The sequence below is a fragment of the Bradyrhizobium sp. CW1 genome (assembly GCF_023100665.1).
Taxonomy (GTDB): Bacteria; Pseudomonadota; Alphaproteobacteria; order Rhizobiales; family Xanthobacteraceae; genus Bradyrhizobium; species Bradyrhizobium canariense_D.
Genome location: NZ_CP064684.1, coordinates 885,001 through 996,764 on the forward strand (window position 1 = coordinate 885,001; position 111,764 = coordinate 996,764).

Genomic DNA, 111,764 nt, shown 5'->3' on the forward strand with positions numbered 1-111,764 from the left:
CGCGAGCTTTCGCTTAGCCCCGCAAACATCGCCGCAACAAAAAGCCCCGGAGACATCTCCGGGGCTTTCGCCGACGTCACGCCTCGCTCAGGCGTCTTACGTCCGTGTCCGCATCCGCATCATGAAACTGTCGAAGCTCAGCTCGGCAATCTGCATCCAGGCCAGCGATTCTCTACTAAACCTCTACTCTCACCGCTGTCATGCCCCGGCTTGACCGGGGCATCCAATACGCCGCGGCGGATGCGATGAGAGCGAACTCTATAACGCGGGTCTCTGGATACTGGATCGCCCGGTCAAGCCGGGCGATGACACCTTTGGTGACGCGATCTTTCGCTTAACCCCGCCATCCGCGCCCCAACAAAAAGCCCCGGAGCCATCTCCGGCGCTTTCGTCGTTTCTGACCCCACGCGTCGCTCAGCGCCTCACGTCCGTGTCCGCATCCGCATCATGAAGCTGTCGAAGCTCAGCTCGGCCACCTGCATCCAGGCCAGCGATTCGCTGCGGAAAGCCGTCAGGCTCGCATACATCTTGCCGAAATGCGGATTGGTTTTGGCGAGATCGGCGTAGATCTCGTTGGCCGCGCCATAACAGCTCTCCAGCACTTCCTGCGGGAACGGCTTCAGGATCGCGCCGGCCACCAGCAGACGCTTCAGCGCCGGCGGATTGACGTAGTCGTATTTGCCGGTCACCCAGGTGAAGGTATCGCGCGACGCGGCATCGACCGCGGCCTGGTAGTGCTTCGGCAGCGTGTTCCATTTGTCCAGATTGATGATGTTGTGACCCTGGCCGGTGCCTTCCCACCAACCCGGATAGTAATAGTACTTCGCGACCTTCACGAAGCCGAGCTTCTCGTCGTCATAGGGCCCGACCCATTCGGCGGCATCGAGCGTGCCCTTCTCCAGCGCCGGATAGATGTCGCCCGCCGCGATCTGCTGCGGTACGCCGCCGACCTTGGCGATGATCGTGCCGGCAAAGCCGCCGACCCGGAATTTCAGCCCTTTGAGATCGTCGATCGACTTGATCTCCTTCCGGAACCAGCCACCCATCTGCGCGCCGGTGGATCCGGTCGGAATGCCGATGGCGTTGTATTCCTTCAGCAGGTTGTTGATCAGGTCCTGGCCGCCGCCCCACTGCAGCCATGAAATATGCTGGCGCGTGTTCAAGCCGAACGGCAGCGACGTGCCGAACGTGAAGGCGGGGTTCTTGCCCCAGTAATAATACAGCGCGGTGTTGCCCATCTCCACCGTTCCGTTGGCGACGGCGTCGAGCACCTGCAGGCCCGGCACGATCTCGCCGGCGGCGAATGGCTGGATCTGGAAACGATTGTCGGTGATCTCGGCAACGCGCTTGGCGAAATACTCGCAGCCGCCGTAGAGCGTATCCAGCGCCTTCGGCCAGCTCGCGGCGTATCGCCATTTGATCTCGGGCATCGACTGCGCGATCGCCGGCGCAGCGACGGCACTGGCGGCGAGGCCCAATCCGCCTGCCGTCAGGAATTTACGACGTTCCATGCGCTTCCCTCCGTTAAGTCGATGCTTCGACCAGGGACCGATCTTGGTGTCGTCTTGTCTTCGTCGACGCTCGACGTTGTCTGTTGAGACGTTGTGGCGTTTCCGAACGGCCCTTGCGGGCACTCGAAGATGGAATTCCGATCGTTGCGGTTCCGCGGCGAGGATGACCGGGCGCTTCGCCGGAATCAAGTCTCATGGGCGCCTCGCAGGTGCGAACGCCGGCCTGACGCAAGTCGGGCCTGCAAGCGATCTGCTATTCGGTCATTCAAAAACTAGGGAGGCTCGCGCATGACGGGCAAGAAAATCGTGGTCGCCGGAGCGAGCGGTCTCGTCGGCAATGCCGCGTTGCGACACTTCGGCGTCTCGGGCGGGTGCGATGTCATTGCCCTGTCCCGGCGGAAGCCGCGCGACCTCTACGGTGCCCGTCATGTACCGATCGACCTGACCAGCGCAGCGGATTGCGGGCGTGCCGCCTCGGAACTGAGCGGCGCAACGCATCTGATCTACGCCGCGCTCTACGAGGCGCCGCAGCTCGTCGACGGCTGGCGCGACCCGCAGCAAATCAAGACCAACGATTTGATGCTGCGCAATTTGATGGGTGCGCTCGAGCCTGTGGCGCCCGGCCTCAGGCACGTCGCCCTGCTGCAGGGCACCAAGGCCTATGGTGTCCACGTTCGCCCCTTGACCGTGCCGGCCCGCGAAGGCCGCTCCGAAATGTACGAGCAGCCCAACTTCTACTGGGCGCAGGAAAACTTCTTGCGCGACCTCCAAACCGGCAAGGCTTGGCATTGGAGCATCCTGCGGCCGGTGCTGATCGTCGGTCTCGCCATGGGCGGCGCCATGGACCTGATCCCGCCGCTCGGCGTCTATGCCGCGATGCTGCGCGAGCAGGGCAGGCCGCTCGACTACCCCGGCGGCGCTCCGCGGGTGGGGCAGGCCGTCGACGTCGATCTTCTCGCCCGCGCCATCGCCTGGTCGGGCGAGGCCGAGGCCGCGCGCAACGAGGCCTTCAATGTGACCAATGGCGACGTCTTTACCTGGGAGAACATCTGGCCTGCGGTCGCCGATGCACTGGAGATGAAGCCGGGCAGGCCGGTCCCGCTGTCGCTCGCGAGGGAATTCCCGAGCTGGGTCGCTCCCTGGGATGCGCTGCGGCGCAAGCACGACCTAGCATCGCCTGCGCTGGCCGAATTCGTCGGCCTCTCGTTCCAATACGCCGATTACAGCCTGCGCTATGGCCACACCGAATCCGGTCCGCCCTCGATCGTCTCGACCGTGAAGATCAACCGCGCCGCTTCACCGAGATGATGGATACGGAAGACATGTTCCGGAAGTGGTTCAGGCAGGCAAAGCAAGAGCGACTGCTTCCCTGACCGAGAGCCAAAGCGGATACGTCCGGGATCGTTGCCCAGGTCAGACTGTGACCCGGAGCGGTCCGCTGGCCGAGCCGGTTCGAACGGCTTCAGATCTGGCTTATCTGAGCGTGTGTCGCAACCACCGTGAGGGACGGACATCACCTAGGACGGCGATCCTCTGTAGCGGCGAAAAGTCGACTTTCCACAGATCAAGTTCAAACAACTCGTCGCGCTGGCCGAGGTTCAGCGCGACCGACACCAGCACTCCATCGGCATCGTCGAATTCGCATTCGCCAATACATCGGCCGAAACGCCGATCTGCCGCGCCGACAAAGAGAAGGCTACCCATCCCACCGTCGTTCATTTCCTCGACGAGCCCAAAATGGTCCTGCAAGGGCGAATGCTGACCTAGAATAAAGGCAACCAGATCACGCTCTGCGGGGGTGAGTGGGCGTGGCATCTTCTTTCTCGTAGCGGCTGGCGTGCATTGGCTCTATCACGCTGCGAATCCTTATTGATCCAAGCTAGGTTGGCTCGTTCAACAATGTCAGCAGAGAACGAGCTTTGACTAAATCTGCAGTGGCAAGTCCCTCGGAGAAACGAACGTAAAGGGGCGCTAGCAGCTCCCGTGCCTCACCGATACGCGACTGCTTCTGCATCAGGGATGCCAGAGTTGTCGCCGTCCTGAGCTCCCAGGATATTGCGCCTTGGCGGCGTGACCACTCGAGAGAGTGATTGAGGTGCGCTTCGGCCGACACGAGCGCCTCCGCGCCACCTTGATTGAGCGCCAGGATACCCTTGATGCGCAGCAGTTCAGCGACGAACCAGCGGTCCTCGTTCCTTTCCGATTGAGCCAGCGCCCTTTCGATCGTTGTATTGGCTCCGCGGTGATCGCCGATATCAGACTCACCGAGTGCGAGATTGCCCAGAAGGAATAAATAGCGGCTTTGAAAGCCGGTCGGGGGGAAGCCATTCAAGCCTTCGCGAAGCAGGGCAAGGCCCGCAGCGGTGTGGCCACCCTTCATCTCCAGAATACCAGCATAACAGCGGCCCCATACTCCCATTGCTCTGAACGTCGCTTCTCGATGAAGCATAGTTGAGATGAGCGCTTCCGCAGCATCAAAATTGCCGATCTCAAGCGCTAGAGGGCAAGCGCCGAAGGCAATCGCATAGAGAAGAGAAAAATCGTGTCCAAGTGCCGTCGCATGATCGAAGGCGTGTTTGCCGACCGCGGCTGCCTGGTCCGGAAAACCCAACAACCAAAGCGTTTGGCTGTAGTACGTTCGGGCAGCCACATGTTGATCAAACTGATATCGCAGGGCGTGCATTTGCCCTGGCGGCGCGACGTAGCCTGCCAGCATTTTTTCCAGATGTCGCCGGGCGCCGGCTTGGTCCCCTAGAATGTGCCGCGTCACTCCCAAAATCCGCTCTCCGACGAAACGATCAGCGACATCGATAGCGCCATCAGGCAGGTTGACGAATTTTTCGGCGATCTGCAGTGCACCGGGGAAATCGCCTCTTAGGTATCGCCCTATCCAGAGACCCCATAAGCTCCTCAGCTGATATTCGTTGTCGTCCAGTTCTTCAGCCAATCGGGATACACGCAACCACGCATCGTCGATGATCGCAGCGTCCCCGGTCGATTCCATATGCGCAACCGCCAAAGTGAAGAAGAGGCGGAGCTCCCGGCGCGCGTCACGACCCAGCTTTTCGTCGATTTGGAAAACCGCTTGCTCTGTCTGCTCCCGACATTCGTCTATGAGCATATGATGAATCCAGACCGGTGCGGCAGCGGCCGTGAGGTCGAGCGCTAGCAGCGAATCACCAGACTTGCCATGCGCCCAGTCGAGGGCAACGCGGATCTCATCGATCGGCCGACCATTAGTGGCAACCGATGCTTCGGTCAGATTGTTGCTTCCTGCCCCTTTCAGGGACCGAACGAGCTTGGAGGCAGACGCATTTTCGCTCTTCCGGAAACCGGACAGCTCGACCCCAATCCGCTCGAATAAAGTTAAATGATAGACAGCATGACGGCGAGCAACGAGGTTTGCATCATCGCTTCTGGCCAACTTTTCCTGCACATACCCGCGGGTGGTATCCAGCAATCGGTATAGCGGGATGGCGAGACGAGCGTTCGCTGTCAGAAGTGACTTGGCGGCAAGACTGGCAACGGACTCGATCACCTGCGAATCGTCCAAATCATCTCCGGCCGCGATCGCGAAGGCAGCCTCGATCGTAAACGGCCCAACGAAAACAGATAGTCGGCGCAGGATAATCTGCTCAAGCTCCGGCAAAAGATCGTAGCTCCAGTCGAGCGTTGCAGCCAGAGTCTGGTGTCGCGGCAACGCCGTTCGCCGGCCTCGCCAGAGCTCGAACTTGTGGTCGAGGAGCCGCAAAACGTCATGGACTCCGTAAGCGCCCACACGACCAGCTGCGAGTTCGATTGCGAGGGGGATTCCGTCGAGCTTTCGGCAGATCTCGGCCACGACCGGTGCATCGACGTCGTTGAGTATGAACTGAGGCTGACTTGCTGTAACGCGTTCGACAAAAAGCTGTACTGCAGCGTATGCCATCGCCTCTCGTGCATTGGGACCCTCAGGCGGAAACTCGAGGGGAGCTATCCAATGAACGTGCTCGCCTCTGACCCGCAAGGTTTCACGGCTTGTTGCCAAGATGTAAACTTGCGGCGTTTCCTCGAAGATGGTTTCTGCCAGCGCAGAAGCCGCCTCAATCACACGCTCGCAGCTATCGAGCACCAGCAAAACTCGGATGTCTCGCAGTGCGGCCAGAAGGCCGGGGATAGGATCGCGATCGTCAACGGCAAGTCCGAGCGCCGAGCCGATCGTACCCGCCACGAGATGCGGATCAGAAAGTGAGCCCAGGTCAATAAGGTGAACCAGATCGGCAAACTCTGTAGTGAGTTGGTGGCCGACAGATATTGCCAGAGTTGTTTTTCCGATCCCGCCCGGACCGACAATGGACACGAATCGTTCGGCCATAAGATGCGAGGAGATCGCTTGCACGGCGTCGTCCCTGCCAATCATCCTGCCAAGGCGATTCGGAAATGTTGAGCGTCGACCCGATTTTGCGATTTCAGCAACAGGCTTGAGCGTTCGTGAGACAGGCGCCACGAAGCTATACCCTTGTCCTGGCACGGTCGTGACATACGTCGCTCCGGCCTCTCCATCGCCGAGCACCTTGCGCAAGCCCGCCATATGAAATCTAAGGCTACCCTCGTCGACGGTGACGCCGGCCCAAACCCGAGCTAGCAGAGTCTTCTTGCTGACAACTTCGCCAGCATGCTCGACAAGAACTGTAAGGATGTCCAAGCTACGGGCGCCCAACTGAAGTGGTACACCCGATTTTTCTAGACGTCTCCGCTCCGGGATTAATTCAAAGGGCCCAAAAGAAAAACTTTCTTTCGCGAGCCGATCTTCATTGACGACCGAGCCCACCATCATCATGCGTCCAACTGGTTGTGCCGCGCGAGCTACCTTGTCATGGTTGCCACTGAAATCAATGGACTGGTGAAGGCGGCGGAACTCAGCAGAGCATGTTCGCCCCTCTGTCGCGCACATGTGGCGGCCAGCGGACATCGCTCAGTCCGCACCAATAAATCTCGATTTTATGAGTACAGGGCCTACTCTGCGCTAATGAACGCCGCTTCCATGGCCTTCCGCGTCCTGATCGTCTCGTTGCCCGCGTCGAACTCGACATCGCTCCAGCGCACGATCTCGCCATGGGCGACGTCGTGCTTCAGCCTCACGCGATGCGCCAGCCCGATAGGCAGCGCGCCGGCCTTGAGGCTCGCGGCCGCCGGCAACAGCTTGCCCCACACCGTGTAGCCGCCTTCGCCGTCCAACATCTCGCCGGCGCGCAGATTGCGTTTTGCCACGGCGGCGACGTCGCCGCGGAAACCATGGGGCTGCCCGGTCGGCTCGCCCCGCAGCGCGGCCGACAGCACCGAGATGTTCAGCTCGAGGCCGATCAAATGGTAGGGCTTGTACATCGCCGCGTACCGTCCGCTGCCGTCGGTCTTGAGGCCGTATTGCCTGAAGCAGTCGGCGGCGTAGTCGTTCGGCGCCTCCAGCACGACGTAGACGCCCCAGCGCAGATCGCGAAACACCGGCCTTCCATCGCGCTCGAGCGAGGAGACCACCTCCACGACGCCCGATCGCTCCAGCACGCCGCCCTTGCTGCCCGGCCGCATGATATGCGGCAGGTCGTCGACGCCGCAGGGTGGAAACAGCAGGCCCTCCGCAGGCACGTCCAGTCCGCAGGCGTTCGCAATCGCGGCCATCTCGATCGCCGATTTGGTACCGTCGAGGAACGAGTTGAACATCTGCGGATTCATCCCGGCCGATTGCGCCTCGCCCGCGGTCAACCCGTAATGCTGCCAGACGCTGTCGGGCGTCACGTCGTGATAGGCCGGCAGATATTTTGTGCCTTTGCCGGCGGCAACCACATGAAAACCGGTGGCGCGCGCCCAATCCACCATTTCCGCGGTCAGCGCCGGCTGGTCGCCATAGGCGAGCGAGTAGACCACGCCGGCCTTGCGGGCTTCCTGGGCGAGCAGCGGACCGGCAAGCACGTCGGCCTCGACATTGACCATCACGATATGCTTGCCGGCCGCGATCGCCGCGCGGGCGTGTTTGATGCCGACGGCGGGATTGCCGGTCGCCTCCACCACCACGTCCATCGCGCCGCCGGCGATGGCGCGCGCGCCATCATCGGTGAAGACGGTGGCGGCGATCCGCTCGGCGCTCCAGCCCACCGTGCGGCAGGCCTCGCGCGCGCGGTCGCGATCGATGTCGACGATGATGGGTACCTCCAGCCCCGTCGTGTGCGGCACCTGCGCCAGGAACATCGAGCCGAATTTGCCGGCGCCGATCAGCGCCACACGGACGGGCTTGCCGGCGGCAGCGCGGGCCTGGAGGAGGCGGAAGAGGTTCATGTTGTTACCCGATCAAGTATGGTGGTCCGGACGCGGTGCAGCGCCATAAGCGCGTTCACGCGCGTCTTCGACGCACTATGGCGCTACTCCGCAGAGCCGGCACCCAGAAAGAAAACTATCCGTGTGGTATGGGCCCGGCTCTGCAGCGCACCGCTTCGCGCTGCGCTGCGTCCGGGGCACGAGAGTGTCCTACTCCGCCGCCTGCCGCGGCGCACGGGCGAGCCGCACCAGTGCGTCGTCCTCCACCGTCTTGATCGGCGCAAAATCGCGATGCGCGATGTACTCCGGCCGCGTCGGGGTACGGATGTAATTCGAAACCGCGTTCAGCGTCAGGTACACGATCTTGCGCGGATAGGGCGTGATGTTGCCGGCCGAGCCGTGCACGAGATTGCCGTGGAACATCAGCATGCCGCCGGGCTTTCCCGTCGGCGCAACGATGCCGCCCTGCTTGACCAGCCGCGTCACGGTCTCCTCGTCCAGCGTCCACAGCGGATAGGAGGTCGTCGCGAGGTCATGCGAGGCCTTGAGGTCGCCGGCGTTCTGGCTCTGCGGTACCAGCATCAGCGGGCCGTTGATCGGCATCACCTCGTCCAGGAAGATCGCGATGTTCATCGCGCGCGGCTCGGGCATGCCGTCGTCGCGCTTCCAGGTGCCGTAATCCTGGTGCCATTGCCAGACATCGCCGGTGAAGGCGGATTTCGCGTTGATCTTGAACTGGTGCATGTAGACCTGCTCGCCGAACAGCTGCTCGACCGGGCCGATCATGCGCGGATGAGCACCCAGAATGCCGAACGCCTCGTTGTAGAGATGCGCGGCAAAGGCGGTGCGTGGCGCGCCGCTCTTCTCGCGCCAGACTTCCGGCCGGTTCGTGTCATAGATGCCGACCGCCTCGCGCGCGAGGAGATCGACCTCCTCCGGACTGAACAGTTCGGGCAGGAACAGCCAGCCCTCGTGGTGGAAGAACTCCAATTGCTCCTGGGACAGTTTCACGGCGCGTCCTCCTGTTTTGATTTGTTGTCGCTCGTCTTGGCCGGCCATCCACGTCTTGGCAGTGGCGGTCGCTACGCCGCCGCCTCTTCCGTCGCCCTCAATCTCTCCTCAGTCATCCGTCCCGCCGTCTGCGCGTGCGCAAGCGCCGCACGTTCGGCCGCCTTCGCATCTCCTGCGAGAATATGTCCGGCAATGTCGGCATGCTCGGCCCAGGCGCTGCCGCGATAATCGAGCTCCGACAGCACCGTCGCCATCGAGCGGCGCATATGGGGCCATTGCGGCGTAATCGTCTCCTCGATCACGGGATTGCCGGCGAGCCGATAGATCGCGCGATGAAACGCGACGTCGAGCGCGATCAGCTCGGCGAGCGTGGTCTTGCCATCGATCCCGCGTCCGGCGGCGAGCGCCGCCTCCAGCCGCGCGCGTCCCGCCGCATCGCCTGCGCGCTCCGCTGCCAGCCGCGCCGCCAAGGCATCGATTGCGCCGCGCACCTCGTAGAGCTGGCGGATGCGTGCGGGATCGAGCTGGGTGACTTCAAAGCCGCGCCGGCCGCTCTCGGCGACAAGTCCCTGCCGGTGCAACAGGTGCAGCGCATGCGACACCGGCTGGCGCGATACGCCGAGCCTGTCGGCGAGCTCGTTCTGCCGGATGCGCTGGCCGGGCTGCAGCGTGCGGTCGGAGATTGCCTCCAGGATCCGCGCATAGACCTGGTCGATCAAGTTCGGAAGCGGGTCGAGAGGGATCACGCCGGCAGCTCCGAGACCATGAGAGGGAATACGGAATTCCGTATTCAAGGATACGGCGAGGGGATAAGGGCGTCAAGCGCGGCCAAGGGGGCGTCCAGCCTCATTTCGCGCCACCTAAGTCATTGATATTGCTGGGCTCAGCTACTGTGCATGGGGTTGTTTTTGAGGAAAAAAGAGTGTGAGGCCACTTACTCCGCCAAAAACGCGTCCACCGCCTCGCCGAACTCCAGGGGCGCCTGCTCGAACATCCAGTGGCCGGCATTGGGGATCACGGCTGTCTTCGCCCCGGTGATGTGCTCGGCCAGCACACGCCACATCACCGACAGGCTCCCTGTCGTCGCCCCGCCGCCGATCAGGAGTGTCGGGGTCGTGATCGCCTGCGCGTCCGCGAGCGTGTAGGGCCTGCGCTGCTCGTTGATCTGGCCGAGGAAGGTGATCGCGTTGTCGCGCAATTGCTGCTTCGCCGCCGCCGGCACGCGCCGCCACGAGCCGTCGCCTTCGATGCCTTCGTAGAAGTTCTGCAGCGCGCCCTCGATGTCGCCGGCGCGGATCATCTCGACCGAGCGCGCCGTGCGCGCCGCCAGCGGCGGGTGCGCGGGCGTGCCTGCGGGCACCGGCAGGCTCGCATCGAGATCGCCGCCGGGTTCTGCAAGCACCAGCTTTCGCAACAGATCGGGCCGCGCCTGCGCCACGCGAAAGGCGATGTGACCGCCGCGCGAATGGCCCATCAGATCGACCGGCGCGGGTTCGACCTGCTCGATGAAAGCGATCACGTCAGCGACGTGCTGGGCCATCTTGTAATCGTCGCCGACGGCATCCCAATGTTCGGGAAAGAAATGCCGCAGGCTGACCGAGATCACGCGATGCGATTTCGACAGCGGACCGAGCACGGAGTACCAGGTGCGGAAATCGCCGAGCGTGCCGTGCACGCAGACCAGCGGCGGCCCCTCGCCCACTTCGAGATAGGCCATGTCGTAACCATTGACGCGAAGTGTCTGCATGATCAGCCCGCCAGAAAATCCAGCACCAGTTCGGAGAATTTCTGCGGCGCCTGCTCGAACATCGGGTGCGTTGCGTTTGGGATGACCGCCGTCCTGGAATACGGCACATGCGCCGCGAGCGCATGCAGCACTTTCGGCAGCAGGCCCTTGGTCCGCGCGCCCAGGATGAACAGCGTCGGCATCCTGATGGACTCCGCGTCGGCCCTCGAGAACGGCGGGCGGTTGTCGCGGACCTGGCCGATCAGCGTGAAGGCGTTGTCACGCAGATTCTGCTTCACCAGGGCCGGCAGCCGCGGCCAGGTGCCGGGCCCTTCCAGCGTGTCGACGAAGACTGCAAGGCCGCCGTCGATGTCGCCGGCCGCGATCTTCTCGGCCGAGGCCGTGAACCGCGCCAGCAACGGCGAGGGGCCGCCGGCATAGTCTGGATCGAGGCTCGCGTCGAGCTCCCCGCCGGGCTCGGCCAGCACCAGCCGCCGGAGCAGGTCCGGCCGCCGCTGCGCCACGCGGAAGCAGATGTGCCCGCCGCGGGAATGGCCCATCAAATCAACCGGGCCGAGGTCGAGCTCCTCGATGAAGGCGATGACGTCGTCGACATGCTGGGCGATCGAATAGGTGTCGCCAACGCCATCCCAGCGATCGGGGAAGAAGTGCCGCAGGCTGACGGCCATCAGCCGGTGCCGCTGGGACAGCGGACCGAGCACGCAGCCCCAGACACGAAAGTCGTTGAGCGAACCATGCACGCAGACCAGCGGCGGCCGCCCTCGGTCTTCGCCCACGTCGAGATAGGGCATGTCGTATCCGTTGACGTGGAGGCTTTGCATTCTGGGCTCGCAAACAGGGAAGGCGGAACTCCTGTGCAAGATTCCCGGAAACCGGGTGGATCGCAACTATTTCCAAGTCTAGATTTGAGCTCAGTTCACATTGGGGCATGCGAGGGGAACGCAAGCCAAGGACGAAGTTATGACCGACCAGCATTTTGCCCTCTTCGACAGCAAGATCGGCCTTTGCGCCATTGCCTGGGGTCCGCGCGGCATCAACGGCACGCAACTGCCGATGGGCGGTGAGCAGAAGATCCGCACCCGCATCAGCCAGCGCCATGCCGATGCCAGCGAAGCCGCGCCGACCGCCGAAGTACAGCAGGCGATCGACCGCATCACAAAACTGCTCGCGGGCGAGCCGGATGACCTCACCGACATCCCGCTCGATCTCGATGGCGTGCCCGACTTCAACCGCGGGGTCTACGCGATCGCCCGCACCATTCCGCCGGGCAAGACCGTCACCTATGGCGACATCGCCAAGCAACTCGGCGGTGTCGAGCTGTCGCGCGACGTGGGCCAGGCGCTCGGCCGCAACCCGTGCCCGATCGTCGTGCCCTGCCATCGCGTGCTGGCGGCCGGCAACAAGCCCGGCGGCTTCTCCGCGAATGGCGGCGTGGTGACGAAGCTGAAGATGCTGGAGATCGAAGGCGCGCTGGTGAACCACACGCCGAGCTTGTTTGATTGAGGCGATGACGCCGCTGGCTAGATCTTCGCCGCCGCCATCGGCCAATATTTGTCGCGCAAATGCCGCTTCACCAGCTTCCCAGTGGGCGTGCGCGGCAGCTCGGCTTCGAAATCGATCGAGCGCGGGCATTTGATCGTCGAGAGGCGGCTCCTGCAATAGGCGATCAGGTCGGCCTCGAGCTCCTTGCCGGCGCGCTTGGGATCGTGCGGCTGCACCACCGCCTTGACCTCTTCGCCCATCTCCTCGTTCGGCACACCGAACACGGCGACGTCGGCGACCTCGGGGTGGGTGATGAGCACGTCCTCGGTCTCCTGCGGGTAAATGTTCACGCCGCCCGAGATGATCATGTAGGACTTGCGGTCGGTGAGAAAGAGAAAGCCATCCCTGTCGAGATAGCCGACGTCGCCGAGCGTCGACCAGCCTTTTGCGTTATAGGCCTTCTTCGTCTTCTCGGGATCGTTGTGATAGGCGAAAACCGGCGCATCGGCGAAATAGACCGTGCCGATCTCGCCCGTCGGCAGCTCCTCATCGTTCTCGTCCAGAATCTTGATCTTGCCGACCACGGCGCGGCCGACGCTGCCGCGGTGCTCCAGCCATTCTTTCGAGTTGCAGACGGTGACGCCGTTGCCTTCGGAGCCCGCGTAATATTCGATCAGGATTGGCCCCCACCATTCGATCATCTTGGCCTTGACCTCGACCGGGCAGGGGGCGGCGGCGTGGATCGCGCCCTTCAGTGTCGAGACTTCGTAGCGGTTACGGACCTCGTTCGGCAGCTTCAGCATGCGCACGAACATGGTCGGCACCAGCTGCGCCTGGGTCACCTTGTACTTTTCGACCAGTTTCAGGAAATCTTCGGCGTCAAAGTGCTCCATGATGATGGAGGTGCCGCCGAGCAGGACAGCCATCATGTTGAAGCGCAAGGGAGCGGCGTGATAGAGCGGTGCCGGTGAGAGATAAATAGTCTCGGCGTTCATGCCGCACATGCTGGCGCAGAGCACGCGCAGAAACGCGTTCGGCTCGTCGATCGGCTTGCCCTCGAAAGCCTTCTTGATACCCTTGGGCCGGCCCGTGGTGCCCGACGAATACAGCATGTCATAGCCGGCAACCTCGTCGGCAATCGGGGTTGTCGGCTGTGCGGCGGCTTCCTTGTCGTAGGAGCGGAAGCCGGCTTGCGGCTCGTCCATCATGTAGAAGACCGGCTCGCCGGGCGCACCCTTGATCAGCGTCTTGATCTGGTCGGCACATTTCGGTGTCGTGATCACGACCTTGGCGCCGCAATCGGCGATGATGTAGTCGATCTCGTCCTGCTTTAAATAGCGGCTGATCGCGGTGTAATAGAGCCCGCTGCGTTGCGCAGCCCAGCAGATCTCCATAAAGGCGAGGCGGTTCTCCATCAGCAGCGCGATGTGGTCGCCGGCCTTCAGCCCGAGCGAGCGGAACAGGTGCGCGCCCTGGTTCGAGAGCTCGTCGAGCTCGCGATAGGTAATCGCCTTGCCGGTCCCGGCCATTTGATAGGCGATCTTGTCGGGTGTGGCGCGGGCGTGGATGGAGGGGTGTGTCATGTCTCTGTTTACGCGGCTGGGAGTAACGTTCCCCGGATATCCGGGGTCCATTGTGAGGCATGGGTCCCGGCTCTGCGCCGCAGCGTTTCACGCTGCAGCGCGTCCGGGACACGAGAGGGCTTACAGCCGCTCCACGATCGTCACATTCGCCATGCCGCCGCCTTCGCACATGGTCTGCAGGCCATAGCGTTTGCCGCGCTGATGCAAGGCATGCACCAGCGTCGTCATCAGCTTGGTGCCGGAGCCGCCGAGCGGATGGCCGAGCGCGATGGCGCCGCCATTGACATTGAGACGTTCCGAATCGGCGCCGGTGGTCTTCAGCCACGCGGTCGGCACCGAGGCAAAGGCCTCGTTGACCTCGAACAGGTCGATGTCGTCGATCGCCATGCCGGCCTTCTCCAGCGCGCGCTTGGTGGCGTGCAGCGGTGCGTCGAGCATGATCACGGGATCGCCACCCATCATGGTCATGTGGTGGACGCGCGCCAGCGGCTTCACGCCGAGCTGCTTCAGGCCACGCTCGTTCACCACCATCACGCCGGAAGCGCCGTCGCAGATCTGGCTGGCGCTGGCCGCGGAGAGCTTGCCATTCTCGGCGATCAGCTTGACGCCCTTGATGCCGTCGAGTGTGGCGTCGAAGCGGATGCCCTCGTCGATGTGGTGGGTGTCCTTGGAGCCGTCGGCGCGGGTGATCTCAAGCGGCACGATCTCCGTCTTGAAACGGCCGGCCTGCGTCGCCGCGATCGCGCGCTGATGACTGTTGTAGGAGTACTCGTCGAGCTCATCCTTGGAGAGGCCGTACTTCTCGGCCATCATCTCGGCGCCGGTGAACTGGCTGAACACGATGTTGGGATAACGCTGCTCGATACCCGGGCTCTTGTAATTGCCAAAGCCGTTCTTGGCGGGAAGCTGCGACGACAGGCCCATCGGCACGCGCGTCATCGATTCCACGCCGGCGGCGATCACCACGTCCATCGCGCCCGACATAACGGCCTGCGCAGCAAAATGCAGCGCCTGCTGCGACGAGCCGCATTGGCGGTCGATCGAGGTGCCCGGCACGCTCTCCGGCAGTTTCGAGGCCATGATGGCGTTGCGCGCCACGTTGTTGGACTGCTCGCCGACCTGCATGACGCAGCCCATGATCACATCCTCGACCAGCGCGGGATCGACCTTGGTGCGGTCGACCAACTCGTCCAGCACCTTCGCGGCGAGATCGGCCGGATGCCATCCGGCGAGGCGGCCCCCCTTGCGCCCACCGGCGGTACGCGCAGCGGCGACGATATAAGCCTCGGCCATGTCGGTTTCTCCCTGGATTATTTTGAACGGTTGGTTGTCGGGGCGGGATTTAAGGGGCGACCGGTTGTTTAGTCAATCGATCAATTAACTCTTGTGGGGAGGCGCTGCTTGGGCTTATCTGCGGCCGCTCTTCCGCCAAAATCAGGGATCTCCGTGACTACCAGCGTACCGAACAGGCTCCCCAGCGGAAAGAATTCCACGGCAGAGAAATTGCTCGTGGCCGCGAGCGAGCTGATGATCGAACGCTCCTCGATCGAGATTTCCCTGAGCGACATCGCCCAGAAGTCCGGCGCCAACGCCGCGCTGGTCAAATATCACTTCGGCAACAAGGACGGCCTGCTGCTGGCGCTGCTCGAGCGCGACGCAGGAACGGAACTGTCCAACCTGGAATATCTGCTGGCGCAGCCGATCACGCCGACCGCGAAGCTGAAGCTGCACATCGGCGGCATCATCCGCGCCTATCACCGGTTTCCCTACATGAACCGGTTGATTCACTATCTGCTGCACGAGAGCGTCGCGGGCTCCGCGGACGAAGTCTCGAAATTCTTCGTCGCACCGCTGCTGGATTTCCATCGCCGCCTGCTCGCCGAAGGTGTCAGTCAGGGCGAATTCCGCGCCACCGATCCCGTGCTGTTCTACACCAGCCTGATCGGCGCCTGCGATCATTTGTTCTTCGGCCGGCACGCGATGTCACGCGCGACCGGCGTCGGCCCGGTCACCGACGACGTCTGCCGGCAATATATCAAGCACATGGAAACGCTGATCTGCGGCGGCATTCTCACGAATATCGAGGAAGCCGCCGCGGCCGGATGATCCGGCCAGAACGCAGAAGTCTAGAGAAGAAACGCCCAAGGAAAAGGTTCGAGGAAAGGTACAAGCGATGCAGTTGAAAGACGTAGCCGTTCTCATCACCGGCGGCGGGTCGGGCCTTGGTGCCGCGACCGCCCGCGCCATGGCCGCCAAGGGCGCCAAGATCGGCGTGATCGACCAGAGCAAGGAAAACGCCGAGAAGGTCGCCGCCGAAGTGAAGGGCATCGCGCTTCATGCCGACGTCACCAGCGAGGAGCAGATCAAGGCGGCGATCGCCAATGCGGAAGCCGCGCACGGCGTCGCGCGCGTGCTGATGAACTGCGCCGGCATCGGCGGCTCGCAGCGCATCGTCGGCCGCGATGGAGTCTACCCGCTGGAAAAGTTCGCGCGCATCATCAACGTCAATTTGATCGGCACGTTCAACTGCCTGCGTCTGTTCGCCGAGCGCTTGGTCACGATCGAGCCGGTCGGTGAAGAGCGCGGCGTCATCGTCAACACTGCTTCGGTCGCGGCTTACGAAGGCCAGATCGGCCAGATCGCCTATGCAGCGTCGAAGGGCGGCGTCGTCGGTCTCACGCTGCCGGCCGCGCGCGACCTCGCGAGCCAGAAGATCCGCGTCAACACCATCGCCCCCGGGCTATTCCTGACGCCGCTGCTGATGGGCTTGAACGAAGAGGCCCGCAAGAGCCTCGGTGCCCAGGTGCCGCATCCCGCGCGTCTCGGCGACGCCAATGAATACGGGTCGCTGGCCGTGCACATCGTCGAGAACCCAATGCTCAATGGCGAAACCATTCGCCTCGACGGCGCGATCCGCATGGCGCCGCGGTAGAGCTCTTTTTCCTTCTCCCCTTGTGGGAGAAGGTGGCGCGCTCCTGAGCGCGCCGGATGAGGGGTTCTCTCCACGATCTCACCTGTGGAGGCAGACCCCTCACCCGAGCGAATGCGCGGCGCGTGACGTACATGCCCTCTCCCACAAGGGAGAGGGCGCAGTAATCGGCACCATCGTTGCGGATGAAGGAAGTCGCGCGCATGTCCCAACCGCTGCTGATCGAGCACAATGACGGCGTCGACACCGTGACGCTCAATCGTCCTGAACACCTCAACGCGCTCGATCCTGCGTTGATCGACGCGCTCAACGTCTACTTCCAAGGCCTTCAGCGCAACCGCGACACGCGCGTCGTGGTGTTGAAGGGCGCCGGCAAGAATTTCTGTGCGGGCCTCGACCTCAAGGCGGCGATGGCGCGCCGTGCCGGCCAGCAGGAGCCGCCTGATGTCACCGAGTCGCTGGATTCGCAGCGGCGCATCGCCGACATCGTGATGCTGATGCGGCGCTGTCCGCAGCCGATCCTCGCGCTGGTACAGGGCGCGGCGGCCGGCGGCGGCTTTGGGCTGGCGCTCGCCTCCGACATCCGCATTGCGACGAGATCGGCGCGGATGAACTGCGCCTTCATCAAGCTCGGCCTTGGCGGCTGCGACATTGGCACCAGTTATTTTCTTCCACGCCTTGTCGGTGTCACCGTGGCATCGGAGCTGATCCTCACGGGACGCTTCATCGGCGCCGAGCGGGCGCTCGCGGTCGGGCTGGTCTCCGAGGTCGTCGACGAGGACAAGCTCGATGAGGCCGCCGAACCCTATGTCGACGCGATGATCACGGCCTCGCCCGTGGGCCTACGCCTGTCCAAAGAATGTCTCAACATGAGCGTCGATGCCGGATCGCTGGAAGCCGTAATCGCGATGGAGGATCGCAACCAGGTCCTGTGCAGCCGCTCCGAGGAATTTTCGGAAGGCATCAGGGCCTTCCTTGAGAAGCGAAAGCCTGTCTATATCAGGCGCTGACAATGAAGATCCGTAAAGGACGAGAAATTCCGGGAGACGCACTATGAGTGGAAGCGCGGCGGCGGTGATGACGAAACCCGCCTTTCGCAAGGTCAAGTGGCTTGGGCGCGACATCGACGTCGAGCGCCGCGACGACGGCACGGTGGTGCTGAAGTCGCGCATCCCGCTGCAGACCTACGAGAAGCATATTCCGGCTTCGCTGGCAAAATGGGCGAAGGAAGCGCCAGAGCGGATCTGGCTTGCCCAGCGCGGTGGCCCGAACCGCGAATGGCGCAAATTGTCCTATGGCGAAGCCAAGCGCATCGTGGATGCGCTGACGCAAGGCCTGCTTAACCTTGCGCTCGACGGCCGCCCGGTCACAATCCTCTCCGGCAATTCGATCGAGCACGCGCTGATGACGCAGGCCGCGATGCAGGCGCGCGTGCCGGCCGCGCCGGTCTCGCCGGCCTACTCCTTGATGAGCCATGATCACGTCAAGCTGAAATACCTGTTCGACCTGATCAAGCCCGGCGTGGTGATGGTGCAGGACGGCCCGACCTTCGAGAAGGCGCTGAAAGCGCTCGATCTCACCGGCGTCACCATCGTTCACGTCTTGCGGCCCTGCGATGGCATCGAGAGCGTCAGTTTTGCCGAGCTCGCGGCGACAGCTGTGACTGCCGATGTCGAAGCGTCGATCGCGAAGATCACGCCTGAGACCGTCGGCAAACTGCTGTTCACGTCAGGCTCGACCGGCATGCCCAAGGCCGTCATCAACACGCAAGCGATGATGTGCGCCAATGCGGCCATGATGATGCAGGTGCGGCCACGCGATCCCGGCGGTCCGATCTCGACCATGCTGGACTGGATGCCCTGGAACCACACCATGGGCGGCAATGCGGCGTTCCACCCGATCCTGGTCGATGGCGGCACGCTCTATATCGATGACGGCCGTCCGATGCCGGGGCAGTTCGAGGAGACTCTCCGGAATCTGCGCGAGATCTCGCCGACCTATTACGCCAACGTCCCCGCCGGCTATGCCGCGCTCGCCGCCGCCATGGAGAAGGACGAGGCGCTGTGCCGCTCCTTCTTCAAGAATCTCTCGATCATGGCCTATGGCGGCGCGCGGCTGCCTGATGACCTCTACGACCGCATGCAGGCTCTCGCCGTGAAGACCACCGGCGAGCGCATCGTGTTCTACACCGGCTGGGGCTCGACCGAGACCGCGCCGACATCGACCGGTACCTATTGGGACACCGAGCGCGTCGGCCTGATCGGCCTGCCGTTCCCCGGCGTCGAGTTGAAGATGGTGCCGTTCGGCTCGAAATACGAGCTGCGTCTGCGCGGCGTCAACGTCACGCCGGGCTATTTCGGCCAGCCTGACCTGACGAAGAAGATGTTCGACGAGGAAGGTTTTTATTGCATCGGCGACGCCGGAATCTTCGTCGACGACACCGATCCGGTGAAGGGCATCATCTTTGCCGGCCGGGTGGTCGAAGATTTCAAGCTGACCACCGGCACCTTCGTCCATGTCGGCTCGCTGCGCACCGATGCGATCGCCGCCGCGACGCCCGTCGTGCATGATGCCCTGGTCGCGGGGCAGGATCGCGCCTTCATCGGCTTGCTGGCCTGGCCGAACCTGCATGCCTGCCGTCAACTCGTCGGCAAGCCTGATCTCAGCTTCGAGGATGCAGTGACGCATCCCGAGGTGATCGCTTGCTTCAGGCGCGGGCTGGAAGCTCACAACCGGGAGTGCGAAGGCGCCAGCAGCCGCATCATCGCGCGCGCCATGCTGATGGCGGAACCGCCTTCGATCGACGGCAACGAGCTCACCGACAAGGGCTACATCAACCAGCGCGCCGGCCTGGAACGTCGTGCCGCGCTGGTGGGGCGGCTCTATGCTGACAAGCCTGACCAGGACGTCATCATTCTCAAGTAATCGACATCAGCAACACGGATACGCGCCATGAATTTCGATTTCTCCGACGACCAGAAGCAGCTCCGCGATCAGGCGCGCAAATTCCTCACCGAGAAGTGCCCACCCAAGGCAGTGCGCGCAGTCCTCGACGGCAAGGTGCCGTACGACAAGGAGCTGTGGAAAGGCCTCGCCGAGATGGGTTTTCTCGGCGTCGCCATTCCCGAGGATTTTGGTGGCGCCGGCGCCGGTCATCTCGAACTTTGCGTGATCGCCGAAGAGATGGGCCGGGCGAACGCACCGGTGCCGTTCTCCTCGACTGTTTACCTGGCTGCCGAAGCGCTGCTGATCGCGGGCAGTGACGCGCAGAAGAAAAAATGGTTGCCGGCCATTGCCTCGGGCGAGGCGATCGGCACGCTGGCGCTGTTCGAGGGCAAGGGCAATCCGTCACCGAAGAACGTCAAGCTCACGGCTGCGAATGGCGTGCTCAACGGGGTCAAGAAGCCGGTCGCCGATGGTACGATCGCCGACTTCGCGGTGGTGGCGGCACGCACGGGATCGAGCGGACGCGACGGCGACATCTCCTTGTTCATTGTCGATCTCAGGGCCGGCGGAGTCGAGGTGAAAAGCCTGACCAATCTCGATCCGACCCGCGGGCAGGCGGAGATCACTTTCAGGGATTGCAAGGCCGAGCCCCTGGGCGCGGCCGGCGAAGGCTGGAGCATCTTGACTCAAGTGCTCGATCGCGCTGCGGTGCTCTGCGCATTCGAGCAGGTGGGCGGCTCCGACCGCGCGCTGGAGATGGGCCGCGACTACGCGCTCGACCGCATCGCCTTCGGGCGACAGATCGGCTCGTTCCAGGCCGTCAAGCACATGCTGGCGGACATGTACGTGTCGGCAACGCTGGCGCGTTCCAACAGCTATTACGGCGCCTGGGCGCTCTCGACCAACGCCGCGGAGCTGCCGGAAGCCGCCGCCGCGGCCCGCATCAGCGCGACGCAGGCGTTCCAGCACTGCGCCAAGAACAACATCCAGGTTCACGGCGGCATGGGTTTCACCTGGGAGTTCGACTGCCACATGTACTACCGCCGCGCCAACGCGATGGCGCTCGGGCTCGGCAGCCTGTCCTATTGGGAAGACCAGTTGATCGACCGCATGCGCAAGAAGAACGCGGCGTAGGCGAAAGGCAACGTCATGAACTTCGACGACACTCTGCAAGAAGCCGAATTTCGCGCCACGGCTCGCGCCTGGATCGCGGCAAATGCGCCCAAGCAGTACGAGGAGGAGCTTCGCAAGTCCTCGCTCGGCCGCACGCAATTGAAGAACGCCAACATTCTGGAAGTGGCAAAGGCCTGGCAGAAGAAGAAGGCAGATGCCGGCTGGGCCTGCCTGCATTGGCCGAAGGAGTATGGTGGCCGCGGTTCGTCGCCGATCGAACGTGTGATCTGGCAGCAGGAAGAAGGGCCGTTCGGCCAGCTATCCCGCATGTTCATCATCGGCCACGGCATGTGCGGGCCGACCATGATGGCGTTCGCGCGCGAGGAGCATAAGCGCGCCTATTTGCCGCCACTCGCCTCCGGCGAAAAGGTCTGGTGCCAGCTGTTCTCCGAGCCCGCCGGCGGCTCCGACGTTGCGGGCCTACGCACGCGCGCCGAGAAGGATGGCGATGACTGGGTGATCAACGGCCAGAAGATCTGGACGTCGGGCGCGCACTATTCCGATTACGGCATTCTGCTCACCCGCACCGATCCGACCGTGCCCAAGCACAAGGGCCTTACCATGTTCTTCCTGGACATGAAGAGCCCTGGCGTCGAGGTGCGGCCGATCAAGCAGGCGAGCGGCGCTTCCGACTTCAACGAAGTCTATTTCACCAACGTCCGCATTCCCGATCACCAGCGCCTCGGCGAGGTCGGTGACGGCTGGAACGTCTCGCTGACCACGCTGATGAACGAGCGCAGCGCGATCGGCGCGGCCGTCTCGACCGGCTTCCCCGAGCTGTTCGAATATTGCTCCAGCCTGATGCTGGACGATGGCCCGGCAATCGAGGACCGCGCGGTGCGCGCGAAGCTGGCGAGCTGGGCGGCGAAAGCGAGCGGACTGAAATACACCAGCATGCGCGCGATCTCGGCGCTGTCGAAGGGCGAGCGTCCGGGACCGGAGAACTCCATTGGCAAGCTGGTCGCGGGCTCCATGATCCAGGATGTCGCGACCTATGCGCTGGATCTGCAAGGCGCTGCCGGTGTGATCAGCGGTGCCGAAGATTCCGAACTCGCCGGCCGCTTCCAGGCGATGCTGCTGCGCGCGCCGGGAACCCGTGTCGAAGGCGGCACTGACGAGATCATGCGCAACATCATCGCCGAGCGGGTGCTGGGCCTGCCCGGCGACATCCGTGTCGACAAGGACGTGCCGTTCAACAGGATCCTGACGAAGGGAAGAGGCTGATGATCCTCATCCTGAGGAGCCGCGGAGCGCGGCGTCTCGAAGGATGCAGGCCCAACGGGGGCCTCGTGGGTCGAGACGGCGCTGCGCGCCACTCACCATGAGGGACTAAGACAGAGCAAGAACGAAGAGGTCCGCCATGAATTTCGACGACACCCCGCAGGAAGCCGCCTTCCGCGAGACCGCGCGCAAATGGGTCGAGGCCAACGCGCCGAAGGAGTTTTTGGCTGAGCTGTCAAAATCCTCGCTCGGCCGCATCCGGCTGGCCAACCACGACATCGTCGATGTCGGCAAGGCCTGGCAGAAGAAGAAGGCCGAAGGCAATTGGGCCTGCCTGCATTGGCCCAAGGAATATGGCGGCCGCGGTGCGACGCCGATCGAGCGCGTGATCTGGCAGCAGGAGGAAGGCGTCTATGGCAAGCTGACGCAGCCGTTCCAGATCGGCGAGGGCATGTGCGGGCCAACCGTGATGGCTTTTGGCAGCGAGGAGGCCAAGCGGCGCCATTTGCCGAAGCTGGCCGCGGGCGAGGAGATCTGGTGCCAGCTGTTCTCCGAGCCATCAGCGGGCTCTGACGTCGCGGGCTTGCGCACGCGCGCGGAGAAGAAGGGCGACAATTGGGTCGTCAACGGCCAGAAGATCTGGACCTCGGGTGCGCACTATTCCGACTACGGACTTTTGATCGCGCGCACCGATCCCAATGTGCCCAAGCACAAAGGTCTCACCATGTTCTTCCTGGACATGAAGAGCCCCGGCGTCGAGGTGCGCCCGATCAAGCAGGCCAACGGCATGCAGGAGTTCAACGAGGTCTATTTCACCGACGTCGTCATTCCCGACAGCCAGCGTCTTGGCGCCATCGGCGAGGGCTGGAGCGTGTCGCTGACCACGCTGATGAACGAGCGCATGTCGATCGGCTCGCGGCTTGCGACCGGCGTCCCGGAGATGTTCGAGTTCTGCTCCAACCTGATGCTGGAGGATGGCCTCGCCATCGACGATCCCGCCGTGCGCTCAAAACTCGCGAGCTGGGCGGTGAAGTCGAGCGGGCTGAAATACACCAGCTACCGCGCGATCTCGGCGCTGTCCAAGGGCGAGCGGCCGGGACCGGAAAATTCGATCGGCAAGCTCGTCTCCGGCATGATGCTACAGGACATCGCAACCTATGCCATGGACCTCCAGGGCGCGGCCGGCGTTCTCACCGGCACGGACGAGGAGACCGTGCAGGGCCAGTTCCAGCAGATGCTGCTGTCCTCGCCTTCGATGCGCATCGCGGGCGGCACCGACGAGATCTTGCGCAACATCATCGCCGAGCGCGTGCTGGGATTGCCGGGCGACATCCGCGTGGACAAGGACGTGCCGTACAACAAGATTCCGACCAAGGGGCGTTGACATCTCGTGTCCCGGACGCGCGAAGCGCGAGCCGGGACCCAAGAGCCATAATAGACAGGCCACAATGGGCCCCGCCTCAGCGCCGCATCACTTCGTGCTGCGTCGCGTCCGGGGCACGAAAGCGAGCTTAAGCAATGGACGCTGCAGTCAATCATAACAACCGCATCGGCGTGCTCGAAGAGCTGCTCAACGAGCGCTACTCGGTGCGCGCCTTCCTGGCCAAGGAAGTCGATCGCGCGACGATCGAGCACGTGCTGACCACCGCCCAGCGCACGGCGTCCTGGTGCAACAGCCAGCCCTGGCAGGTCGTCATCGCCAGCGGCGAGGCCAAGGAGCGTTTCCGCAAGCTGATCTACAAGGAGGCTTCGGGCGGGCTCGGGGACGACTATGATTTCACGCCGCCGCGCGAATATCTCGGCGCTTATCTCGAACGCCGCCGCGAGAGCGGTTTTCAGCTCTACAACACGCTCGGCATCGCGCGCGGAGACAAGATGGCCTATGCCAAGCAGGCGCTGGAGAACTACAATTTCTTCGGCGCGCCGCATGTGGCCATCATCCATACCGACGAGCCGCTCGGCATCTACGGTGCGATCGATTGCGGCGCCTATGTCTCGAACTTCATGCTGGTCGCGCAGGCGCTCGGGCTCGGCACAATTCCGCAGGCGGCGCTCGCGCGCCACTCCGGCCTGATCCGCCGCCATTTCAATTTGCCTGATGATCGCCGCATCGTTTGCGGTATCTCGTTCGGCTATGCCGACAATGCCCACAAGGTCAACAGCTACCGGACGTCGCGTGCGAGCCTGGCCGAGACCGTGACCTTCGTGGACGAGTGATCGAGGCGATGCACGCTTCGTATTGGACGTGATCCCGTTCGCGCGAAAAGACGGCCGCGGATGCGGCCGCCTTCATCGCGGTCTCAGTTCGATTGACGCCGGCCGTCAGCCGCCGCTGCCGCCGATCACGGCGCGAATGGTCTCGTCGGGCCCGAAATCCTCGGCGCCGTCGACATAGAGCAGCGCCGCGAGCTTGGAGCGCGCACGGTTGACGCGGCTCTTGATCGTGCCGACTGCGCAGCCGCAGATCGAAGCCGCGTCCTCATAGGAGAAGCCGGAGGCGCCGACGAGGATCAGCGCTTCACGCTGGTCCTGCGGAAGCTTGTCGAGCGCCGTGCGGAATTCCTCGAACTCAAGATGGGCGTTCTGCGAGGGCTGCGTCTTCAGCGTCTTAGCATAATTGCCTTCGGCATCCTCGACTTCCCGCCGCCGCTTGCGATAGTCGGAGCGGAACAGGTTGCGCAGGATCGTGAACAGCCATGCCGGCAGATTGGAGCCGGGCTGGAACGAGTCGATGTTGGCGAGCGCCCGCAACAGCGTCTCCTGGACCAAATCGTCGGCGCGGTCCGCATTGCCGCTGAGCGAGATGGCAAACGCGCGCAGACTGGGCACGGCCGCCAGGATGTCGTTACGCAGGGAATCCGTGAGAGGCATCAATCCCTCCCATTGTTGTCGTTAGAGCCGCCACCATTTTCCACTTGGGGGGTCGCTCCCGGCGCATCAAGTTTCTTGATCAGTTCCGCGAACCGGTCCGGAACCCCCTGCCGCACCACGTCGTCGTACATGGCGCGCAGCTGGTGCCCGATCCGGGACTGGATCTCCGGAGTGAGCCCTCCCTTGCCGGGGGTCGTGCTTTTGCTGGCTTGAGACTTGAGATCTTTCATGACCTGTTCCACGTTTCCCCGAGTTAAGTAGCTGTAAAATCGAGAAGTTCTCTCAACCGGGAGCCGTTCCCTGGATAGGCTCAATGCGAGCTGCGAGAAAAAGTTCCGCCCCCATGCGGAACTTTTCTTGGTCTGAGGCGTAATCAGCCCAGCAGGGGAACCCGGGCCCCCCGCCTAACGCCTGCACGTCAAGGTCGGCCCGAAGATGATATGGAGTGGGGATGTCCCGTTCACAGCTCGTTGCTGAACACTTGCCGTTGTTGCGCCGGTACGCACGCGCCCTGACGGGCAGCCAGTCCTCCGGTGACGCCTATGTCGCAGCCATGTTGGAAGCCATGCTGGGAGATCCGTCGGTGCTCGACGAGAGCCACGGGCCGCGCGCCGGCCTGTTCCGGCTGTTCACCCAAATCTGGAATTCCGTTTCCGTCAACGACGATTCCGAGGTGACGAACCTGCCGATGCCGCCGGAGCGGCGGCTGTCCAACATCACGCCCTTGCCGCGGCAAGCCTTCCTGCTGCTCTCGCTCGAGGGATTTTCGGAAGAAGAGGTCGGCTACATTCTCGGCACCGACGTCGGTGAGACGCGCCGGCTTGCGGATGCCGCAGGGCGTGAGATGGCAGCCGAGATCGCCACTGACGTGCTGATCATCGAGGATGAGACCTTCATCGCCATGGATCTCGAGAGCCTGGTGAAGAACCTCGGCCACAATGTCGTCGGCGTCGCCCGCACCCACGCCGATGCGGTCGCGCTGGCAAAGAACAAGCGACCGGGCCTGATCCTCGCCGACATCCAGCTCGCCGACGGCTCGTCGGGCCTCGACGCCGTCAACGAGCTGCTCCGCACCTTCGAAGTGCCGGTGGTGTTCATCACCGCATACCCCGAGCGCTTCCTCACCGGCGAGCGACCGGAGCCGGCCTTCCTGATCTCGAAACCGTTCCAGCCGGCGATGGTGTCGGCGGTGGCGAGCCAGGCGCTGTTCTTCCAGCGCAACTCCCGCAACCGCGCGCCGAAGGTACCGGCGGCGTAACGAAGGCGCCAGCGCCCGGCATTTTGACGAAATCCGATCCGGCGTGCCGCAAGGTGCGCCGGATTTTTGTTGATCCGGTTGTCACGCTTGACGGCCATCGAATTCGCCGCTCATACCTCGCGCAGCGGCCGTTGCAGCCGCGGTGCCATCGGAGACGTGTTCATGGACCAGCAACTCCTCGATCGCCTCGCCATCCGCGACCTCGTCGAGAACTGGGCGGTGTGGCGCGATGCCGGCGATTGGGAGCGTTTTGCCACCGTCTGGCACGAGGAAGGCTGGATGTCCGCCACCTGGTTTCAGGGGCCGGCGCGGGATTTCATGCGGGTCAGCCAGGAGGGGTTCGCCAAGGGCGTGCGCATCCTGCATTTCCTCGGTGGCTGCAGCATCGATCTCGAGGGGGCGCGCGCCATCGCGCAGACCAAGATGACCATCTCGCAGCGCGCACCGGTGCACGACGTGCCCTGCGACGTCGTCTGCACCGGGCGCTTCTACGATTTCCTGGAGAAGCGGCAGGGAAAATGGGGCATCGTCCGCCGCCAGCCGATCTACGAGAAGGACCGGATCGACCCGGTTGATCCCTCCGCGACGCTTCAGCTCGACCAGAAAGCCCTTGCCGCGCTGCCCGAAGGCTACCGCCACCTCGCCTACATGCAGGAGCTGATCGGCTACAAGGTCAAGCGCGACATGCCAGGCCTCACCGGGCCCGAGGTTGAGAAGCTCTATGCGGAGGGGCGGGAGTGGCTTGCGGGGAAGGCGAACTGAACGCCAGACAAAAGTAAGGCGCGACTGGCATCACCACAGTCGCGCCCTACGTCGCCGGCTTATGGGGCAGGGGGGAATAGCCGGCTGTTGATACGACTCCCGTCCCTGAAAGTCGTTCCAGGGGGTTGCAAAATTTTTCGTGGGGCCATCCTTTTCGCACCCTGCCTTTTCGCACACGGTTAAGTGATCTTAACGCCTGAGAACTCTGGGTCCTCTCCTCGCGTTGTTCCCGCGATCGCCATGGGGCGAGGGACCGACAGCCATGTCACAGATTCAAAAGGTATTTTTAGGCGCCGTCGCGATCGCCGCGACGCTTGGCGCCGTCCAGGTCGGCGCCGTGCAGCTGGCCTCCGGCCATGATCCGGCCGACCGCTGGCAGGCGGTCGCTGACAAGCCGGGCCATAACGTCAATCGCTCCAGCAAAGCGGACCGGCTGGCCGACATCAAGCAGGCTGAGGTTCCGACCCGCACCGTGTCGATGCGGCTGAACGATCTGGCCGACACGTCGGTGCTGCTGCGGGTCCCCGCGGTGATCGAGACCGGCAACGCCAAGCCGCCGGTGTTGCTCCCGGACCAGAAGCAGAGCCGCAAAAAGCCGACGATCGCCTGCGAGCCGATGGTCAGCTCCCTGACCGAGGTCGCAAAGCTGCTCCAACCCGGCCGCTGTGTGACTTGATCGGCTTTGGCCACGGACAAGTCGCCCTCCGCCCGGAGGGCGATTGCTGACGTCTACTTGATCCCCTGCCCCCTCGCGTTATATCCCGGGTTTCTTCCTCTTTGGATTGACCGGGTAAACGCATGACGACGTCAGACACGGCTGTGCATACGCAGCCCTTCCAGGCCGAGGTTTCCGAGCTTCTGCACCTGATGGTGCATTCCGTCTATTCCGAGACCGATATCTTCCTGCGCGAGCTCGTCTCCAATGCCTCTGACGCCTGCGACAAGCTGCGCTATGAGGCCATCGCGAATCCGGCGCTGCTGGGCGAAGGCGACGCGCTCAAGATCCGGATCATTCCGAACAAGACGGCCGGAACGCTTGCGATCGCCGACAATGGCATTGGCATGGAGCGGCAGGAGCTGATCGACCACCTCGGCACCATCGCCCGCTCGGGCACCAAGGCCTTCGTATCGAAGCTCAAGGAGGCCAAGGATGGTCTCGGCCTGATCGGCCAGTTCGGCGTCGGCTTCTATTCCGCCTTCATGGTAGCCGACAAGATCGTCGTGGTGAGCCGCCGCGCCGGCGAGAGCGACGTCTGGACCTGGACGTCCTCGGGCGGCTCGGGCTTCGAGATCGCGCGTGCCAGCGAGGAGGATGCGGGCCGCGTGCAGCGCGGCACCGAGATCGTCCTGCATCTCAAGGACGATGCGAAGAAATATCTCGAAGCTTACGAGATCGAACGTATCGTCGGCGCTTATTCCGACAACATCCTCTTCCCCATCGAGCTCGTGCCTGAAGGGGGCGAACCGCGTCAGATCAATTCTGCGAGCGCGCTGTGGCAGCGCTCGAAATCCGAGCTCACGCCGGAAGACTACAAGAAGGCCTATCAGCAGATCGCCTCCGCCTTCGACGATCCCGCGATGACGCTGCATTATCGCGCGGAGGGACGTTACTCCTACGCCGTGCTGCTGTTCGCGCCCTCGACGAAGCCGTTCGACCTGTTCGAACCGAACCGCAAGGGGCGCGTCAAGCTCTATGTCCGCCGCGTGTTCATCACTGACGATGCCGATCTGCTGCCGGGCTATCTCCGCTTCATCCGCGGCGTCGTCGACAGCGAGGATCTCCCGCTCAACATTTCCCGCGAGATGCTTCAGAACAATCCGCAGCTCGCGCAGATCCGCAAGGCCGTGGCGACCCGCGTGCTGTCCGAGCTCGAAAGCCTGGCGGAGAAGGATCCGGAGAACTTCGCGAAGATCTGGGAGGCCTTCGGCGCGGTGCTGAAGGAAGGCATCTACGAGGATTTCGAACGCCGAGAAAAGCTGCTCGCGCTGTCGCGTTTCACCACGACCTCGGGCGAGAAGCGCTCGCTCAAGGACGTCGTCGCCGGTTTCAAGCCGAACCAGACCGAGATCTATTATCTCGTCGGCGACAGCATCGACCGGCTGAAGTCGAACCCCCGGCTCGAGGCGGCGACTGCGCGCGGCATCGAAGTTCTGCTGCTGTCCGATCCCGTCGACGCCTTCTGGACCTCGATGCCCTCGGAGTTTGACGGCAAGCCGCTGAAGTCGCTGAGCCAAGGCGATCTCAATCTCGACCTGATCCCGCGCGTCGACGAAGCCGACGAGGCGAAAAAGGACGAGCCGCCCGCCGACGAGGCCGCCACCATCGCGGTGATCAAGGCCGCGCTCGGCGAGCGCGTCAGCGACGTCAAGGCCTCGACGCGTCTTACCAGCTCCGCGTCCTGCCTCGTCGCCGACAGCCAGGGCCCGAGCCGCGAGCTCGAGCGCATCCTGTCTCAGCAGAACCGTGGCATGCGCACCAAGCCGATCCTTGAGATCAACCTGCGCCATCCGCTGGTGACGGCGATCACGAAGGCTCAGGCCGGCTCCAAGATGGTTGACGATCTCAGCCTGCTCCTGCTCGAACAGGCGCAGATCCTAGACGGCGAGCTGCCGGAGGACCCTGCGGCGTTTGCGGCAAGGTTGAACCGGCTGGTGTTGCAAGGGCTCGGCGCGTAGCGGGCGCAGTGCACCGCACTCACCTTGCCGTCATCTGCGCGCAGGAACGGTCGCCTCTGCCATGGTGTTATGCCATACGAGGTGGCCGGCATCCGGGCCGCCGACATGGCCGACATGACAGATTCGAGGATTTCTCCATGCGTTTGCCGATCCTGACCCTGACCGCAATTGCCACGCTGTTCGTGGCGGCAGATGCCAGCGCCCAGACCTACGATCCGCGTTACCCGGTGTGCATGCACGTCTATACGCCCGGTAGTTTTGGCGGGGGCGGTGGCGATTATTTCGATTGCTCCTTCACCTCGCTGCCGCAGTGCCGCGCCACGGCCTCGGGCCGCTCGGCAAGCTGCGACGTCAATCCCTACTATGCGTTCGACCAACCCCCGCCGCCGCCGCGCCGGCGCCACAAGAACGTGCACTAGCGATCCGCAACGGCCTTCAGGGGGAATTTTCATGCATCGCTTGTTCGGCCTGATCATGACCGTCGGTGCCCTGCTCACGGCCGCGCCGTCGCATGCACAGACCTTCGATCCGCGCCATCCCGTCTGCATGCACGTCTATTCCGGTGCAAACGGCGGTGGCGGGGAGTGGTACGATTGCTCCTTCACCTCAGTGCCGCAGTGCCGAGCTACGGCTTCCGGCCGCTCCGCCAGCTGCGATCTCAATCCGTATTATCCGTTCAACGCACCGCCGCAGCGCTTGCGCCATCAGCGAGGCGGCTAGGGCTCACCGCCCGTTCGGCCGTCAATCAGACGGAGTATGCAGGGCTAGCTGCCGTGGGGCGCCTCGTTGGCCGCGGTGACGATCGCGTCGGTCAACTGCCAGGTCATCTTGTCCGTGGTCCAGTCGCTTGCGTGCAGCCTGCTGTCGTCGCCCGGGTCGACCATGCGGTCGAACGAAATTCTTGCAACGTCGTGCCAGCCCTTCATCAGCGCGAAGCGGCGAAAGACGTTGACCCGCTTTGCATGCGCGATCTCGCTGATCGCTGCGACCATCGCGTTCGCCTTGTCGGCCTTGGCCGGCGTCAGCACCGCCGGCACATATTGCAGATCCATTAGGATGACGTCGATCCCTCCGTCCACAAGCAGCTGATCGACGCCGTCAGCGATGGCCCTCCTGGTTTCGTCGAAGGTCGGTGGATTCTGATCGGCCGATTGCCACACCGCATTGGTGCCGACCTGCCAGATCACGAGATCCGGCTTCTGGTCGAAGACGTCGTGCTTGAACCGCAAAAGCTCCTTGGGAGCCTCTTCGCCGCCGACGCCCCGGTTGATGACATCGATCCCGGGCTTCGGAAATATGCTCCGAAGGTCCGCCAGCAATCGTTGCGGATAGGGCGCGATGCCTCCTTCGCCCGCCGTGGTCGACGAGCCGATCGCGACCACCTTGACCTGTCCGCGCCTCAGGCCATTGGCAAAATTGGTCAGCGGCTGCTCGAACGGCGCGGCCTGGACGGGAAATTCAGACGAGCCGAGAGCCACAGGTCGTCTCCCTTTCGCAACCGGGACAATGCAGGGTCAAAAAGACTAACCCGTTTGCCCGGAGCCGCCTAGCCTCACGCCCCGACAACTGGCTTTGCTATTGCAAGAACTGCCAGGCGGCGCACCTCGATCGCCTCCGGTTTGGTAAAGGATCACTAGAGTTAATCGTGCACTAACCCGGTTTTACCTTGTCTCTTAACATCTGGGCAGGGCGTGCGAGCTAAGCTGCCGGAAACCCGCAGACACGTAAAGAATGAACGGCATGACAACCGGCGTCATCGAGCAACCGAAAGCCGCGCGCGCACCTTCGGCTTCGAAAATCTGGCTGAAGGCGATCGAGCTCACCGCACGGATCGAGACGTTGCCGGGCCGGCTGTTCGCCGATGTCGTCGACGATTGGGCGCAGCGCCAGCCAGATCGCGTTGCGCTGACCACCGATGACGCGAGCCTCGACTATGAGGGACTTTCGAAACGCATCAATCGTTATGCGCGCTGGGCGCGCTCGGCCGGTGTGGCCAAGGGCGGCACTGTCGCGCTGATCATGCCGAACGGCATCGATTATGTCGCGGCCTGGCTCGGCATCAGCCGCGTCGGCGGCGTGGTCGCGCTGATCAACACCAAGCTCGTCGGGCACTCGCTCGCGCATTGCGTCGGAGTCGCAAAGCCCGCTCACATCATTGTTGCGCATGAGCTTGCAGCGGAGCTGTCCGGCGCGTTGCCGCACTTGAAGACGGAAGCAAAGGTCTGGACCCACGGCGATGCCCGCAGCGAGCGTCCGATCGATGTCGCGCTCGACGCCCTCGATGACCGGCCGCTTTCGCCGGACGAGCGTGGTGACGTCACCATCGACGACCGGGCCCTGCTGATCTACACGTCCGGGACGACCGGCCTGCCGAAAGCCGCAAGCATCAGCCACCGCCGCATCCTCAATTGGGGCTTTTGGTTCGCCGGCCTCACCGGCGCGACGCCGCAGGACCGGCTCTACGATTGCCTGCCGCTGTTCCACTCGGTTGGCGGCATCGTGGCACCATGCAGCATGCTCGCTGCCGGGGGCTCGGTTGTGATCGCAGATAAATTCTCAGCCTCGAATTTCTGGCCCGACATCGTGCGCCACGACTGTACGCTGTTCCAGTATATCGGCGAGCTCTGCCGCTATCTGCTCAAGGCGCCGCCGTCGGAATACGAGAACCGGCATCGCCTGCGGCTCGTCTGCGGCAACGGCCTACGCGGTGACATCTGGGACGATTTTCAGGCGCGTTTCGCCATTCCGCGCATCCTCGAATTCTACGCGGCGACGGAAGGCAATTTCTCGCTGTTCAACGTCGAGGGCCAGCCCGGCGCGATCGGCCGCGTTCCGCCGTTGCTTGCGCATCGTTTCCCTGCCGGTCTCGTCAAGCTCGAGCCCGATAACGGCGCCCCGCTGCGCAATGCGGAGGGGTTTTGTATCCCCTGCGCGCGCGGCGAGGCCGGCGAAGCCATAGGCCGCATCGGCACGGCGGATGAGGGCGGCGGCCGCTTCGAGGGCTACACCGAGGCGAGCGAGACCGAGAAGAAGATCCTGCGCGATGTCTTTGCCAAGGGCGATTCCTGGTTCCGCACCGGCGACCTGATGCGGCTCGACGAGAAGGGCTTCTTCCACTTCGTCGACCGCATCGGCGACACCTTTCGCTGGAAGGGCGAGAACGTCGCGACTTCGGAGGTCAACGACGCCATGCGGGGTTTCACTGGCGTGATCGACGCCACCACCTACGGCGTCGGCATTCCCGGCACCGACGGCCGCGCCGGCATGAGTGCGATCGTGGTGAACGAAGGCTTCGCCGTCGAGGCACTGCCCGCCCATCTCGCACAGCGCCTGCCCGCCTATGCTCATCCCGTCTTCATACGCATCTCGCGCGAGCTCGATGCGACCGAGACGTTCAAGCAGAAGAAGGGCGAGCTCGCGCGCGAGGGATTTGATCCCGGCGCGGTCTCCGATCCGCTGTTCATGCTGGACCCGAAGACCGGCGCCTATGTCGCGCTGGACGCGGAGACGTATGCGCAAATCAACCAGGGTACGATCCGGCTCTAGCCGCGCGAAAATCCGCCAGATAGGTCCAATTTTATCCGAATTGTCCAAGAAGCCATTTACTTCTGTCGGGTAAACAAACGGGCAAGGGAGGCGGTCATCAAGAACCGCCGCAACACGAACGACAACAGAAGCGAGCCAGCCATGTCGGTACGGTCTAAGGTCATTGAAGCGATCCAGCAGATCGCCAAAGAGCAGCACGTCGCGCTTCCCGCACTCTCGGACGAGCTGTCCCTGCACGAGACGGGCTTCGACTCGCTCGCCTTCGCCATCCTGGTGGCGCGCCTCGAGGACGAGACCGGCGTCGACCCTTTCACCATTTCCGAGGACGCAGCGTTCCCCGCCACCGTGGGCGATTTCGTGCGGGCCTACGAAAATGTCCCCGCGTGAGATCTTTGCGCTCCGCGACCATCTCGGCGCGGAGCTGACCGGCCGCACGCTGTCGGACGCGCACGATGTCGTGTCGTTGACGGATATCCTGTCGCAGACGGTCCTGGGTGGCCGCCTGGGCGAGCTGTCCGGCCGCGCGGTGCTGCTGAAATTGTCCGACCAGCTCCGATCGGGTCTTGCCATGATCGAGCTCGACGGTATTGCCCGCCGCATGCTGCTGTGCCCGCCGGATCTCAACCCGGCGCATCTCGACGCGCTGATGGCGAATGCCGGGATCGATGCCGTTGTCACCGACGAGCCCGATCGCTGGGCCGAGACTGGCGTGCCGCTGGTCGTCACCGCACAACTGCCGCTTCAAGCCACAGCGCCGGCCAGGACCGAACGCGCCACGGAATGGCTGATGCTCACCTCGGGCACGTCGGGCGTGCCGAAAATCGTCGGCCATACGCTGGAAGCACTCACCGGCGCCATCGTCGCCGAAGGCCCGGCGCGCGGACCCGCGCCGGTATGGGCGACGTTCTACGACATCCGCCGCTATGGCGGCCTGCAGATATTCCTCCGCGCCGTCCTCTCGGGCGGCTCGATGGTGCTGTCCGATCCGCATGAGGCGCTCGCCGATCACGTCACGCGGCTGAACGCGCGGGGCGTCTCCCACATCTCCGGCACGCCCTCGCACTGGCGCAAGCTGTTGATGAGCGGCTCGGCCGCGCAGTTCGCGCCGCGCTATGTCCGCCTCTCCGGCGAGATCGCCGACCAGGCGGTGCTGGACGGCCTGAAAGCGGCGTTCCCGAATTCCTCCGTCGGCCATGCCTATGCGTCAACCGAGGCCGGCGTCGGCTTTGCCGTCAATGACGGGCTGGAAGGCTTTCCGGCGGACTACCTCGGCAACCGCAACGGCGTCGAAATGAAGGTCGTCGACGGCTCGCTACGTATCCGTTCGACGCGCACGGCGCACGCCTATATCGGCCGCGACGCGGCTGCGCTCACCGATGCAGACGGGTATGTCGATAGCGGCGATATCGTCGAATTGCGCGGCGACCGCTACTATTTCGTTGGCCGCCGCGGCGGCATCATCAATATCGGTGGGCTGAAGGTTCACCCCGAAGAGATCGAGGCGGTGATCAACCGTCATCTCGATGTGCGGATGTCGCGGGCGAAGTCACGCAAGAGCCCGATCACCGGCGGCATCGTCGTCGCCGACGTGATCCTCGCCGACGGCACCGATCCGGCGCGCGCGAAAGAGATCCGCGACCAGATTCTGGATCAGTGCCGCGCTCAGCTCGCCTCCCACAAGGTGCCGGCGGTGATCCGCTTCGTCGAGGCGCTCGACGTCACCCCGGCCGGCAAACTGGCGCGCACCGATGCATAATGTTCTCGTCACCGGCGGTAGCCGCGGTATCGGCCTTGCGATCGGCCAGCGGCTTGTTAATGGCGGCTACAACGTGATCGCGGCGGCGCGGCGCGAGAGCGACGAGCTCAAGGCGGCGATTGCCGGGTCGGAGGGGCGCCTGCATTTTCGCGCTTGCGACCTCGCCGTGATCGACGCGATCCCCGCCTACGCAAAACTCGTGCGCGATGAATTCGGCCCGATCTACGGCCTCGTCAACAATGCCGGCCTCGGCACCGAAGGCTTGCTCGCGACCATGCACAATTCCGAGATCGAGGCGCTGGTGCAGCTCAACGTGCTGTCGCCGATCATTCTCACCAAATATGTCGCGCGCCAGATGATGGCCGACGGCGCCGGCCGCATCATCAACATCTCCTCGATTATCGCGACGACCGGCTATAATGGCCTCTCGGTTTACGGTGCGACCAAGGCCGCCGCCACCGGCTTCACCCGTTCGCTCGCGCGCGAGGTCGGCAAGCTCGGCATCACCGTGAACGCGATCGCGCCCGGTTTCATCGACACCGAGCTGACGCACAACCTGTCTGACGACAGCCGCAAGCGCATCGCCGGCCGCAGCGCGCTGCGCCGCCTGCCGGAGACCGACGACGTCGCGCGGATGGTGGAGTATTTGCTGGGAGAGGGCGGTCGCAATGTGACGGGTACCGTGTTTACGGTCGACGCGGGCAACACGGCGTAGGTGGAACTCATCGCCACAATTGCATTGATCCGGCGCAATGACATCGTCCGGATTTGGTCGTAAGATCCCGCGCAATCGATTGGGTTACGTCAATCGATCTGCCCTAATCGATAGGGAGCAGTCCATGACCGCTTCGAGCCCGGACAAGGCGTCGGTAAAGCCATCTTGCGCAGAGCAAAGCGACGTTCACTGCGAGCCCGTTCACTGCGAGCCGATGTCTCACCAAAATTCCGGTGACCACGGTTACGAAATGTATCCGCAGAAATTCGTGCGTCTTGTCGGCTGCCATGACGTTCCCGCCTCCGCGCTACGCAAGCGCGTGGGCGAGAAGCTGCACTAGACATTCAGGTCCGATGCTTCGGCAGGTCAATCCGTTCGTGTGAGAACTCCGGCGGGCCCTCGGTCAGGCGGCGGATCCGGCGCTCGCGTTCGTCTTCAGACAGCGCAGGATCGAGCAGTCCCTCGAGTTCACGCACCGCAAGCTCTTCGATCCTGGTGGCATCCGAAGCGAGCGGGTGCCCTGGCGGGAGTGCCGGGGGCGCGACCTTCAGGCCGAGCTCGACCAGCTTACCGATGGCTTCCGAGCGCTACAGGTGATGGGTTTCGGCCCAGCTATCCACGGCCGCGGTCAGGCTTTCCGGCGTCTTCACCGCGCTGATCGGATCACGCCCAGTGCGCCGGCTTGCCGGAGCGATGGAGTCCTTCCTGTCGAAGTCGGACACGTCGATGTTCCCGCGCAACCATGTCAGATCATCGAGACTAGACGCCATTTACGGTCAACCGTTTAATGACCTTCTGTGGCATTGCAGTGCGCCCTCATCTTGTTGTCCGGGTCCATTTCGGCCAATGGTTGCAAGGGCGCGCGCCTGGCGAACCGAATCGATTCTTCTACGTATGTCCCTTTGGACGTGCGTCCCAACCATCCGGCATCATCCGATGACATCAGCGTTCTATAGCGGCATTCCGGTCTTTCGCGGCTTCACCAGTCTGATGGACCCCGCTTTGTATTCGCCGCTGCCCGACGACTGGAGCGTCGGCGTTGCCGACATCGTGGATTCGACCAAGGCCATCGCGGCGCAGCGCTACAAGGCGGTGAACATGGCCGGTGCCGCCGTGATCGCAGCCGTGACGAATGCATTGGAGGGACGCGAATTTCCCTTCGTGTTCGGCGGCGACGGCGCGAGTTTTGCGGTCGCGCCTAATGATCTCGAACTGGCCCGCGAGGCTTTGGCTGCGACCGCGACCTGGGTGCGGGAAGATCTCGACTTGCGGATGCGCGTCGCGCTGGTGCCGGTGAGCGCCATTCGCGCGCATGGCCTAGACGTGCGCGTCGCGCGCTTCGGACCGTCGGCCAATTTGTCCTATGCGATGTTTTCTGGCGGCGGGCTCGCCTGGGCGGACGCAGCGATGAAGCGCGGCGAGTTTGCGATCACCGAAGCGCCCGCGGGGACGCAGCCCGATCTCTCCGGCCTGTCCTGCCGCTTCGAGGTGATTCCGGCTGCGCGCGGCCTGATCCTGTCCGTGCTGGTCATGCCGGCCCAAGGCGCCGATCCCTCGGCATTCCGCAACGTGATCGAGGACATCATCCATCTCGTCGAGCGCAGCCCGGATGCCGGTCGTCCCGTGCCGCCACAAGGGCCGCCGCTGACATGGCCGCCGCAAGGGCTGGAATATGAGGCGCGCACCAAGCGCGGAGGTCCGTTGCTCGCACGCCGCGCCAGCGTGCTGGCCTACACCCTTTTCGTCTATCTGATCATGCGCTTCGATCTCAAGGTCGGCGGCTTCGTGCCGAAGCTCTATACACGGCAGGTCGTGGAGAACTCCGACTTCCGAAAATATGACGACGGCCTGCGCATGATCCTCGACTGTACGCCGGAGCTCGAACGCGCCCTCAGCGATCGCCTCGCGATTGCCGCGCGCGACGGCATCGTGCGTTACGGCCTCTATCAGCAGGACGCTGCGATGATGACCTGCTTCACCCCGTCGGCGTTGCGCAGCGATCACGTCCATTTTATCGACGGCGCGCGGGGCGGCTACGCCTCGGCGGCGACGGCGCTGAAGGCGATGACGGCGTGAAGCGCTAGCGCCCCGCCCGCGTCCAGGTTTCGCCGCCGCAGAGCGCGCCGACGCAGCCTTCGACCCGCAGCGAATCCGGATGGAATCACATTCCCGCGTTTATTTGCCTGCGTGCAATGACCTGCGCTTATTTGACCCAGCGCACGAAGGCGACCGAGGCCGCGGTCGACAGCCCGAATACCGCCATGGCGCCGCCGACCAGCGCGAACAGGGTCCAGGCCGGAGCCTGCACCATCATGAGGCCGCCGCCGCCGATCGCGACGATCAGAAGCCGTGCGGTGGAGGCGAGCACGGCACCGCCGACCCGCGCCGCGCCTTGCGAGGAGAAATACAGCGACACGCCCACGCCGAAGAACACGAAGGTTGGGCCTGCCCAGTGGAAGTAGCTGTGCGCGGCGGCGGCAACGCCGGGATCCCTGGTGAAGAGCGAAACCCACAGGGATGGATCGAGCGCGATGATGAGGCCGATCAGGCCGACGGTAAGTCCCGAGGCCCCGGCCGCGGTCCAGGCCACGCGCCGCGCGCGCTTCACCTGTCCGGCGCCCATCGCCATGCCGACCATCGGCACCGATGCGATGCCGAAGGCGAAGGTGATCGGGATCAGCAAGAATTCCAGTCGCGAGCCGATGCCGTAACCGGCGAGCATCTCGGTGCCGAAGGTCGCCAGGATCTTGGTGAAGATCAAAATGGTGAGCACGGTCTGGAGCGGCGACAGGCAGGCGACCGCGCCGACCTTGAGGATGTCGAAGAACAACGCGCGATCGAAATGGAAGGCGCCGAAATCCAGCGGCAGCCGGCTGCGGCCGGACCAGAGGTACCAGAGGAAGAAGATCGCAGCGCAGGTGAATGCGATCAACTGACCGGCGGCCACTCCGGGCATGCCGAATTGCGGCACGCCGAACAGGCCGAGCCCCAGCGTGCCGCCGAGCGCGATCTGGAGCACGCTCGTCCCGATCAGCGCCATCGAGGGCAGACGCATGTCGCCGGTGCCGCGGATCACCGACGCCAACGTGTTGACGAGCCAGATCGCGACCGCGCCGGAGAACAGCATTTGCGAATAGCCGCTGGCTTCCTCGAGCACACGCTCGCGCCCGCCCAGCAGCGCGAAGAACGAGCGGCCGAAGACGAGCATCGTCACCGTGAAGAAAAGCCCGCCGCAGAGGCCGATGATGGCGGCATGCAGCGCCAGCGTCGCCGCACGGTTCCGGTCGCCTGCGCCGAGCGCGCGGCTGATCGCAGACGAGACGCCGCCGCCCATCGCGCCTGCGCTCATCATCTGCGTCAGCATGGCGAATGGGAACACCAGCGCAATCGCGGCGAGCGGAATGGTGCCGAGCCGGCCGATATAGGAGGTCTCGGCGACCGCGACCAGCGTGCTGCCCACCATCGCGATCATGTTGGGGATCGCGAGCCGCAGCAGCGTCGGCAGGATCGGGGCCGTCAGCAAGCCGGCGATGGGGGAGGCGACCGGGGCAGGCAGCGGCACGGCGTCTATCGAGGCGTCGATCGTCATGTGTCACCGCGCGGAATATTGGATGATGATCGACATATTATATGGCGGGCAGCCCCGGCACCAGCCGCGCCTCACGCAGGGCTCACCAGGGCAGGCCGCAGAGGTCGATAGTGCCGAGTGTCGGCGCGCTGACGATGTTGCAGACATAGGGCGCCATGTGAGTGAAGCGGATCCGCCCCTCCGGCTGCTCGCAATAGACCTCGCCCTTGAAGGGGAGCCAGCTGCGGGCTTCGTAGAACGCGACATTGTGCGGCTCGCAGAACAGCAGCGCGAAGCGGACCGCCTCGTTGGCGCGCATGGTATGCACCGCGGCATCGATCGCCATGGTCGCATAGCCGCGGCCGCGTCGATCCTCCCGCGTGCAGACGCCGCCGATGCCGCCGATGTGAACCTTCTGCCCATTCCAAGTGACGGTGCGGAAGTAGATGCCGACGTGGCAGACGAGACCATCCTCGGGCGTCTCGATGAGGACGCGCAGGTCGGCATTGGCCCATTTGACGTGAGCCCAGGGCTGCTTCGCGACGATATCAGGTCCGAAGACCGCCTGGTGCAGTGGCTCCGCCATCCGCCAGGAGGCGTCGCCGTTCAAAATGTCGATCTCGATGCTCATCGCTCTCACCTTCGCATCTCCGCGCCGTCGGTGCGTTTCGTTCTGCCATAAGCACCTCAAAGGCAATGATATTTTATGGCCTGGTTGAAACGCCCTACATCCTTGCGACGATTTTATGCAATCCGGCCAAGCCGCCGCACCATGCCTTTTGGAAAATTCACGGTATTTAACAGCCGCGGAACCTTCTATAAGGGGTGACCGTTAAGTCTCGTTCCCCCATCAGTCGCGGACAACACCCATGACCTTTACGCTGCCCCCACTCCCCTACGCCTATGACGCCCTCGGACAATTCATGTCGAAGGAAACGCTCGAATTCCACCACGACAAGCATCATCAGGCCTATGTCACCAACGGCAACAACGCGCTCAAGGGCACCGAATGGGAAGGCAAGTCCCTTGAGGAGATCGTCAAGGGCTCGTTCGGCAAGAACCCCGCGGTGTTCAACAATGCCGGCCAGCACTACAACCACATCCATTTCTGGAGCTGGATGAAGCCCAATGGCGGCGGCACCAAGCTGCCGGGCAAGATCGAGAAGAAGATCAACGAGGACCTCGGCGGCTTCGAGAAGTTCAAGACGGACTTCCAGGCGGCCGGCGTCGGCCAGTTCGGCTCCGGCTGGTGCTGGCTCCAGGTCAAGAACGGCAAGCTCGAGATTTCCAAGACCCCGAACGGCGAGAATCCGCTGGTGCACGGCGCCACCCCGATCCTCGGCTGCGACGTCTGGGAGCACTCCTACTACATCGACTACCGCAACCGCCGTCCCGACTATCTGAAGGCGTTTGTCGAGAACCTCGTGAACTGGGAATACGTCGAGTCGCTGTTCGACAAGGCCTGAGTTCGACGAGGCCTGGGCTTCACGCATTCCGGGGCCGGCTTTGCCGCTCCGGAATGACGGAATTGAAAGGCGGTCGAGGCGCGGCCGCCTTTTTGTTGTGCGGAATTCGCACTTCGCCTCGCATGGCCCTGCGCGAGGTGCGCATCGCTCCCGTCATCGTACTGTTTGCATCGCATCTGCGGCGCCCTTAAGCAGGACGGGCATCGCCCTCGAGCCGAACGCGCCCGTTGTCAGATCCTTCCTCGAAAGACCCGGCATCCGCCGAGGACGCGGAATCCGAGCCGCGGCCGGGTCGCGTGCGCAAGCCGATCGGCTGGTCGACCATCATCATCGCAGCCCTTGTGGCGGTGAGCGCAGGTCTGGTCTGGCGGCGTGATGGCACCGACGGTGTTCTCGAGATACTGACCCACGATCTCTCGCTGTTCGGCGGCATCCTGCCCCGCGTGCTGGCCGGCTGCCTGCTCGGTGCGTTCATCTCCGAGATCCTGCCGCACGAAAAAGTCTCGCGCGCGCTCGGGCCGAAATCGGGCCTGAAAGGCCTTCTGATCGGCACCGCCTTCGGCGCGATCCTGCCCGGCGGTCCCTTCACCGCCTATCCCGTGGCGAGTGCGCTGCTGGCGGTCGGCGCCGATTTCGGTGCCACCATCGCCATGGTCGTGAGTTGGACCTTGATCGGCTATGGCCGGGCGGTCGCCTGGGAAATCCCGATTATGGGCACCGACTTCACGCTGTGGCGCATCGTCATCTCGCTGCCGTTGCCGGTGCTCGCAGGCGCGCTCGGCCGCTTCGTCTATGTCCGGCTTTATCCGAAGCCGGCCATGAAGGACGACGAGACATGAGCGCCGCGCTCCTGATCGACATCCTGTTGTGGGGTTCGGTGTTCGGCGTCGGCCTGATCGCCTTTCGCCGCGGCCCACCAGTGTTCAAGGCCTCGCTGCGCGAAGGCTCGATGGACTTCATCAACATCGTGCCGCGGATCGCGCTGGGGGTGATCGGCTCCGGCTACATCGCCGCTATCATCCCACAGGAGGTGATCAGCGGCTGGCTCGGCCCGGACAGCGGCTGGCTCGGGGTCGCGACTGCCGTGGTCGCCGGGGCCGCGACGCCCGGTGGCCCGGTGATCGGGTTCTCGATCGGGACGGTGGCCCTGAAATCGGGTGGTGGGGTGCCGCAGGTGGTCGCCTATGTCGTCGCTTGGGCGCTATTTGCCTTCCAACGGGTGATTTTGTGGGAAATTCCGTTCATGCCGGCCCGTTTCGTCTGGTTCCGCTGCGCGGTTTCGGTGCCGTTCCCGTTCGTCGCCGCCGCCATCGCCATGCTGATCGGCAAACCCTGAGCCCGGCATGGACAGCTGTAATGTTATAATATAACATCCAGGAATGGTTCCCGCCGCGTCCCAAGCCCATCATAGCGATCATGCTCATAGCCATTCCCATGACGACGGGCATTCGCATGGACACGATCACACCCACGCACATGTCCACGGTGCGGCCTCTCCGCATCCGGCTCAGGCGGCGCACTGGTCGATCCTGCGCATGACGATGGCCGCCCGTCTCGCGGCCGCGCTCGCGGTCTGCGCCGTGCTTTGGGGCGTGGTCTTCCTGGCGATGAGGTGACCATGGCGGCGCTGCATTTCCACAACGTTACGCTCGGCTATGACCGCCATCCGGCCGTGCACCACCTCAATGGGGAGGTCGCGCCGGGCGCGCTGCTGGCCGTGATCGGCCCGAACGGCGCCGGCAAGTCGACGCTGCTGCGGGGCATCGTCGGCATCCTCAGGCCGCTCGACGGCAGCATCCATCTCGGCGGGCTCGACAGCCGCGATATCGCCTATCTGCCGCAGAGTGCGGAGATCGACCGCAGCTTCCCGATCTCGGTGCTGGACTTCGTCGCCACCGGGCTGTGGCGTGGGACCGGCCTGTTCGGCGGCATCGGCAAGGCGGCGCGCGAAAAGATCCTCCGCGCGATCGCTTCCGTTGGCCTTAACGGTTTCGAAAACCGCCCAATCGGCACGCTCTCGGGCGGCCAGATGCAGCGCGTGCTGTTCGCGCGCGTACTGCTCCAGGACGCGCGGCTGATCGTGCTGGACGAGCCCTTCAACGCCATCGACAGCAAGACCACGGCTGATCTGCTGACGCTGGTGAAGCACTGGCATGGCGAGGGCCGCACAGTGCTCGCCGCACTGCACGACATGGAGATGGTGCGCACCCATTTCAGCGAGACGCTGGTGCTGGCGCGCGGTCCCGTGGTGTGGGGGCCGACGGCGGAGGTGCTGACGCCGGAAAACCTGCTGGTCGCAATGCGGATGTGCGAAGCCTTCGACGACAGCGCCGCCACCTGCTCGGCCGATGATGCCCGCTCACGGGCGGCTTGATATCCGATGCTCTATGACGCGTTGATCGGCCCGTTCACCGAATTCGAGTTCATGCGACGTGCGCTCGCGGCCGTTATCGCGCTGTCGCTCGCGGGTGCGCCGATCGGCGCGTTCCTGATGTTGCGGCGGATGAGCCTGGTCGGCGACGCCATGGCACATGCAATCCTCCCCGGCGCCGCTGTCGGTTTCCTGCTCTCCGGCCTCAATCTGTTCGCGATGACGGCCGGAGGCCTGATCGCAGGTTTTGCCGTCGCAATCCTCGCAGGCCTCGTCGCGCGCTCGACCGGGTTGAAGGAGGATGCCTCGCTCGCGACCTTCTATCTGGCCTCGCTGGCGCTCGGCGTCACCATCGTCTCGATCAAGGGCACCAATATCGACCTGCTGCACGTGCTGTTCGGCAATATTCTCGCGATGGACGACCAGACGCTGCTGGTCGTCGCATTCAACGCCACGGTCACGCTGCTGGTGCTCGCCGTGATCTACCGTCCGCTGGTGATCGAAAGCGTCGATCCGCTGTTTTTGCGCACCGTCAGCCGGGCCGGCGGGCCTGCGCATCTCGCTTTCCTCGCGCTGGTCGTGATCAACCTCGTCAACGGCTTTCAGGCGCTCGGCACGCTGCTCGCGGTCGGCCTGATGATCCTGCCGGCCGGCATCGCGCGGTTCTGGTCGCGCGATCTCACCGTCATGATCTGCATCGCGGTCGTCGCTGCCGCCGTGTCCGGCTATGCAGGTCTCGTGCTGTCGTTCCAGACCCGTGTGCCGTCGGGTCCTGCGATCATTCTGGTGGCAAGCGCGCTCTACACCGTCTCCGTCCTGTTCGGCCGGGTCGGCGGCGTCGTTAGGCAGCTGTTTCCCGGCCGGCATTTGGAAGCGTGATAGCGATGCGGCGCATCCTGCTTTGTGTGCTTATGCTGATCGCCTCGCCGCTGCACGCCGCTGAGCAACTGAAAGTCGTCGCGAGCTTCTCGATCCTGGCCGACTTCGTCCGTAATGTCGGCGGCGACCGGATCAATCTGACGACGTTGGTCGGGGCCGACAGCGACGTCCATGTCTACGCGCCCGCGCCAAGCGATGCGAAGCGGATCGCGGACGCAAAGCTGGTCATCGTCAACGGGCTTGGTCTCGAGGGCTGGCTGCCACGGCTCGTGCAGTCCTCGGGCAGCAAGGCGCAGGTGGTTATCGTGAGCGCCGGCATCGCGCCGCTCAAGCTCGGCTCGGCCACAGATCCGCATGGCTGGCAGTCGGTCCCCAACGCCAAAATCTACGTCACCGACATCGCCAATGCGCTGGCCGCGGTCGACCCTGACGATGCGGAGTTCTTCCGCGCCCGGGCCAAGGCCTATTTGGAAAAGCTCGAAACGCTCGACCGCGAGGTCCGCGCAGCCGTGGCCAAGATCCCGCAGGAGCGTCGCAAGGTGATTTCGACCCATGACGCTTTCGGCTATTTCGCCGCCGAATACGGCGTCCAGTTCATCGCGCCGCTCGGCGTCTCCACGGAAACCGAGCCCAGCGCGCGGGACATCGCCACCATCATCGGCCAGATCAAGGCCCAAAAAATCCCAGCCGTGTTCCTGGAAAATATCAGCGACGACCGGCTGATCCGGCGGATCGCGGCGGAGACCGGCTCAAAAGTCGGCGGGACCCTGATTTCGGACGGTTTGACCGGCGAAAAGGGGCCTGCACCCACTTACATTGATATGGTCAGGCACAATATAAAGGCCCTGACCAGTGCGCTTGACCACTAGGGCAGGGGCCACCCCGCCTCGCGTCGCGCGAAAAGCCCGAAGTCCGGAGTTGTTATGTCTGAAGCGACCGCCCCAAAAATTCCCGTGACCGTCCTGACCGGCTATCTCGGTGCGGGCAAGACCACGCTGTTGAACCGCATCCTGTCGGAAAACCACGGCAAGAAATACGCCGTCATCGTCAACGAATTCGGCGAGATCGGCATCGACAACGACCTCATCATCGGTGCCGATGAGGAAGTGTTCGAAATGAACAACGGCTGCATCTGCTGCACCGTGCGCGGCGATCTCGTGCGCATCATGGAAGGCCTGATGAAGCGCAAGGGCAAGTTCGACGCCATCATCGTCGAGACCACCGGTCTTGCCGATCCGGCCCCCGTCGCCCAGACCTTCTTCGTCGACGAGGACGTGCAGAAGAGCGCGCGCCTCGATGCGGTGGTCACGGTTGCGGACGCCAAATGGCTATCCGACCGCCTCAAGGATGCACCTGAGGCCAAGAACCAGATCGCCTTTGCCGACGTCATCGTGCTGAACAAGATCGATCTCGTTTCCAAGGGAGAACTTGCCGAGGTCGAGGCCCGCATCCGCGCCATCAATCCCTATGCGAAACTGCATCGCACCGAGCGCTGCTCGGTGGCTTTGGCGGACGTGCTCGACCGCGGCGCTTTCGACCTCGACCGCATCCTCGACATCGAGCCGGACTTCCTGAATGCCGAGGATCATGACCACGACCATGATCATCACCATCACGACCATCATCACAATCATGATCACAGCCACGGCCTGAAGCACTATCACGACGAGGACATGCAGTCGCTGTCACTCAAGACCGACAAGCCGCTCGATCCGAACGTGTTCATGCCCTGGCTTCAGAACCTGGTGCAGGTGGAGGGCGGCAAGATCCTGCGCTCCAAGGGCATCCTTGCTTTCCACGACGATGATGACCGCTACGTCTTTCAGGGTGTCCACATGATGCTGGAGGGCAACCACCAGCGCAAATGGAAGGACGGCGAGCCGCGCGAGAGCCGCCTCGTCTTCATCGGTCGCGAATTGCCGCAAGACCTCATTCGCCAGGGTTTTGAGAGCTGCATCGTCTCGTGATGAAAGAGTTTACGCCACCCGCCGATTCCGCCTCGATCGTCTCCGTCACCGAGCGCGTCAAACCGCTCGCGCTCGGCATGGTCGTGACCTCCGTGCATTTCCTTGGCAACCGCGCCGCCTTCGTCGGCGGCGAGGAGAATGTCGCGCTCGTGGATAGCCAGGGTGAGATCAGCAAGATCGCCGTGCACAGCGGCGGCATTCTCTCGGCCGCCTCCGACGGCAAGCGCCTCGTGATGGGCGGCGACGATGGAAAAGTCGTGTCGCTCGAGGCCAAAGGCGAAGTGACGCTGCTTGCGACCGACCCGAAACGGCGCTGGATCGATGCGGTGGCGCTGCATCCGGACGGTGCCTACGCCTGGTCGGCTGGCAAGACTGCTTTCTTCAAGAGCGGCAAGAGCGAGGAGAAGTCGCTCGAGGTGCCCTCGACCGTCGGCGGCCTCGCGTTTGCGCCGAAGGGCCAGCGTCTCGCGATCGCCCATTACAACGGCGCGACGCTGTGGTTTCCCAACATGGCGGGGTCGGCCGAATTCCTGCCTTGGGCCGGCTCGCATCTCGGCGTCACCTTCAGCCCGGACAACAAATTCCTGGTCACCACGATGCACGAATCGGCGCTGCACGGCTGGCGGCTTGCCGACAACAGGCACATGCGCATGACCGGCTATCCCAGCCGCGTCCGCTCGATGTCGTGGAGCGCGGGCGGCAAGGCGCTGGCGACCTCGGGCGCCGACACGGTGATCCTGTGGCCGTTCGCTAGCAAGGATGGCCCGATGGGCAAGGAGCCAGCGATGCTCGCGCCGCTGCAGGCGCGCGTGTCGGTCGTCGCCTGCCACCCCAGGAACGACATCTTCGCCGCCGGCTACAGCGACGGCACCGTGCTGATGGTCCGTCTGGAGGACGGCGCCGAGATCCTCGTCCGCCGCAACGGCACGCCCGCAGTCGCCGCGCTCGCCTGGAACGCGAAGGGGACGCTGTTGGCGTTCGCCGACGAAAATGGTGATGGCGGCCTGCTCGAGCTTTAATCTGTCATCGTTCCGACCGTGGATGGGGCCATGTGGCGCGCAGCCGTCGAGTTCCGGCCGCCACGGGCGGGAACCGCAGAGCGGCAATTTCGTTGATCCCGCAGACAAAGGCGGTGATCGACATGCCCGGCCAATATGACAAGCGCAGACTGAAGCTCGACTTGATGGTCGCCTGCTCGCTGTTCGCGGCAGGCGTCGTGGTGTCAGGCATGTCGCTGGCGCAAATCCGCGCCGAGACCCGGATGCAGACAGCCCAAGCGACGCAACCCCTTCAGGGCACGCCGTCCGACGATCAGAATAAGCCCGCGGAAGCCAAGCCCGGCGGCGACCGGCCGACCACGCCCGCCCCAGAGCCCGCGCGGCCCGAACCGCAGACGCAGGGCGCTGCCGGCGCGGCGAAACCAGCATTGCCGCCAGCCCCAGCCGAGAAGATCGCGCCGCCGATCGAGAGGAAGTAGGTTCTGCATCTACGCGGGTGCTGTCATCGTCCGCGAAGGCGGACGATCCAGTATTCCAGAGGCTGTGCGTGGATACGGAGATGCTGCGGCGTACTGGATGCCCCGCCTGCCGCTTACGCTAAAGCTTCGGCGCGCCTGGACCTCAACCTCGGCTAAGCCTTGGCGTAGCCGGGTCGCGGGGCATGACAGCAGTGGCCGTGGCGCGACGCCGCCTCACCGCACCAGAACATTCCGGAACTGCCAGGGATCGCTCGTGTCGATGTCCTCCGGGAACAGTCCCGGACGATCCGTCAGCGGCGTCCAGTCGGTATAAAAACCCTTCACCGGGCCGAGATACGGCAGCTGAATTTCCAGCAGACGATCGAAATCCATCTCGTCGGCTTCGACGATGCCCTCGTTCGGGTTTTCTAGCGCCCACACCATGCCGCCGAGCACGGCGGAGGTCACTTGCAGACCGGTGGCGTTCTGATAGGGCGCGAGCTTGCGGGTCTCTTCGATCGAGAGCTGCGAGCCGTACCAGTAGGCATTGTTGTCATGGCCGAACAGCAGCACGCCGAGTTCGTCGATGCCGTCGACGATTTCGTTCTCGTCGAGGATGTGGTGCTTTTCCTGCATCTTCGCGGCGCGGCCGAACATTTCATGCAGCGACAGCACGGCATCGTCAGCCGGATGATAGGCGTAGTGGCAGGTCGGCCGATAGACCGCCGTGCCCGATGCGTCGCGCACGGTGAAATAGTCGGCAATCGAGATCGACTCGTTGTGGGTGACGAGGAAGCCATATTGCGCGCCGCGGGTCGGGCACCAGGTGCGCACGCGCGTGTTGGCGCCGGGCTGCATCAGATAGATGGCAGCGCCGCAGCCGGCTTCGTGAGTCCGCGCATTCTCGGGCATCCATTTTTCGTGGGTGCCCCAGCCGAGCTCGGAGGGCTGCACGCCTTCCGACAGGAAACCTTCCACCGACCAGGTGTTGACGAAGACATCGGGCTCTTTCGGCTTCTTGGAGCGCTGGGTGTCGCGTTCGGCGATATGGATGCCCTTGATACCGGCCTGTCGCATCAAGTCCGCCCATTCGGCTTTGGTCTTCGGCTTGGGGGCATTGAGCTTCAGATCGGCGGCGACGTTGAGCAACGCCTGCTTGACGAAAAACGAGACCATGCCGGGATTGGCGCCACAGCAGGAGACGGCCGTCGTCGACCCCGCGGGGCGCGCCTTCTTGGCGGCCAGCGTCGCTTCGCGAAGGGCGTAGTTGGAGCGCGCCTCCGGGCCCTTCGACGAATCGAAATAGAAGCCGAGCCAGGGCTCGTTGACGGTGTCGATATAGAGAGCGCCGAGCTCGTTGCAGAGCTCCATGATGTCGGTGGAGCCGGTGTCGACCGAGAGATTGACGCAAAAGCCCTGGCCGCCGCCTTCGGTGAGCAGCGGGGTCAGCAACTCGCGGTAATTGTCCTTGGTCACACCCTTCTGGATGAAGCGCACATTGTGCTTCTCGCAATGCGCCTTGCGACCCTCGTCCTTGGGATCGATCACGGTGATGCGCGATTTGTCGTAATCGAGATGCCGCTCGATCAGCGGCAGCGTGCCTTTGCCGATGGAGCCGAAGCCGACCATGACGATGGGGCCAGTGATCTTCGCGTAGATCTGCGAGGCGGGGCTCATAGGATGGTTTCTCCGGAACGTGCTGGCGAGCAAATGGTGAGGGATGGCTCAGGTGCTGCGGCGCTTGGCAGTGGCTTCGATCTCGACTTTCATCTCGGGCTTGTAGAGCGCCGAGACGACGAGAAGCGTGGCGGCCGGGCGGATCTCGCCGAGGACTTCGCCGCAGACCGCGAAATGCGCGTCTGCGTTCTTGGCGTCGGTGAGGTAATAGGTGACGCGGACAATGTCGGCCATCTCGAAGCCGCCCTCCTTCAGGGCAGCTTCGATGGTCTTGAAGCAGTTGCGTGACTGGCTCGTGACATCGGCCGGCATCGTCATGGTGGTGTAGTCGTAGCCGGTGGTACCCGCGACGAAGGCGAACTCGCCGTCGATCACGGCGCGGCTGTAGCCGGCGGTCTTCTCGAACGGGGAGCCGGTGGAAATGAGGCGGCGGGACATGGTCGTAGGCCTCGACTGAAGAGGAATTTCGTGGGGTTTACGCAATTTGCCGGCCTGCGCAACCCCAAAGGAATGGAGCTTAACGCAGGCACAGCCGGGCGTTGCCGCTTAACGCGGCTAGGTCGTCGCCATCATGGCGATCCCTTAAGCCGCGCGCGCCTGGAGGGCGCGAACTACCCTCCGTTTGGGCAGGGCCGCACCAGTCGGGACGATCATCCCGGCGGCGCCGTCCAGCGCGCCTGTCGTGAATTCGATCGCCAGCAGGCGGTCGCGCTCGAACGGACCGGGCAGCGACAGCTCGCCGGTGTTGGCGGCCGAGAAGCCGAAGCGGGCGTAATAGGGGGCATCGCCGAGCAGGATCACGGCGGCATGCCCGCGCGCCCGGGCGGCAGCCAGCGCTTGTTGCATCAGCGCGGCGCCGATCCCGAGCTCGCGGCAGGCAGGGTCCACCGCCAGCGGTCCGAGGACCAGAGCGGGCCTGCCTCCGGCGCTGACGTGCCACAGCCGCACGGTTCCCACGAGCTTCCCCTCGCGCATCGCGGCCAGCGCAAGGCCGGCAGCGGGGGCGCGTCCGTCACGCAGGCGCTGACAGGTACGGCCATGGCGGTTCTCGCCAAAGGACGCATCGAGCAGCGCTTCACGCATCGCAACGTCGACAGCACGCTCCGCACGGATCGCGAACGGAGCGGCTTTCGAAGTGGGGTCAATTTGTGTCTTCCGAAGAGCAGTCATGGCGCGTCAGTCCCCGCTTGAAACTGACGTGCGCAAAGCACGCCGGTTCAAGGCGTCGTCAGAAATCGAAATGTCAGGGAGGGAGCCGGCAAGCCGGTTCCCGGGTTCGTCAGGCCTCAGACGCGAGGCGGATCAGATGTGGTAGGTTTTCAGCGGCGGGATGCCGTTGAAAGCCACCGCCGAGTAGGTCGACGTATAGGCCCCGGTGCCTTCGATCAGCAGCTTGTCGCCGATCTCGAGCGTCACCGGAAGCGGATACGGGTTCTTCTCGTACAGCACGTCGGCGCTGTCACAGGTCGGGCCCGCGAGCACGCACGGCGTCATGTCCGCGCCGTCATGCGGGGTGCGGATGGCGTAACGGATCGACTCGTCCATGGTCTCGGCGAGACCGCCGAACTTGCCGATGTCCAGATAGACCCAGCGCACCTCGTCCTCGTCGCTCTTCTTCGAGATGAGCACGACTTCGGACTCGATGATGCCGGCGTTGCCCACCATGCCGCGGCCCGGCTCGATGATGGTCTCCGGAATCTGGTTGCCGAAGTGCTTGCGCAGCGCGCGGAAGATCGAGCGCCCGTAGGTCACCACCGGCGGTACGTCCTTCAGGTACTTGGTCGGGAAACCGCCGCCCATGTTGACCATGGTCAGGTTGATGCCGCGCTCGGCGCAGTCGCGGAACACCTGCGAGGCCATTGCCAGCGCACGGTCCCACGCCTTCACCTTGCGCTGCTGCGAGCCGACATGGAAGGAGATGCCGCACGGCTCCAGGCCCAGACGCTTGGCAACGTCGAGCACGTCGACGGCCATCTCCGGGTCGCAGCCGAACTTGCGCGACAGCGGCCATTCGGCGCCGGCGCAGTCATAGAGGATGCGGCAGAACACCTTTGCGCCGGGCGCGGCACGGGCGACCTTCTCGACTTCGGCGGCGCAATCGACCGCGAACAGCCGAATGCCGAGCGCGAAGGCGCGCGCGATGTCGCGCTCCTTCTTGATCGTGTTGCCGAAGGAGATGCGGTCGGGCGTCGCACCGGCGGCCAGCGCCATCTCGATCTCGGCGACCGTCGCGGTGTCGAAGCAGGAGCCCATGGAGGCGAGCAAAGCCAGCACTTCCGGCGCCGGGTTCGCCTTGACGGCATAGAACACGCGGCTGTCGGGCAGCGCCTTGGCAAAGGTCTGGTAATTGTCGCGCACGACTTCGAGGTCGACGACGAGGCACGGCTCGGTGTCGAGGCCCTCGCTGCGGCGGTTGCGCAGGAATTCCTGGATACGGTCGGTCATAGCACTCTCCCAAACGGCCCAGCGACGGGGATCCGTTCAAAAAATGACGTCGGATAAGAGCGCTCCGGCCAGATCGCGCGATGGAGGCGCGACGAGCCAAAGACTCACATCAGACTGTGCTGCCGTGGATTGGTTGGGAATGTTCCCGCCCGCACACCTGGCAATGAAGGACAAGCCTTTTCAGTAGCCCGCGCCGGCGTTGGACTGCCGGTAGAGACCAAAAAAGCCCGATCCGTCGTTGCTTTAAGTCGCGTCCCCCGTTGAGAGCGGGGTGCGCCGGTTCGCCTCCGGCTGCCAGTCACGGTTGCAAAGAGCAAAGTCACCTTCGACAAGGCATCTCTTTGAGAGAGATGCTGGACGCTCCGGGTTTGCTTTCGTCTTCCGGCGATGAGCCTTCCGACTTCCACACTTCCGAAGAGCCCCTCGGCTTCTTCACCCCTTGGCGGCTGTCCGGCCTCTTGTCCGGATACCTACCGACTGACACACGACCACAGGCACGTGCGAAATTGGGCAATCCGCACATAAGTGTTTTGACTCTGCTTCGCAAGAGATTTTTTAGGCTGCGAACAGAATTGCCTAACATCTGCTTGCGCAGTGTTGCGCGCGCGACGCGAAAGATGAACGCGCGTTAAGTTTTCTGCGCGGCGCGCGTCACTCGCGAGCGTCCGCGCTTCAGCCGCGCTTCGTGAACGGCTCGACGCGTTGAGCGGCGCGGATGAAGGCCGTCATCACGAGCACGCCGAGCGCAAACAGCGTGGCCTGAAGGATGTGCGTGCCTTGCTCGCCCAGCCCGAACAGGATCGCGAGCGCCCAGCCGCCGGCAAACGCCGCGCCGAACACCTCGGCGCCGATCAGGATGGCGGCGCTGACGACGGTGATGACGCTCGGCCAGACGATCCGACGGGAAGACGAGGAGGTCGCGTTCATGAGCTCAGGGGTCCTAGGCTTGGAGGGCCGCAATCTCACCGAAAAGGCAGCCGGGAGCAAGGGCAAACGGCCCAAAAAAGCCCTATCGCGTGCTATAGCTGGCCGCAACAATCGAGCCACAAATCGGGACTTGTAATGTCAGAACCCCGCCAAACTACGGACTCCGAGACCAACCCGCTGCTGAAGGCGTGGGTGACGCCGTTTGCGACCCCGCCCTTCGACGAAATCAAGCCGGAGCACTTCCTCCCGGCCTTCGAGCAGGCCTTCGCCGACCACTCCGCCGAGATCGCAGCGATCACCAACGACCCGACCGCGCCCGACTTCGCCAACACCATCACGGCGCTGGAGCGCTCGGGCAAGCTGCTCAGCAAGGTCGCGTCGGTCTTCTACGACCTCGTCTCGGCGCATTCCAACCCGGCCATTCTGGAGATCGACAAGGAGGTTTCCTTGCGGATGGCGCGGCACTGGAATCCGATCATGATGAACGCCGTGCTGTTTGGCCGCATTGCCCAGCTACACGAGAACCGCGCCAATCTCGGTCTGACACCGGAACAGCTCCGCCTGCTCGAGCGCACCTACACCCGCTTCCACCGCTCCGGCGCCGGCCTCTCCGAAGAGGCCAAGACGCGGATGGCGGAGATCAACGAGAGACTCGCCCAGCTCGGCACCAGCTTCAGTCATCATCTGCTCGGCGACGAGCAGGAATGGTTCATGGAGCTCGGCGAAGCCGACCGCCAGGGCCTGCCGGAGAGTTTTGTCGCCAGCGCCAAGGCTGCGGCGGAAGAACGCGGCATGGCCGGCAAGGCCATCGTCACCCTGTCGCGCTCCTCGGTCGAACAGTTCCTGAAGAGCTCGGCCCGGCGTGACCTGCGCGAGAAGGTCTACAAGGCCTTCACCGCGCGGGGCGACAACGGCAATGCCAACGACAACAACGCGACCATCGTCGAGGTCCTGAAGCTGCGCGAGGAGAGCGCCAATCTCCTGGGTTATCCGACCTTCGCGGCCTACCGGCTCGAGGATTCCATGGCCAAGACGCCGGAAGCGGTGCGCGGCCTTCTGGAGCGGGTCTGGAAGCCGGCCCGGGCGCGGGCGCTCGCCGACCGCGACGACATGCAGGCGCTGATCACGGAGGAGGGCGGCAATTTCAAGCTCGCCCCCTGGGACTGGCGCTTCTATGCCGAAAAGCTGCGCCTTCAGCGCGCCAATTTCGACGACGCCGCGATCAAGCCGTATCTCGCGCTCGATCACATGATCGCCGCCGCCTTCGACTGTGCCACGCGCCTGTTCGGCGTCACTTTCGAGGAGCGCAAGAACGTGCCGGTCTGGCATCCGGACGTCCGGGTCTGGGAGATGAAGGGGCGGGACGGCAAGCACAAGGCGCTGTTCTATGGCGATTACTTCGCCCGGCCGTCGAAGCGCTCCGGCGCCTGGATGACCTCGCTGCGCGACCAGCAGAAGCTCGACGGCGAGGTCGCGCCGCTGATCCTCAACATCTGCAACTTCTCCAAGGGCGCGGACGGGGAACCCTCGCTGCTGTCGCCCGACGATGCCCGCACCCTGTTCCACGAGTTCGGCCATGGCCTGCACGGCATGCTCTCCAACGTGACCTATCCGTCGCTGTCGGGCACCTCCGTGTTCACCGACTTCGTCGAATTGCCCTCCCAGCTGTACGAGCATTGGCAGGAGCGGCCCGAGGTGCTGCAAAAGTTTGCCCGCCACTACCAGACCGGCGAGCCGCTGCCGGACGATCTGCTGCAACGGTTCCTGGCCGCGCGAAAATTCAACCAGGGTTTCGCCACGGTCGAGTTCGTCTCCTCGGCGCTGATCGATCTCGAATTCCACACCCAGCCGGCCTCCGCCGCGCAGGACGTCCGCGCCTTCGAGAGACGCGAGCTGGAGAAGATCGGCATGCCCGAGGAGATCTCGCTGCGTCACCGTCCGACGCAATTCGGTCACATCTTCACCGGCGATCATTATGCCGCCGGCTATTACAGCTACATGTGGTCGGAGGTGATGGACGCCGACGCCTTCGGCGCATTCGAGGAAGCCGGCGACATCTTCGATCCCGCCGTCGCAAAACGCCTGCACGACGACATCTACTCGAGCGGCGGATCGGTCGATCCGGAAGCCGCCTATGAGGCCTTCCGCGGCCGCCCGCCGGAGCCCGATGCGCTGCTGCGTCGCCGAGGTCTGCTTGACGCCCCGAAGGCGGCCTGATGGGCGTGCGCGCCCTGCTCGGGCTGCTGCTCGCCGCTGGCCTCACCTTTGTGGCCGGGGCGGCGCAGGCGCACCCGCATGTCTGGATCACCGCGACCAGCGAGTTGCTCTATGCCGCGGACGGCACCATCACCGGCGTGCGCCACGCCTGGACGTTTGACGACATGTTCTCGGCCTATGCCGTGCAGGGGCTCGAGAGCAAGACCAAGGGCGTCTATACCCGCGAGGAGCTCGGACCGCTGGCGCAGACCAATGTCGAGTCGCTGAAGGAATATGCCTACTTCACCTTCGCGCGAGCCGACGGCAAGAAGGAGCGATTCCAGGAGCCGGTCGACTACTTCCTCGACTACAAGGATACGGTCCTGACCCTGCACTTCACGCTGCCGCTGAAGAATCCGGTCAGGTCCAAGCAATTGATGCTCGAAGTGTTCGACCGCTCCTTCTTCATTGACTTCCAGATGGCCAAGGACAACCCGATCAAGCTGGTCGGCGCGCCCGCCGGCTGCCAGATGAAACTTGAGCGGCCGAGCGACGGCACCGCGAGTGCGCAGAAGCTCAACGAGCAGACCTTCATGAACGGCGAGAACTCCAATTTCGGCATGATGTTCGCCAACAAGATCACGGTGGATTGCCCTTGAAGTCGAAACTCTCCCCGCTCGCACGTGGGCTGCTCACCTGTGCCGCCGTTCTGCTGGTTGCGGGCGTGGCCGACGCGGCCCTCCACGAACTCGTCGCGCAGAACCCGTTTGGCGCACCAAGACCCGCGCGGGCGGCTGAGCCTGAGGCCAGTGGCCTCATCGGCTGGCTCTTGGCAAAACAATCGGAATTTTATCGCCAGATGTCGGCGACCATTCGCGCCGCCAAGTCCGACGGCTCGGCGGTGTGGACGCTGCTCGTCATCTCCTTTGCCTACGGCATCTTCCACGCCGCAGGGCCCGGCCACGGCAAGGCGGTGATCGCCTCCTATCTCGTCGCCAATCGCGAGACTGTCAGGCGCGGCATCGTGCTGTCGTTTGCATCCGCGTTGATGCAGTCGCTGGTGGCGATCCTGATCGTCGGTATCTCGGCCTGGGTGCTGAATGCGACCGCCAGGACCATGTGCAAGGCGGAAGGCGCGATCGAGATCGCAAGCTACGCCCTGATCGCGCTTTTCGGCCTGCGCCTGGTCTGGGTCAAGGGCCGCACCTTCATCCGTGCGCTGCAGGCGGTTCAGCCGGTGTCGGCGATCGCGGGCGTGCCGCATGACCATCATGATCACGGTCACCACCATCATGATGCGCATGATCATCATCGTCACGATCATGCGCACGCCCATCATCACCACGCGCATCACCACGTCCATGACGAGCATTGCGGCCATTCCCACGGCCCCATGCCGAGCGAGCTCGCCGGCCTCGGAGGCTGGGGACGCGGCTTTACCTCGATCCTGACCGTCGGCATCCGTCCCTGTTCGGGCGCGATCCTGGTGCTGGTGTTCGCGTTGGCCCAAGGCCTGTTCTGGGCCGGCATCGCCGCAACTCTGCTGATGGGGCTCGGCACCGCGATCACCGTCGCGGTCATTGCCGTGGTCGCCGTCTCCGCCAAGGACATCGCCGCCCGCCTGAGCGCCGGACGCGACGGCAACGGCGCGCTGTTCATGCGCGGCATCGAATTCGCCGCCGCCGGCCTCGTGCTGCTGTTCGGTGCAGGCCTGTTGTTGGGTTACATCGCGGCCGAACGGACGACGTGTTTCTGAGTTTTTCCCTCTCCCCTTGTGGGCGAGGGTGGCTCGCCGCGTAGCGGCGAGACGGGTGAGGGGTTGTCTCCGCGAGCGATCCTCTTGCAGCTGCGTTCGCCGATAGAACCCCTCATCCGGCGCTTCGCGCCACCTTCTCCCACAAAGGGAGAGTCACACCGGCAAGAACTGCTTCAACGCCGGCATGAAGAAGATCCCGAGATTGATCGCAAAGCCGATGCTCCAGAGGATGGAGCGCAGCGTCGGGCGGTTCCCGAGATAGGTCAGCACATAGGCGATCCGTACGATCAGGAACAGCACCGCGAGCTCGTCGATCATCCGCTGCGGCGAGTCCCGGAATTCGGCCAGCAGCACCGCGAAGGCGAAGAACGGAAAGGTCTCGATACCATTCTGGTGGGCGCCGAGCGCGCGCTGCGCGATGGCCTCTTCGTAGAAGGCGGGATCGCGCGGGCGTGAATTGTCGAACCCGCGAAACCTGATCCATTTGACCGAGACGATCGTCACCAAATAGAGCAGCAACGCTCCGGAGACGCACCATTCCGCGAGTGTCATCTTTCCTCCCCCGCCTCGGTGCGACCCTAGCGAAACCGGCCTGATCTTGACAAGCTCGGGGCAACGCGCGACCCAACGAGCATGACAACCCTAGCCCCTCTCAAGACCACGAAGCCGCTGCCTCAGTCCGGCCAGCCGCGCGTCGGCGTACTCCTGGTCAATCTCGGCACGCCCGATACCGCCGACGCGCGCGGCGTGCGGGTCTATCTGAAGGAGTTCCTCTCGGACGCCCGCGTCATCGAGGATCAGGGCTTGATCTGGAAGCTGGTGCTGAACGGCATCATCCTGCGCACCCGCCCCCGCGCCAAGGCGCGCGATTATCTCAAGATCTGGAACACCGAGAAGAACGAGTCGCCGCTCAAGACCATCACGCGCTCGCAGAGCGACAAGCTCGGAGCCATGCTGTCGGACCGCGACCAGGTCACGGTGGAATGGGCTATGCGCTACGGCAATCCCTCGATCAAGTCGGGCGTCGATGCGCTGATTGCGAAGGGCTGCGATCGCATTCTTGCCGTCCCCCTCTATCCGCAATATTCCGCCGCGACGTCGGCCACCGTCTGCGATGAGGTGTTTCGCGTGCTTGCGCGGCTGCGCGCGCAGCCGACGCTGCGGGTGACGCCGTCTTACTACGAGGACGAAGCCTATATCGAGGCGCTCGCCACCTCGATCGAGACGCATCTGGTGAGCCTGTCGTTCAAGCCAGAGCTGATCGTCGCCTCCTTCCACGGCATGCCGAAGGCCTATGTCGACAAGGGCGACCCCTATCAGGACCAATGTGTGGCGACCACCGAGGCGCTGCGGCGCCGGCTCGGCATGGACGAGACAAAGCTGCTGCTGACCTTCCAGTCGCGCTTCGGATTCGACGAGTGGCTGCAGCCCTACACTGACAAGACCATGGAGCGTCTGGCGAAAGAGGGCGTGCGCCGTATCGCGGTGATCACGCCGGGTTTTTCCGCCGACTGCCTGGAGACGCTGGAGGAGATCGCGCAGGAGAATGCCGAGATCTTCAAGCACAATGGCGGGGAGCAGTTTTCCGCGATCCCCTGCCTCAACGACAGCGACCCCGGCATGGATGTGATCCGAACGCTGGTGCTGCGCGAGCTCCAGGGCTGGATATAGTGAGCCTGGATCCGAGGAGCGCCCCATGAACCGCCGCGAGGTTCTGGCGCTTCTTGGGGTGACCACGATGCTGCCGGCCTCGGTGCTGGCGCAAGCGAATGCGACGCGCCGGCTCGGCGTGCTCTCGGTCACTGCGGCGGACGATGCGATCGGGCAGACGCGTAGCGCGGTCCTGGTCGAGGCGCTTGCCGGCCATGGCTGGAAGGAGGACGGCAGCCTTGAGATCGATTGGCGCAACGGCGGCGGCGACCGCGCGCGGATCGCGCAACTCGCCGACGAACTCGTGGCGCTCAAGCCCGACATCCTGCTTGCGGTCGGCACGCCCTCAGTGGAGGAGCTGCGCCAGCGCACGACGACGATCCCGATCGTTTTCGCCGTCGTCACCGATCCTGTCAGCCAGGGCTTTGTCCAGAATCTCGCCCATCCCGGCGGCAATATCACCGGCTTCACCGATTACGACGGCCCGCTGGCCGGCAAATGGCTGGAGATGCTTACGCAGGTCGTGCCAAAGCCGTCACGCGTTTCCGTCGTCTACAATCCCGCCACCGCGCCGTTCGCGCCGCTGATGCTGCGGACGATCGAAGACGCCGGCCGCGCGCTCGATGTGACGGTGGTGCCCGCGCCGGTCCATGACACGGCCTCGATCGCCGCCTTGGCCTTGCGGAAAGACGGCGGCCTGCTGGTGCTGCCGGATTTCTTCACCATGTCCAACCGTGCGCTTCTCCTGGCAGCCATCAATGAAGCGCGCGTGCCGGCGGTGTTCTGGAGCCGGACCTTCGTCGACGAGGGTGGCTTGATGTCCTACAGCACCGACAGCGCCGAGCAGCTCCGCCGCGCCGCCACCTATATCGATCGCATCCTGAAGGGTGCGCGAGCGGCCGACTTGCCGGTCCAGAATCCGACCACGTTCGAGCTGGCGATCAACTTGAAGACGGCCAAGGCGATCGGCGTCACGCTTCCGCCAAGCCTGCTCGCAACCGCGAACGAGGTCATCGAGTAGGATTTGGCTGCGACCGCCGGATTCGTTAACGTCGTCGCTAGGTGTGCGCCAGCACGCTTTCAAGAGCGCCTCGCAAATACATAATCGCGACCATTCCCTCTCCCGGTGTCTTGTGTAGAATCCTACCGATGCCGAAATCAGGCACGACCGCTGAGCCTTGAATCCTTCTGAACTCTTTACTGAATACTTTACTGAACCCTTGGGGTCGTGATCCCGACCAATGACAGCGCGGAAAAGGCCTTTTCCCGCCAATCTTTTCCGCCTTGGAGGAAATATGAGCGGTTTCGACATTTTCGCGATTGTTCTGGTCTTGCTCGTCATCGTCACGCTGGTGGCCGGCGTGAAGACGGTGCCGCAGGGCTATGACTGGACCATCGAGCGGTTCGGCAAATACACCCAGACGCTGAGCCCCGGGCTCAATCTGATCGTGCCCTATTTCGATCGCGTCGGACGCAAGATCAACATGATGGAGCAGGTGATCGACATTCCCGAGCAGGAGGTGATCACCAAGGACAACGCCACCGTGACGGTCGACGGCGTCGCCTTCTTTCAGGTGTTCGATGCCGCCAAGGCGAGCTACGAGGTCTCTAACCTGACCCAAGCCGTCACCGTGCTGACCATGACCAACATCCGTTCGGTGATGGGCTCGATGGATCTCGACCAGGTGTTGTCGCACCGCGACGAAATCAACGAGCGCCTGCTGCGTGTAGTCGATGCCGCCGTCTCGCCCTGGGGCCTCAAGGTCAATCGTATCGAGATCAAGGACATTGTGCCGCCGGCGGACCTCGTCGAAGCCATGGGCCGACAGATGAAGGCCGAGCGCGTCAAACGCGCCGACATCCTTCAGGCCGAAGGTGCACGCCAGTCCGAGATCCTGCGCGCAGAGGGTGCCAAGCAGGGCCAGATCCTCCAGGCGGAAGGTCGCCGCGAGGCCGCCTTCCGCGACGCCGAAGCACGCGAGCGGTCGGCGGAAGCTGAGGCCAAGGCGACGCAGATGGTCAGTGAAGCCATTGCCAAGGGCGACGTCGCGGCGCTGAACTACTTTATCGCCGACAAATATATCAAGGCGTTCGGGCAGTTTGCGGACTCGCCGAACCAGAAGATCATCATGCTGCCGATCGAGGCCACCAGCATGCTCGGCTCGCTCGCCGGCATCGGCGAGATCGCCAAGGCGACGTTCGGCGAGAGTGCTGCATCCGCCGCTGCCGCCGCTCGTCGCGGTTCGGTGCCGACGACTGGGAGCACGCCCCCGGCGGTGCCGCCGCGGCAGGGGTAAAGCGCATGCCCCGGAAAAGTGGACACCGGTTTTCCGACAAGGGCATGCGCCATTTCAAAGAGGTCGTGTCATGACCGACATGTTCGTATCGCTCGGCACCTGGAACTGGCTGATCTTCGGCTTCATCCTGATGGCGCTGGAGGTGCTGGCGCCGGGAGTCTTCCTGTTCTGGCTCGGGCTCGCCGCGCTGCTGGTCGGGCTGATCTCGTTCGGAGTGGCGATATCCTGGCAGATCCAGCTCGTGATGTTCGCGATCTTCGCCGCCGCCGCCGTGCCGGTTTGGCGTCGGCTCGCCCGGCCGAAGCCGGATGCAATTGCCGCCAGCCCCTTCCTCAACAAGCGCGCGGATGCGCTGCTCGGCCGCGAGTTCACGCTGGAGAAGCCGATCGTCGACGGCAACGGCACCCTGCGCATCGGCGACACCGTCTGGCGCGTCGCAGGTCCCGATACGCCGGCGGGCACGCGTGTGAAGGTGGTGCAAGTGGACGGCGCGAATCTGACGGTGGCGGCGGCTTAGTCCACCGTCATTGCGAGCGCAGCGAAGCAATCCAGACTGCTGCCGGTGGAAAGATTCTGGATTGCTTCGCTTCGCTCGCAATGACGAGCTAGTCGGGACGGCATCGCCAGACTTACGCGCCGCTCTTGCTGCGCCACCGCTCCGCAAACCTATGCAGCGGCATGAACGTCTCGCACAAGTCCCGCCCGAGCGCCGTCAGCGCGTAACCGCCGGCTTCGCCGAGCTCCACGAACCCGGCCTCGCGCAAATCGTCCAGCCGCGCCTGCAGCACCGTCGGCGAGGCCTCGTCGCAGGCGGTGCGCAATGCGCGCGAGGTGAGGGGGGCGTCGCGCAGCTCCCACAGGATTCGCAGGCTCCAGCGTCGTCCGAGGAGGTCGAGCAGCACCATGATCGGCCGCCCGCTGCGCGGGCCACGGACGCCGCGCGATCTCGAAGTGGTCTGTTTCGCCATCGTCGCCCCCTTGCGCGGTGCTACAAATAGTGTAGCTTCATGCTACGTTAAATGTAGCAAGAGAGGCGGCCAATGTCCCCGGTCACAGCGCGCATTGCCCCGCTCACCCCGCCTTATCCCCCGGAGATCCAGGCCCAGTTCGACCGCATCATGCGCGGCGCGCCGCCACTGCTGCTGTTCCGGGTCATGGCGGGCCACACCCGCGCCTGGGACAAGTTTCGCGCCGGCGGCTTGCTCGATCCCGGACCGCTGTCGCTGCGCCAGCGCGAGATCGTGATCGACCGCACCTGCGCGCTGAACAAATGCGAATATGAATGGGGCGTGCATGTCGCGGTCTTTGCCGGGCCGGCGAAACTCACCGAGGAGGAAGTGCGCGCCACCGTGCAGGGTGATGCGGCGTCGTCGTGCTGGTCCCCGGCCGAGCAGACGCTGATCGCCGCCGTCGACGCGCTGCATCACAGCGCGACGTTTGACGACGCTGAGTTCGCTGCGCTGTCGGCGCATTACGACGAGGCGCAGATCCTGGAGATCATGCTGCTGTGCGGCTTCTACCGCACGGTCTCGTATCTGGCGAACGGACTGCGGTTGCCGCTGGAGGAGACGGCGGCAAGATTTCCTGCGCCGCTCTAGCCGCCGTCGTTGCGAGCGTAGCGAAGCAATCCAGAGTCTTTCCGCGGTGGCACTCTGGATGTTTCGCTGCGCTCGCAATGACGGTGAGTGGCTCCCTACGCCACGCCTGCCCGCAGCAGATCGTGCAGGTGCACGATGCCCACCACCTTGTCCGCCTCGGTCACGACCAGCGTCGTGATCTTGCGGGTGTTGAGCACCTCGATCATCTCGGTGGCCAGCATCGAGGGCGGTACGGTTTTCGGCTGCCTGGTCATGACGTCGTCGACCGACGCCGTCAGCAGGTCGGGCCGCATGTGGCGGCGCAGATCGCCGTCGGTGATGATGCCGAGAGCCTCGTTCGCCTCGTTGACGATGCAGACGCACCCCAAACCCTTGGCGGACATCTCCATCACCGCGTCCGACATCTTGGTGCCGAGCGGCTTGACCGGGATTTCCGCACCGGTGCGCATGTAGTCGCGGACGAATTTCAGCATCGCCCCTAACTTGCCGCCGGGGTGGAAATGCGCGAACTCCAGCGCGGTGAAGCCGCGGCCTTCGAGCAGCGCGATCGCAAGCGCATCGCCTATCGCGGCCTGCATCAGGGTCGAGGTGGTCGGCGCCAGATTGTGCGGGCAGGCCTCGCGCGCCTTCGGCAGCTCGATCACGACGTCGGCCGCTTGTCCCAGCGAGGATGCCGCGTTCGACGTCACCGCGATCATCGGGATTGCGAATCTTGCGGAATAGTTCACGAGAGTCTTCATCTCCGGCTGCTCGCCGGACCAGGACAGCGCCATGATGACGTCGTCGGTGGTAATCATGCCGAGGTCGCCATGGGCGGCTTCGGCGGTGTGCACGAAGAAGGCGGGCGTGCCGGTCGAGGCCAACGTTGCCGCGATCTTGCGGCCCATATGGCCCGACTTGCCGAGCCCGGTGACGATGACGCGGCCCTTCGCGTTGCGGATCAGATCGACCGCCTGGGCGAAGCTCGCGCCAAGCGGGCCGCGCAGGGCGGCGGCGAGCGCGTTGATACCGCCGCTCTCCGTTTCCAGCGTGCGGAGTGCGGATTCGACGCTGTCGGGAATGGGGCCGGATGATTGGGTCATCAGCGGTTTCGAACTCGGCATGTTCTGGTCCAGGAGGAGGGGCCTTCGCCCGTTGGCGCCTGCTTAACACGCCGCGGCCTTCGAGGCGACGAGCCCGACCCGACCCTCAACCGGTCGTTAACCATAATTGTTTTAACTCCATTAACGATAGTTCCCGCCGATCGGTGGGGACAATCGCGAAAGTGTTTGATTTCGTTGGAGTTCTTCCATCGTGGGGTCGTCTCCAGGCACGAGCCGGAGCAAACGCGCGCATTTCCTGCGCGCGGCTTTGCCGTGCTTTGCGCTGACGGTCCTCGGAAGCGCCCCCGTGGCCGCCCAGAGCCTCACCCCCGACCTGTTCAGTCCCAACCGCGGTGGCTTCGCTTCGCCCGACACGCTGCCGACGCGCCGCACCGCGGGCGTTCCGCAGGCACCGTCGGATGCGCTGCCGGCGCTGCCCGATCCCAACTCCGACTTTCGCAAGCGCCAGCAGACGCCGGCGCGCCCATGGCAGAACCCGACGAACCAAAACGCGACCAGCCAAGTCCCGACCTATGGCCTGCCGGCCGCCAACGGTGCGAGCAGCTCCGGCTACGACTCGCTGAACCGCAAGCGGCAGCAGCCGAAGTTCTATCCGGGTCAGCCCAAGCCGAAGCGCCCTGCTGGTCCCGGCTCGCGGGCGCCGACCACTACGCCGCCGCCATCCACGCTCGGTTCGCCGAAGATCGCGCCGCCCCCGTCCGCCTCCGCCAACAAGGCGCCCGTGCCGGCGGCGATGGCGGGCACCGTGCCCGGCCAGCCGCTACGCCGCCGCCTCAAGGCCGATGACGATGCGTTCGGCGCGGTCGGCGACTATGCCGGCAGTTTCCTGATCAAGGGCGGGCTCGAGCTCTCCACCGGTTACGACACCAATCCGGCGCGTCTGAACAAGCCGGTCGGCTCGCCGGCCTATGTGGTTGCACCCGATCTCCTCGTGGCGTCCGATTGGGAGCGCCACGCGCTGGTCGCGGATCTGCGCGGCTCGTTCTCGGGCTACACCAACAACATGCCGGCGACGATCGACGGCTTTGCCTCGCCTTCGCCGGTCGAGGTCGACCGCCCCGACTTCAACGGCCATGTCGACGGCCGCCTCGACGTCAATCGCGATCTCAAGCTGACCACGCAGCTGCGCCTGCGGCTCGCCACCGACAATCCCGGCAGCCCGAACGTGCAGGCCGGCCTGCAAAAATATCCTGTTTATGCCGCCTATGGCACGACCGTCGGCTTCGACCAGAGCTTCAACCGCTTCCAGATCGCGGCCGGCGCCACTGTCGATCGCACCGCCTACACCAACTCAAAACTGACCGACGGCTCGACCTTCAGCAACGACGATCGCGACTTCAACCAGTATGGCGGCGTCGGACGCTTCTCCTACGATCTCAAGCCGGGGCTGAAGCCATTCGTCGAGATCCAGGGCGACACCCGCGTCCATGACCTGGCCGCCGACCGCAACGGCTATTTCCGCGATTCGAACGGCGGCTACGCCAAGGTCGGCACGTCCTTCGAGTTCTCGCGGATCCTCATCGGCGAGGTCTCGGTCGGCTATTCCGCGCGCAACTATGTCGACCCGCGCCTGAGCCAGCTCGCGGGCTTCCTGACCTCGGGCTCGCTGATCTGGAGTGCAAGCGGCCTCACCACGGTGAAATTCGCCACCGACACCCAGATCGCCGAGACCACCGTCCCCGGCTCCTCCGGCGTGCTGGTGCACACCTACGGGGTCGAAGTCGATCACGATTTCCGCCGCTGGCTTACGGCAGTGGGCAAATTCACCTACGGCACCTACGACTATCAGGGCCAGAATCGTAACGACAAGACCTACTCGTTCGAAAGCAATCTGATCTACAAGCTCAACCGCAACATCTGGATCAAGGGCACGCTCCGCCACGACATCCTGGATTCGAACCAGCCGGGGTCAAGCTCGCAGGCGACGGTGGTGATGGTCGGGGTGAGGTTGCAGAATTAGAGGGGAGGCCCCGTGGCGGCTCGGATTACTTTGGACATCAACTCGGCTGGAGTATTCGAGCTATGGCTCAATCCCGAAGGCCGAGACCTTCTCGTCAAGGAACTGCTCGCCCTGAGCGAGACCAACGACCACTTTCACCTGATGCCCAGTGAAGTAGCCTCGGACGTCGAAGTTTCGGCGCGTCCCTATCGGCCGAACGACAAGCTTCTCGAATACGGTAAGGTGCTGTTCCGGCTTGACGAGTGGGACGCACAGCACTTTCCGCACGTCTTGGGCTAAGGCCCCGTCGCTCTCGCCATCTACTCCGCCGTCATGCCCCGCGAAGGCGGGGCATCCAGTACGCCGCGGCTTCTCGGTAAATCACAACTGTTTCGGAATACTGGATCGCCCGCTTTCGCGGGCGATGACACCGTTTGTAAATCTGACAGCGAGCCAAGCAACTACCGCGGCAGATCCGTCTTCCCCATCAGGAACGTATCGATCGACCGGGCACACAGCCGGCCCTCGCGGATGGCCCAGACCACCAGCGACTGGCCGCGGCGCATGTCGCCGGCGGTGAACACGTTGGGGCGTGAGGTCTGATAGTCCAGCGTGTTGGCCTTGACGTTGCCGCGGGGGTCGAGCTCGACCGAGAGCATCTTGAGCAGGCCCTCGTGCACGGGATGGACGAAGCCCATCGCGAGCAGGACGAGGTCGGCGTCGAGTTCGAACTCGGTGCCGGCGATCGGCTTGAACTTGTCGTCGACGCGCACGCAGTGCAGCTTCTTGACCTTGCCGTTCTCGCCGGTGAACTTCTGCGTCAGCACGGCGAATTCGCGGATCGCGCCTTCGGCCTGGCTGGAGGACGTCCGCATCTTCAGCGGCCAGTTCGGCCAGGTGAGGCCCTTGTTCTCGTGCTCCGGCGGGGCGGGCATGATCTCGAGCTGGGTCACGGAGAGCGCGCCCTGGCGCAGCGAGGTGCCGATGCAATCGGATCCGGTGTCGCCGCCGCCGATGACGACGACATGCTTGCCACCGGCCAAAATCTCCTGGACGCCGTTCAACGGTTCCTCCGACACGCGGCGGTTCTGTTGCGGCAGAAAGTCCATGGCATAGTGGATGCCGGCAAGGTCGCGGCCGGGAATCGGGAGGTCGCGCGGGGCTTCGGCGCCGCCGGTCAGCGCCACGGCATCGTACTCGTTGAGCATCTCGCGTGGGTCGACATTGCCGTCGGCGCCGACATGGCTGTTGTAATGGAAGGTGACGCCTTCGCCTTCCATCTGCGCGACGCGGCGGTCGATGATGCCCTTCTCCATCTTGAAGTCGGGGATGCCGTAGCGCAGCAGGCCGCCGGCCTTGGCGAACTTCTCGAACAGATGCACGTCGTGGCCGGCGCGCGCGAGCTGCTGCGCGCAGGCCATGCCGGCCGGACCGGAGCCGATCACCGCGACCTTCTTGCCGGTCTTATGGGCGGCGATTTCGGGCTTCAGCCAGCCATTGTCCCAGGCGCGATCGACGATCGCGCATTCGATGGTCTTGATGGTGACGGGGTTGTCGTCGATGTTGAGCGTGCAGGACGCCTCACACGGCGCCGGGCAGATGCGCCCCGTGAACTCCGGGAAATTGTTGGTCGAGTGCAGATTGCGCGAGGCTTCTTCCCAGTTGCCCTGATAGACGAGGTCGTTCCAGTCCGGGATCTGGTTGTTGACCGGGCAGCCGGGCGTGCCGGGCGAGACCGAGCCGGTGCCGTGGCAATAGGGAATGCCGCAATTCATGCAGCGCGCGGCCTGGTCGCGCGTTTCCTTCTCGGAGAGGGGAACGACGAACTCGTGGAAATGCTTCACGCGCTCGGCGACCGGGGTGTACTTGCGGTCATGCCGTTCGATTTCGAGAAAACCCGTGATCTTGCCCATTAAACCCGAAGTCCCTGCCGCTTAAATTCGTTGTGTTTCTCTCTCGTCGTCATTGCGAGGAGCGTGAGCTTCGAAGCAATCCAGTCTGCATCCGAGGAGAAAGTCTGGATTGCTTCGCTACGCTCGCAATGACGGGCGCTGATATTTCTTACGCCCCGATCGCGATTTTCGGCTCGGCGTCCGCGTTGGCGGCCATCTCGCGCAGCGCGCGCCGGTATTCGACCGGCATCACCTTGCGGAATTTTGGCAGCCAGTCCTTCCAGTTGGCCAGGATGTCGGCGGCGCGCCTGGAGCCTGTCGCCTTCGCATGGCGCGTGATCAGGACGTGCAGCCGCTCGACGTCGGAGGCGAGCAGGTCCTTGAACACGTCGACCCGGCCGTGCGCTTCGAGGTCACCGGAGTGGTGATAGGTGCCGGCGTTGATCAGCTCTTCCGACAGCACCGGCTCGAGCTCGACCATCGCCATGTTGCACAGCCTGTCGAAGTCGCCGGTCTCGTCCAGCACATAGGCGATGCCGCCGGACATGCCGGCCGCGAAGTTGCGTCCGGTCTTGCCGAGCACGACCACGATGCCGCCGGTCATGTATTCGCAGCAATGGTCGCCGGCGCCCTCGACCACCGCCACGGCGCCGGAATTGCGCACGGCAAAACGCTCGCCGGCGATGCCTCGGAAGTAGCACTCGCCTTGAATGGCGCCGTACATCACGGTGTTGCCGACGATGATGCTCTCTTCCGGCACGATGCCGCTGTTGGCCGGCGGCTTGACGATGATCTTGCCGCCCGAGAGGCCCTTGCCGACATAGTCGTTGGCTTCGCCTTCGAGCTCGAAGGTGACGCCTTGCGCCAGCCAGGCGCCGAAGGCCTGGCCGGCGGTGCCCTTGAGGCTGACATGGATGGTCTCATGCGGCAGGCCGGCATGGCCGTAGATCTTGGCGACCGCACCCGACAGCATCGCGCCCGCGGAGCGGTTGGTGCTGTTGATCTTGGCCTCGATCTTCACCGGCGCACCGCGGTCGAGCGCAGGCGTCGCCTGCTCGATCAGCGTGCGGTCGAGCACCGCTTCCAGATGATGGTTCTGGCGCTCGGAGTGATAGATCTTCTGGCCCTTCTCTTCCTTCTGCTTGACGAAGAGCTTGGAGAAATCGAGCCCCTTGGCCTTCCAGTGCGCGACCAGCTTGGTCTGGTCGAGCAGCTGCACCTGGCCGATCATCTCGTTGAAGCTGCGGAAGCCGAGCGAGGCCATGATCTCGCGGACCTCCTCGGCGACGAAGAAGAAGTAGTTGATCACATGCTCGGGCTGGCCGGTGAAGCGCTTGCGCAGGACGGGGTCCTGGGTCGCGACGCCGACCGGGCAGGTGTTGAGATGGCACTTGCGCATCATGATGCAGCCGGCCGCGATCAGGGGCGCGGTGGCGAAGCCGAACTCGTCGGCGCCGAGCAGCGCGCCGATCACGACGTCGCGGCCGGTGCGGAAACCGCCGTCGACCTGGACCACGATGCGGCTGCGCAGCCGCTCGCGCACCAGCGTCTGGTGGGTTTCGGCGAGGCCGATCTCCCACGGCGAGCCGGCGTGCTTGATCGAGGTCAGCGGCGAAGCGCCGGTGCCGCCCTCGAAGCCCGCGATGGTGACATGGTCGGCGCGCGCCTTGGCGACGCCCGCGGCTACGGTTCCGACGCCGATCTCCGAGACGAGCTTGACCGAGACCGCGCCGTCCGGGTTGACGTTCTTGAGGTCGTAGATGAGCTGCGCCAGATCCTCGATCGAGTAGATGTCGTGGTGCGGTGGCGGCGAGATCAGGCCGACGCCCGGCGTCGAATGCCGGACCTTTGCGATGGTGGCATCGACCTTGTGGCCGGGCAACTGGCCGCCTTCGCCGGGTTTTGCACCCTGCGCCATCTTGATCTGCATCATGTCGGAGTTGACGAGATACTCCGTGGTGACGCCGAAGCGGCCCGAGGCGACCTGCTTGATTGCCGAGCGCATGCTGTCACCGTTCGGCATCGGCTTGAAGCGGTCGGCTTCCTCGCCGCCTTCGCCGGTGTTCGACTTGCCGCCGATCCGGTTCATGGCGATCGCGAGCGTGGTGTGCGCCTCGCGCGAGATCGAGCCGAAGCTCATCGCGCCGGTGGCGAAACGCTTGACGATGTCCTTGGCCGGCTCGACCTGGTCGAGCGGTACCGGCTTGCGCTTCTCTTCGTCCGCATTCTTGATCCGGAACAGGCCGCGCAGCGTCAGGAGACGCTCCGACTGCTCGTTGAGGATCTTCGCGAAGGCGCGGTAGCGTTCCAGCGAATTGCCGCGCGCGGCGTGCTGGAGCAGCCCCACCGACTCGGCGGTCCATGCATGGTCCTCGCCGCGGCTGCGATAGGCATATTCGCCGCCGACATCGAGCGAGGTCTTGTACACGAGCGCGTCGCCGAACGCGTCGGCATGACGGCGCACCGCCTCTTCGGCGATCTCGCCAAGACCGACGCCCTCGACGCGGGTGTGCGTGCCCGCGAAGAATTTTCCGACGAATTCCGCCTTCAGGCCAATGGCGTCAAAGATCTGCGCGCCGCAATAGGACTGGTAGGTCGAGATGCCCATCTTGGACATCACCTTGAGCAGGCCCTTGCCGATCGACTTGATGTAGCGCTTGACGATCTCGTAGTCGTCGAGCGAGCCGGGCAGGCGGTCCTTCATCGCGATGATGGTCTCGAACGCCAGATACGGATTGATCGCTTCCGCGCCGTAGCCGGCGAGACAGGCGAAGTGATGCACTTCGCGCGGCTCGCCGGATTCGACGACGAGGCCGACCGAAGTGCGCAATCCGGTGCGGATCAGATGATGATGCACGGCGGCGCAGGCCAGCAGCGACGGGATCGGAACCCGGTCGGTGCCGACCATGCGGTCGGACAGGATGATGATGTTGACGCCCTCGCGCACCGCGCTCTCGGCGCGCGCGCAGAGCTCGTCCAGCACCTGGTCCATGCCGGCCGCGCCGAGGCCGGCGTGGAAGGTGGTGTCCAGCGTGCGCGACTTGAAGTGCGACTCGGCGACCTCGGAGATTGAGCGGATCTTTTCGAGGTCCGCGTCGGTCAGGATCGGCTGGCGCGCTTCGAGGCGCTTGGTAGTGGCTAGGCCTTGCAGGTCGAACAGGTTCGGCCGCGGTCCGATGATGGAGACGAGGCTCATCACCAGCTCCTCGCGGATCGGATCGATCGGCGGATTGGTGACCTGCGCAAAGTTCTGCTTGAAGTAGGTGAACAGCGGCTTGGCCTTGGCCGACAGCGCCGAGATCGGCGTGTCGTTGCCCATCGAGCCTGCGGCTTCCTCGCCGGTGGAGGCCATCGGCGTCATCAGGATGGTGATGTCTTCCTGGCTGTAGCCGAACGCCTGCTGGCGATCGAGCAGCGACAGGTTGGAGCGCACGCCGGTGGTCGGCACCTTCGGCAGCTCTTCCAGCACGATCTGGGTCCGCTCCAGCCACTCCGTGTAGGGATGGCTCCTTGCGAGCTCGGCCTTGATCTCGTCGTCGGGGATGAGGCGGCCCTGCTCGAGGTCGACCAGCAGCATCTTGCCGGGCTGCAAGCGCCACTTGGTGATGATCTGGTCCTCGGGAATCGTCAGCACGCCCATCTCGGACGCCATCACGATGCGGTCGTCCTTGGTGACGAGATAGCGCGCCGGCCGAAGGCCGTTGCGGTCCAGCGTGGCACCGATCTGGCGGCCGTCGGTGAAGGCGATCGCGGCGGGGCCGTCCCACGGCTCCATCAGGGCTGCATGATATTCGTAGAAGGCGCGGCGCTTCTCATCCATCAAGGGATTGCCGGCCCACGCCTCCGGAATCATCATCATGACGGCGTGCGGCAGCGAGTAGCCGCCCTGCACCAGGAATTCGAGTGCGTTGTCGAAGCAGGCGGTGTCCGACTGGCCTTCGTAGGAGATCGGCCAGAGCCGGTTGATGTCCTTGCCGTACAGCTCGGAGCTCACCGAGGCCTGGCGCGCCGCCATCCAGTTGACGTTGCCGCGCAGCGTGTTGATCTCGCCATTATGCGCGATCATGCGGTAGGGATGCGCCAGCGACCACGCCGGGAAGGTGTTGGTCGAGAAACGCTGGTGCACGAGCGCCAGCGCGCTCTCGAAATCCTTCTCGTGCAAATCGGGATAGTACTTGCCGAGCTGGTCGGCGAGGAACATGCCCTTGTAGATCACGGTGCGGCAGGACATCGAGCACGGATAGTAGCCGGCGAGGCCGCGGTCGCGGCGCTGATAGATCGCTTGCGAGATCGACTTGCGCAGGATGTAAAGCCGGCGCTCGAAATCGTCCTCGGTCTTGGCGGTGCCGTTGCGGCCAATGAACACCTGCATGCAGGCGGGCTCGGTCGGCTTTACGGTGACGCCGAGCGAGGAATTGTCGGTTGGCACGTCGCGCCAGCCGAGCAGCGTCAGGCCCTCTTCCTTGATCTGGTCGGCGATGATGCTCTTGATGACGTTGCGCCAGGCAGTGTCGCGCGGCATGAACAACGCGCCGATGGCGTATTCGCCCGGATTGGGCAGCACGAAGCCGAGCTCCTTCGCCTTGCGGCTGAAGAAAGCATGCGGGATCTGCACCAGAATGCCGGCGCCGTCACCGGCGCGCGGGTCGGCGCCGACGGCGCCGCGGTGCTCGAGGTTACAGAGGATGCTGAGCGCGTCCGCGACGATCTCGTGCGACTTCTGGCCCTTGATGTTGGCGATGAAGCCGACGCCGCAGGAATCTTTTTCCAGGCTCGGATCGTACAGGCCTACGGCCGGCGGCCGTGAATTGTGTTCCTGAATCGGATCGGTCGTTTTCGAGGCGACCGTCGCCGACAGTTGTTCTGCCACGATGTTTCCGCGCTCGACTTGCGACCCGTTCATGTTCTCGTCCTCTCCATGCGGCAAGCTGCCTCACCGCCATCTTCGGCGCACCTTGGGCGTCCCGCGGCACCCGCTTCTGGGTCACCGCTCGTCCGCTCGCGAGCCGCATTTTCTTAAATTCAGGCCAAGGCGTTCTTCGTCCCCGAGAACGGCTTTGCCTGTTGCCTTCTTGGCGCTCGAAAGCACCGACTTTCGTTGCAATCCCTATGCCGGAACCGCAAGCAAAATTGAGACAGTCTTCCTGTCCTAACCATCACCTTGCCAAATTTTTGTCTATCACACAAGCGCGCGCAAGTCCCGATTCCCCACATGTCAATCAATCGCTTTCCAAAAGTTGCGCGGCCCCGGTTTTGAAGCAAACGCGCCCTGATCCGGCCCTGCCGACGCCGGAATCCCCAATGAAGCTTCGGATCAACCCTTTGGAAGACCCGCCACGCCGCAAGAAGCAAAAGAGCGCGATCCATCCGGGGGCCTGACAGGAGCGTCTCGACCATGAAGTTTTTCACAGGATGTGTGGCCGCCGCCACGCTGGCGCTGGCCGCGACCGCGGCTCAAGCGCAGGTTCCAGCGCGAGGGGCGATGATCGCGGTCTCGGATTTCGACGCCCCCTATGCGCCGTCGGAGGCCGCGCCGCCGCCGCGCTACGGCTATGGCTACGAAGAACGCGGGCCGGCCCCGGTGCTGCTGCCATCGACCGAGGTCTACGCGGTGCTGCGCGAGAACGGCTTCTCTCCACTGGGCATCCCGCGCCTGCGCGGCGGCGTCTACACCATCGCGGTGATTGACCGCCGGGGGGAGGACGGCCGGCTCGTGATCGATGCCCGCGACGGAAGGATTTTGCGCTTCATGCCGGCTGCCGACGCCTACGGCATGGCACCCGGCTACGAGCAGCCTGCGGTTGCACCTTACCGCCCGCAAAGCGCGCTGCCGCCGCCGACCATGGTCCGCAGTGGTCCGCCCCGCCCTCCGGCCCCGATCCCGCATGTCGCCAGCCGTTCCGTGCCGCTGCCCAAGGCGGCTCCGCCGCGCGAGGCCCCGGGCGTCCCCGCCAAGCCGGCCGAGCCTGCGACGCCGCAGGCCCAGGTGCCGCAGGCACAACCTGTGACGCAGACCGCGGCCGCCGTGCCGTCCAAGCCCGCTGAGGTCGCACCGCAAGCCGCCGCGCCAACCGTAGGTCAGGTCAAGCCTGCCGCGACTATCCTGCCTACGCAGGAGATGCCGGCGGCACAGGGGCTGGACTAAGCGCGGGCGTTTGAGGCGATGGCCCGCATCACCCCAACGGTGTCGTCCTGGCGAAGGCCAGGACCCATACCGCGAGGTGCATCATATGAGTGACGCGGGAGTACCGAACTCCGAATCTTCGCCAAACTCCTCCCTGTGGTGATGGGTCCTGGCCTTCGCCAAGACGAGGTTGGGGAGAGAGTTAGCGCAAACAGAAGGCGTCTCAGCACTCAGGCGCCTTCTGAACCATGACGAGCGCGGCTCAGCTCCGGCCATACCCCGCCGCTTCCAGGATCAAATTCGCCACCTCCTTCGGATGCGACACCAGCGACAGATGGCCGGCGTCGAGCTCGATCGTGGTTGCGTTCATGCGCTTGGCGAGGAAGCGTTCGAGATCGGGATTGATGGTGTAGTCGTTCTTCGACACCGCGTACCAGCTCGGCTTGGAATGCCATGCCGCCTCCGTGGTGCGACCGGCGAAGATCGAGGCGGCCGTCGGCCATTGCACGGCGTAGAGCTCCTTGGCCTGCTCCGGCTTAACGCCATTGGCGAAGTACTTCAGGAAGGCGTCTTCTGACAGCTTGGTGTAGCCGTCGCGCTCGACGACGCCGGCGCGTGCCGGTCCCGCCGGAAACTGCTTCGACAGCGCGACAAAATCCTCGTTGGCATCGGGCGCACGGGCGGCGACATAGACGAGGCCGGTGACCTTCGGGTCGGTGCCGACCTGGCTGATCACGGTGCCGCCCCAGGAATGCGCGACCAGCACGGTCGGACCATCCTGTTCGGCCAGCACGCGCTTGGTCGCCTCGACGGAATCCGCAAGCGACGACAACGGATTTTGCACGGCAGTTACGTTGAGCCCTGCGGCCTGGAGGATCGGGATCACTTCCGACCAGCTTGAGCCGTCGGCCCAGGCGCCGTGCACCAGCACAACGTTCTTGGCCTTTACGGTCTGCGGCGTCTGCGCGTGAGCGAGGCTGAGAGGGGCCGCCAGCAGGCTCGCGGCGACGAAAAGGCTGCGCCAGAAAGTCATGATTGTTCTCCGTCTTGTTTTTGGGTTCGATATCCAAAAGACGATGCGCGGGGCGGCGGTGTTACGCCATTTCACCGCTCTGTGATGCGGCGCAACAGTCCAGCACGGCCGTTCAGCAATCGGTGACGTCCCGGCGACGACCGAGACCATCCTCTCTGGTAAGGTATGGCAGATCCGTCGTTCGGTATTTCTTCCGTGCACGATTGATCGATCTCGCGGCAGGATTCCCCGGCTCTCGCCGGGACGAGGAGAGCCCAACAAAAAAACGCCCCGGGGCACCGGGGCGTTTTCGCAACCTGGAAGCGGCCGACGTGATTTACGCGGCTACCGAGTTCTCGATCACCTGTGCGCCTTGCGCACCGGTGTTGATCGCGATGTGGCGGGGCTTCTTCGCTTCGGGAATCTCACGGACGAGGTCGACGTGAAGCAGCCCGTTCTCGAGCGAGGCGTTCTTCACCTGCACGAAGTCGGCAAGCTGGAAGGCGCGCTCGAAGGCACGCGCGGCGATGCCACGGTACAGCACTTCGGCCTTCGAGTTCTCGTTGGCGACTTTCTCGCCCTTAATCGTCAACGTGTTTTCCTTCGCGACGATGGAGAGCTCATCCTTGGCAAAGCCCGAAACCGCAACGGTGATGCGGTAGTCGTTCTCACCGGTACGCTCGATATTGTAGGGGGGATAACCGGGGCTGCCGTCCGAACCGGCCTGGTCGAGCAGGTTGAAGAGACGGTCGAAGCCGACGGTGGAACGGTAGAAGGGGGTCAGGTCGTAGGTACGCATGGTCAAGTCCTCCATTGAGCGACTGTTGAGTAACCCGCCCGCCAATCGGGCCGGGCTTTCGTCTGTGTGCAGCCTGATGTTCCGGTTCCGAAACACTGGTAGCGGCCTGCACCAAGGTGATATGGGTTCAGGGGAACGGCGTTCAAGAGGGCGGATACTCAGCCTTTTCGGCGCTCCCGCCCCTGATTTGCAGCTCTTCGTGCCCAAGCCCTCCCCATCATGACGCTGGTCTCGATACCGTCCAATCCCGTTCCCGAAGACGTCGTCAGCGGCACCATCAAGACCCCTGATGGCGTCGAGCTGCGCTTTGCGCGCTGGGCACCGCCGGCGAACCGCAAGGGCACGGTCTGCGTCTTCACCGGACGCAGCGAGCAGATCGAGAAGTATTTCGAGACCGTGCGCGACCTGCGCGACCGCGGTTTTGCGGTGGCGATGATCGACTGGCGCGGGCAGGGCCACTCCTCGCGCCGCCTGCGCGATCCGCGCAAGGGCTATGTCCGCGACTTCGCTGATTTCGAGATCGACGTCGAGACCTTCGTGCAGCAGGTGGTGCTGCCGGATTGCCCGCCGCCCTTCTTCGCGCTCGCCCACTCCATGGGCGGCACCGTGATGCTGCGGGTGGCGCATGCGGGCAAGCGCTGGTTCGACCGCATGGTGCTGTCTGCGCCGATGATCGACCTCCCCGGCCGCGCCACCTCGTTTCCGGCGCGGGCTCTGCTGAAGACGATGCGCGTGCTGGGGATGGGCGGCCGTTATGTCCCCGGCGGCAGCGACCAGATCACCGGGCTCAATCCCTTCATCAACAATCCGCTGACCAGCGACCCCGTGCGCTATGCGCGCAATGCCGCAATCCTGGAGGAGGATCCGACCCTCGGGCTCGCGTCACCGACGGTCGCCTGGGCCGATACCGCCTTCCGCGCGATGAACACCTTCAAGGGCAAAAACTACCCGTCCGAGATCCGTCAGCCGATCCTGATGCTGGCGGCCTCCAGCGACACCGTGGTCTCGATCGCGGCGATCGAGGAGTTCGCCTATCATTTGCGCGCAGGCTCCCATCTCGTGATCGCCGGTGCCAAGCACGAGATTCTCCAGGAGCAGGACCGCTACCGTTCCCAATTCTGGGCAGCCTTCGACGCCTTCGTGCCAGGCACGCCGCTGTTCAAGTGAGGGGAGGCGATGCTGCCCTGCGACCACACGCCGGCATGCCGGGACAAGCCCGGCCATGACGAGGAAGTAGCATCACCCACTACAGCGTCTTCAGATACTCGATCAGATCGTAGCGCTCGTTGTCGTCCTTGAACACGCGGCCGATGACACCGGGACGTTTTTCCTCGCCCGGCTTGCGCTCGAAGGAATGGCCGAGCACGCTGTTGCCCTGGATCGGATCCTTGTCCGACCCGGCCGAGAACTCGGTTTCACCCGTCTTGCACTTCTCGTTGGCGGTGACCGCAAAGCCGACGGTCACGGGATCATAGTCGCGGCGGCCCATGCAGAATTTTTGCGGGCGCTCGCTTGCAGGCTTCAGCAACCAGTAGAGAGAGGGCACCGAACCGTTGTGCAGATAGGGTGCCGTGGCCCAGACGCCGTTCAGCGGCCGTGCCCGATAGCGTGCTCCCCCCACCGGATTGAGGCAGTTCTTGCGCGCGAGATTCCACAATTTCGACCGCTCGGCGTCCGGAGTCTTCTCGTCGTCCATCCATTTGCGGGCGACGAGATCCACCACCGTCATCAACCCGAGCGCATAAACCATCTCGGTCGGCGAGCTTGCGGTCGAGACGTCGCATTGCCACCATTTCTGGAGGTCGGCCGTATTCACCTTCAGGAAGCCGGGCAGATCGACGATCCTGTTGCTGAGCACGAGCGACTGTTCGGGATCCGTCTTGATCTCGTCGAGGGGGATCGTCACCGCGTTCAGCACCTTGCTGTCGCCGCTCGGCTCCCAATGTCCCGACGACCAGAAAGCCGGGGTGTCGATCGCCGGCAGATGGCATCCGGAGCACATCTCGGCGTAGATCTTGCGGCCATTGTCGACCTTCTTTTGATCGAGCCTCCAATTGTCGCCAAGGATCTGCGAGGGCCATTTCGGCGCCAGCAGGCCGCCGAACTTCGGGCCGGTGGAGGGATCTGCCGTCTTGAACGGGTCTGGCCCCCTGAGCATGTCCTCGATCCAGCCGAGCGTGTTGATATGAACCGAGGAGCGCCACAGCCTGTCCTCCGGGTAGGCGTCGGACAGGTTGAGCAGCGCCGTCACGCCGAGGGCTTCGCCGGCGTTGCGGATCAGCGGCTGCTCGATCGAGGCGTCGTACTGGGCGAACTTGAACCAGGGCACGGTCCAGATCGGGGGATAGCTGACCGGCGCGTCCTGGGCGTGCAGGTTCTTCTCGAATCCCTTGATCCCGCTCAGCGCGAGATCCTGCGAAAAAACTTGATTGCCGATGCGATTGAGAGCGTCGAGGCGACCGAACCCTTCCTCGGTGTCCTGCTGCTGCCTGCCGTTCCAGGTCTTCTTGCCTTCGATCGTCTTTTGCTGGGTTTGCGCCCAGTCGATCAGGAAGTTGCCGATCGCGCTGAGCTTCTGCTTGAGCGCGGCGCGGTCAGCCTTGCTGGCATCGGGGCCGAGCACGCGATCGGCGAAGCGCTGGAAGCGGAACGGCACGTAAAGCGTGTAGGCGATCGACAGGCCGGTGGAGACCTCGAGCTTCTTCAGGTCGGTCATGGCCGGGCCGCCGTCGAAACGCACGTCCACGCCCTGGTAGTGGATCTGGCCGGTATGGCAGGCCGCGCAGGTCAGCCCGATCTTGTCCTCTTCGCGACGGCCGGTCGCGGGATCGACGACACCGGTCATCCGTGCGAAGCCGACCGGCAGGCCGTCGACGTTCTCCGCCGGCGTCCACCTGGTCGACCAGTCCGGCACCTGTGTCGTCTCGTAGACATTGGCATAGCCGAAGCGGCGCAGTGACGTCGCGTCAGTCTGGATCGACTGCGGGCTCGGGATGAACCCGAAGCGCTCGAGATAGGTGCCGTCCGTCATCATGCCCGGCGCCGAGAACAGATGCAGGCGCGGCTGCTCCAGGGCCATGAACCATTCATAGGGCACCGGGAAGGTCGCTGTGCCCTGGCTGGCATGGTGAAACCAGTGCCTGTCCTTCAGCGACCAATTCTGTTCGAGCCAAAAGGCCGCCTTCGTCTCCGGGACCGTGGGCAAGGGTGGCGGCAGGAGATTCACGAGAATTCCCTTTTGCGGCAGCATGGCGCGCACCTGGTCGGGAAATTCGGCGACCGCAACGAGCAAGGCGAGACCGAGGGCGAGCAGCAGGGCCGCAACCTTGAGGGCGCCCCGCACCACACGCTGGCAGGTGGACAGCACCGGCTGCGATACCAGCCGCTGGTTGATGCGAGCAGGGAATTGCCGCTCGTTGAACAGAGTGCGCACGTCGGCCACGCTGAGATAGCGGTCCTCACCCGCGCCCTTGCCCATGATCTTCAGGAGGATCGGCCACTCGAACTTCATCAGCAGGGGGTAGTACCAGCGCGCGGCGCTGCCGGCGCGCTTGAGGTTGTAGCGCATGAAGACGCCGATTTCCGAGGCGTTGAGACCGGGCTCAGAGCCGCCGCCGTTCGGATCCCGGTAGTCCCGGCCGAAGCTCGCAAACCGCGCAAGCTCGTCCTCATCGACCTTGCCGTCGACGCCGAGGACGCGCGAGCCGGCACCGCGCTTGTCGAGAGGGCCGCCACGCAACGCGTCGAGCTGTGCGCCCGAAAATATGCTCTTCAGGATGTGACCGAGCCCGTTGGCGATAAGCGCAACGCCGCGGACCTGGATGCGGGCCGAGACCTTCTTCAGCCCGGTCTCGCCGCTCGCATTCGCGATCGTTTGCGACAGCGTGCCGAGCGGAACGGTTCTGCCGTCAACAAACCCCTCGCCGACGAGGCCGCGGAGGAATGGACAGGGATTGTTCGGGGAGACCTGGATCGAAGGGTCTAAGGAGGGCTTCGGAGCGGAGTCATGCATGGCCCAAATCCTGAAAACGGCGAATCGTGAAATACAGACGCGGCGATAGAGCGCGGAAAGTCCTGACAAACCGACAACACGTTATACTACTTCAGCGTGTAGCCGAGTGTGGCTGAATTCACTGTCGTGTCAATAAAGGCGGAGGGGACATTGCCGCGTGGCCGCGGCTGGCTCTCAGGATTCGGCGACGCGTTTGACGTCGCTCGAAACCAGGGTCAGTTTGCCGAGCGGCACGCCCGCATTCAAGAGTCCGGCGCGGTAATGGGCGAGGTCCTCGGGCCGCTTCCAGTGGAAATTGCGCAAATGGCGGTCGACATTGAGAGTCGGGTAGTTAGCCATGAGCACGCGGGTCGCCTCGACCGCCTCGTCGCCGCGTCCCAATTGCGCCAGCGCCGCGGCGCGGATTGCCAGCGCCTGCAAATGGTTCGGGTTGATGTAGAGCTGTTCTCGAGCCCATGACAGAGTCGCGTCATATTGGCCCAGCAGATAATGGCTGAAGGCGTTCAGTGCGGCCCATTGGTAGCGCGGATCGCTGTTGTCGCGCTGTGCGGCCATCGAGAACAGCTCGATCGCCTCGCGGTGCTCGCCGATGACGAAATGGCAGATGCCGAGCACGCCGCGCGCGCCGTTGTCGTAGGGGTTGAGCGCGACGGCGCGCTTGGCGGCGTCCATCGCGGCCTCGTAATGCCCCTCCAGCGCGTGGGTCCAGGACAGGATCGAGAACGCAAATGACGAGCGCGGATCGAGCCGAACGCTGGTTTCGGCAAGCTTCATCGCCTCGGCCCACATCTCGCGCGTGCCCTTGACCCAGCCGAACTGGATGCTCTGGATCTGAATCGTGGCGAGATAGGCGTGCGCAATCGACAGCTTGGGCTCGAGCCTGAAGGCCTCCCGGAACAGGTCGACGGCGATGGCCAGGTCTTCCTTGGTTTGCCGATAATAGTGCGACAGTCCTTTGAGGAAGCGGTCCCAGGCGGTGACGTCGGTCGAGAGCCGCGCCGGCGCCGAGGCTTCGGCCCGGACGATCTCGGTGGCGATGGCGGCGGACAGGTTGGTGGTGATCTCGTCCTGCATCGCGAAGAGATCGCCGATGTCGCGGTCGTAGCGGCCAGTCCAGAGCTGCTCGCCGGTCTCCGGCGCGATCAGCTCTGCGGTCACGCGGATCTTGGCTCCGGCACGCCGCACCGAACCCTGGATCAGATAGGTGGCGTCGATCTCCCGCGCGATCAGGCGGGTGCTGGCGTTGTTGCCCTTGAACACGAACGTCGAGTTGCGGCTCAGCACGCGATAGAAGGATTGCAGCGACAGCGCGTGGATCAGATCCTCGGTCAGGCCGTCGGAGAAATACTCGTCCTGTGCGTCGCTGAGATTGGCGAAAGGGAGCACGCCGACGATCGCGGTGCGATACTGCTGCGAGAGGGCGGATGCCTCCCTCAGCGCGGGCGCAAGCGCCGGTGCACCTTCAGGCGTCCAGGTCCAGACCCCGATCGGATCCTTGATGTTCTTGAAGCGGTGGTTGCCGGCATCGACCAGCGGCACGGTGAGATGCTTGCTGGCCTCCTTGTAGGCCTTGGCCGAGATGGCGAAGCCGCCGGGGCTCGCCACGGCTTCGAGGCGGACGGCAATGTTGACATCGTCACCGAAGACCTCGTCCTCGTCGGCGATGACGTCACCCATATGGATCCCGAGGCGGAACTGCATGGCGCGATCGGCGGGCAGATGGTGATTGCGCTCCGCCATCAGGGTCTGCATCGCGATCGCGGCCTCGGTGGCGCCGACGATCGAGGGGAATTCCAGCAGGAAGCCGTCGCCGGTGTTTTTGACGACGCGGCCGCCGTGATTGAGGATGATGGGATGGATCGCGCTGCGATGGGCCTTGAAGGCGGCATGGGTGCCGGCCTCATCGGTGCCCATCATGCGCGAATAGCCGGCGACATCGGCGCAGACAATGGCAGCCAGACGTCTTTCCATATTCCGGAGCTCCAAGAGACTTGCAAGAGACTTGGAAGAGATCGAGGACCGGCCACGGCGTGGCAGTCGCCTCGAATCCCGCATTCAAAGAACCCGTTCCTTATAGAGCAGATGAGGCCGAGCGAAAGTATGATCCGCATTGCAAATTCGAGGTAAATCCTCGGCAATCCGGCAGTGGACGGGGACGAGCGAACGCACTAAGCCGACCTCTTGGGCTACGGTTGGGCGGCGGAGGCACGTCACACATGCTGGGCATTCACGAAATCTGGCTCTTCGTCCTGTCGGGCGTGCTGCTCAACATCACGCCGGGGCCTGATACGGTCTATGTGATCGGCCGCAGCATGCAGCTGGGCTGGCGAGGTGGCGCCGCGGCCGCGCTGGGCATCAGTTGCGGCTGCTTTTTCCATGTCGCGGGCGCGGCAATCGGCCTTTCGGCCCTGCTGATGGCCTCATCGACCGCGTTCTCGATCCTGAAGCTGGTCGGAGCGGCCTATCTCGTCGTGACCGGGCTTCAGATGCTGTGGTCGCGCCCGGTGCTGGCCTCGGCCATCGACGAGCCTGTGCAGAGCTCGCTGCGGCGGGTTTTCCTCCAGGGCGTCTTCACCAACGCGCTCAATCCCAAGGTCGCGCTGTTCTTCCTTGCCTTCCTGCCGCAATTCGTCGCAGCGGACTCGGCGCACAAGCCGCTCGCCTTCCTGATGCTGGGCCTGATCTTCATCTGCACGGGAACGCTGTGGTGCCTGGTGCTGGCGGCGTTCGCGGCAAGGGCCGCCCACCGCTTGCGGAGCTCCGAAGGCGCGGTCGCCTGGGTCAACCGTACCCTCGGCGGCCTCTTCATCTATCTCGGCATCCGCGTCGCCATGCTGGAGACGCGGTAACGTCCTTTACGCGAATTCCTTCAGCAGCGCGCTGCCGGCGAGATAGAGGCCGAGCAGGATCATCGCGATCAGGAACCAGCGGCGAAACGCTTCCGCCGGCATCCGCGCCCGCACCGTTTGGCCGATATACATGCCGGCAAACGCGCAGGCCATGCCCACGGCGCCCGGCACCGCGTTGGCCGGCGTCAGCAATCCCCCCGCGGTGAGATTGAAGGCGAGCGCCAGTGTCGCTGTCGTGAAAAACACGCCGAGCGCCTGCACCAGCTCGTCCTTCTCCATGCCGATCGCCTGCATGAACGGCATCGAGGGGATCACCTGCACGCCGGTCGAGGCCGAGATCACGCCGGTGACCACGCCGACCACGCCGCCGACCCATTTCTCGTTCTTTGGCGCAACATGAAACTGGAATTTGTTCAGCCCGATGATCGCGTAGATGACCAGGAGCACGCCGAGCACGATCGTGCCGTAGCGCGCATGCGGGCCGGTGAGCGCGCCGGCATTGAGCCAGCACCCGATCACGGTGCCGATCATCAGCGGCCACAGCCGCCTCAGGATATCGCGCAAATGGGGGCCGACGAAGGTCTGCCAGATGTTGGTGACGATGGCGGGGACGATCACGATGGCGATCGCGCGGCTCGGCGCCATGCTCACCGCGAGCAGGCCCATGGAGACAGTCGGCAGGCCGAGCCCGACCACGCCCTTGACGAATCCGGCGATCAGGAAAACGGCGGCGATGAGAATGAGGAGCGGGTCGATCATATCTGCACATTGACCGATGCAGCGCGCCGGCACAATCTGTAGCTTACGGAGAAAGCCTTCGTTTGGAACGAAGGCTGAAGGGACCCCCGATGCGCTTCGACCTCGTCGACCTCCAGCTGTTCATCGCGGTCGCCGACCAGCGCAGCATCACCCGCGGCGCGGAGCGGTCGCATCTGGCGCTGGCCTCAGCCAGCGCGCGCATCAAGGGGCTGGAGGATGCGCTCGGCGTCGCGCTGCTCAAGCGCGGGCGCCGCGGCGTTGAGTTGACCTCGGCCGGCGAGAGCCTGCTCGATCACGCCCGTCTCGTCATTCACCAGATCGACGCCATGCGCGGCGATCTCGCCGGCTTTGCCAGCGGCGTGCGCGCCAGCGTGCACTTCCTCGCCAATACCTCGGGGCTTTCGGAGCATCTGCCGAAGGCGCTCGCCGGCTTCCTGCGCGAGCATCGCGACGTTGCCATCGACATCGAGGAGCGCGAGAGCACCGACATCGCGGCCGCGATCACTGCGGGCGCGGCCGATCTCGGCTTCGCCGCCGAGCACGCGCTGCCCGATCATATCGAGCGATTCGCCTTCAGCGAGGATCGCCTGACGCTGGTGACGTCTAGGCGCGGCCCGTTCGCCGGCCGCCGCGCGATCGATTTCCAGGAGGCGGGCGCTTGCGACTTCGTCGGGCTGACCAGCGCCACCGCGCTTCAGGTGCATATTTCGAAGCACGCCGCCCGGCTCGGCATGCGGCCGCATTACCGCGCACGCTTGCGCGACTTCGATGCGATCTGCCAGATGGTCGCCGCCGATGTCGGCGTCGCGCTGGTGCCCGAAGCCGCGGCCCGCCGCTGCGCAAAACTGATGCCGCTCGCCATGGTCCGCCTGCGCGATAGCTGGGCCAACCGCAAACTCGTGATCTGCGCGCGAAGCTTCAAGACACTACCGCGCCCGGCGAAGATGCTGGTGGAGCATTTGCGGTCTGCGGCGGTGTGAGTTCTGGGATTTCCCCTCCCTTTAGAAGAGGTTAAGACGCAGCTACTTCGCCGTCTCCACGCCAGCGTCCTTGATCACCTTCGCCCATTTCTTCGTCTCGTCCGCGATGAATGTGCGAAAATGCTCCGGCTCATCGCCGACCAGCGTCGCGCCCTGGGCAGCGAGCTTTTCCTTCACCGCCGGATCCGCCATCGCCTTCGTGGCCAGATCATGTAGCGCGGTGACGATCTCCTTCGGCGTGCCCTTCGGCGCGACCATGCCGTACCAGTTCTCGATGCGCAGATCCGCAAAGCCCGCTTCCGCGGTGGTCGGCACGTCAGGCGCCGTCGGCGAACGCTCGGCGGAGCCGACCGCGATCGGTCGCAGGGCGCCCGCCTTGACCTGCGGCAGCAGCACGGGGAGGTCCAGGAACGTCATCTGCACCTGCTGGCCCAGCAGATCGTTCACGGCGGGCGCCGCGCCGCGATAGGGCACGTGCACGATGTCGATCTTGGCCGTCAGCTTGAACAATTCACCGGCGAGATGCGGCAGGCTGCCGGGTCCGGAGGAGGCGAAGTTGAGTTTTCCCGGCTGCGCCTTGGCGAGCGCGATCAATTCCGCGATGTCCTTTGCGGGGACGTTGGTGGCGACCACCAACATTTCCGGCACGGTTGCGACCAACGTCACGGGCGTGAGGTCGTTGAGCGTATCGTAGGCGACCCTTTCCATGCTCGGGCTGATCGCCAGCGCGCCGGCGCTGGAGATCGCGATGGTGTAGCCGTCAGGTGCAGCCTTGGAGACGGCATCGGTGCCGAGCACGCCACCCTGGCCGCCGCGATTGTCGATCAGCACCGGCTGCCCTGACAGTTCCGACATGCGCTGGCCGATCACCCGCGCGATGATATCGTTGGGGCCGCCGGCCGGAAACGGCACGATCAGCTTGATCGGCTTGGCCGGGAAATTCTGGGCGGAGGCGAGCGTCGGAAAAAGAAGCAAGGCCGCGAGAAGGAGCGTACGCCGGTTGGTCATGCAGGCTCCTAGATCGCCTAGCCGTTGAGCAGTTTCAGTGCTTCTTCGTGAACCCTGGCGTCGCCGGCCGCGACGATGCGGCCGCCGCCCTGGGCCGGCTTGCCTTCCCAGGTGGTGACGACGCCGCCGGCACCGGTCACGATCGGGATCAGGGCTGCGATGTCGTAAGGCTTCAGCTCGGTCTCGACCACGAGATCGACGTGACCTGCCGCCAGCATGCAATAGGAGTAGCAGTCGCCGCCATAGCGCGACAGCCGCGCGCCCGTTTCGATGCGGCCGAAGATGGCGCGGTCGCGCTCGCTCATCAGCAGCGGGCTGGTGGTGTAGGTCGTCGCCTCCGACAGCAAGGCGCAGCGCCGGACCTGGAGCCGGCGCTCGCCGGACGGGCCTTTATAATGAGCCGAGCCGCTGTCGCCGGAAAAGCGTTCGCCGATGAAGGGCTGGTGCATCATGCCGTAGACCGGCGTGCCCTTGTGCAGGAGCGCGATCAGCGTGCCCCAGATCGGAAAGCCGCCGATGAAGGATTTGGTGCCGTCGATGGGGTCGAGCACCCAGACATAATCCGAATCCTCGCGCTCGTTGCCGAATTCCTCGCCGACGATGCCGTGCTGGGGAAAGTTGGCCTTGATCAGACGCCGCATCACCGCCTCCGCGGCGCGATCGGCCTCGGTCACGGGGTCGAAATCCTTGGTCTTGCTCTTGTCCTCGATCGACAGCGAGGTGCGGAAGAACGGTAGGATGGTTTCGCCGGAGGCGGTGGCGAGCCGTCCGATGAAGGCGGAGAAATCGATCACCGTCACGGCGTATCCTCAAAAAAGCGAAAGTCGGGTGAAGCTCACTCCTGCCTAGCTCAAATCGGAAGAATCGTGCAGCGCTGTCTTGCTTTTGCACCCTGGTATTTTGGATGCCGGATGCGTCCCTCCTTCAAAGAACTTGGCTGGCCAAAAATCGATCATTGAGTTGAAACCTTAGTTCCGGATCTGCCTCGTTCGTATGCAAATGACTATCAACCCATTGAATTTCCTTATCAAAGGAACTGAATCTGGGTTTCTCTAGAAGCAACCGAGCTATGTCCTCATTGCATGGGAAACCGGTCGAAAGCCCTTGCACTTTGTGCGTCGCGGCCGCATATTGTTGCGGTGCGGTAGCGCTTCTCGCGTTACTGCTGCCCTCCTTGGGCGTTTCCTCCCTAGACTTGGGCCGCTTCTTCATTAGAAGCGGCCCTTTTTTCTTTCAGCCTCTGCTTTCTCTCGGCATCGGCTTTCATTTCGATGCTCGCCGCGAAACGCATTCGCGCTGATCGCACCCAACACAATTGTTCGAAGAAAACGTCGCGCCTATTCAGCCGCGGCCTGGAACGGGCCGAGATCGCCGAACGGGACCGTGGTCGCCAGCACGTCTGCGAGCACGCCGAAGTCCGACGCCACTTGTGCAAAGCGCGGACTGCGCTCGCGCCGCCGCTCGTCCATGTAGATTGCGCGGTTGAGCTCGAGCTGCACGGCATGCAGGCCACTGGCCGGGTTACCGTAATGCTCGGTGATGAAGCCGCCGGCGTAGGGCTTGTTGCGGCCGATCGAATAGCCGAGGCCGGCCATGGTCTCCTCGACCCGGTCGGGCAATAGCGGCGTGCAGCTCGTGCCGTAGCGGTCGCCGATGACGATGTCGGGCCGGCGCGGCTCGTCGCGGGAGACGCCGACCGAGGGCATCGAATGGCAGTCGACCAGCACGACGGTGCCGAACATCTGGTGCACCTTGTTGATCAGCCGGCGCAGCGCGCGATGATACGGCTTGTACAGCGTCTCGATCCGCCCCAGCGCGTCGTCGACCAGGATGCGCTCGCGATAGATCTCCTGGCCGTCGCCGACCACGCGCGGAATGGTGCCAAGTCCGCCGGCAACCCGCATCGAGCGGGTGTTGGCAAAGCTCGGCAGGCGCCCGGTGAACATCCGGGGATCGAGCTCATAGGGCTCGCGGTTGACGTCGACATAGGAGCGCGGAAAGTTGACCCGCACGGTCGGAAAGCCGCGCTCGCTGAGATGGCCGATCAGCTCGTCCATGAAGGAATCTTCGGAACGCCGCAGCGTCGGCAGGTCGATCCTGGAGGCGCTGAGGAATTCGTCCGGATAGGTCGAGCCGGAATGGGGCGAGTTGAAGATAACCGGCGCGCGCCATTGCGCGGGCTCAACGATCTCGAAGGCTGGCGACTTGTCGCCGTCAAACCGGGTCATCTTCTCAGGCTTCGTCCCTTGGTGTCAGGCTTCGCCCTTGGCAATCAGGCTCCGCCTCTCGGTATCAGGCTTCGCCCTTGGCGCATTGATTCGGCCGATCGGGCGGCTCTTATGTGTCGTCATTGTCCGGAATCGCAACCATCCTGCCAAGCGAAAAGATGAGATCTGCGCTGGAACATGTCTTAACCCTGCGGGCAGCGAGGTGGGGACCGGCAGGTACGGCTCGATTGCTTCGTGCCGTATTCCGGTTCACAAGAGTCCGGCAGCGCGAGCTGCGGAGGGTAAAGATTTTCACCCCAAATTTACCCTCCGTCGGGCTTAGTGACCTCCGCTGATATCCTCTGGGGATTCGACATTTCCGCCATGCCAAAGATCCTGCTCGCCGAAGACGACAACGACATGCGCCGTTTCCTGGTCAAGGCGCTGGAAAACGCCGGTTTTCAGGTCTCGTCCCACGATAACGGCATGGCCGCCTATCAGCGGCTACGGGAAGAGCCGTTCGAGATGCTGCTCACCGACATCGTGATGCCGGAGATGGACGGCATCGAGCTCGCCCGCCGGGCCTCGGAACTCGACCCCGACATCAAGATCATGTTCATCACGGGCTTCGCCGCGGTCGCCCTGAACTCCGATTCGGATGCCCCCAAGAACGCCAAGGTGCTGTCCAAGCCCGTGCATTTGCGCGAATTGGTCAGCGAAGTGAACAAGATGCTGGCGGCCTAAATCGGCCCCCTTCCGTCCTTGCACCGGCTCCCGTGAGCCGTTATAGGGACCCGACCCGATCTAGAGACATCTAGGGCGCGTAGCTCAGCGGGAGAGCACTACCTTGACATGGTAGGGGTCACAGGTTCGATCCCTGTCGCGCCCACCATCCTTCGCTCGCGATAGCCGAGTGAAGGATGCCACGCCGAAGCCCAACGGGCGCAGGCGGGCTGCCGCCGCGAGGTTCGGCTCGGCAAGCCACCAATCTCATTTCGGCGAAGCGTGTCCGGTGTAGCTCGAAGAGCGTAGACGGACTGGAGCGGCAGCCTCCTTCGCCGACACACCGCCGCTAAATCCCCTATTTCAGTTCCGTGTTTGCGACCGGAAGGATGGAGGCGACGTGCCAGCCGTCCGCATCCTGAACGTAGGTCTGGCTGATCAGAAACGTATTTTGTTGTGGCGGCTTGCCCGGAAGGCCGCGCGTAAAGACGATCGGCACGAGGATCTGCATGATCTCGTTCGAGATCACGGCGACGCGGAATTTCGACATGTCGGGTTCGAGGTGCCAGGTGCCCTCGTAATAGGTCTTGAACCGCGCGGCGACCTCATCGCGACCGCGCGTCTCGATGTTTCTGGCAAACAACAGCGTTCCGGCTGAATTCAGGAGCATGGCCTTCATGGCGTCCGCATCATGCGCATTCTGCGCCGCGATGAATTTCTCGAAGATGGTTCGTGCTTCGGCATCATTTGCGGCAGCCTGCGCGCCTCCGGCCGGCCAGAACGTTGCGGCGAGAAACAGCGCTGCGGCAAACGCCGCAACTTGAGGGCGCCGTGAAAACACTCGTGGCGTGAAATTGCCTGAAGGCATTTTAGGTCGGATCATGGTCACCTCTGGTCATTTGCCGGCGGAATTTGAATGGTGAGCGTCATACCATTGTGGCCAGGTCGATGTTTTCAGGATTGCACGATCGGCGATGACCCCGACATCACGGAAACGTAGGCTTCCGGATGCCACGGGACCAGGCAAGCAAACCCTCGCCGCGAGCAGCGAGTTGAGTTATCGTCTTGTGGTGTGAAGTAACCCGGATGAAGGTTGCCCATGAGCGTGTCCGTCATCGAGCAGGCAAAGATCCAGGCGCAGGTGCTGGTGCCCCTGGTTAAGGCGTTGCAGGCCGAACTCGGCGAGGCGCGCGCCAATGCATTGGTGCGCAAGGCGCTTGGCGACCTCTATCGCGGCTTCGGCGAGGAATTCTGGAAGGCAAAGAACAGCACGAACAACGAAGCCGATCTCGGCAAGGCCGTCGCGTCGGCGTTCAAGACCTATGCCCGAGACGACGCGCTCGCCTATGACATCATCGAGCAGACCCAGGACGCCTTTGCGTTCGACGTGACGCGATGCGCCTATGCCCGAGTTCTACAAGGCGCTGGGCGAGCCGGAGCTCGGTTTCCTGCTGGTCTGCACCGCCGACTTCGCGACCGCTGATGGATTTGGCGCCGACGTCAGGCTCACGCGCACGCAAACCATCATGCAAGGCGCGTCCCATTGCGATTTCCGCTACTGGCGCGACGAGCGCGGATCAAAATGAAGGGAATGCGGGTGATGCGGGCGAGCTATGTTGCCCTGATGGTGCTGGCGCTGATGTCGTCGCGCGCCGCTGCTGCGGTCATCGACTGGCAGGCCGAACTGCAGCGCTGCCGCGCATTGCGCGAAAGCGTGGCGCCGCTGCTTCAGGCCGGCGAGGGCATCTCGGCCGTCGGCCGCTCCAACAGATCCATCCGCCGCTGCATCTGGATCCAGCGCATCGCGGTGCGCAGGAAGATTCCCGGCGCGGAGGTTTGGTAGCGTAGCTGGTCATGCAGCGCTGCTGTCTCACACTCCGTCATCGCGAGCGCAACGAAGCAATCCAGACTGTTTCCGCGGAGGGGTTCTGGATTGCTTGGCCGCGCTCGCAATGACGATGTGGAAGCAGCAACGTGTTCAGCTCATCGCCTTCACGATGGAGATTCCGATACCGAGCTCCTCGTGGAACTTACGCACCAGCGCGGCCTGCCAGCTCTCGCCGAACTCGATCTCGCCGCCGATCGCGACGACGCGATGTGCGAATGAAGGCGCCATGTGGTCATGGGGGATCGTTATCGTGCACCACCTCGGTGCAATGCGCAGCTTGATCCGCGACTCCCCGCCTGCCATTGTCCGCCCACCACGCCAGCGAGAAATGAAGGCAGGTTATCGATATGAGCAGCGTGAACAAACCAGGTGGCAACTACTTGCCGGTGATCATCCATGGTGGAATTGCGTATGTCAGTGGTCAGCTGCCGCGTCGCGGCGAAGCCCTGCTGTGCTCCGGTAAAGTCGGCGCAGGTGTCGATGTCGCCGCCGCACAGGGGGCGGCGGCCCTCTGCGCAGATCTCTGCATTTCGGCCATCAATCACGCAACAGGTGGAGAGGACAAGATCGTCCAGGTCTTGCAGCTCGTTGGATACATCGCCTCGGCCCCTGGATTCACTCAGCAATCGCAAGTCATGAACGGCGCTTCCGACCGGTTGATCGAGCGCCTAGGCGATCGCGGTCGTCACACGCGTACATCTGTCGGCGTCGCCGAGTTGCCGCGGGGTGCACCGGTCGAGCTGAGTATGATTGCCGCTGTTCAGTCGTAGGAAGGCATGCCGTTCGCTGATCGTCAGCTTCGACGTTCGCACTTCGATACGTCGCGACGACACGCGGTCTATTCGACCAGATACTTCTTCACCGCAGCCTCGTCCCACGCGATCCCGTTGCCGGGCTCCTCGTTCGGCAGGGCAAAGCCGTCCTTGATGATCAGCCGCGTTGAAAGCACTGCGTCGGCCCAGTCGACATATTCGAGCCAATGCGCGGTCGGCGTCACGCACAAAAGATGCGCGCTGACTTCCGAGAACAGATGCGTCGACATCTCGATCCCGGCGGCATGCGCCAGCGCGGCGGCGCGCAGCCAGCCGGTGACGCCGCCGATGCGCTGCACGTCGGGCATCACGTAGTCGCAGGCTTCGGCTGAGAGCGCGGTCTGCATCGCGAAGGCGCTGTCGAAATTCTCGCCGATCTGGACCGGCGTGCGCAGCGCATCCGCGATGCGGGCGTTACCCTCATAATCGTCGTGACGGATCGGCTCCTCGATCCAGGTCAGGCCCTCATCGTCGAGCATCTCGCCACGGCGGATCGCCTCGGTGGCCGTCAGCGCCTGGTTATAGTCGCACATCAAGGTCACGTCGTCGCCGACGGCCTTGCGCACCGCGCGCACCACCTTCAGGTCTTCCCGTGCATCGGGACGGCCGACGCGGATCTTTGCGGCCTGAAAGCCCTCGGCCAGCAGCTTGTGGGCTTCCTCCACCGCGGCACCCGCCGGCATGATGCCGAGCCCCTTCGAATTGTAGGCCCTGACCGGTCTTGGCGCGCCGCCGAGCAGCCGCGCTAGCGGCAGGCCGCGTGCGCGCGCCAGTGCGTCCCATGCCGCCATGTCGATGCCGGATTGTGCCAGCCGCTGCAGGCCGGCGAGCCCCAGCAGGGTGAAGCGCTGGGTCAGCTTGCGCTCGATCTCGAACGGTAGCAGCTCGTCGCCCGCAAGCAGCTCCGACATTTCCGCGACCATCGCCGTCAGCGGCTTCAAGGCCGATGGCGTGATCGAGAACAGATAGGCGTGCCCCTGGACGCCCTGGTCGGTCTCGCAGTCGATCAGCACCAGCGGTGCCTTTGCGACAGCCCCGGTCGAGGTCTGGAGCGGGAGGTTCATCGGCACGATGACGGAGCGCGCATTGAAGCGCTTGATGCGGATGGTCTCGGCCATTTGGTGGATCTCCTGGCGGAGTGAATGCAGATAAATGCCGATCTTAAACATTCGCCATGAAACGAAAAGCCGCTTGGCGCGACCACCATAAAATGGGGTTGCGCGGGAGCGCGTTTATTGGCTCTGTTCCGCAAATCGCCCCGAGTTCGAGACAGGAACGCAATCACGGAGCCAAAGAGTGAAGCAAGAGATCTCCGAAGAACAGCGCAAGAGCGGCATCCTGACCGGTGCCGCGATCGCCTTCCTGCTGCTCGCCTTGCCGCTCGCGGTGTGGCTGGACCTGACCGAACTCAGCAAGACCGCGCTGCGCCGGCAGGCGATCGACCTGAATTCGGTGATCACGAGCGTGCGCAGCTACTACGCGACCAACGTGGTCGGGCGCATCATCGCCAATCCGAACGGTACGACCAGGGTGATTCACAACTACGAATCCATCCCCGGCGCGATCCCGATCCCGGCGACATTGTCGCTGGAGCTAGGGCGGGTGATCGGGGCGCAGCAGGAAAACATCACCTACCGTTTCGTCTCGGACTTCCCGTTCCAGAACCGCGCCCCGCACCAGCTCGACAAGTTCGAGAAGGACGCGCTCGAATCGCTTCGCAACGATCCCGAGCAGAAGATCGTCGACACCGAGACCTCGCTGTTCAACGACAAGGTCCGGCTGATTGCTCCGGTGACGATGGGCCCGGCCTGCGTCAGCTGCCACAACAGCCACCCCGAGAGCCCGAAGAAGGACTGGAAGGTTGGTGACGTCAGAGGCATCCAGGAGGTGATCATCGCCCAGCCGATCGCCGCCAACATCTTCTCGTTCAAGTTCCTGCTGGCCTATTTCCTGATCGCCGCCGGCAGCGGCCTGTCGTTTCTCTCGCTGCAGCGCCGCCAGGCGAGCCGTATCAAGGGCATGAACAAGGAGCTCGAATCCGCCAACGACTTCCTGGCTTCGCTGTCGATGAAGATCTCGCGCTACATCCCGCCGCAGGTCTACAAGAGCATCTTCTCCGGCCAGAAGGACGTCACCATCCACACCGAGCGCAAGAAGCTCACCATCTTCTTCTCCGACATCCAGAATTTCACCGCGACGGCGGAGCGGCTCCAGCCGGAGTTGCTGACCCAGCTCCTCAACGAATATTTCACCGAGATGTCGGCGGTCGCCCACGAATTTGGCGGCACCATCGACAAGTTCATCGGCGATGCCATGCTGATCTTCTTCGGCGACCCCGAGACCAAAGGCGACCGCGCCGACGCGCAGGCCTGCCTTCAGATGGCCTGGCGCATGCAGCACCGGCTCACCGAGCTCAATGCGAAATGGCGCGCCTCCGGCATCGAGCTGCCGTTCAAGGCCCGCATGGGCGTCAATTCCGGCTATTGCAATGTCGGCAATTTCGGCAGCAGCGATCGCATGGACTACACCATCATCGGTGCGGAGGCGAACCTCGCCGCGCGCCTGCAATCGATCGCCGAGCCCGGCGGCATCGTGCTGAGCTACGAGACCTTCGCGCTGGTCAGCGACATCGTCCGCGCCCACGCGCTGCCCGCGATCACGATGAAGGGCATCAGCCGCGAAATCATTCCCTATTCGGTCGACGCGCTGAACGACGCGGCCGCCGAAAGGAGCGGGATCATCACCGAGCGAGCGCCGGGGCTGGAGCTCTATCTCGACCCCGCCGTGGTCAAATCCGGCGACGCGGCGCGGGTGCGCTCGCTGCTGGAGAATGCGCTGGCCTCGCTGAACCCGGCGTGAGGAGCACGCGCGTTGCCGTCTCCCATCGAGAGAGTGTGCCGTGTGGCACCCCCTCCCTAGCCCTCCCCCACAAGGAGGGAGGGAAACACATCTTTAACGTGGCGACGTTGTCCAACTTCGCGGAAAGTCGATCATGGTGCGACGCTGCTCCGTTCTCCGCTCGGCTCCCTCCCCCCCCTTGTGGGAGAGGGCGGGGGAGAGGGGTAGCCCAGCAATAGGTGGGCCCGAGTCAACTCACCGCGCCGCGCCTTCCGTGAAGGCGGTGTCGATCACGTCGCCGAAGGGTTGCCAGGAGCGGCCGTCGAACTGGACCAGCCGCATCTGCCGGATCGGCAGGTAGCTGTTCGGCGAGGTGTTCATCCTGATGTTGGGCAGGGCGACCGAAGGCTGATAATTCCTCAGCGAAGCCGCCTGACGCATGATGTTCTCGCGCGAGAGGTCGTCGCCGCATTGCTTCAGCACCTGCGTCAGCGCCTCTGCCGCGGCGTAGCCATAGAGCGCGGCGCTGCTGTTGGTGCTTTCGTCGTGATGGTATTTGTCCATGAAAGTGAACCAGTCCTTCATGGCGGGATCGTCCTTCCATGCGGGATCGCTCGGGTCCTTCAGAAAGGCCGCCGAGATCACGCCGGAGGAATTCTCCAGGCCTGCGGGCGCCATCGCATTGGCGATTGAGGCGGAGGCGTCGTTGACGATGAAGACCGGGCGCCACTTGAGCGACGCCGCCAGCTTGATCACCTTGGACGCCGTCGACGGTACACCGAGAAAGACGAAGATATCGGCGCCGGCGCGCTTGAGGATCGAGACGTGTCCGTCGAGATGCTCATCGGCAATGTCGAAGGCGATGTCGACGAGGACGAGACGGTTCAGATCGCCAAGACCTTCCTCCAGGCCCTTGAGAAGCGCACGCCCGAACTGGTCGTTCTGCCAGAGCACCACGATCTTCTTCCTGGGATAATAGGCCTGGAGATAGTTGGCGTAGATGCGCCCCTCCGACCGGAACGACGGCTGCCAGCCCATGGTCCAGGGAAACGCCTTGGCCTGGCTCAGCTCCTCGTCGCCGGAGGCGACGAACAGTTGTGGGATCTTCTTCGCGTTCAGATACCAGCGCGTGGCGAGATTACCGGGCGTGCCGAACGATCCGAACATCAAATGCACGTCGTCCGTCTCGACCAGATTGCGCGTCAGCTCCAGCGCGGTCGTCGGATCGGAATTGTCATCGCGCGTGATGAAGCGGATCTTGCGGCCGTTGATGCCGCCGCGCGCGTTGACCATGTCGAAATAGGCCGCTTCCGCCTGGCCGATGGCGCCGAATTCGGACAGCGGTCCCGAATACGGCATGACATTGCCGATACGGATTTCGTTGTCGGCGGTGGGTTGATCGGCGCGCTCCTGCGACATCGCCCCGAGCGATGCCAGGGCAACCATCAACACGAACAGCATCCTGCCGGAGACGCGCATGCCCGATACCTTGACGTTGGCCCCTCATCGAGGTCGGCTCAATCCGCACCAAGGCTGCTTGATCTAGGTCAAGCGTTTGTCAAAGCTGTGGCGCGGTGCGCAGCTGGAGGGCCGGACGAAACGGCAGGCGTGCTGACGCGCCGACTGGGGCGCGCCGCTAGGGCAGCCCGCGGACTTTGAACTCCATCTCGACCCGGCGGTCGTGAAATCGGGCGATATAGCCCGGGTGCGCTCGCTGTTCCGCACTCGTCCGATGAAAAATGAATCGATCTGTGAAAGATCATGTTTGGGATAGCGGGCCGTAATTTGGATGGTGGTCTATATTGACCGGTGGCGGCAGAGCTCTCGGTTCCATGATGGTCCATCACCGCCCGCATCGGCGCCCATCGGTGACTGAGAGTATCGCGCTCCCGCCGGATTCAGGCGAGCCTCATGGCCATTCAGCGACCACCTTGTCCTACATGCCGGATAACAACGACGCTGGCGCGCATCACGCCAAGCTCCGCCGGTTCTGAGATTTGGACCTTCGAATGTCCCGCTTGCGATTTCGTCGACCAGATCGCGGTCGTGCTGGTCGACCCAATGAGATCGTCTGATACCTTGGCTTGGTTTCAGGGCGAATTGCGGGCGCCTACATAGGGCGCGCGCTACCTGGAACGATCGAGCGCCGAAGGCCTGGACGTAGGCATTGGTCGAGAAGAACCGGTTGCAGCGCTCGGCTTGGCAACGACGGTGACGTTCAGCGAGCTTGGTGCTGCGCTTCATCAGCAGAGGTAGTCACCCGAAAATCCGCATCATTAATGCTTTGCCGATCGGGGCGGCGTGGATGCCGCTGAATGCGCTGACGTAGTCACCGGAATAGAAAGCGCGAATGAGAGCGATGCGGGTGTTGAGGGTTTCATCAAACCGGATTGCAAAGCCATTCCCCGTGCGTCGCACGACCAGGGCCGCGACGTTTCTCTCCTGGAGGGTGCAGCGAACCGCGGTCCCGACAGGTGGTGGATTGTCGCTCACGAAGCGAGCGCCCGTGATCGACATGTCTGCCAAACGGTAGATGCACTGCCGGGAACCGATATTGAAAAGGACAGGCTCATCTCGCTCGAACCGCTCGGCCTTCCGTCGCCGCGGCTGCTCGATGGACACCAGGCAGACGATCAACAGAATGATGGCGTTGTACAAACTCCAGGCGAGCGCCAGACCGCCATAGGCGATCATGTCACCTTGCACATGAAGCACGAAGGCATAGACGATACCCGCGAGCGTAATCGCCAATGCGGTGCCGTATATCCTGAGCAGTGGCCATTCGACGAAGCGTTGGTCGCGATCCCCGCCCTTCGCCGTGACCTTGAATGTGTGTCCCTGCGTCTGGAGCAGTCCCGCCGCCACGGCCTTGAGAACCGCCGGCAGTGCAATGTATTGAGCGACATCCGACATCACCGCCATGGAGCGTCCGCGGGAAATCCAGGCCATGGTGAGCGAATACCAGACATAAAAAGGCAGGAAATATCCGAGGAGTTCGAAAAGATCGGCCTGGACCGCTTTGATGCCGAAGAGAAGATAAAGGCTTGGAACGACGAGACCGAAGACCTTGACGACATAGGTCGAGGTCCAACTCATGAATGCTTCGATGAGAGAAAGCCTGTCGACAACGTCCAGCTGCGATCTTCGGGAAAAGGGACCACTGCGCCCCCGAAAGATTTGCATGAAGCCAAGACACCATCGGCTGCGCTGAGTGATGTACTCCTTGAGTCCCTCCGGGGCCAGCCCCAAGGTCAGACGCTCGTTCAGGTACACCGTGCGTGATCCAATTTCCGTCAGCCGCAGCGTCAGCAAGTAGTCCTCCGTCACGGAATCGGTCGGAAAGCCGCCGATCTTCACGAGGGACGAGAATCGGATGACCGACGACGTGCCGCAACAAAACGCCACGCCCCAAGCGTCCTTCGATGGCATCAGGATATCGAAGAAAAAGCGCTGCTCGTCCGGCCAGACCTTGGTCGCGGCCAAATTGGTTTGGATCGGATCCGCATTGATGAAATGCTGAGGTGTCTGTACCACGCCTACGCCCTGGTCGCGGAACAGGCACGTCGCGCGGCTGAGAAATTCGGGCATAGGCACGAAATCGGCGTCGAGAATCGAAATGAAATCTGGGGGATCGGCGAGCTCCGCCACATGCCACAGGGCGTGATTGATGTTGCCGGCCTTGGCGTCCTTGTTGTCCGGGCGCGCCAGATACCGGCAGCCGAGCTGGCCGGCAAGCTTTTCGAGCCAGTCACGCCGTCCGTCGTCCAGAACCCAGACGCGGTAGTTGGGATAGTTCATTCCCGTGGCGCCGATGATTGTGCGCTCCAGAATCGACGTTTCCTCGTTGTAGGTGCAAATGAATACGTCGATCAGCGGAGCTTGCCGTCCGGCAAGCCACCGCCTGTTGACTTCGACTTGCGGCGTTCGATTGGTCGAGCGGCTGAGAAACACCAGTGTCAGTGCACCCGCCGCAAGCGATACAGCCTCGACGAAGAGGAACACGGATCCCACGGCGAAGTCGGCGGTCCAGCCGACGGGCGGCACCGTGGCTGTCATGCGCCATCCAAAATAGCGGATCATGAGCAGCAATGCGATTGAGATCATCAGCGAGCGCGCCGTGGAGTTCTCGTGCCGCAACCAGGGAAGGACGGCAACGCAGAACCCGAGCGCAATAAGGCCCGGTGTCAGCGCGGCGATCATGGCTTTCTCGCAGTGTCTGGCGAGAAGATGACGCGTCCGGTTCGCCCGACTGGACAATCGTTGGAGCCATCGTTGAGGTCGGGGACCGAAATCGTCGCACGATACGGTTCCTTGCTCAGCGCATCGGGATTAATGGCGAGGTTCGCTGCGACCCCTGCGGAGCCGGTGAGATTGACGACGGTGCCAGTCAATTCGGGGCCGCCGGCGCTCGGCCGGAAATGTGCGAGAGATCCCAGTTGCAGCCCGTTATACACGCTCTCAGTGACGTTCGCCGTCACTACGGCGCCGGAACAATCGAGTAGACGAATGAGCGGTTGTCCGGCCCGGACGTCCTCTCCAGGTGCCGTCATGACCTCCCATATTCGGCCGGCGACGGGGAACTTGATGTCCGCCTCGGAGCGGCCGATGTAACGAGATCGCTCTGATTCTATCTCGCCGACGAGCCACGAGATTTGCGCATCGGCGTGCGCTACGTCCGCGGTGAGGCCTTCAGCCCGCTGCCGCATTTCCTCCTCACGCTGCACCGAGCTCGGACGATCGTTGTAGCTGTCGCCGAGGAAAGTGCCCTCGCGCGCGGCGGTGAGCTCGACCTGGGTTGCATCCAGACGGCGTCGCGCGCCGATTTCGGTCTGCTGAGCAATGGTTTGATCCCGCGTCAGGCGCCCAAGCTCGACAGACGAAACGCTGCCCGATTTGATGAGCGATGATGCTCGTTCCACCGCGGCTGCCGCCTCTTCACGACGCGCTGCGGCCGCTTCGATTGATGTTTGGATTTCTGCGATGCGCGCCTCGAGCTGACGAATGCGCCCCGCTGTGAACAGGGCCGCCTGACGCGCCAGATCCTTCTGCCCCGCCTGGGCTGAAGCTATCTTCGAAACGAGGCTCGGCCTTTCGTTTTCGAGGCGAGACATCTGACTGCGCAGGTCATCGAGCCGCACGCGGTCGCCGCGCGGATTGACGACACGGAGGATGAAAGTGCCCTCACCGACGGTGCCTAAATCGCCTGACAGACTGGCCCCGGCTGAAATCTTCCCGTCAATCGGCGACCTCAACGTCACGAGCCTCGAATTGACGACGGCTTCGACGCTTGACGTCTGGAAAAGCGCTCTGAGCGGCAGCCAGCCGAATACTGCGACGATGGCGATGCCCGCCGCGGCCTTCACAAATCGGAGAAGCGTCCGGCTCGGCTTGGATTGCGCTACATCCGCGGCGGCATCGCCGCCGGTTGCGGGGGCATCGGCATTGCCGGGACTGAGACGCGCATCCAACGCGCGTAGCAAACCGTGCGCGTCATGGTTTCCGTCCACCGCGAGAGGTTTTGCGATATCTGGACCGCCGCCGCCTTCGAATGTCGAATCGAAACGCGTTTTGTTTTGCATCATACACCTGAGAGTCAACGCGCAACCTCCGCGCGAGATACGGCCGGCCGAATCCAAATGCGATGTTGGTGTTGCAAAGGCTAACTGAAACATGAGAATTGTCTGCGATAGCGGATCGCCAAGAGTCGCATTGGGCCGATAGAGGCACGGGTCCGTGCTACCGTTCAGCCGATGTGTTGACGAGGTGCAGCTTGGTCGCGGGCGAAGCCCGCGGCATTGCTTTCTCAAACTCCGCGAGAATGCTGGCGCCGAGCTCTGAGGCGGGGATCGGCCGGCCGAAGAAGAAGCCCTGGACCTGATCACCGTTGGCCGCGTCGAGGAAAGCTGCCTGGTTGGCGGTCTCGACGCCTTCGACCGTCACCCGCATGCGCAGTTCCCGTCCGAGCGCGATGATCGCTTTTACTACTGTCCCGACCTGACAATGAGGGCCGTCGAGGCTCTGCATGAAGGCTCGATCGATCTTGATCTTGTCGAACGGAAAGCGCCACAGATAGCTGAGGCTCGAATAGCCAGCCCCGAAATCGTCCATCACGATGGCAACGCCCATCGTCTTGAGCGTCCGGAGCTGAGCCATGATCGTTTCGGTGTTGCCGAGCAGCAGGCTTTCGGTGATCTCCAGTTCGAGTCGGTGCGCCGCGAGTCCGGCGTCTTTTAGTGCGGCGGCGACGATGTCACCGATGTTGCCCGCCACGAACTGCACGGGTGACAGGTTCACTGCAACGGTCAGGTGCGCCGGCCAGGTCGCGGCCGTGCGGCATGCCTCCCGCAACACCCACGCCCCGATCTTGTCGATAAGCCGCAAGTCCTCGGCGACCGGAATGAAGGTCAATGGCGGAATGAGGGTTCCGTCCGCCGCGGGCATCCGGATCAGCGCTTCGAAGCCGGCAAGGCGGCGCTGGGATATTTCGAAGAGCGGCTGATAATGCAATTCGAAGCGATCATTCAGTACCGCGTCGCGAATCGCCCTCTCGAGCTCGATGCGCGCTTGTAGCTCAGTGTCCATTTCAGGCAGGAAAAACCGGATGCAGTTGCGGCCGGCTGCCTTGGCCGCGTAGAGCGCGAGGTCGGCACTCTTGAGCAACCGCTCGGCGGTGGTGTCTTCCCCCGTCGCCAGCGCCACGCCGATGCTAGCGGTGGTGAGGATCTCGTGCTGCTTGAATTTCACGGTCGCATTTACCGCGGCGGCGAGATGGCTCGCAAACGACTCGGCCTGAGCTTTGCCGGCGATCCCGCTCTGCACGACCACGAATTCGTCGCCGCCGAGCCGCGCCACCACGTCGTCGATCCTGGCCGCGGCGCGAAGACGCTTGGCGATGGACTTGAGCAGAAAATCGCCACTGTCGTGACCAAGCGAATCGTTGACCTCCTTGAAACGGTCGATGTCGATGAAGTGTACGGCAAGGCTGCCGCCCCGCATCGGCAGGCGAGCGATGGCGCTCTCCAGTTTTTCGATCAGCTGCGGGCGATTGGTCAGCCCGGTCAACGCGTCATGATGGGCGAGAAACCGGATGCGCCGGTCAGCGTGCTTCACCTTTGTTTCCCGATACCAGGCAATTGCGGGAATGGAGAAGGCGAGACCTGACAGCAGGCAAAGGAACACGGCCGCGGTCAGGAACGTATTGTGGACATTCTTGCGTTGCTCGGTTTCATCCACGTAGGCCGCAACGACAGCGGTGAGGCGACCGTCGGTCTGGACCGGGACATAGGCGCGGGCGAAGAATGCCGGTCGGTCGGGCGAATTTCCCTCCCTGACGTCGACGATCGGGAGACCGTCAACCGCTGATCGCGCCGCATCGGGGCTATATTCAGACAAGTCGACGAGCGCGATCTTTTCGCGGGTCGAAACGAACTGGGAGTAGCCATTACGGTTGAATATTTCGTAGTGAAAGACCTCGCCGGAATTTCGCGCCGACAGGAAGAACGCCATGCTCGCGGCGGAAGGCTGCTCGCCGCCGGCGATCTGCTCGAGATCGGTGACACTGGCCGCCAGGAACCTCGCCCAGCTACGAGCGGTCGACGTCGCATCTTGACGGAGAAGATGATCGGTCGTGATCTTCAGGGTCGTCCCGGCGCCCAGCAACAGAATGGCAAGCGCGGCGACGATGGTGACGATGTTTCGCTGAGGCCAGATACTGGCGAGTGACGGCATCAGTGCTACCGGGTCGATCGCATTTTCGTGAGCTCGGCCCGAACCGTTTTTAGCAGTTCGGCATTGCGCTCACTTTTCGAAGCCCAATCGTCGGCAACGGCCGCGAACACGGCATTGGCCGCATCGAGGTCCGACGGCGTGGGTATGGTCACCTGGCGTTTGGGATCGGACTTCAGCTCCCCCATAATGCTGTTTTCAACGGCTTCGTAGGTATCCATGAAACGTCCGGCAGACCACGCACCGCTGTATTTGAGGATGGTCGCCTGTGCAGGTTTCGGCAGCCGGTTGAATATTTTCCGGTTCATCAAAACCATCAGCGGTGCGCCGCTGATGCCAAGAAGGTAATGATAGGTCGCAACGCGTTTGATGCCGTAATCGACCAATGGAGATGGTGGTACCAGGGCGCCATCGATGCTGCCGCTGCCAATGGCTTCGGAGATCTTGGTGACCGGCAGAAATACGGGCCGCGCTCCGAGCTTTTCGAGCGCTGCGGCTTCGCCCGGATTGTTGACGCGAATTCTCTTGTCCTTCAGATCATTCAGCGACGTGATCGGAATGTTGCTGTGGATCGTCTCGGGCTCGGTGACATAGGCGCCGATCACCACGTAGTCGTCGTATCCTTGCAGCGCGCCGGCGGCCATAAGCCGGTTGAACACCGCAACGGACTCCCGCATGTTCGTAAACAGGCCGGGCATCTCGATGATTGCATTGTCTGCGAACCGGTTGCGAGTCAGTCCCGTCACGACGTAGGCGATGTCGGCCGTACCATCGAGCACGAGCTGGGGTTGCTCAGCCGGATCCTTTCCAAGCACGCCGCTGAAATAGGTCTCGATTTCGATCTGGCCTCTTGCCTCGGCGTTGACCGCGTCGACGAATGGCTTGACCGCAGCGAGATAACTCGTCGAGCGGTCGGAACTGGGGAAGGCCAATTTGAGCTTGACCGGTTCGGCGGCGGAGGCCGAAATCAACGCAAAAGAGATCACCGCGCATCGTGCAAGCAAACTAAGCATCGGTTTTCCGATCGTGGCGGCGGCGCGTCGAAACGCCGATTTGCTCGGTCCCTAACGAACCCCCATAGATAGAAATGCTTCAGAGAACTCTCCTAGATAGCACGCGGCGATCCGGGCGGCGACCAGATCGCGAATCGTAGTTTGAAGCGTGCTAACGCCGGCGAGACAATTGTCTGAGAGCGCGCGGCCGCGAGAGGGCAACCCAGCTAAAGGTGGACGTTATCAGCGCGCTGCCGGCAACACGCCGCTACGGCAGACCGCGCGCCTCGAGCTGATGCACCAGCAGCAGTGTCGGCTCGGCGAGGCTGTCGCCGGAGCCGTCGAGGCCGAAGGCGCTCGCGATGCCGTCGCGGCTGCGCAGCAGCGCGCTACGCGGACAATGGCCGGCGCCGCAGAGCGTCTTCTTCAGGGTTTCGCCCTGCGCCGTGATGCCGGCGGAATCATCCGCGGCCCAGGCCAGCACGATCGGGACGTCCACATTGAGGATGCCGGGGAAGACCGAGCGCTTGTTGTACTGGCTGGCGTCCCTGCCGAGATAGGCCTTCTCGCTGTCGCTGGCGTCCTTGCCGGCGCGGTAGATCCCGGACACCAGCACGACCGCCGCGACATCGGCGCGGTCGGTCTGGAGTTCGGGATGGGCCAGCAGGGTGGCGACGTGGAAGGCGCCGGCGCCGTAGCCGACTGCGACGATCTCGCGGGCATCGCCGTTGAATAGGTCGATATTGCCGTAGACCCAGGACAGCGCCGCCGCCACGTCGCTCGCACCCGCCGGCCACGTCGCCGAGGGCGCCAGCCGGTAGTTGACGCGCACGCCGATCATGTCGTTGCGCGCGGCAAAGCACATGGCCTGGTCCTGGATCTGGCGCGACAGCTCCGGCGCGGCGCGGTCGCCAGTGAAGGTGTCGCCGGTCACGAACAGCAGCACCGGCCGCGGCGTATCCGCCTTGGTCGTGGCGGTGGCGACATCGAGCACATTGGCTTCGCTCTCGCCGTAGCGCAGGCCGCGCGAGAAGGTGACCTGCTCGCATAGCCGCGCGGTGCCGCCTGCGGTGGTGTCGCTATCTGTGAGGCCGACCTGGACAAGATCGGACGGCGCAGCCGGCCGCGGCGGCAAGGGGCCGTGCGCGGAGGCTGCCGTCAGGCCCAGAATCAGAAAAAATGCGAGAAAATTCTTCATGTCGGTGGTGGCCCTGCGTGCCCGATATGGGCTCGCGCGTTTGGCCCGTCTTTTCAATTCGCCTTATTAGTTAGTTGGTCATGAGGCGATTTCGCGGCACCCATGGTTCTCTCGGCTCGTCCTCCACGCGTGGTTCAATTCCCCGACTGGAACGTGCAATCCGCCCCGCTGCCGTCCTTCCGGCGGATGGCATTGGGGTCGATCGTGCAGCTCAGCTTGGTCAGGCTCTCGAAATTCGATTCTGCGGCGCCGTCGGCCGGAATGCCGGCCAGAGCTTCGGTGGCGAAGATCTCGTTGGCCGTGGAGCCATTCACCGTCCGGGTCTTCTTGCCGAAGGTGACCTCGCAGTTCCGGACGGTGATGTCGACATTGCCGGCGCGACAGACGATTCGATCGGCGGTCACCATGATCGGCTTCTTGTAGGGAATGTCGCTGTTGGCGGCGAACAGCATCGCCATTGCCTTCTTCTCGGCGCCAGACAGGACCGACGACAGCGGCGCGATCACCCCCGCGAGCGCCAGCGCCGTCGCGCCCGAGACTTTTGCGGGCGTCGCGTCGGAGGCTCCCGCGACGCCGGAGGCGGCTGCGAGGACGAGGGTGCAGGCGAAGATCAATCGACCGGCTTTCATCTTCCCTCCCTGGACCTGCAATCGCGGCTTCCCTCCGAGAAGCGCGCGGAACCAGATTAGCATGTAAATCCGAATTGGAAGGCAAGTTCGCCTCGCCTCGCGCCTTCGCGCGCTACGGCTGTTTTGCTCCGAGGTGTCAAACGGTTACGCCGCGGGGCCGAGCCCCGCGCCGAGACGGCCGTTCTACTGTGCATGGGGTTGTTTTCGCGTTTTTTTGTTTGGCCGACCTGTCAGGCCTGCTTCATCGTCCGGAAGGTGATGGAATAGCGGCGCGCCTCGACCGGCGGGATGCTGTGCTCCCATTGCGACCGCGCCTCGCCGTCCATCATGTAAAGCGAGCGCGGCCGGGCTTCGAGCGTGTGGCGCTCCCATTTGTCGCCGCTACGGCGGCGGAAACGGAATTTGCAGGACGAGCCCAGCGACATGCCGAGGATTTTGTCGAAATGCGGCTTGTCGCGATGCCAGCCGATGCCGACGCCGGCTTCGTATTCGGTGCAGAGCACCTGCCGCACGCTGCCGCCGGCAAGCCCAGCCCATGCCTCGACCTGCCGCGCGACGGGCAGGACCCAGTCCGGGATCGGCTCGGCCTCGGCCAGCCGCTGCAGCGAATAGTCATAGCGATAGCCGAAGGACGCCACCCGGCGGTTGCCCTCGAAGGCGCCGAACTGGAAGCGCTGGAGCGGCAATGCTGCGATGCGGCCGATGAGCGCCTGCTCGACGGCGGTCTCGACGAAGTCATCGGCATAGCGAAGGCCGGCGGGCCCTGCGTGCGGATCGTCGAACAAGCCAAGCTGCGTCATTCCTCGCATTTCCGTGATGGAACCTAATGGTGGCTGATGCGACTTACATATGACGCGGAAAGTAACATGCGAGGCTGTCATGGCAGAGAAGCATACCGCCGATCCGGCAGAGATCATGCGGGCGACCGGTCATCCTGAGCTGGAATACGCAGCCGGCTGGACCATCGCCGGTCTGGTCACCATCGGCACCATCGTCGCCGCCTGGGTGTTCGCGATCTAGCCATTGGAAACTGCAGCTCGAACGCCGCGCCCTGATCGGTCGGCGTGAGCCTGATCGAGCCGCCATGGCTCGCCATCACCGCGCGCGCGATCGCCAGCCCCATCCCGGTGCCGCCCTGGTCGCGGCGCGTGGTGAAGAACGCGTCGAAGATCCTGTCGCGGTTCGGCGTCGAGATCGGCTCGCCGTCATTGCTTACCGTCACACGCAGGGTCGTACGCTCGTCGATCGCTTTCAGCCTGATTGTCCCAGCCTTGTGTCGCATCGCATTATCGGCGAGATGCGACAGCACGATGAGCGCCTTCTCGGCCGACATGCCGATCATCAGGTCGAGGCTGCCGCTGGCCTCTATCGAGCTCGCCGGAAATCGGCTCCTGAGGTCGGCAATCACCGGCGCCAATTCCGTGCGCTCGTTTTGCGGCAGGCTTTCGGCACGCGCGAGTTCGCGCAGCCGCTGCGCCATCGCTTCCAGCCGCTTTGTGTCGGACAGGATGTTGGCGATGAACGTCTCCTGCTCGGCCGGCGTCAGGCTGCCCGCTTTGCCCTGAAGCGTCCGCGTCGTGTAGATCACCCCCGCGACGTGGTTGTTGACGATGACAGGCATTGCCGAAAACACGTGGACGCCGAGGCCGCGGCCATCAATTCTACGGCGTCACCGCTCCGCGGGGCACGGCGCGTGGGGCGGTCAGCTCCTTCCACGTCGAATTGGCGACATGCACGGGCGAGAACGCCGGGCGCTCGACATAACGGCCGTCGCCGGCCTCGGCGCGCAGATCGCCGTCTTTCCAGACGATTCGGCCGCGCGACAGCGTCGCCGCCGGTCCGCCGGTGCAGGAAAACCCCTCGAACACGTTGTAATCGATCCGGCTCATCTGCCGCTTCGCGCTGATGGTCTTGCTCGCCTTGGGATCCCAAACCACGATATCTGCATCCGAGCCGACGGCGACCGCGCCCTTGCGCGGATAGATGTTGAGGATGCGGGCGATATTCGCCGAGGTGACTGCGACGAATTCTTCCTTCGTCAACCGTCCCGTGGCGACGCCCGCGGTCCACAGCAGGGCGAGGCGATCTTCGAGGCCGCCGGTGCCGTTCGGGATCTTTCTGAAATCGCCGAACCCGAACCGCTTCTGCTCGGTGGTGAAGGCGCAGTGGTCGGTCGCGACCACCTGCAGCGAGCCGGCTTGCAGACCGGCCCAAAGACTATCCTGATGCGACCTGTCGCGGAACGGCGGCGACATCACGCGCTGCGCGGCATGATCCCAGTCCTTGTTCTGATATTCACCGGCGTCCAGCAACAAGTGCTGGATCAACGGCTCGCCATAGACGCGCTTGCCCGCCGCACGTGCGCGCGCGATCGCCTCATGCGCTTCGCGGCAGCTCGTGTGCACGATATAGACCGGCGTCCCCGTCATGTCGGCGATCATGATGGCGCGGTTGGTGGCTTCGCCCTCGACCTCCGGCGGCCGTGAATAAGCGTGTCCCTCGGGCCCGGTGACGCCGCCCGCGATCAGCGCCTCCTGCATCAGGGCGACGACGTCGCCGTTCTCCGCATGCACGACAGGCATGGCGCCGAGATGGGCGCAGCGGGCGAACGAGTTGTAGAGCTCGTCGTCGTTCACCATGAGCGCGCCCTTGTAGGCCATGAAGTGCTTGAAGGTGTTGATGCCGTAGGTTTTGACCACGGTCTCCATCTCGTCATGGATCTGCTTCGACCACGACGTTACCGCCATGTGGAAGCCGTAGTCGGAGGCCGCCTTCTCGGATTTGTGTCGCCACTCCTGATAGGCCGCGAGCATCGGCTGGCCTGGATCGGGCAGGCAGAAATCCACCACCATGGTGGTGCCGCCGGCCAGCGCCGCCTTGGTCCCCGATTCGAAATCGTCGGCGGTGACAGTGCCCATGAACGGCATTTCGAGATGAGTGTGCGGATCGATGCCGCCCGGGATGACGTAGGCGCCGCCGGCATCGATGACCTCGCACCCCGTCGGCGCATCGAGCGATTGCCCGACCGCGACGATGGTCTCGCCGTCGATCAGCACGTCCGCGCGGCGCGAATGATCATGATTGACGACGGTGCCGCCGCGGATGAGGAGGGGCATTGGATGCTCCGGAGAGGAAAGTGGACCTCGCGAAGCTAAGCGCGCGGCACACGACGCGACAGGTGAAATTTTAGTCAGGCACGCCGACAGTTGAGCCGTGCTCTCTCGGCCCCTACGCCGCCCGCGCGATCAGCCCGTCAATCATCGCGCGCACCAGGCCCGCGATTTCCTTCCGGAGCGCCGGCAGCGGCACCGCGACCAGTTTCTGCTCCAGTCCCAGCGCCACCATGCCATGCACCGCCGAGAACAGGCTGCGCGCGGTGATGCCGAGCTCCTCCCGACTGCGTTTTGGAAATAGCGCGGCCAGCGGCTGGTAGACGTGGCGAAACAGCTGCAGCTGGTCGTCGATGGACCAGTCGGGGAGGGGCTTGTCGGCTGCCATGCGGTGCTCGAACAGAGCGCGCCACAGTTCGAGATTCTCCGCGGCGAAATCGCAATAGGCGAGAGCAATGCGGACCAGGGTCTCCTGCGGCGACGGCTCGCGCGCGCTTTCCGCCGCGCTCAGGGCCCGGTCGAGCCGAAGCAAAGTGCGCGAGCCCACGCGCAGGATCAGTTCATCGACATCGGCGACGAGATTGTAGACCGCGCCGTTGGCGCAGCCGATCTCGCGGGCGAGATCGCGGGTCTTTAAACCCGCCAATCCCCTGTCGGCGATCATTCGTTCCGCCGCCAGGATCAAATCGGATCGAAGTTTCTCTCGGCGTTCCAATGGCTTAGTCATCTGCAAACCAAATTCTTGAGCGTCGCTCAAATATTCCTTGAACGATGTTCAAGTTTCTTGCTACAAACCATCCGTGAGCAACGCTCATAACAGGGAGCTTCAGATGTTCAAGACCGTAGTGACACTTTTCCGCGGCAGCGTGGCCGCCGCCAGCGAGGAGCTGGAAGACCGGACGGCCCTTCTGATCCTCGATCAACAGATGCGCGACGCGGCCGCGGCCGTCGAGCGCGGCAAACGGACCCTTGCGCTGGCGATTGCGCAGGACCAGCAGGAAGCTCGCAAGCTCGAGGCGACCGTCGCCCGCATCGCTGATCTCGAGATGCGCGCGGTCGCGGCGCTCGACGGGGACCGCGAGGATCTCGCCAACGATGCTGCCGAAGCCATCGCGGGCCTGGAGGCCGATCGCGATGCGGCGCTGACGGCCCGCGCACTGTTCGCAACCGAAATCGCGCGGCTGAAGCGGCACGTCGCAAGCGCGCAGGCCCGCATCACCGAGCTCGACCGCGGCCGCCGCGTCGCCCGTGCCTCGGAAGCGGTGCGCTCGCTTCGCCGCAGCGGCATCGAGGCGGCACGCCCCTACGAATCCACGCTGCCGGAGGCGGAGAGCACTTTGAGGCGTCTTCGTGAGCGGCAGATGGAAGCCCAGGCCGCCGACGACGCGCTGGTCGAGCTCGATGCGGCCACCGGTCCGCTCGCCACCGCCGAAAAACTCGCCGAGCAGGGTTTTGGCCCCAGGCTCAAGACGACCGCGGACGACGTGCTGGCACGGTTGAAGTCCAAGCGCACGCCGACGGTCTGATCCCAAACCCATCATCATTCGAACCAACAGGAGACCATCATGAACCAGAATGGCCAGCCCCACAGCGGCGCCTGGGTGACTTTCACTTACGTGTCCTTCGCAGCCTCCGCCTTCCTCATCGCCATCGGCATCTTCTTCCTGCCGATCGACCTCTGGATGAAGGGTTATCTCACCATGGGCATCGTCATGTTGATCCAGACTTGCATCACCCTGACCAAGACGGTCCGGGACAACCATGAAAGTAGCCGGATGGTGAACCGCATCGAGGATGCCAAGGCGGAACGTCTGCTGATGGAAGTCTCCAAGGCGGCCTGAGAGGCATGACAATACGCAAGGAAGCAGCGGAGCAATTTGTTCCGCTGCTTCGCGCCGGATGCATTCCGTCAAACCTTATCGCGCCAGCGAAATGCAACCGAGCCATGACGGATCGCGCGGGCGTGCGCTCTTGCGCACCGGCAGCGGCCGGAGCACTCTGCACGAGCGGCACACAAAGAATGCCGCCAAAAAGATGTGCTTACAAGATCTCGGCGAGGAACTTCATGGCGGTGACGCGGATCGACTGCGACATCCACCCGGCGGTTGGTGGCACGCGCACGACGCTGCTGCCGTATCTCAGCGATCACTGGAAAGAGCAGGTCGTGAGCCGCGCCATCGACGGGCTCGATCTCACCTCCTATCCGCCCAGCATGCCGCTGGCGGGCCGCGCCGACTGGCGTCCGGCGAACGGCGCAAAGCCTGGTTCCGATCTTGCGATGGTACAGAAGGGCGCATTCGAGCAGTTGGGTGCCAGCCACGCGATTCTCAACGTGCTCTACGGCGCTCAGGCCGTGTTCGATCCCTACATGGCGGCCGACTTCTGCAGGGCGATCAACGACTGGATCGCGACTGAGTGGCTGTCGCGCGATGCGCGCTTGCGTGCCTCGATCGTGGTGCCGATGCAGGATCCGGATCTGGCGGTCGAGGAGATCGAGCGCCGCGCCGGCGATCACCGCTTCGTGTCGATCCTCGTGCTGGCGCAGGGCGAGACGCTGCTGGGACGCCGGCATTTCTGGCCGGTCTATCGGCTCGCGGAAAAGTACAAGCTGCCGCTCGCGATCCACGCCGGCACGCAATATCGGCAGGCGCCGAGCTCGGCCGGATGGCCGTCGCACCGCTACGAATATTACTTCGTCGAGGCGCAGGCATTTCAGGCGCAGATCCTGAGCCTGATCTATGAGGGCGTGTTCGGCAAGTTTCCGGACCTCAAGGTCGTGCTGATGGAATCCGGCGTGAGCTGGCTCCCGGCTTTCATGTGGCGCGCCAACAAGACCTGGCGCGGCGTGCGCGTCGAGGTGCCCTGGGTCGAGCGCGAGCCGGCAGCGATCATCCGCGACAGTTTTCGTGTCACAATGCAGCCGTTCGACGCGCCGGGCGACGCCAAAAGCGTCGAGGAGATCATCGACCAGATCGGCTCGGACAAGATGTTCCTGTTCGCGTCCGACTATCCGCACTGGCAGTTCGACGGCGACGATCCGATCCCGCCGGACCTGCCGAACAGCATCATCTCGAAGATGTGCGTCGACAACCCGCTGGAGACGTTTCCGCGGCTGTCGCTCGCCAACTAGACCGGAGTTTCGCATGAGTGACGTCATCGACCGCCCACTACGAGAAGACGAAAAGCCTGCCGCTTCGCGGCTGCGCATCGTCGATTGCGACGTTCATCCGAGCCTGCATTCGTTCGACGATCTCAACGAGTTTCTGCCAAAGCGCTGGCAGCAGCATCTGAAGGAATATGGCAGCCATTTGCGCACGCCCTATCTGTTCACCACGCCCTATCCGCGCTCTTCGCCGCTGATCGCGCGGCGCGATGCCTGGCCGCCGACCGGCGGGCCGCCCGGTTCGGATCTCGCCTTCATGCAGAAGCAGCATCTCGATCCGCTCGATGTCGAGTTCGGGATTTTGCAGGTGCTCGATCTCTTCATCTTCTCGCAGCAGAACCTCGAATTCGGCGCCGCGATCCAGCGTGCCATCAACGACTGGCAACTGGCGTTCTGGTCGCATCGCGACCCGCGCCTGAAGGCTTCGATCCTGGTCGGGCAGGACGGCGTCGATCTCGCCATTGCCGAGATCGAACGCTGCGCGAAAATCGGCGAATACGTCCAGATCAACGTCTCGCCGCGCGCCAACGAGCCGTTGGGCCGCCGCCGCTACTGGCCGATCTACGAGCGTGCCCAAGAACTGGACCTGCCGCTCGGCATCCATGTCGGCGGCTATGGCGGGCATGCGCCGACCGGTGGCGGCTGGCCGTCCTATTATGTCGAGGAGCACCAGTCCAACGCGCACACCATTGCGGCGCAGCTTGCCAGCCTCGTGATCGAGGGTGTGCCGGAGCGTTTTCCGAAATTGAAGTTTGTCTTTATCGAGGGCGGCTTCGGCTGGATCCCGTCCGCGGTGTGGCGAATGGACCAGCATTTTGAGCGGTTTCGCAGCGAGGTGCCGCATCTCAAGCGCAAGCCGTCGGAATATGTCCGCGAGCATTTCTGGTTCACGACGCAACCGATCGACGAACCTGACGAAGCCCGGCACCTGCGCTCGTTGATCGAATGGGTCGGCATCGACCGTCTCCTGTTCTCGTCGGACTATCCGCACTGGGATTTCGACGATCCGCGCTTTGCGTTCAAGACGCCACTGACGGAGGCCGAGCGAAGGAAGATCTTCAGCACCAATGCCCGCGCGGTCTACAAGTTCTGAGAAGGTCTGCACGGATGGCCCGTCACATCGTCGCGTCCACCTCGGAGATCCCACCCGGTGGCAACAAGGTCGTCGATGTCGCCGGCCGCGACATTGTCGTGTTCCACGTCAATGGCGAGTTCTTCGCTTTGCTGAACCGCTGCCCGCACGAAGGCGCGCCGCTGGAGAAAGCGGCCTGTGTCGCGCGACTGACCTCGCCCGAGCCCGGCATCTATCAGCGCTCGCGCGTCGGCGAGATGCTGCGCTGTCCCTGGCATGGCTGGGAGTTCGACATGCGCAACGGCCAATCCTGGTTCGACCCGAAGCGCGTCAAGATTAAGTCATATCCGGTCGCGGTGGAGCGAGGCGAGGAACTCCAGAAAGGCCCGTATGTTGCCGAGACCTTTCCGGTGCATGTCGAGGACAGCTACGTGATTGTCGAGGTCTGAGCAGCCGTTTCGGATTGTGATTTCGCCGCAGGTGGGATAAGCCTCGCCCGCATTTATGGCGGAGACGAGCTTTGTCGAAACAATCACTGCGTGAGGAGGCCGAGCGCCTGATCCGCGAATCGATGGAAAAGAAAACCGTCGTCGTCAAGCAGGGCGATACTCGCATCGAGGCCGTCTGTGGTAAATGCGGCGCCCCGAACCGTGTGCAGGCGCCAAAGGGCCAGACCCGCATCAAGTTCGCCTGCAAGAATTGCGGGCATCAGCAAGAGACGCTGTAGGTTTCTTCGCCCTCTCCCCCTGTGGGAGAGGGTGGCTCGCCGCATAGCGGCGAGACGGGCGAGGGGTTTCTCTCTGCGAGAGACACTGCTCCTGAATTTGCGGATGCAACCCCTCATCCGGCGCTTCGCGCCACCTTCTCCCACAAGGGGAGAAGGAAAAACGCCTAATCCCCCTTCACGAACTTCGCGAATGCATCCGCATGGTCCGGGTGCCAGCGTGACAGCGGCGGGCGGTTCTCCACGATGTCGCCGGCGGCCCACAGCATGCGCTTTTCATCGAGCGCGCGCGGGACATCGTTGTCCGGGCACAGAATGTAGAAATCCCCGGCCTCCAGCCGCGCCAACATGAAATTCACGGTCTGCTCGGCCGTCCAGGCGCCGGCCGGCTTCTCTGTGCGGCCCTTCGCGGTAAGGCCCGTAAAGACGAAGCCGGGAATCAGCAGATGCGCGGTGATGCGGCAACCCGCAGTGTTGC

The 111,764-nt window shown here is 63.8% G+C and carries 104 protein-coding genes, 1 tRNA gene and 4 pseudogenes (1 of these 109 running past the window's edge); 59 read left to right on the plus strand and 50 right to left on the minus strand.

Annotated features, from left to right (window positions below):
* Positions 1-422 precede the first annotated feature (422 nt).
* Positions 423-1,511, minus strand: coding sequence for an ABC transporter substrate-binding protein (locus IVB54_RS04180; RefSeq protein WP_018453275.1), 1,089 nt, complete (start codon positions 1,509-1,511; stop codon positions 423-425).
* Between the two features lie 288 nt (positions 1,512-1,799).
* Between IVB54_RS04180 and IVB54_RS04185 the strand changes: the two genes are divergently transcribed.
* Positions 1,800-2,819, plus strand: a complete 1,020-nt coding sequence (locus tag IVB54_RS04185) for an NAD-dependent epimerase/dehydratase family protein (RefSeq protein ID WP_247777078.1) — start codon at positions 1,800-1,802, stop codon at positions 2,817-2,819.
* 165 nt (positions 2,820-2,984) lie between these two features.
* Here the strand turns inward: IVB54_RS04185 and IVB54_RS04190 are convergent, their stop codons facing one another.
* The 7 genes from IVB54_RS04190 to IVB54_RS04220 form a co-directional block, all read right to left on the minus strand.
* Entirely contained in the window at positions 2,985-3,326 is a 342-nt protein-coding gene (locus tag IVB54_RS04190) for a hypothetical protein (RefSeq protein ID WP_026232500.1), read from the minus strand.
* Between the two features lie 64 nt (positions 3,327-3,390).
* Positions 3,391-6,462 carry a winged helix-turn-helix domain-containing protein gene (locus IVB54_RS04195; RefSeq protein ID WP_247777079.1) on the minus strand — a complete coding sequence of 1,024 codons (3,072 nt, stop codon included), beginning with the start codon at positions 6,460-6,462 and terminating at the stop codon, positions 3,391-3,393.
* 44 nt (positions 6,463-6,506) lie between these two features.
* Entirely contained in the window at positions 6,507-7,820 is a 1,314-nt protein-coding gene (locus tag IVB54_RS04200) for a Gfo/Idh/MocA family oxidoreductase (RefSeq protein ID WP_018453279.1), read from the minus strand.
* Between the two features lie 189 nt (positions 7,821-8,009).
* Positions 8,010-8,810, minus strand: a complete 801-nt coding sequence (locus IVB54_RS04205) for a phytanoyl-CoA dioxygenase family protein (protein ID WP_018453280.1) — start codon at positions 8,808-8,810, stop codon at positions 8,010-8,012.
* 71 nt (positions 8,811-8,881) lie between these two features.
* Positions 8,882-9,556, minus strand: a complete 675-nt coding sequence (locus IVB54_RS04210) for a GntR family transcriptional regulator (RefSeq protein ID WP_018453281.1) — start codon at positions 9,554-9,556, stop codon at positions 8,882-8,884.
* Positions 9,557-9,744: 188 nt separating this feature from the next.
* Positions 9,745-10,557 (minus strand): alpha/beta hydrolase, encoded by an 813-nt coding sequence (locus tag IVB54_RS04215; RefSeq protein WP_247299307.1) that lies wholly within the window; start codon positions 10,555-10,557, stop codon positions 9,745-9,747.
* A 2-nt stretch (positions 10,558-10,559) separates the two neighbouring features.
* Complete coding sequence (locus tag IVB54_RS04220; protein WP_026232502.1) at positions 10,560-11,378, minus strand: alpha/beta hydrolase; 819 nt, start codon at positions 11,376-11,378, stop codon at positions 10,560-10,562.
* Between the two features lie 139 nt (positions 11,379-11,517).
* Here IVB54_RS04220 and IVB54_RS04225 point away from each other — a divergent pair, with 139 nt between their 5' ends.
* Positions 11,518-12,060 (plus strand): methylated-DNA--[protein]-cysteine S-methyltransferase, encoded by a 543-nt coding sequence (locus IVB54_RS04225; protein ID WP_018453282.1) that lies wholly within the window; start codon positions 11,518-11,520, stop codon positions 12,058-12,060.
* A gap of 17 nt (positions 12,061-12,077) precedes the next feature.
* Here the strand turns inward: IVB54_RS04225 and IVB54_RS04230 are convergent, their stop codons facing one another.
* A complete protein-coding gene (locus tag IVB54_RS04230; protein ID WP_026232503.1) occupies positions 12,078-13,622 on the minus strand; it encodes an acyl-CoA synthetase in 1,545 nt (514 codons plus the stop codon).
* A gap of 120 nt (positions 13,623-13,742) precedes the next feature.
* Entirely contained in the window at positions 13,743-14,915 is a 1,173-nt protein-coding gene (locus IVB54_RS04235; protein ID WP_018453284.1) for an acetyl-CoA C-acetyltransferase, read from the minus strand.
* A 210-nt stretch (positions 14,916-15,125) separates the two neighbouring features.
* Here IVB54_RS04235 and IVB54_RS04240 point away from each other — a divergent pair, with 210 nt between their 5' ends.
* The 8 genes from IVB54_RS04240 (at position 15,126) to IVB54_RS04275 (ending at position 24,108) form a co-directional block, all read left to right on the plus strand.
* The gene (locus tag IVB54_RS04240; protein WP_018453285.1) at positions 15,126-15,728 is read left to right on the plus strand and encodes a TetR family transcriptional regulator; all 603 of its coding nucleotides are present in this window, start codon (positions 15,126-15,128) and stop codon (positions 15,726-15,728) included.
* Between the two features lie 67 nt (positions 15,729-15,795).
* Positions 15,796-16,554: an SDR family NAD(P)-dependent oxidoreductase gene (locus tag IVB54_RS04245; protein WP_018453286.1), complete on the plus strand. Its 759-nt coding sequence runs from the start codon at positions 15,796-15,798 to the stop codon at positions 16,552-16,554.
* A gap of 200 nt (positions 16,555-16,754) precedes the next feature.
* Positions 16,755-17,561 (plus strand): enoyl-CoA hydratase/isomerase family protein, encoded by an 807-nt coding sequence (locus IVB54_RS04250; protein WP_247360915.1) that lies wholly within the window; start codon positions 16,755-16,757, stop codon positions 17,559-17,561.
* A 43-nt stretch (positions 17,562-17,604) separates the two neighbouring features.
* A complete protein-coding gene (locus tag IVB54_RS04255) occupies positions 17,605-19,476 on the plus strand; it encodes an AMP-binding protein (protein WP_018453288.1) in 1,872 nt (623 codons plus the stop codon).
* A gap of 27 nt (positions 19,477-19,503) precedes the next feature.
* A complete protein-coding gene (locus IVB54_RS04260; RefSeq protein ID WP_018453289.1) occupies positions 19,504-20,631 on the plus strand; it encodes an acyl-CoA dehydrogenase family protein in 1,128 nt (375 codons plus the stop codon).
* Between the two features lie 15 nt (positions 20,632-20,646).
* A complete protein-coding gene (locus tag IVB54_RS04265) occupies positions 20,647-21,894 on the plus strand; it encodes an acyl-CoA dehydrogenase (RefSeq protein ID WP_018453290.1) in 1,248 nt (415 codons plus the stop codon).
* 136 nt (positions 21,895-22,030) lie between these two features.
* Entirely contained in the window at positions 22,031-23,275 is a 1,245-nt protein-coding gene (locus tag IVB54_RS04270; RefSeq protein ID WP_018453291.1) for an acyl-CoA dehydrogenase, read from the plus strand.
* A gap of 134 nt (positions 23,276-23,409) precedes the next feature.
* Positions 23,410-24,108: a nitroreductase gene (locus IVB54_RS04275; RefSeq protein ID WP_018453292.1), complete on the plus strand. Its 699-nt coding sequence runs from the start codon at positions 23,410-23,412 to the stop codon at positions 24,106-24,108.
* Between the two features lie 105 nt (positions 24,109-24,213).
* Here the strand turns inward: IVB54_RS04275 and IVB54_RS04280 are convergent, their stop codons facing one another.
* Together IVB54_RS04280 and IVB54_RS04285 are read right to left on the minus strand one after the other, a co-directional pair.
* Positions 24,214-24,762 carry a sigma-70 family RNA polymerase sigma factor gene (locus IVB54_RS04280; RefSeq protein ID WP_007597240.1) on the minus strand — a complete coding sequence of 183 codons (549 nt, stop codon included), beginning with the start codon at positions 24,760-24,762 and terminating at the stop codon, positions 24,214-24,216.
* The gene (locus IVB54_RS04285; protein ID WP_026232505.1) at positions 24,762-24,992 is read right to left on the minus strand and encodes a NepR family anti-sigma factor; all 231 of its coding nucleotides are present in this window, start codon (positions 24,990-24,992) and stop codon (positions 24,762-24,764) included. The genes IVB54_RS04280 and IVB54_RS04285 overlap by 1 nt, the downstream gene beginning before the upstream one ends.
* 221 nt (positions 24,993-25,213) lie before the next feature.
* Here IVB54_RS04285 and IVB54_RS04290 point away from each other — a divergent pair, with 221 nt between their 5' ends.
* From IVB54_RS04290 to IVB54_RS04315, 6 genes are all read left to right on the plus strand, one after another.
* Positions 25,214-26,020 (plus strand): response regulator, encoded by an 807-nt coding sequence (locus IVB54_RS04290; RefSeq protein ID WP_007597237.1) that lies wholly within the window; start codon positions 25,214-25,216, stop codon positions 26,018-26,020.
* Positions 26,021-26,182: 162 nt separating this feature from the next.
* On the plus strand, positions 26,183-26,782 hold the full coding sequence (locus tag IVB54_RS04295; protein WP_026232506.1) for a nuclear transport factor 2 family protein: 600 nt from the start codon (positions 26,183-26,185) through the stop codon (positions 26,780-26,782).
* A 262-nt stretch (positions 26,783-27,044) separates the two neighbouring features.
* Positions 27,045-27,458: a hypothetical protein gene (locus tag IVB54_RS04300; RefSeq protein ID WP_018453296.1), complete on the plus strand. Its 414-nt coding sequence runs from the start codon at positions 27,045-27,047 to the stop codon at positions 27,456-27,458.
* Between the two features lie 122 nt (positions 27,459-27,580).
* Positions 27,581-29,458 (plus strand): molecular chaperone HtpG, encoded by a 1,878-nt coding sequence (gene htpG, locus IVB54_RS04305; protein ID WP_247299309.1) that lies wholly within the window; start codon positions 27,581-27,583, stop codon positions 29,456-29,458.
* Positions 29,459-29,595: 137 nt separating this feature from the next.
* Positions 29,596-29,877, plus strand: coding sequence for a DUF3551 domain-containing protein (locus IVB54_RS04310; RefSeq protein ID WP_018453298.1), 282 nt, complete (start codon positions 29,596-29,598; stop codon positions 29,875-29,877).
* Between the two features lie 31 nt (positions 29,878-29,908).
* On the plus strand, positions 29,909-30,178 hold the full coding sequence (locus tag IVB54_RS04315) for a DUF3551 domain-containing protein (RefSeq protein WP_247777080.1): 270 nt from the start codon (positions 29,909-29,911) through the stop codon (positions 30,176-30,178).
* A 44-nt stretch (positions 30,179-30,222) separates the two neighbouring features.
* Here IVB54_RS04315 and IVB54_RS04320 read toward each other — a convergent pair whose 3' ends face one another.
* Positions 30,223-30,936, minus strand: coding sequence for an SGNH/GDSL hydrolase family protein (locus IVB54_RS04320; protein WP_018453299.1), 714 nt, complete (start codon positions 30,934-30,936; stop codon positions 30,223-30,225).
* Positions 30,937-31,189: 253 nt separating this feature from the next.
* On the opposite strand from IVB54_RS04320, the gene IVB54_RS04325 reads away from it, so the two are divergent.
* The 5 genes from IVB54_RS04325 to IVB54_RS04345 all read left to right on the plus strand — a co-directional run bounded on the left by IVB54_RS04325 (position 31,190) and on the right by IVB54_RS04345 (position 35,815).
* Positions 31,190-33,004 carry a long-chain-acyl-CoA synthetase gene (locus tag IVB54_RS04325; protein ID WP_018453300.1) on the plus strand — a complete coding sequence of 605 codons (1,815 nt, stop codon included), beginning with the start codon at positions 31,190-31,192 and terminating at the stop codon, positions 33,002-33,004.
* A 141-nt stretch (positions 33,005-33,145) separates the two neighbouring features.
* Entirely contained in the window at positions 33,146-33,391 is a 246-nt protein-coding gene (locus IVB54_RS04330; protein ID WP_018453301.1) for an acyl carrier protein, read from the plus strand.
* Positions 33,378-34,760: a fatty acid--CoA ligase family protein gene (locus IVB54_RS04335; protein WP_018453302.1), complete on the plus strand. Its 1,383-nt coding sequence runs from the start codon at positions 33,378-33,380 to the stop codon at positions 34,758-34,760. The genes IVB54_RS04330 and IVB54_RS04335 overlap by 14 nt, the downstream gene beginning before the upstream one ends.
* Positions 34,753-35,475: an SDR family NAD(P)-dependent oxidoreductase gene (locus IVB54_RS04340; RefSeq protein ID WP_247299310.1), complete on the plus strand. Its 723-nt coding sequence runs from the start codon at positions 34,753-34,755 to the stop codon at positions 35,473-35,475. The genes IVB54_RS04335 and IVB54_RS04340 overlap by 8 nt, the downstream gene beginning before the upstream one ends.
* Before the next feature lie 124 nt (positions 35,476-35,599).
* On the plus strand, positions 35,600-35,815 hold the full coding sequence (locus IVB54_RS04345; RefSeq protein WP_026232507.1) for a hypothetical protein: 216 nt from the start codon (positions 35,600-35,602) through the stop codon (positions 35,813-35,815).
* A 4-nt stretch (positions 35,816-35,819) separates the two neighbouring features.
* On the opposite strand, the pseudogene IVB54_RS04350 reads toward IVB54_RS04345, so the two are convergent.
* Positions 35,820-36,245 (minus strand): annotated as a pseudogene (locus IVB54_RS04350) (hypothetical protein).
* Positions 36,246-36,411: 166 nt separating this feature from the next.
* Here IVB54_RS04350 and IVB54_RS04355 point away from each other — a divergent pair.
* Positions 36,412-37,551 (plus strand): DUF3095 domain-containing protein, encoded by a 1,140-nt coding sequence (locus IVB54_RS04355; protein ID WP_018453307.1) that lies wholly within the window; start codon positions 36,412-36,414, stop codon positions 37,549-37,551.
* 4 nt (positions 37,552-37,555) lie between these two features.
* Here the strand turns inward: IVB54_RS04355 and IVB54_RS04360 are convergent.
* The 3 genes and pseudogenes from IVB54_RS04360 to IVB54_RS04370 all read right to left on the minus strand — a co-directional run.
* Positions 37,556-37,627, minus strand: a pseudogene (locus IVB54_RS04360) (DUF2147 domain-containing protein); the annotation flags it as partial.
* Between the two features lie 51 nt (positions 37,628-37,678).
* Positions 37,679-39,064, minus strand: a complete 1,386-nt coding sequence (locus tag IVB54_RS04365; RefSeq protein WP_018453308.1) for an MATE family efflux transporter — start codon at positions 39,062-39,064, stop codon at positions 37,679-37,681.
* A gap of 82 nt (positions 39,065-39,146) precedes the next feature.
* Positions 39,147-39,674 (minus strand): GNAT family N-acetyltransferase, encoded by a 528-nt coding sequence (locus IVB54_RS04370; protein ID WP_018453309.1) that lies wholly within the window; start codon positions 39,672-39,674, stop codon positions 39,147-39,149.
* A 238-nt stretch (positions 39,675-39,912) separates the two neighbouring features.
* On the opposite strand from IVB54_RS04370, the gene IVB54_RS04375 reads away from it, so the two are divergent.
* From IVB54_RS04375 to IVB54_RS04420, 10 genes are all read left to right on the plus strand, one after another.
* On the plus strand, positions 39,913-40,509 hold the full coding sequence (locus IVB54_RS04375) for a superoxide dismutase (protein WP_007597204.1): 597 nt from the start codon (positions 39,913-39,915) through the stop codon (positions 40,507-40,509).
* Between the two features lie 227 nt (positions 40,510-40,736).
* Complete coding sequence (locus IVB54_RS04380; RefSeq protein WP_018453310.1) at positions 40,737-41,348, plus strand: permease; 612 nt, start codon at positions 40,737-40,739, stop codon at positions 41,346-41,348.
* Entirely contained in the window at positions 41,345-41,845 is a 501-nt protein-coding gene (locus IVB54_RS04385) for a hypothetical protein (RefSeq protein ID WP_018453311.1), read from the plus strand. Before IVB54_RS04380 ends, IVB54_RS04385 begins: the two co-directional genes overlap by 4 nt.
* 43 nt (positions 41,846-41,888) lie before the next feature.
* Positions 41,889-42,125: a hypothetical protein gene (locus IVB54_RS04390; RefSeq protein ID WP_039798633.1), complete on the plus strand. Its 237-nt coding sequence runs from the start codon at positions 41,889-41,891 to the stop codon at positions 42,123-42,125.
* A 2-nt stretch (positions 42,126-42,127) separates the two neighbouring features.
* On the plus strand, positions 42,128-42,883 hold the full coding sequence (locus IVB54_RS04395) for an ABC transporter ATP-binding protein (RefSeq protein WP_018453313.1): 756 nt from the start codon (positions 42,128-42,130) through the stop codon (positions 42,881-42,883).
* A gap of 6 nt (positions 42,884-42,889) precedes the next feature.
* Entirely contained in the window at positions 42,890-43,759 is an 870-nt protein-coding gene (locus IVB54_RS04400; protein ID WP_247360919.1) for a metal ABC transporter permease, read from the plus strand.
* A gap of 5 nt (positions 43,760-43,764) precedes the next feature.
* A complete protein-coding gene (locus IVB54_RS04405) occupies positions 43,765-44,628 on the plus strand; it encodes a metal ABC transporter substrate-binding protein (RefSeq protein WP_247777081.1) in 864 nt (287 codons plus the stop codon).
* A 54-nt stretch (positions 44,629-44,682) separates the two neighbouring features.
* Positions 44,683-45,726 (plus strand): GTP-binding protein, encoded by a 1,044-nt coding sequence (locus IVB54_RS04410; protein ID WP_026232508.1) that lies wholly within the window; start codon positions 44,683-44,685, stop codon positions 45,724-45,726.
* Positions 45,726-46,745 carry a WD40 repeat domain-containing protein gene (locus IVB54_RS04415; RefSeq protein WP_018453316.1) on the plus strand — a complete coding sequence of 340 codons (1,020 nt, stop codon included), beginning with the start codon at positions 45,726-45,728 and terminating at the stop codon, positions 46,743-46,745. The genes IVB54_RS04410 and IVB54_RS04415 overlap by 1 nt, the downstream gene beginning before the upstream one ends.
* A gap of 122 nt (positions 46,746-46,867) precedes the next feature.
* The gene (locus IVB54_RS04420) at positions 46,868-47,203 is read left to right on the plus strand and encodes a hypothetical protein (RefSeq protein WP_026232509.1); all 336 of its coding nucleotides are present in this window, start codon (positions 46,868-46,870) and stop codon (positions 47,201-47,203) included.
* Positions 47,204-47,416: 213 nt separating this feature from the next.
* Here the strand turns inward: IVB54_RS04420 and IVB54_RS04425 are convergent, their stop codons facing one another.
* The 5 genes from IVB54_RS04425 to IVB54_RS04445 form a co-directional block, all read right to left on the minus strand.
* Entirely contained in the window at positions 47,417-48,859 is a 1,443-nt protein-coding gene (locus IVB54_RS04425) for a homospermidine synthase (RefSeq protein WP_018453318.1), read from the minus strand.
* A gap of 48 nt (positions 48,860-48,907) precedes the next feature.
* On the minus strand, positions 48,908-49,297 hold the full coding sequence (locus IVB54_RS04430) for a RidA family protein (RefSeq protein WP_018453319.1): 390 nt from the start codon (positions 49,295-49,297) through the stop codon (positions 48,908-48,910).
* A 144-nt stretch (positions 49,298-49,441) separates the two neighbouring features.
* Complete coding sequence (locus IVB54_RS04435; protein WP_026232510.1) at positions 49,442-50,029, minus strand: N-acetyltransferase; 588 nt, start codon at positions 50,027-50,029, stop codon at positions 49,442-49,444.
* A gap of 132 nt (positions 50,030-50,161) precedes the next feature.
* Positions 50,162-51,304, minus strand: a complete 1,143-nt coding sequence (locus tag IVB54_RS04440) for a type III PLP-dependent enzyme (protein ID WP_018453321.1) — start codon at positions 51,302-51,304, stop codon at positions 50,162-50,164.
* Between the two features lie 672 nt (positions 51,305-51,976).
* Complete coding sequence (locus IVB54_RS04445) at positions 51,977-52,231, minus strand: hypothetical protein (RefSeq protein ID WP_018453322.1); 255 nt, start codon at positions 52,229-52,231, stop codon at positions 51,977-51,979.
* Between the two features lie 135 nt (positions 52,232-52,366).
* Here IVB54_RS04445 and IVB54_RS04450 point away from each other — a divergent pair, with 135 nt between their 5' ends.
* Genes IVB54_RS04450 through IVB54_RS04460 form a run of 3 tightly spaced genes read left to right on the plus strand, consistent with a single transcriptional unit; the run spans position 52,367 to position 56,183 of the window.
* A complete protein-coding gene (locus tag IVB54_RS04450) occupies positions 52,367-54,448 on the plus strand; it encodes a M3 family metallopeptidase (RefSeq protein ID WP_018453323.1) in 2,082 nt (693 codons plus the stop codon).
* On the plus strand, positions 54,448-55,086 hold the full coding sequence (locus IVB54_RS04455; protein WP_247299312.1) for a DUF1007 family protein: 639 nt from the start codon (positions 54,448-54,450) through the stop codon (positions 55,084-55,086). Before IVB54_RS04450 ends, IVB54_RS04455 begins: the two co-directional genes overlap by 1 nt.
* Positions 55,083-56,183, plus strand: a complete 1,101-nt coding sequence (locus IVB54_RS04460; protein WP_247360922.1) for a nickel/cobalt transporter — start codon at positions 55,083-55,085, stop codon at positions 56,181-56,183. The genes IVB54_RS04455 and IVB54_RS04460 overlap by 4 nt, the downstream gene beginning before the upstream one ends.
* A gap of 153 nt (positions 56,184-56,336) precedes the next feature.
* Here the strand turns inward: IVB54_RS04460 and IVB54_RS04465 are convergent, their stop codons facing one another.
* Complete coding sequence (locus IVB54_RS04465) at positions 56,337-56,735, minus strand: MAPEG family protein (RefSeq protein WP_018453326.1); 399 nt, start codon at positions 56,733-56,735, stop codon at positions 56,337-56,339.
* 81 nt (positions 56,736-56,816) lie between these two features.
* Here IVB54_RS04465 and hemH point away from each other — a divergent pair, with 81 nt between their 5' ends.
* From hemH to IVB54_RS04485, 4 genes are all read left to right on the plus strand, one after another.
* Positions 56,817-57,854 carry a ferrochelatase gene (gene hemH, locus IVB54_RS04470; protein WP_018453327.1) on the plus strand — a complete coding sequence of 346 codons (1,038 nt, stop codon included), beginning with the start codon at positions 56,817-56,819 and terminating at the stop codon, positions 57,852-57,854.
* A 25-nt stretch (positions 57,855-57,879) separates the two neighbouring features.
* A complete protein-coding gene (locus IVB54_RS04475) occupies positions 57,880-58,854 on the plus strand; it encodes an ABC transporter substrate-binding protein (RefSeq protein ID WP_018453328.1) in 975 nt (324 codons plus the stop codon).
* A gap of 274 nt (positions 58,855-59,128) precedes the next feature.
* Entirely contained in the window at positions 59,129-60,130 is a 1,002-nt protein-coding gene (locus tag IVB54_RS04480; RefSeq protein WP_007615156.1) for an SPFH domain-containing protein, read from the plus strand.
* 70 nt (positions 60,131-60,200) lie between these two features.
* Entirely contained in the window at positions 60,201-60,647 is a 447-nt protein-coding gene (locus IVB54_RS04485) for an NfeD family protein (protein ID WP_247777082.1), read from the plus strand.
* A 112-nt stretch (positions 60,648-60,759) separates the two neighbouring features.
* Here the strand turns inward: IVB54_RS04485 and IVB54_RS04490 are convergent, their stop codons facing one another.
* Positions 60,760-61,098, minus strand: coding sequence for a helix-turn-helix domain-containing protein (locus IVB54_RS04490; RefSeq protein WP_204512442.1), 339 nt, complete (start codon positions 61,096-61,098; stop codon positions 60,760-60,762).
* 72 nt (positions 61,099-61,170) lie between these two features.
* On the opposite strand from IVB54_RS04490, the gene IVB54_RS04495 reads away from it, so the two are divergent.
* Positions 61,171-61,728, plus strand: a complete 558-nt coding sequence (locus tag IVB54_RS04495; protein WP_018453330.1) for a carboxymuconolactone decarboxylase family protein — start codon at positions 61,171-61,173, stop codon at positions 61,726-61,728.
* A gap of 95 nt (positions 61,729-61,823) precedes the next feature.
* Here the strand turns inward: IVB54_RS04495 and IVB54_RS04500 are convergent, their stop codons facing one another.
* On the minus strand, positions 61,824-62,831 hold the full coding sequence (locus IVB54_RS04500; RefSeq protein WP_166520846.1) for a KpsF/GutQ family sugar-phosphate isomerase: 1,008 nt from the start codon (positions 62,829-62,831) through the stop codon (positions 61,824-61,826).
* A gap of 190 nt (positions 62,832-63,021) precedes the next feature.
* Here IVB54_RS04500 and IVB54_RS04505 point away from each other — a divergent pair, with 190 nt between their 5' ends.
* On the plus strand, positions 63,022-64,791 hold the full coding sequence (locus tag IVB54_RS04505; protein WP_247299314.1) for an outer membrane beta-barrel protein: 1,770 nt from the start codon (positions 63,022-63,024) through the stop codon (positions 64,789-64,791).
* A gap of 12 nt (positions 64,792-64,803) precedes the next feature.
* Positions 64,804-65,070, plus strand: a complete 267-nt coding sequence (locus IVB54_RS04510) for a hypothetical protein (RefSeq protein WP_018453333.1) — start codon at positions 64,804-64,806, stop codon at positions 65,068-65,070.
* Positions 65,071-65,231: 161 nt separating this feature from the next.
* On the opposite strand, the gene IVB54_RS04515 is transcribed toward IVB54_RS04510, so the two are convergent.
* Together IVB54_RS04515 and gltB are read right to left on the minus strand one after the other, a co-directional pair.
* Complete coding sequence (locus IVB54_RS04515) at positions 65,232-66,683, minus strand: glutamate synthase subunit beta (protein ID WP_018453334.1); 1,452 nt, start codon at positions 66,681-66,683, stop codon at positions 65,232-65,234.
* Between the two features lie 148 nt (positions 66,684-66,831).
* Positions 66,832-71,565 carry a glutamate synthase large subunit gene (gltB, locus tag IVB54_RS04520; RefSeq protein ID WP_026232514.1) on the minus strand — a complete coding sequence of 1,578 codons (4,734 nt, stop codon included), beginning with the start codon at positions 71,563-71,565 and terminating at the stop codon, positions 66,832-66,834.
* A gap of 492 nt (positions 71,566-72,057) precedes the next feature.
* On the opposite strand from gltB, the gene IVB54_RS04525 reads away from it, so the two are divergent.
* Positions 72,058-72,807, plus strand: coding sequence for a hypothetical protein (locus IVB54_RS04525; protein WP_018453336.1), 750 nt, complete (start codon positions 72,058-72,060; stop codon positions 72,805-72,807).
* Between the two features lie 241 nt (positions 72,808-73,048).
* Here IVB54_RS04525 and IVB54_RS04530 read toward each other — a convergent pair whose 3' ends face one another.
* On the minus strand, positions 73,049-73,819 hold the full coding sequence (locus IVB54_RS04530; protein WP_018453337.1) for an alpha/beta hydrolase: 771 nt from the start codon (positions 73,817-73,819) through the stop codon (positions 73,049-73,051).
* Positions 73,820-74,135: 316 nt separating this feature from the next.
* Positions 74,136-74,597, minus strand: a complete 462-nt coding sequence (locus tag IVB54_RS04535) for an Hsp20 family protein (RefSeq protein WP_026232515.1) — start codon at positions 74,595-74,597, stop codon at positions 74,136-74,138.
* Between the two features lie 219 nt (positions 74,598-74,816).
* Between IVB54_RS04535 and IVB54_RS04540 the strand changes: the two genes are divergently transcribed.
* A complete protein-coding gene (locus tag IVB54_RS04540; RefSeq protein WP_018453339.1) occupies positions 74,817-75,764 on the plus strand; it encodes an alpha/beta hydrolase in 948 nt (315 codons plus the stop codon).
* A gap of 79 nt (positions 75,765-75,843) precedes the next feature.
* Here IVB54_RS04540 and IVB54_RS04545 read toward each other — a convergent pair whose 3' ends face one another.
* Positions 75,844-78,609: a di-heme-cytochrome C peroxidase gene (locus tag IVB54_RS04545; protein ID WP_247777083.1), complete on the minus strand. Its 2,766-nt coding sequence runs from the start codon at positions 78,607-78,609 to the stop codon at positions 75,844-75,846.
* Between the two features lie 174 nt (positions 78,610-78,783).
* On the minus strand, positions 78,784-80,580 hold the full coding sequence (locus tag IVB54_RS04550; protein WP_247777084.1) for a tetratricopeptide repeat protein: 1,797 nt from the start codon (positions 80,578-80,580) through the stop codon (positions 78,784-78,786).
* 245 nt (positions 80,581-80,825) lie between these two features.
* Between IVB54_RS04550 and IVB54_RS04555 the strand changes: the two genes are divergently transcribed.
* Positions 80,826-81,458, plus strand: a complete 633-nt coding sequence (locus IVB54_RS04555) for a LysE family translocator (protein ID WP_018453342.1) — start codon at positions 80,826-80,828, stop codon at positions 81,456-81,458.
* Positions 81,459-81,464: 6 nt separating this feature from the next.
* Here the strand turns inward: IVB54_RS04555 and IVB54_RS04560 are convergent, their stop codons facing one another.
* Positions 81,465-82,217, minus strand: a complete 753-nt coding sequence (locus IVB54_RS04560; RefSeq protein WP_018453343.1) for a sulfite exporter TauE/SafE family protein — start codon at positions 82,215-82,217, stop codon at positions 81,465-81,467.
* 89 nt (positions 82,218-82,306) lie between these two features.
* On the opposite strand from IVB54_RS04560, the gene IVB54_RS04565 reads away from it, so the two are divergent.
* Positions 82,307-83,197 carry a LysR substrate-binding domain-containing protein gene (locus IVB54_RS04565; RefSeq protein WP_018453344.1) on the plus strand — a complete coding sequence of 297 codons (891 nt, stop codon included), beginning with the start codon at positions 82,307-82,309 and terminating at the stop codon, positions 83,195-83,197.
* Between the two features lie 42 nt (positions 83,198-83,239).
* Here the strand turns inward: IVB54_RS04565 and IVB54_RS04570 are convergent, their stop codons facing one another.
* From IVB54_RS04570 to IVB54_RS04580, 3 genes are all read right to left on the minus strand, one after another.
* Positions 83,240-84,205, minus strand: a complete 966-nt coding sequence (locus IVB54_RS04570) for a tripartite tricarboxylate transporter substrate binding protein (protein ID WP_018453345.1) — start codon at positions 84,203-84,205, stop codon at positions 83,240-83,242.
* Positions 84,206-84,222: 17 nt separating this feature from the next.
* The gene (gene hisN / locus IVB54_RS04575) at positions 84,223-85,005 is read right to left on the minus strand and encodes a histidinol-phosphatase (protein WP_018453346.1); all 783 of its coding nucleotides are present in this window, start codon (positions 85,003-85,005) and stop codon (positions 84,223-84,225) included.
* Positions 85,006-85,542: 537 nt separating this feature from the next.
* Entirely contained in the window at positions 85,543-86,433 is an 891-nt protein-coding gene (locus tag IVB54_RS04580) for an N-formylglutamate amidohydrolase (protein ID WP_018453348.1), read from the minus strand.
* 363 nt (positions 86,434-86,796) lie between these two features.
* Between IVB54_RS04580 and IVB54_RS04585 the strand changes: the two genes are divergently transcribed.
* Both IVB54_RS04585 and IVB54_RS04590 read left to right on the plus strand, forming a co-directional pair.
* Entirely contained in the window at positions 86,797-87,156 is a 360-nt protein-coding gene (locus IVB54_RS04585) for a response regulator (RefSeq protein ID WP_007597092.1), read from the plus strand.
* Positions 87,157-87,229: 73 nt separating this feature from the next.
* Positions 87,230-87,304: transfer RNA gene (locus IVB54_RS04590), tRNA-Val, on the plus strand.
* A gap of 189 nt (positions 87,305-87,493) precedes the next feature.
* Here the strand turns inward: IVB54_RS04590 and IVB54_RS04595 are convergent.
* Entirely contained in the window at positions 87,494-88,018 is a 525-nt protein-coding gene (locus tag IVB54_RS04595) for a nuclear transport factor 2 family protein (protein WP_026232516.1), read from the minus strand.
* A gap of 216 nt (positions 88,019-88,234) precedes the next feature.
* Between IVB54_RS04595 and IVB54_RS04600 the strand changes: the two are divergent.
* Positions 88,235-88,721, plus strand: a pseudogene (locus tag IVB54_RS04600) (L-2-amino-thiazoline-4-carboxylic acid hydrolase).
* Positions 88,718-88,978: a hypothetical protein gene (locus IVB54_RS04605; protein ID WP_018453352.1), complete on the plus strand. Its 261-nt coding sequence runs from the start codon at positions 88,718-88,720 to the stop codon at positions 88,976-88,978. Before IVB54_RS04600 ends, IVB54_RS04605 begins: the two are co-directional and overlap by 4 nt.
* Positions 88,979-89,113: 135 nt before the next feature.
* Here the strand turns inward: IVB54_RS04605 and IVB54_RS04610 are convergent, their stop codons facing one another.
* On the minus strand, positions 89,114-89,251 hold the full coding sequence (locus IVB54_RS04610; protein WP_018453353.1) for an NUDIX domain-containing protein: 138 nt from the start codon (positions 89,249-89,251) through the stop codon (positions 89,114-89,116).
* Between the two features lie 119 nt (positions 89,252-89,370).
* On the opposite strand from IVB54_RS04610, the gene IVB54_RS04615 reads away from it, so the two are divergent.
* Positions 89,371-89,793, plus strand: coding sequence for a RidA family protein (locus IVB54_RS04615; RefSeq protein ID WP_018453354.1), 423 nt, complete (start codon positions 89,371-89,373; stop codon positions 89,791-89,793).
* Positions 89,794-89,861: 68 nt separating this feature from the next.
* Here the strand turns inward: IVB54_RS04615 and IVB54_RS04620 are convergent, their stop codons facing one another.
* Entirely contained in the window at positions 89,862-90,953 is a 1,092-nt protein-coding gene (locus tag IVB54_RS04620) for an enolase C-terminal domain-like protein (RefSeq protein WP_026232518.1), read from the minus strand.
* Positions 90,954-91,131: 178 nt separating this feature from the next.
* Here IVB54_RS04620 and IVB54_RS04625 point away from each other — a divergent pair, with 178 nt between their 5' ends.
* The gene (locus IVB54_RS04625) at positions 91,132-92,694 is read left to right on the plus strand and encodes an adenylate/guanylate cyclase domain-containing protein (protein ID WP_018453356.1); all 1,563 of its coding nucleotides are present in this window, start codon (positions 91,132-91,134) and stop codon (positions 92,692-92,694) included.
* A gap of 234 nt (positions 92,695-92,928) precedes the next feature.
* Here the strand turns inward: IVB54_RS04625 and IVB54_RS04630 are convergent, their stop codons facing one another.
* From IVB54_RS04630 to IVB54_RS04665, 8 genes are all read right to left on the minus strand, one after another.
* Positions 92,929-94,152 (minus strand): ABC transporter substrate-binding protein, encoded by a 1,224-nt coding sequence (locus IVB54_RS04630; protein WP_018453357.1) that lies wholly within the window; start codon positions 94,150-94,152, stop codon positions 92,929-92,931.
* A 777-nt stretch (positions 94,153-94,929) separates the two neighbouring features.
* Positions 94,930-96,873: a glycosyltransferase gene (locus IVB54_RS04635; RefSeq protein ID WP_247299319.1), complete on the minus strand. Its 1,944-nt coding sequence runs from the start codon at positions 96,871-96,873 to the stop codon at positions 94,930-94,932.
* Positions 96,870-98,255 carry an HlyD family secretion protein gene (locus tag IVB54_RS04640; protein ID WP_247777496.1) on the minus strand — a complete coding sequence of 462 codons (1,386 nt, stop codon included), beginning with the start codon at positions 98,253-98,255 and terminating at the stop codon, positions 96,870-96,872. The genes IVB54_RS04635 and IVB54_RS04640 overlap by 4 nt, the downstream gene beginning before the upstream one ends.
* Before the next feature lie 154 nt (positions 98,256-98,409).
* Positions 98,410-100,332: an EAL domain-containing protein gene (locus IVB54_RS04645; protein WP_245288368.1), complete on the minus strand. Its 1,923-nt coding sequence runs from the start codon at positions 100,330-100,332 to the stop codon at positions 98,410-98,412.
* Positions 100,333-100,406: 74 nt separating this feature from the next.
* Positions 100,407-101,384, minus strand: a complete 978-nt coding sequence (gene dctP / locus IVB54_RS04650) for a TRAP transporter substrate-binding protein DctP (protein WP_247299323.1) — start codon at positions 101,382-101,384, stop codon at positions 100,407-100,409.
* 274 nt (positions 101,385-101,658) lie between these two features.
* Entirely contained in the window at positions 101,659-102,588 is a 930-nt protein-coding gene (locus IVB54_RS04655; RefSeq protein WP_018453363.1) for a carboxylesterase family protein, read from the minus strand.
* Positions 102,589-102,722: 134 nt separating this feature from the next.
* Positions 102,723-103,217: a hypothetical protein gene (locus IVB54_RS04660; RefSeq protein ID WP_247777085.1), complete on the minus strand. Its 495-nt coding sequence runs from the start codon at positions 103,215-103,217 to the stop codon at positions 102,723-102,725.
* Positions 103,218-103,447: 230 nt separating this feature from the next.
* Positions 103,448-104,017 (minus strand): alpha-ketoglutarate-dependent dioxygenase AlkB, encoded by a 570-nt coding sequence (locus IVB54_RS04665; protein WP_018453365.1) that lies wholly within the window; start codon positions 104,015-104,017, stop codon positions 103,448-103,450.
* A gap of 79 nt (positions 104,018-104,096) precedes the next feature.
* Between IVB54_RS04665 and IVB54_RS04670 the strand changes: the two genes are divergently transcribed.
* Positions 104,097-104,237, plus strand: coding sequence for a hypothetical protein (locus IVB54_RS04670; RefSeq protein WP_007597071.1), 141 nt, complete (start codon positions 104,097-104,099; stop codon positions 104,235-104,237).
* Here IVB54_RS04670 and IVB54_RS04675 read toward each other — a convergent pair.
* The 3 genes and pseudogenes from IVB54_RS04675 to IVB54_RS04685 all read right to left on the minus strand — a co-directional run.
* Positions 104,194-104,868: pseudogene (locus IVB54_RS04675) on the minus strand (HAMP domain-containing sensor histidine kinase); the annotation flags it as partial. The gene IVB54_RS04670 and the pseudogene IVB54_RS04675 overlap by 44 nt on opposite strands.
* A 10-nt stretch (positions 104,869-104,878) precedes the next feature.
* Complete coding sequence (hydA, locus tag IVB54_RS04680) at positions 104,879-106,333, minus strand: dihydropyrimidinase (protein WP_018453367.1); 1,455 nt, start codon at positions 106,331-106,333, stop codon at positions 104,879-104,881.
* 112 nt (positions 106,334-106,445) lie between these two features.
* Positions 106,446-107,054, minus strand: coding sequence for a TetR/AcrR family transcriptional regulator (locus IVB54_RS04685; RefSeq protein ID WP_026232519.1), 609 nt, complete (start codon positions 107,052-107,054; stop codon positions 106,446-106,448).
* A 103-nt stretch (positions 107,055-107,157) separates the two neighbouring features.
* Between IVB54_RS04685 and IVB54_RS04690 the strand changes: the two genes are divergently transcribed.
* The 6 genes from IVB54_RS04690 to IVB54_RS04715 all read left to right on the plus strand — a co-directional run bounded on the left by IVB54_RS04690 (position 107,158) and on the right by IVB54_RS04715 (position 111,289).
* Positions 107,158-107,853, plus strand: a complete 696-nt coding sequence (locus IVB54_RS04690; protein ID WP_018453369.1) for a PspA/IM30 family protein — start codon at positions 107,158-107,160, stop codon at positions 107,851-107,853.
* Positions 107,854-107,892: 39 nt separating this feature from the next.
* Entirely contained in the window at positions 107,893-108,168 is a 276-nt protein-coding gene (locus tag IVB54_RS04695) for a YiaA/YiaB family inner membrane protein (protein WP_007615098.1), read from the plus strand.
* Between the two features lie 224 nt (positions 108,169-108,392).
* On the plus strand, positions 108,393-109,457 hold the full coding sequence (locus IVB54_RS04700) for an amidohydrolase family protein (RefSeq protein WP_018453370.1): 1,065 nt from the start codon (positions 108,393-108,395) through the stop codon (positions 109,455-109,457).
* 13 nt (positions 109,458-109,470) lie between these two features.
* Positions 109,471-110,583 (plus strand): amidohydrolase family protein, encoded by a 1,113-nt coding sequence (locus IVB54_RS04705; RefSeq protein WP_085385450.1) that lies wholly within the window; start codon positions 109,471-109,473, stop codon positions 110,581-110,583.
* A gap of 14 nt (positions 110,584-110,597) precedes the next feature.
* Positions 110,598-111,011 carry a Rieske (2Fe-2S) protein gene (locus IVB54_RS04710; RefSeq protein WP_018453372.1) on the plus strand — a complete coding sequence of 138 codons (414 nt, stop codon included), beginning with the start codon at positions 110,598-110,600 and terminating at the stop codon, positions 111,009-111,011.
* 71 nt (positions 111,012-111,082) lie between these two features.
* On the plus strand, positions 111,083-111,289 hold the full coding sequence (locus tag IVB54_RS04715) for a hypothetical protein (protein WP_007615092.1): 207 nt from the start codon (positions 111,083-111,085) through the stop codon (positions 111,287-111,289).
* Positions 111,290-111,453: 164 nt separating this feature from the next.
* Here the strand turns inward: IVB54_RS04715 and IVB54_RS04720 are convergent, their stop codons facing one another.
* A protein-coding gene (locus tag IVB54_RS04720) for an SDR family NAD(P)-dependent oxidoreductase (protein ID WP_018453373.1) crosses the window boundary here: on the minus strand, positions 111,454-111,764 show its 3' portion. 535 nt of this gene lie beyond the right edge of the window; the window shows 311 of its 846 coding nt (coding positions 536-846); its start codon lies beyond the right edge, outside the window; the stop codon is at positions 111,454-111,456.

Excerpts from the sequence above, each read along its gene's own strand:
- IVB54_RS04610 (WP_018453353.1), bottom strand. The coding sequence starts at position 89,251 with ATGGCGCCTTCATTCGCACATCGCGTCGTCGCGATCGGCGGCGAGATC.
- IVB54_RS04570 (WP_018453345.1), bottom strand. The coding sequence starts at position 84,205 with ATGACCAACCGGCGTACGCTCCTTCTCGCGGCCTTGCTTCTTTTTCCG.
- IVB54_RS04465 (WP_018453326.1), bottom strand. The coding sequence starts at position 56,735 with ATGACACTCGCGGAATGGTGCGTCTCCGGAGCGTTGCTGCTCTATTTG.
- IVB54_RS04275 (WP_018453292.1), top strand. The coding sequence starts at position 23,410 with ATGGACGCTGCAGTCAATCATAACAACCGCATCGGCGTGCTCGAAGAG.
- IVB54_RS04220 (WP_026232502.1), bottom strand. The coding sequence starts at position 11,378 with ATGCAAAGCCTCCACGTCAACGGATACGACATGCCCTATCTCGACGTG.
- IVB54_RS04315 (WP_247777080.1), top strand. The coding sequence starts at position 29,909 with ATGCATCGCTTGTTCGGCCTGATCATGACCGTCGGTGCCCTGCTCACG.
- IVB54_RS04415 (WP_018453316.1), top strand. The coding sequence starts at position 45,726 with ATGAAAGAGTTTACGCCACCCGCCGATTCCGCCTCGATCGTCTCCGTC.
- IVB54_RS04700 (WP_018453370.1), top strand. The coding sequence starts at position 108,393 with ATGGCGGTGACGCGGATCGACTGCGACATCCACCCGGCGGTTGGTGGC.
- IVB54_RS04690 (WP_018453369.1), top strand. The coding sequence starts at position 107,158 with ATGTTCAAGACCGTAGTGACACTTTTCCGCGGCAGCGTGGCCGCCGCC.
- IVB54_RS04670 (WP_007597071.1), top strand. The coding sequence starts at position 104,097 with ATGGCAGAGAAGCATACCGCCGATCCGGCAGAGATCATGCGGGCGACC.
- IVB54_RS04420 (WP_026232509.1), top strand. The coding sequence starts at position 46,868 with ATGCCCGGCCAATATGACAAGCGCAGACTGAAGCTCGACTTGATGGTC.
- IVB54_RS04185 (WP_247777078.1), top strand. The coding sequence starts at position 1,800 with ATGACGGGCAAGAAAATCGTGGTCGCCGGAGCGAGCGGTCTCGTCGGC.
- IVB54_RS04425 (WP_018453318.1), bottom strand. The coding sequence starts at position 48,859 with ATGAGCCCCGCCTCGCAGATCTACGCGAAGATCACTGGCCCCATCGTC.
- IVB54_RS04370 (WP_018453309.1), bottom strand. The coding sequence starts at position 39,674 with ATGAGCATCGAGATCGACATTTTGAACGGCGACGCCTCCTGGCGGATG.
- IVB54_RS04615 (WP_018453354.1), top strand. The coding sequence starts at position 89,371 with ATGAGCAGCGTGAACAAACCAGGTGGCAACTACTTGCCGGTGATCATC.
- htpG (WP_247299309.1), top strand. The coding sequence starts at position 27,581 with ATGACGACGTCAGACACGGCTGTGCATACGCAGCCCTTCCAGGCCGAG.
- IVB54_RS04310 (WP_018453298.1), top strand. The coding sequence starts at position 29,596 with ATGCGTTTGCCGATCCTGACCCTGACCGCAATTGCCACGCTGTTCGTG.
- IVB54_RS04235 (WP_018453284.1), bottom strand. The coding sequence starts at position 14,915 with ATGGCCGAGGCTTATATCGTCGCCGCTGCGCGTACCGCCGGTGGGCGC.
- IVB54_RS04300 (WP_018453296.1), top strand. The coding sequence starts at position 27,045 with ATGTCACAGATTCAAAAGGTATTTTTAGGCGCCGTCGCGATCGCCGCG.
- IVB54_RS04475 (WP_018453328.1), top strand. The coding sequence starts at position 57,880 with ATGAACCGCCGCGAGGTTCTGGCGCTTCTTGGGGTGACCACGATGCTG.
- IVB54_RS04225 (WP_018453282.1), top strand. The coding sequence starts at position 11,518 with ATGACCGACCAGCATTTTGCCCTCTTCGACAGCAAGATCGGCCTTTGC.
- IVB54_RS04280 (WP_007597240.1), bottom strand. The coding sequence starts at position 24,762 with ATGCCTCTCACGGATTCCCTGCGTAACGACATCCTGGCGGCCGTGCCC.
- IVB54_RS04455 (WP_247299312.1), top strand. The coding sequence starts at position 54,448 with ATGGGCGTGCGCGCCCTGCTCGGGCTGCTGCTCGCCGCTGGCCTCACC.
- gltB (WP_026232514.1), bottom strand. The coding sequence starts at position 71,565 with ATGAACGGGTCGCAAGTCGAGCGCGGAAACATCGTGGCAGAACAACTG.
- IVB54_RS04385 (WP_018453311.1), top strand. The coding sequence starts at position 41,345 with ATGAGCGCCGCGCTCCTGATCGACATCCTGTTGTGGGGTTCGGTGTTC.
- IVB54_RS04270 (WP_018453291.1), top strand. The coding sequence starts at position 22,031 with ATGAATTTCGACGACACCCCGCAGGAAGCCGCCTTCCGCGAGACCGCG.
- IVB54_RS04705 (WP_085385450.1), top strand. The coding sequence starts at position 109,471 with ATGAGTGACGTCATCGACCGCCCACTACGAGAAGACGAAAAGCCTGCC.
- IVB54_RS04255 (WP_018453288.1), top strand. The coding sequence starts at position 17,605 with ATGAGTGGAAGCGCGGCGGCGGTGATGACGAAACCCGCCTTTCGCAAG.
- IVB54_RS04500 (WP_166520846.1), bottom strand. The coding sequence starts at position 62,831 with ATGCCGAGTTCGAAACCGCTGATGACCCAATCATCCGGCCCCATTCCC.
- hemH (WP_018453327.1), top strand. The coding sequence starts at position 56,817 with ATGACAACCCTAGCCCCTCTCAAGACCACGAAGCCGCTGCCTCAGTCC.
- IVB54_RS04660 (WP_247777085.1), bottom strand. The coding sequence starts at position 103,217 with ATGAAAGCCGGTCGATTGATCTTCGCCTGCACCCTCGTCCTCGCAGCC.
- IVB54_RS04265 (WP_018453290.1), top strand. The coding sequence starts at position 20,647 with ATGAACTTCGACGACACTCTGCAAGAAGCCGAATTTCGCGCCACGGCT.
- IVB54_RS04685 (WP_026232519.1), bottom strand. The coding sequence starts at position 107,054 with ATGACTAAGCCATTGGAACGCCGAGAGAAACTTCGATCCGATTTGATC.
- IVB54_RS04490 (WP_204512442.1), bottom strand. The coding sequence starts at position 61,098 with ATGGCGAAACAGACCACTTCGAGATCGCGCGGCGTCCGTGGCCCGCGC.
- IVB54_RS04330 (WP_018453301.1), top strand. The coding sequence starts at position 33,146 with ATGTCGGTACGGTCTAAGGTCATTGAAGCGATCCAGCAGATCGCCAAA.
- IVB54_RS04290 (WP_007597237.1), top strand. The coding sequence starts at position 25,214 with ATGTCCCGTTCACAGCTCGTTGCTGAACACTTGCCGTTGTTGCGCCGG.
- IVB54_RS04365 (WP_018453308.1), bottom strand. The coding sequence starts at position 39,064 with ATGACGATCGACGCCTCGATAGACGCCGTGCCGCTGCCTGCCCCGGTC.
- IVB54_RS04515 (WP_018453334.1), bottom strand. The coding sequence starts at position 66,683 with ATGGGCAAGATCACGGGTTTTCTCGAAATCGAACGGCATGACCGCAAG.
- IVB54_RS04200 (WP_018453279.1), bottom strand. The coding sequence starts at position 7,820 with ATGAACCTCTTCCGCCTCCTCCAGGCCCGCGCTGCCGCCGGCAAGCCC.
- IVB54_RS04375 (WP_007597204.1), top strand. The coding sequence starts at position 39,913 with ATGACCTTTACGCTGCCCCCACTCCCCTACGCCTATGACGCCCTCGGA.
- IVB54_RS04545 (WP_247777083.1), bottom strand. The coding sequence starts at position 78,609 with ATGCATGACTCCGCTCCGAAGCCCTCCTTAGACCCTTCGATCCAGGTC.
- IVB54_RS04535 (WP_026232515.1), bottom strand. The coding sequence starts at position 74,597 with ATGCGTACCTACGACCTGACCCCCTTCTACCGTTCCACCGTCGGCTTC.
- IVB54_RS04430 (WP_018453319.1), bottom strand. The coding sequence starts at position 49,297 with ATGTCCCGCCGCCTCATTTCCACCGGCTCCCCGTTCGAGAAGACCGCC.
- IVB54_RS04395 (WP_018453313.1), top strand. The coding sequence starts at position 42,128 with ATGGCGGCGCTGCATTTCCACAACGTTACGCTCGGCTATGACCGCCAT.
- IVB54_RS04580 (WP_018453348.1), bottom strand. The coding sequence starts at position 86,433 with ATGACCCGGTTTGACGGCGACAAGTCGCCAGCCTTCGAGATCGTTGAG.
- IVB54_RS04335 (WP_018453302.1), top strand. The coding sequence starts at position 33,378 with ATGTCCCCGCGTGAGATCTTTGCGCTCCGCGACCATCTCGGCGCGGAG.
- IVB54_RS04345 (WP_026232507.1), top strand. The coding sequence starts at position 35,600 with ATGACCGCTTCGAGCCCGGACAAGGCGTCGGTAAAGCCATCTTGCGCA.
- IVB54_RS04355 (WP_018453307.1), top strand. The coding sequence starts at position 36,412 with ATGACATCAGCGTTCTATAGCGGCATTCCGGTCTTTCGCGGCTTCACC.
- IVB54_RS04400 (WP_247360919.1), top strand. The coding sequence starts at position 42,890 with ATGCTCTATGACGCGTTGATCGGCCCGTTCACCGAATTCGAGTTCATG.
- IVB54_RS04390 (WP_039798633.1), top strand. The coding sequence starts at position 41,889 with ATGGTTCCCGCCGCGTCCCAAGCCCATCATAGCGATCATGCTCATAGC.
- hydA (WP_018453367.1), bottom strand. The coding sequence starts at position 106,333 with ATGCCCCTCCTCATCCGCGGCGGCACCGTCGTCAATCATGATCATTCG.
- IVB54_RS04595 (WP_026232516.1), bottom strand. The coding sequence starts at position 88,018 with ATGATCCGACCTAAAATGCCTTCAGGCAATTTCACGCCACGAGTGTTT.
- IVB54_RS04215 (WP_247299307.1), bottom strand. The coding sequence starts at position 10,557 with ATGCAGACACTTCGCGTCAATGGTTACGACATGGCCTATCTCGAAGTG.
- IVB54_RS04195 (WP_247777079.1), bottom strand. The coding sequence starts at position 6,462 with ATGTCCGCTGGCCGCCACATGTGCGCGACAGAGGGGCGAACATGCTCT.
- IVB54_RS04180 (WP_018453275.1), bottom strand. The coding sequence starts at position 1,511 with ATGGAACGTCGTAAATTCCTGACGGCAGGCGGATTGGGCCTCGCCGCC.
- IVB54_RS04540 (WP_018453339.1), top strand. The coding sequence starts at position 74,817 with ATGACGCTGGTCTCGATACCGTCCAATCCCGTTCCCGAAGACGTCGTC.
- IVB54_RS04410 (WP_026232508.1), top strand. The coding sequence starts at position 44,683 with ATGTCTGAAGCGACCGCCCCAAAAATTCCCGTGACCGTCCTGACCGGC.
- IVB54_RS04340 (WP_247299310.1), top strand. The coding sequence starts at position 34,753 with ATGCATAATGTTCTCGTCACCGGCGGTAGCCGCGGTATCGGCCTTGCG.
- IVB54_RS04480 (WP_007615156.1), top strand. The coding sequence starts at position 59,129 with ATGAGCGGTTTCGACATTTTCGCGATTGTTCTGGTCTTGCTCGTCATC.
- IVB54_RS04655 (WP_018453363.1), bottom strand. The coding sequence starts at position 102,588 with ATGAAGAATTTTCTCGCATTTTTTCTGATTCTGGGCCTGACGGCAGCC.
- IVB54_RS04640 (WP_247777496.1), bottom strand. The coding sequence starts at position 98,255 with ATGATGCAAAACAAAACGCGTTTCGATTCGACATTCGAAGGCGGCGGC.
- IVB54_RS04485 (WP_247777082.1), top strand. The coding sequence starts at position 60,201 with ATGACCGACATGTTCGTATCGCTCGGCACCTGGAACTGGCTGATCTTC.
- IVB54_RS04695 (WP_007615098.1), top strand. The coding sequence starts at position 107,893 with ATGAACCAGAATGGCCAGCCCCACAGCGGCGCCTGGGTGACTTTCACT.
- IVB54_RS04250 (WP_247360915.1), top strand. The coding sequence starts at position 16,755 with ATGTCCCAACCGCTGCTGATCGAGCACAATGACGGCGTCGACACCGTG.
- IVB54_RS04630 (WP_018453357.1), bottom strand. The coding sequence starts at position 94,152 with ATGCGCGTCTCCGGCAGGATGCTGTTCGTGTTGATGGTTGCCCTGGCA.
- IVB54_RS04585 (WP_007597092.1), top strand. The coding sequence starts at position 86,797 with ATGCCAAAGATCCTGCTCGCCGAAGACGACAACGACATGCGCCGTTTC.
- IVB54_RS04440 (WP_018453321.1), bottom strand. The coding sequence starts at position 51,304 with ATGACCGACCGTATCCAGGAATTCCTGCGCAACCGCCGCAGCGAGGGC.
- IVB54_RS04495 (WP_018453330.1), top strand. The coding sequence starts at position 61,171 with ATGTCCCCGGTCACAGCGCGCATTGCCCCGCTCACCCCGCCTTATCCC.
- IVB54_RS04550 (WP_247777084.1), bottom strand. The coding sequence starts at position 80,580 with ATGGAAAGACGTCTGGCTGCCATTGTCTGCGCCGATGTCGCCGGCTAT.
- IVB54_RS04245 (WP_018453286.1), top strand. The coding sequence starts at position 15,796 with ATGCAGTTGAAAGACGTAGCCGTTCTCATCACCGGCGGCGGGTCGGGC.
- IVB54_RS04620 (WP_026232518.1), bottom strand. The coding sequence starts at position 90,953 with ATGGCCGAGACCATCCGCATCAAGCGCTTCAATGCGCGCTCCGTCATC.
- IVB54_RS04565 (WP_018453344.1), top strand. The coding sequence starts at position 82,307 with ATGCGCTTCGACCTCGTCGACCTCCAGCTGTTCATCGCGGTCGCCGAC.
- IVB54_RS04530 (WP_018453337.1), bottom strand. The coding sequence starts at position 73,819 with ATGACTTTCTGGCGCAGCCTTTTCGTCGCCGCGAGCCTGCTGGCGGCC.
- IVB54_RS04325 (WP_018453300.1), top strand. The coding sequence starts at position 31,190 with ATGAACGGCATGACAACCGGCGTCATCGAGCAACCGAAAGCCGCGCGC.
- IVB54_RS04605 (WP_018453352.1), top strand. The coding sequence starts at position 88,718 with ATGAAGGGAATGCGGGTGATGCGGGCGAGCTATGTTGCCCTGATGGTG.
- IVB54_RS04190 (WP_026232500.1), bottom strand. The coding sequence starts at position 3,326 with ATGCCACGCCCACTCACCCCCGCAGAGCGTGATCTGGTTGCCTTTATT.
- IVB54_RS04710 (WP_018453372.1), top strand. The coding sequence starts at position 110,598 with ATGGCCCGTCACATCGTCGCGTCCACCTCGGAGATCCCACCCGGTGGC.
- IVB54_RS04665 (WP_018453365.1), bottom strand. The coding sequence starts at position 104,017 with ATGACGCAGCTTGGCTTGTTCGACGATCCGCACGCAGGGCCCGCCGGC.
- IVB54_RS04445 (WP_018453322.1), bottom strand. The coding sequence starts at position 52,231 with ATGAACGCGACCTCCTCGTCTTCCCGTCGGATCGTCTGGCCGAGCGTC.
- IVB54_RS04450 (WP_018453323.1), top strand. The coding sequence starts at position 52,367 with ATGTCAGAACCCCGCCAAACTACGGACTCCGAGACCAACCCGCTGCTG.
- IVB54_RS04435 (WP_026232510.1), bottom strand. The coding sequence starts at position 50,029 with ATGACTGCTCTTCGGAAGACACAAATTGACCCCACTTCGAAAGCCGCT.
- IVB54_RS04560 (WP_018453343.1), bottom strand. The coding sequence starts at position 82,217 with ATGATCGACCCGCTCCTCATTCTCATCGCCGCCGTTTTCCTGATCGCC.
- IVB54_RS04230 (WP_026232503.1), bottom strand. The coding sequence starts at position 13,622 with ATGACACACCCCTCCATCCACGCCCGCGCCACACCCGACAAGATCGCC.
- IVB54_RS04405 (WP_247777081.1), top strand. The coding sequence starts at position 43,765 with ATGCGGCGCATCCTGCTTTGTGTGCTTATGCTGATCGCCTCGCCGCTG.
- IVB54_RS04635 (WP_247299319.1), bottom strand. The coding sequence starts at position 96,873 with ATGATCGCCGCGCTGACACCGGGCCTTATTGCGCTCGGGTTCTGCGTT.
- IVB54_RS04295 (WP_026232506.1), top strand. The coding sequence starts at position 26,183 with ATGGACCAGCAACTCCTCGATCGCCTCGCCATCCGCGACCTCGTCGAG.
- IVB54_RS04525 (WP_018453336.1), top strand. The coding sequence starts at position 72,058 with ATGAAGTTTTTCACAGGATGTGTGGCCGCCGCCACGCTGGCGCTGGCC.
- IVB54_RS04260 (WP_018453289.1), top strand. The coding sequence starts at position 19,504 with ATGAATTTCGATTTCTCCGACGACCAGAAGCAGCTCCGCGATCAGGCG.
- IVB54_RS04555 (WP_018453342.1), top strand. The coding sequence starts at position 80,826 with ATGCTGGGCATTCACGAAATCTGGCTCTTCGTCCTGTCGGGCGTGCTG.
- IVB54_RS04285 (WP_026232505.1), bottom strand. The coding sequence starts at position 24,992 with ATGAAAGATCTCAAGTCTCAAGCCAGCAAAAGCACGACCCCCGGCAAG.